Consider the following 113,137-nt stretch of genomic DNA (forward strand, 5'->3'; position numbering starts at 1 on the left):
CGACCCGCCGACCAATTCAGCCGGTGGAAATCGGGAAGAACAACAGGATAGAACAAGCAACATTATTCAATTTGAACTCGGCTGGAACCCGCATGGTTCCAAGGGTTTCAGCCGTTTGGCACTCCGCATAGGAAACCTGATTTCGAATCATTACACCAACTTGGATGATGACGGTAAATCAGGGACGATAGCGGTAACTACGGAACCCCAAAACATACCTCTCAAAGTGGCTGTCAGATGGCTGCTCTCATTATAGCCATTTTCCCGCAAAATTCAAGCCGTGGAAATTGGGAAGAACAACAGGATAGAACAGACCCCAATTCACAATTTGAACTTGCCCGCAAACCCGCATGGTTACTGGCTTTTCGGCAGTTTGGACTTCCAAAGTGGAAACATGATTTCGAGTCAGTCCCGTTATGACCACTTCGATACCGCTCCATATCAAATTATGAACATGCCATGGAAGAAACCGTGAGCGGGATGGTTGGCGCTTTACCGGAGCTTTGCTCGTTATAACGCCCGAAGCCCTCGTGCAGCAAGGCTTGCCGGTCCAAGTCAGAGGCGATCCCGCATAGTCTGCAAGCCGGTCCCGGCACCCGATAAAAGCTGCAGAAGAAATGCGCGGCGGCGGGAGGGCGTTTGGACGAAGGCTTTGGGGCCGCTTCGGGCTTTGAATAGAATACCGTATTTTTGGGGGCTTGTCAATATTGCAAGGCGGGGTAAAATAAGATATAATCTTAAATCGACCGGGAAAGCAACTACATCCGCAGGAACGGCGCAGCGATTTGGCTGGAACAGAAAGGAATGGCAATGGAAGAATTAAAACGGCGCATTCTCAGTGACGCGGTGGTGGGCGAAAGTGACATTATTCATGTGGACATGTTCCTGAATCACTGCATGGACATGGAATTAATGGAGAAGATGGGGAACGAACTGGCGCACCGCTTTAAGGGGGAGCGAATCACTAAGGTCCTCACGGCGGAGAGTTCCGGAATCGCTTTGGCCTGTTTTGTGGCGCGGGCGCTGGATGTACCGGCGGTCTATGCTAAAAAATTTCAGACCGGCTATATCGACCCGGAGGTCTATTCCGCGGAGACGCATTCGTTTTCACTGGAGAAGTCTTACACCTTGCGGGTATCAAAAAAATATTTGGATAAAGATGATGTGGTGCTGCTGGTAGACGATATCCTGTCTAACGGCCAAGCCATTCTAAGCCTGCTGGAGCTGGTAGCGAAAGCCGGGGGCGAGGCGGCGGGAGTGGGCGTGGCCATCGAGAAGTCCATGCGCGAAGGAGGAAAGGTGCTGCGCCGCATGGGACTGAGAGTGGAAGCGCTGGCTACGGTTCTCCGAATCGAGGGCGGAAACATTATTTTGGCATAAGGGGCAAACGCTATGACGCAGGAGATGCTGGACAAGATCAACCAGGCCAATGCTTTTATGCACCATAACCATATCCGGGTTGTGCGTCAGGAGCGGGATCAGGCCGCTGTCTCATTGGAATTGTGTCCTGACAGCCTGAATCCCTTTGGGATGCTCCATGGGGGCGCCTATTTTACGATGGCGGACTGCGCCGGCGGTGCGGCGGCCAGAAGCGACGGGCGGCGGTATGTGACCCTGGAGGGCTCCATCCACTTTATCCGTGCGGCAAACGAGGGTACCGTCACGGCCCAGGCCCGGGTCCGGTACCGCGGCGGCACCACCTGTCTGGTGGAGATCGACATTAAAGATGAGACGGAACGGCTTCTGGCGACCGGAAACTTCACGTTTTTCTGCGTTGGAACACTGGAGACATAGGACACAGACGCCCTGGCTGCGGCCGGGGCGTCTGTCCATTCAGGGACAGACGCGCAGGTGCATGGCCAGGGGACGGCCGCCATATGCGGCCGGCTGCTCCGCTTCGGCGCGGGGAGCGCAGCGCGGGGGAAAGAGCGTGTTGGAGCGAAACAAATCGAGCGGTTCCGGCGCTGGCCGCGGCGCGCTCCGCCCGCTCCCGCTTTTGTCGGCGCACAGGGGGACGTCAGGCTTGCAAAAGCGAGAAAAGAATGATAGACTGAAACGAATCGCCAATCGCCCGAAAAGAGGGAAACGTGACATGAAGCGTAAGGCAAAGGCAAGAGCCCTGATTCTGGCGGCAGTGCTGGGCAGCGCGGTACTGCTGGGCGGCTGTGCCCGGCAGACGGGCGCCGCAGATCCGGTAGCCATCACCGTGTGGCATTATTATAACGGCGCGCAGCAGGTGGTCTTCAGCCGCCTGGTGAACGAATTCAACGAGACGGTGGGCGCGCAGCAGGGGATCGTAGTGGAACCGCACAGCTATGGTACCATCGGTGATTTGACCCAACAGGTGAAGGACGCCATTTATGACAAGGTGGGGGCGGAGCCGCTGCCCGACCTTTTTGCCGCCTATGCCGACACCGCCTATGAGATCGACCGGTTGGGCATGCTGGCCGATTTGGGGGAATATCTTACCACGGAGGAGCAGCAGGCCTACATCGCCGCCTATCTGGATGAGGGACGTTTTGACACGGGCGGCTTTAAAATTTTCCCGGTGGCCAAGTCCACCGAGCTGCTCAGCGTGAACAAGACGGAGTGGGACGCTTTTTCAGCGGCCACCGGCGCTTCGGAAGCCGACCTGGCCACCTGGGAGGGCATTGCCTCGCTGGCGGAACGTTATTATGATTGGACGGATGCCCGGACCCCGGATCTGTCCGGCGACGGGAAGGCCTTTTTCGGCCGGGACGCCTTTGCCAACTACATCTTGATCGGCAGTATGCAGCTGGGAGTGGAGCTGTTCTCCGTGGAGGATGGCCGGATCACCCTTCAGGTGGATCACGACGTGATGCGCCGTCTGTGGGACAATTACTATGTTCCCTATGTAAAAGGCTACTACGCCTCCTATGGCAAGTTCCGCAGCGATGATTTGCGTACCGGGGATATTGCCGCTTATGTGGGCTCTACCAGCGGAGCGACCTATTTCCCCGGCGAAGTCACTCGGGCCGACGGAAGCACCTACGCCATTGAGGGGGCGGTATACCCTCTGCCCAATTTTGCGGGGACCCAGCCCATGGCCGTGCAGCAGGGCGCGGGCATGGTGGTGGTCAAGTCGACCGAGGAGCGGGAGCGGGCGGCCGTGACCTTTCTCAAGTGGCTGACCGCGCCGGAGCAGAACATCGCATTCGCGCTTGCCTCCGGCTATCTGCCGGTGACCCGCGCGGCCAACGATGTGGAAACGCTGCTCCAGGCGGCACAGGATGCGGAAGTGGAGATGACGCCTGTGCTCCGGGGTACGCTGGAGATCGGCGTAGAGATGTCCGAAAACTACGAATTCTATACCAGCCGGGCCTTCGCGCAGGGATACGAGGCCCGTCAGGTGGTGGAAAATTCCATGTCCGGCCGGGCAAAGACGGATCGGGCGGCCGTGGAAGAGGCCATGGCACAGGGCGTGGACCGGGACACGGCGCTGGCTCCGTTCCTGGAGGACGCCTGCTTTGAAGGCTGGCTGGCGGAATTCAACCGGGCGCTGGCTCAGGCGGCGCTTTCCTGAGCAGCGGCGGAGAGGAACAAGGAGGTGGAGCCGTTTGCGGAAAAGAAAAAGGCAGGGGCGGGCGGCCGTCCGCAGCGGCTCCATCCGAAGACGGCTGCTGCTGATGCTGATGGTGCTGCTCCTGCTGCAGACGGCAGTCTACCTGCTGGTGTTTTTCAAAGGCGGCGTGCAGGGAGAGGCGAGAAAAAACGCCTTTTCCATCTTTCGGGAGCAGACCGCCAACCGCGCCCTGGATCTGGGCAACGATATGGTGGAGCGCTGGTCCAACACCCGGGAGGGGGAGAACGACGTCTATGCCGCCGTGGGGGAACTTCTGGACGAGTATGGATTGACGGCGGAAGCGCTGCTGAAGGACAGCGTCCTTTGCCGGCAGCTGGTAGCCGATACGGCGGAGCATGTCATCGCTATGCTCCGCCGCAACGGCGTCACGGGGGCTTTCCTGGTATTGGACAACACGGAGGAGGAGGGCGGACGCCCCGGGTTTTATGTGCGGGATTACGACCCGGCCAGCTATGCCGCGGGCAACGCGGATCTGCTTCTGGAACGGGGACTGCCTTCGGTGGCACGGGAGAACGGCGTGGCGCTGGACAGCTATTGGAGCGCTTTTTTTGACCTGGATGATGCGCCTGCGCCGGAAAACCAATATTTTTTTGCACCGCTGCAGGCGGCTGCCGCAGTGGAGCCGGAGAACCGCAGCAGGGAATACTTTTACCACTGGAGCGGCCGGTTCCGGCTGAGCGAACTGGACCGGGACGTGATCACTTATTCCGTCCCGCTGATCTGGGAAGACGGGACCCTTCTGGGCGTGCTGGGCATCGACGTGAGCTGCGACTACGTGGCCGGACAGCTGCGGTATCAGGAGCTGGGAGACGGCACGGCGGGGGCGTACTTCCTGGGGATCAGCCGGGATGGCGGAACGACCTATACCACGGTATGCACCAGCGGCGCCAATTTCATCGCATGGTTCGGTCAGGCGCCGTCCATCGCCCCGCAGCAGACCGACCAGGAGGGGGTGGTGTGCTTTCGGCAGGGGACGCGCACCCTGTACGGCGTGGTCCAGCCGCTGAAGCTTTACAACGTCAATACGCCCTTCGAAAAGGAACAGTGGGCGCTGGTCGGCCTGCAGAACGGAGCGCATTTGCTGGCCAGCACGCAGCGCATCCAGCGGTTGATCCTGGTCAGCGCCCTGGTGTGCCTGGCCCTGGGGGTATGCCTGATGCTGCTGGCGGCCCGCTATCTGACCAAGCCGCTGACCAACCTGGTCTCGGCGCTGGAGAAGAGCGACCCGGATAAGCCCATCCGGCTGCCGCGGCTGGGAATGTCGGAAATCGACGCCCTTACCGGCGCAATCGAAAACCTGTCCAATTCGGCCACAGAGTCGGCCTCCCGCACCTCCAAGATCCTTGCCATGATCCACATCCCCATCGGCGTTTTCAAGTATCAGAAGGACGGCCAGAGCGTTTTCTGCAGCCGCAGCCTGTGCGAGCTGATGGGCTGGCCGGTGCCGGAGGAGGACACCTATCTGACCTCGGCGGAATTTCGGGGCCGGATGGAGCACCTGCGGGCCTATCAATACAGCGGGGAGCCGGCCATCTACCGCCTGCCCGGCGAAGGCAGCGGGAACCGCTGGGTGCAGCTGACCTGGCGGGAGGAGGGAGACACGATCCTTGGCGCCTTTGAGGATGTGACCCGGGACGTGGAGGAGAAGCGGAGGATCGAGTACGAGCGGGATTTCGACATCCTGACCGACCTCTATAACCGCCGGGCGTTCGACCAGCAGCTGCGCAAGCTTTTTTCTCCTGCGCGGCGGGGCCGGCTGCAGGTGGCCGCGCTGCTGATGCTGGATCTGGATAATCTGAAATACGTCAATGATACCTATGGACACGACTATGGGGATCGCTACATCCAGGCATTCGCCAAGTGTCTGGAGTCCTTCTATTGCTGCCGCAGCGTGGTGGGCCGCCGTTCGGGAGACGAGTTCAACGTGTTCCTGTACGGCTACGAGAATCAGGAGGCGGTTCGTGCCTGCCTGAAACGATTCCGGGACGAGGTGGGCGAGGCCAGCCTGGTGTTGTCCACGGGGGATCGGATGCGGGTACGGGCGTCCGGCGGGCTTGCCTGGTACCCGCGGGACGCTGGGAATTATGAGGAACTGCTGCGTATGGCGGATTTTGCCATGTACTCCATCAAGCACACGGTCAAAGGCCGGATTCAGGAATTTGACCGGGAGGATTACGAGCGCAATTCCATCCTGATCCAGGGCCAGGACGCGCTGAACCGCATGATCGACGGCAGACTGGTGCGCTATGCTCTGCAGCCCATCGTTTCCGTAGCGGACGGGGGTGTGTATGGCTATGAGATGCTTATGCGCCCCCAGCTGGAGCAGCTGAAGGACCTTCGTTCCCTGTTTTTGCTGGCGAAGGCGGAGTCCAAGCTGCTGCAGATCGAGGAGTTGACCTGGGCTGAGACGCTGGCCGCTTTCGACCGGCTGGATCGGACCGGGATGATCGCGCCCGGGCAAAGAGTATTCATCAACTCCGTGGCCAGCCAATGCCTTACCGACGAGGATCTGGCGGCCCTGGAGCAGCGCTACGGCCGCCTGCTCTCCCGGGTGGTCATCGAGATCACGGAGGGGGAGGCGTCCGTGGGGAACATCACCAGCCGGAAAAAGCACCGGGCGCAGCTGTGGAACGCCCAGCTGGCGCTGGACGACTACGGTACCGGCTTCAACAGCGAGGCGGTGCTGATGGAGTATGCCCCCGACCTGGTCAAGGTAGACGTGTCCATTATTCGGGGCATCGACGCAGACCCGGACCGGCGGGATCTGCTCAACAGCCTGATCGGCTATGCCGGCACGCGGAATATCCGGGTGCTGGCGGAGGGCGTGGAGACCGCGGCGGAGCTGGAGACGGTCATTGCCTGCGGTGTGGATTACATCCAGGGCTATTACATTGCCCGGCTGGACTTCGAAGTCCGGCCGATCCCGGCCAGAGTACAGCAGGAGATCTTAACGCTCTACCGCAAATATACCTTTGGCTGACGCGGGCCGGCACGCCCGAAGAGGGATGCGCCGTCCCGGCATCAGGAAGGCGGGACCGGAACAGAGAGAACCGGCCGCGGATCTTTATGATCCGCGGCCGGTTTGCTGCAGTTCTGTCATTCGGCTTGGGAGAAGGTCAGCAGCATCTGGGCCAGCTGGGCCCGGGTGAGGGGCTGGGCAGAAGCGTTGGAGGCGTCATAGGAGAGATTGGCCAAAGCGGCGCAGCGGGTGAGCATCTGCTCCATCTGAGTCCCGGTAACGGCTTCGTCCGGGAGGAAGCGGCCCTGGCCATCCCCTTCCACGATGCCGTTCGTGACGGCCCAGCCCACATAACCGCTGTACCAGGAGCCGGAGGAGGCGTCGGAACAGGCGCCGCTCTCCGCCTGCACGGCGCCGGCCATGCGTGCCAGCACCGTAATGGCCTGGGCGCGGGTCACGGCGGCGTCGGGGGAGAAGCGGTTCCCGCCGGTGCCCTCCATCAGGCCGCTGTCATAGACGAATTTGACCGCCTCATACGCATCGCTGCTCTGCGGCACATCCCGGAAGGGCAGCGCGCCCACAGTGAACTGCCATTGACTGGCGCCCACATACTGCGTGCCGCTGCGTACGGCCACGGTGAGCTGATAGACGCCGTCCTCGGTGGGCAGGATAGCGGCAATGGCCTGCGCACCGTCGGAGAGCAGGCAGGATTCCGCGTAATTTTCGCTGGGAACGTCGGTGATGGTGAGCTGGACCCGGCTGTCGTCCAGATCCTCCACACTGGCCTGGATATCGGCGAGGGTCACGCTCTGGCCGGAGGCGATGCTGGACATGCCCGCGCCGCCGTTGACGGTGAAGCTGACCCGGGTCTTGCCGGAGGCGTCGGAATCACAGACCCCGGAGAAGCTCTTGACGGCCTCGGTCAGAATAAACTCGGTGGAGCCGGAGCCGCCGGCCTGGCCCTGCTGTGCGCCCATACCGCCGCCAAAGCCCTGGCCCTGAGGGCGCTCCATGTCCTGGCCGCCCCCAGGCGGGATCCCGGCCCCGCCGTTTTCCGGGCGCTGCCCCATCTGAGACGGGTCGAAGTCCTCGGGCAGCGCGGGGGGCTGGCCCTCCGCGCCGGGCTGGAAGTTCTCCGGGGGTTCAAAGCCGTCGGGAAGGGTGCCCGCTCCGGGCCGCTGGCCTGCCCCGAAGCCGCCCATCATGCCCGATTGGTTGCCGCTGTAGCATTGGAGCACGCCGTCCACAGAGACGGAATAGACGGTATTCAGCGCCAGCGTGGGCGCAGTCAGGGTAATGGACTGGCACGTTTTCCGGGTGACGGCGCTCCAGAGCGTGCTGCCCTCGGCGTCGGTGAGCGTGACCGCGCTGCCCGCCGGGAGCATGGAGGCGAAGGAGAGCTCCAGATAGGGCTGCGCCGAGTCGCTGTCCGCCGCGTCGTTGCGGGTGCCGAACGCGTACAGCGTGCCGCCGTTGATGGTAATGGCGCCATCGGCGTCGATGCCGCCGTCCGGAGAGGTCTCGTTGGCCATGGTCCAGATGGCGCCGCCGTTGATGGTGAGATATCCGTTGGAGTCAATGCCGTCGCCTTCAGACCCCAGCCCGGCGTTGACGGTCAGGCTGCCGCCGTTGATGGTGGTCACGGATACGCCGTCCTCGTTGGTGTTGATGCCGTCGTCCTGACTTTCGATGCAGATGGTGCCGCCGTTGATGGTCAGGTGCAGTTCGGAGTCCAGACCCTCGTTGTCGGCCACGATGTTGAGCACGCCGGTATCGTCGCCGTTGTCGCCGCTGAGGTTCATGCTCATGCGGGAATAAAAGGCCCCGTCGTACTTGTGCAGCTTCTTGGTCGTGCCCTCCTTGTAGATACGGGCCACGTGAGAGCCGGTGATGTTGTTCTCGCTGCCCGCAGCGAGGATCACGTTGGCACCGGCCGCGGAGGTGTCCGCCACGCCGGAGGCGGCGTAATCCTCTGCGCCGCCCGCATCGTAGGCCACCCAGTCCGTATCGCACTCATAGACCTGGTAGAAGAAAACGGCCGGAGCCACGGTGCAGGTGAGATCGACGTTGTCCAAAATCAGGGTGACCACCGCGCCGGGATCGGTTTTGGCCCCGTCGCCCAGGTCCACGAAGATCTGTCCCCTGGACAGCGTTCCGGTGATGCGGTAGGTGCCCGGCCGGGTGATGGTGACCCGGGTGTGGGCGCCGGCCTCCTCAGCGGAGTGCATCTCCTCTGCGGAGCCCTCGCCGTAGGTACTGTCGGTGCCGTCCGCATAATAGATGATATCCGCCCCGGTATAGACTGCGTCGGCGGGATCGGCGGAGGCAGGCGTTCCATCCACCTTGACGCCGCTGTCGGAGAGCGTGATGAGCACCTCGCCGCTGCTGGCGGAGGCCGCGCAGGCGGTCACGCCGGAACTGAGCAGCAGGGCTGCGGTCAAAAGAAGCGAAAACAGCTTTTTACCCATAAAAAATCACATCCCAACCTTTTGTAGTAAGCGAAGTATAGCACGGAAACCTGAAATCAGTCTGAAGACGAGCCGCAGCCCGGCGAAAAATCGCCGGGCTGCGGAAAAAGGCAGGAGGCCTAGACCGGGAGAACGCCGATGTAGGAGAGCAGGGAACAGGTGAGGTAGGCGGCCTCATCCCGGGTAGTAGCCTCGCCGGGGGCGATGGCATAGAGGCTGTCCCACAGCAGGGTGCCCGTTTTGCCGCTCGCATCGGTCTGACTCATGGCCAGCAGCCACGCGCCCTCCCGGGACCAGTCGGCGTAAGGGGCCAGGGCTTCATAGAGCGCCAGGGTGTCCGGGACCTGACGGGCGGAGCTGTCCAGATACATGTTCAGCCGCCGGCCCAGGCGGCCCATGATGGCGATGAACTGTTCGTGGGTCACAAGGTCGTCGGGGCGGAACAAGCCGCCGCCCACACCGTTGACCAGGCTCATTTCCGCCAGGGCGTTGACGGCAGGGCCATACCACGCGTCCATCGCTACGTCGGAGAAGTGGCTTTCGCCGGAAGGCACGTCGCAGTGGAGCGCCTGAGCCAGCAGGGCACAGAGCTGGGCCCGGGTCAGGGTGTCGAAGGGGCGGAAGAACCCGTCGCCGGAGCCCTGCACCACGCCGTAGGCAGCCAAGGCGTCGATCTGGGCGGCAAAGCGGGATTGGGCCGTATCCGAAAAGCCGCGGCGCTGATACGCCTCCAGGCCGCACCGGGCGGCCAGGTCCGCGGGAGAGATGGTGTTCCAATCGGCTCCGCTGCCCTGAAAGACCCGCACGGCGGAGGGCAGGGCCTCCAGCAGAGCGCGAAAGGCGGCGCGGTAGTCCTCAGAGAGGGCCTGCTCCAGGTCCACATACCAGCTGCGGCCGAAGTCGATGCGCAGCATACCGCGGTTGTCCCCCTCCGGCGCGGGGGAGGACAGGAGCCGGGCAACTGCGGCGGCATGGCCCGGCGCGACCAGCAGATGCGGGATCACCCCGATCGTGTCGGTAGTGCTGCCGCCGGGGGAGAAGAAGCGGAAAGCGGTGATCTTGATGGCGTCCCCCTCGGCAAAGAGCAGGGGATAGGAGGTTTGGTCGAATACGTTCTGCCCCACGCCCTTGCCGAAGGTGCGTTCCCCGATGATCAGGCCCGCCCCGGTATCCCGCACCCCCGCGGCGAACAGCTCGGAGGCGCTGGCAGTCTCGCTGTCGGTCAGAAGGATGACGGGGGAATCGGTGCGGGCCGCCTCCTCCGCACCGTAGCCCTGGTAACGGCCGCCGCTGTCCCGCAGCCAGGCCAGCACACCCGCACCGGTAAAGCAGGCGGTGGACTGGATGGCGGCGTTGACTTCGCCGCCGCCGTTGCCGCGCAGGTCCACCACCCACACGTCGGCCTGCGCTCCATAGGCGTCGATGGCCTGGGTAAAGTGCGCCAGCGTTTCGCCTCCGAAGGTATCGCAGTCGATGTAGCCGATGTGGCCGTCCCAAAGCTCGCTGACGGTGGCGGGCAGTACGATGGCCCGCCGCTGTACGGTGAGCGTATACTCCGTTCCGCCGCGGAGGTAGGTCAGAGCGACCTGGGTGCCCGTCTCCCCCTGCAGCCAGGAGGAGAGCAGTTCGGGGCTCTCTCCCGCGCCGGGGCGCCGGCCTTCCACGGCTACGATCACATCCCCGGCCATCAGTCCGGCCTCCTCCGCCGGGGTATCCGCATATACCCGCTGGAGGGAAAGGCCCTCCGCAGTGAGACGGTAGGCCACGCCGATGCCCACAAGGGCCTGATCGCTCATGGAGCCGGTAAACTGCCGGTATTCCTCCGGCGTGAAGTAGTAGGTATAGGGGTCGCCCAGCGCGCCCAGGATCTCCTCCAGTGTGGGCAGATATAAAATTTCTTCCGGAATGGGGTCGATGTAATAGGTGCCCAACAGCATCCGGGCCTGGTCCAGGTCCAGGGCCTGGGCGGCGGGAGGGAGGAGCAGAGACAGGGCCAGCGGAACGGCCAGCAGGCTGGCGCGGTGTGTTCGGTTCATAGAGGGGCCTCCTCAAAGGACAAAATATTATGTCACCTGATTGTACGACAAATCGGGAGCGGACGCAAGGCCCGTTCCCGATTTGTTTCCATTTGTCATTTTTGGATGCCGGAGCAGGGGCAAGGCCGGGCGTCCGCTGGCCCCCAAAGCCCGCGTCAGCCCTCTCGGAAAAGCGGCTTTGCCGCTGTTTCGACGATCACAGCGCCTGAAAGCGCGCGGCCCCCGCTCGGAGCAGATGACGCTCCATCAGAGCGGCGCACACCAGCAGCGCAGCGGTGCATACCAGCAGGAGCAGGGACTCGCCCACCAGGCCGCCCAGAGCGATCTGCAGCAAAAGCCCCGCCAGAGAGACGGCCATGGGGACCAGAACGCCGATGAGCGAGGCGGCGGACTGCTTGACCACCGCCGCGTCGCTGAGTGCATCCAGCTTGGGGAAGCAGAGGTTGACATAAAGTCCGAATGGGGCGGTAAAGAGCGCGAAGGCGATCCCGGAGAGCGCCACCAGCAGTCCGTCCAGCCAGGACAGGCCCAGCGCCAGGGAGAGCAGCGCGGTACCCGTCAGCAGGCAGGGGAGGGTGAGCAGCAGCTGGAAACCGGCCTTAATCCGAAACAGCGTGGCGGTGCCCACAGGAGCCTCTTTCAGGATCCACAGCCGGTTTCCCTCCAGGCTGATGGAGGAGGCGGTCACCGCCGCAGTGGAGAGCACGAACCATATCCCCGCCGCCAGCAGGCCGGTCAGGGGGAGCGTCAGACCCCCGGCCTCCACCTGCGCCAGCAGCGCATCCAGCCGGGCGCGCTGGAACAGCGCCGCCACGCCTGCCACCGGCAGCAGGAGCAGGCCGAAGCCGGCGTTGAACAGGTAGACGGGGGTGCCGAAAAAGCGCAGCGCCTCCCGCTTCAGCAAGGCGCGCCGCGGTCCGGCGGAGGACAGACGCTCCAGCCGGTAGTCCGAGCGTACCGAGCGGGCCGAGAGCCGGGTGACGATCTGCTTGTACCGCATGGCAAACAGACGTACCACCAGCAGAAAGGGAAGCAGGCACAGGGCAAAGAAGCCCAGCAAAGCCAACGCGTCCCCGCTGCAGAGGCCCCGCTCCATCAGCAGCAGGGGCAGCGCCCAGCCCGACAGGGCGGTGCGGATGCTCCCGGCCGCCTGCCCCATCTGGGTCAGGATGCGGTTGAAGCGGAACAGTCCCCAGAAGAGCAGGAGGAAAAAGAGCAGATAAAACAGATTGGACCAGAGCGCCCGCCGGGCCGTTTTACCGGAGAGCACGGCCAGCACGTATCCGGCCGTCAGGGAAATGAGGGTAGGCAGCAAGGCCAGAAACAGGGCCGAGAGGATCAGCAGCAGGAAGAAGACCACGCCGCCCCCGCCTCCGTGCCACAGATAGGCCGCCCCGGCGGGCAGCAGCATAAAAAATACCGAGACCAGATTCTCCAGATAGAGCGCCAGCGTACGGGAGAGCATCAGCGTAAAGGCGGATACGGGCAGAGCCAGCATCAAGTCGTTGTCCCGGGTCCCGAAGACCACGCCTTGTGCGGCGAAGAGGGAGAAGAGCACCCCCATGACCACCGCCAGCAGGGACATGATGGGCAGCAGCAGCGAGAGCTGCCCCACCTGGGCCAGCTGAGCGGCAAAGAGAAAGCTGTATACGCCGGAGAGATAGAGGGACAGGCCGGCCAGCAGAAGCAGGGCGCCGGCGCCCGTCGCATGACGGCCGGATTTTCGCCCGCCGAACCGGAAGGTGGTGAGCATGGCCCGAAAGTTGAGGGAGAGAAGCGAGCGGAATTTCCTCATGGCTGGCTCGCTCCCTCCAGTTCCAAAAAGACCTCCTCCAGTGTGGAGTCGCCCACCAACTCCGCAGTGGCCCCCTGGCGCACCAGGCGGCCGTCCTTGATGATGGCGATCCGGTGGCAGAGCTTTTCAGCCACCTCCAGCACGTGGGTGGAAAAGAACACGGCGCCGCCTGCCGCGCACAGCTCCGCCAGATAGCCCTTGAGCAGGTGGGAGGCGGCGGGGTCCAGGCCCACGAAGGGTTCGTCCAGGATCAGCAGACGGGGCTTCCGCATCAGGGCGGAGATGAGAGCGAGCTTCTGCTTCATGCCGTGGGAATACCCGCCCACCGCGCTGCCCAGGCTGCCGGTGAGCTGGAAGGCGTCGGCGTACTTGGCGATGCGCTCCTGACGCACTCCGCCGGGGAGCTCATACAGGTCGGCGATAAAGTTCAGGTATTGGATCCCGGTGAGAAAGTCGTACAGGTCCGGATTGTCCGGCAGGAAAGCGGTCACCGCCTTGGCGGCGATGCTCTGGCGGCGGATATCGTGGCCGTCGATGACGATGGTCCCCTCGGTAAAGTCCATCACCCCGGCGACCGCACGCAGAGTGGTGGTCTTGCCCGCTCCGTTGTGGCCGATAAAGCCAAAGATTTCACCGGGTGCAACGTTCAGGCTCAGGTCATCCACCGCCCGCTTTCCGCCGGGATAGGTCTTGGAAAAATGTTCGATCTTCAGCATATGGATCTATGCCTCGCCCACGATCTTCACTGCGGTACCGTAGGCGGTCACCTCCGCCGCCCCCTGCATCACCGAGGCGGAGGCGTAGCGCACGTTGATGACGGCGTCTGCACCCAGCGCCTGGGCCTCATCCACCATGCGCTTGGTGGCGATCTGCCGGGCCTCCACCAGCATCTGGGTGTAACTCTCGATCTCGCCGCCTACCAGGGTCTTCATGCCGGCCATAAAATCCTTGCCGAAGTTCTTGGACTGGACCACACTGCCCTTGACGATGGTCAGGGGCTCGATTTTTTTCCCGGGAATGGAATCAATATTGAGAAGCAGCATCCTCTTCTCCTCCTTGTATTTGTTTGATGCGCTGGATCAGGGCCAGCACCACGCCGACAATGACCACCATCGGCGCGGCAATCAGAAAGATCAGCAGGCCCAGGGGCGGCCGGTCTACAGGGTCCACGGTGCAGGCCCATACGAGAAAGGCGATGGTCAGCCCCATCAGGCCCACGAAGACCAGTGCCGCGGTCACTGGGCCCAGGTAGCGGGCCATGGTATCTTTTTTTCGGATGTTCACAAATCTCGTTCCCTCCTGTTCCATACGTTCCATGCGCCCCAGCCAGTCGTCTGCCTCCAGACCGGGCAGCTGCGCGCCCGCATCCGCAAGCTCCTGACACAGGCGCTGCATCGTGGCCAGATTTTGCTGCTGGCGTTCCAGCTGGATCATATGCCGCCGCAGGCCGTCGGTCAGCGTGAGAGCGCCCTGCTGCATCCGGCGGATCTCCTCCAAGGGCACGTCCAGCTTGCGCAGCAGCTTGATCTGACGCAGCACGGTCACGTCGGCCTCCCCGTAATCCCGATAGCCGTTTTCCTTATTGCGGCCGGGGGAGAGAAGCCCCTCTTTTTCATAGAAGCGGATGTTGCGTTTGGTCACTCCGACCAGTTGTTCCACCTCGTTGATTTTCATCGTTTCACCTCCCACTGGTCTAAGATATACCCTCCACCGGATGGAAGGTCAAGCAAAACTTTTCGGCATTCGTAGTATACACCCGGAGGGACCGGAGTTCCACCTCATATTCTGCGCGCGGAAGGCGCCGGATAAAGCGCGCAGGAAGCCGCGGATGCTTGAACAGGGGAGCCCGCTGCGGGAAAAATACGGTTGACAAACCAGTGCGGTACCGCTATAATAGTCAAGTAGCTTTTCCGGCAAGGCTTTCTTCTGATGTATGCGGATGTGCTGGAACTGGTAGACTGGCTAGCTTGAGGTGCTAGTGTCCCATGGACGTACGGGTTCGAGTCCCGTCATCCGCACCAAAATGTGTTGATGAAAGATGCAACACCGAAAACGTCGCACGAAAGTGCGACGTTTTTATATATTTTCCGTTGCTTTTTCACTTGAAAAGTTGCAAAAAAACGAGTTTTTCAAAACCCTGGTTTTGTCCCGCGAGAGGCGTCATTTTTGAGATGCACCCAGCCGTTTTCACGGTCTGGTGTGATTCGGACACACCGGCCTCAAAAAAAAGAAGAAAAATCTGCAGCCGTGCTTCTCTCTTCTCTTACAGAGCGGAGAAACGGCGGTTTTCTTTTTCCGTTCGGTGACTGACGCATAATTTGGATAGACATCCGCAACCTAACATCTGTCACCGCAAGGAGAATTTCTATCCCGATATAGACTTTTCCCGCCAAGGCATAGAGTGCCGGTTTCATTTTATGATCACCAGCAGCAGAGCAGAGATCCCCACACGGCCCCTGTCGCGGCCCGTGTGGCGCATTCTGAGGGCATAACAGACACGGACGCGCCACCCAGATGGACGAGGCCGTGTAAGCCCCGCAAGCGCCACATAAGAAAATACTGGCTGGGAAAAAGCCGCCCAGGGCATCCGAACACCTCGGATGCCCCTGGGCGGCTTTTTGCGTTTCATGAGAAAGGAGGTAGACATCATGTCAAGCAAAATCAGAAATCGCTTTACAGACGCTGAAATGCAAATTGCCAGAGGAACAGATCTGTCGGAGCTGTTGAGTCATCTGGGCTATCAGGTACTGCGGATCGGCAGATACCACACCATAGCCGAGATGGATAGCCTGCGAATCAAGGACCGGCGCACATGGGCCGGTACTCCTGGAATATCGGCGGAGACGCCATCACCTTCCTGCAGCAGTTTTACGGCAAATCCTTTCCAGAAGCCGTGGAGTACCTGTTGGCCTTCCATGGCAGAGCAAGAGATTCCTCCACCAATGCCATATCACCCATCAAGCGGGACGAGTCCTCCAAGCCCTTTGGCCTACCGCCCCGGAACGAGGATGACCGCAGGGTGTTTGCCTACCTGCGCAAGCGTGGTATCGCCCCGCAGGTGATCCGCCAGTTTTGGAACGCTGGCCTTCTGTATGAGGACGCCGTTCACCATAACTGCGTGTTCGTAGGTAAAGGCAGCGCAGGACAGGTAAAATACGCCGGTCTGCGTGGGGCCTATGACCAGGATGGAAAAGGCTTTCGCGGAGATGTGACCGGTAGCGATAAGAACACCGGGTTCTCCATTTCGCACGATCCCAGGCCGGATCGGGTGTTCGTGTTCGAGGCCCCTATCGGCCGTGTGAGTTATCTTACGCTTCATCGGGACACGGCCGACGCGGTGGCACTTTGCAGCCGTTACGATGGTGCGCTGGGAGTCTAGCTGCGAGATCATCTGCAGATCCAAAACATTGTCCGGTGTCTGGATACAGATGCACCGGGGCGGGAGGTTGCCTGCCGTCTCAAGGAAACCTACACAGCAATGGGCCATGCCGTGACGGTGGAGGAACCCCGCAGCGGCAAGGATTGGAACGAGTACCTGCAAAAAAGAAAATCACCTGAAAGGGGAAGACATGCGCCTTTGTGCGATCGGGACGGTCTTCGTGCAGCTCATCCTCGGCCCGAATGCCTTCATCACAGGGCGGGGTTTTGCCAAAATGGGCATGACGACCGTCCTGATCGGGGCGGTGGCCAACATCGTCCTCGACCCGATCTTTCTCTTTGCCTTGAAACTGGGCGTGCAGGGCGCGGTGCTTGCGACGGTGCTCTCCCAAGGCCTTTCCTGTGCGTGGGTGATTGCCTTCCTCTGCGGAAGAAAAACAGTCCTGCGTCTGAGCGGAAGCAATCTCCTGAAGGGACTGAGTCTGCTGCCGCCATGCATTGCACTGGGTATGTCCTCCTTTGTTATGCAGTCGAGCGAGAGCATTATCACGGTGTGCTTCAGCTCCTCGCTGCTGCGCTATGGCGGGGGACGATTCTGCCGAGCGTCATGCAGTTTGCCCTGCTGCGCACGGACTTGGGGGGCGCACAGCCTATCGCCAGCTACAACTTCGGCGCGGGGAACGCCGGGCGCGTAAAAAAGAGTTTTCGGCTCCTGCTCACGGCGAGTATGATCGATTCGGTTGTGCTATGGGCCGGTGTAATCGCGTTCCCGCGACTGTTTGCCCAGATCTTCTCCAGCGACAGCACCCTGATCGACTTTACCGCCCATGACCTGAGGCTCTGCTGCGGCGCACGGTTCATCTTTGGCGCGCAGACGGCCTGTCAGATGCCGTTCATCTCCACGGGGAACGCGCTCAGTTCCATCATTGTGGCCGTGCTGCGCAAGTTTCTCCTGCTGATCCCGCTGATCGATCTGATGCCGCACCTGATGGGCGATCAGACCACTGCCGTCTATCTGGCCGAGCTGGTTGCTGACGGACTTGCGGTGATCTTCACGGTGACGCTGTTCCGCTATCAATTCCGCAAATCCCTGAGAAGCATGGAACACCAGATCGGAGGAATACCCGAAAAGAGAACTCCCGCCTGTCCGGACCGGACAGCGGGAGTTCAGCCTGTCCCAAAGGGCTGCGCCCCTTTTTACAGAGCGCTTCGGCGTCATTCCTCCTTCTGCAGGTAGAAAACGTCGATCTTTTCCAGAATCTTATCGATCGCCACAGTGGCGGCGCCGTAGAGGATGAGGTCCTCCACACTGGAATAGCGGATGATGAGGTCTTTGTAGACTTCAGGCAGAAGCCGTTCTTTGGCGGCCTCCTTGATGGCATACATCATCACTTCACCGCCGCCGGACATGATGTCGGAGATGACGATCTCTTTGGGATCGTAGATGTTCACGATGTTCGCGATGCCGTAGCCTAGGTAACGGCCGACCCGCTTCACGGCGGACAGCGCGAAGGAATCTCCCTGGCGCATATGGTGGAAGACGGTATCCGCAGTGACCTTTTTTTCGGAATTCAGCGTGCTCTCCGGATGCTTGGGCAGCTCCGCCAGCACGTCCTTGACGAAGGCCAGCGCCGAGCAGTACATCTCAAGGCAGCCGCAGTTTCCGCATACGCAGCGCGCGCCCATGACGTTGATGGACATGTGGCCGACCTCGCCGAAGATCCCGCGGTAGCCGCTGATGATCTTCCCGTCGATCACGACGCCGGAACCGATGCCTTCACTGGCCAGCAGATGGACCAGAACGTCGTCGCTTCCGATATTGGCGCTGCAGTTCCATTCGCCGAGCGCTCCGGCGTTGGCGTCATGCTCCACGAAGACCGGCTGCTCGAAGGCGTCGCTCAGCTTTTTGTAGATGTCGATCTTTTCCCAGCCGACGAACTCCGTCATCACGGCGATGCGTCCCTCGCGGCGCAGGTAGGGACCGGGGACGGCCACGCCGATCGCGCAGCAGCTGCCGTATTTGTCGATCAGGCGCCTGGCGTCGGCGACAAGGCTCTGCAGCACGGCGGAGGCGCCTGTGGACGGTTCCAGCTTCTGATAGGTCTTGTCCAGAAGCTGGTTTTTGATGTTGAAGATGCCCACGCTGTAAGAGCGGCGGGCGATCTTGATGCCGACCACGTTGAAGTTCTCCGCGTTGAGCCGGATGCCGATGGAACGGCGGCCCAGATTGCCCTTCAGTGTGCCGGTCTCGGAAACGACGCCGGAGGAAAGCAGATCGTTGATGATATTGGTGATCGTAGCCTGCTTCAGGCCCGTCATGCGGGAAAGGTCCGCCCGCGTCAGGACGTCCTCCTTGGACAGAATGCGGAGGACGGAGACGCGGTTGCTCTCCTGAATATCAAAGCTGTTTTTTCCGATTTTTCCCACGGCACACACTCACTTCCCTGTTTGCGACCATTGTAACACAGGATCGCCGGATCTGCAACATCCGGCGGCGGGAAACGCTCATCCGGCAATGCATTGCCGGATGCCGCCCTCGGCAAAGCTCATGCAGATCAGCGCGCAGAGCGAAAAATGCGTGAACAGGACCAGCGGCAGCAGAAACGGACTTGTGAGCAGGAGCAGCAGGGTGCATGCGCCCACCAGCAGCAGCGCCGCGATATTCTGCCAGGTGCGGGCCAGGAGAAGAATGAGCGCGTTGCGGAATACCGCGCGCAGCGGAAGCTCCAGCTGTGCGGCAAGGGGAACGGCGTACATGCTGAAGGCAAAAACGACGTAGAGCCACAAAAGCAGGGCGGCGAGCAGCGGGAGCCGGCCCCGGCCGGAAGCGGCGGCCATGCAGGCGTTCCAGCCCAGGAAGAAGAGCGCAAGGCCGACAGGCGCGATGCAGCCCGGCAGCATGGAGCGGAGGAACCGGGTTCTGACGTCACGGAAAAAGTCCCGGAAGATGTGGACGTCCTGTGCGCGCTGCATGCGGAGCACCGCGCTGCAAAGCGCCGCCAGCGAGGCCGGGATGGTCACGACCGGGATGCAGCCGAGAAGGAAGGCGAGATTCAGCAGGATGAGATCGACCCAGTAATTCCGGACGACCTGAGAGAAGGTTTTCATGTTGTGTTCTCCGTCGTGTCGTTTTTCTTCAGTATAGCATAAAAGGGCGGGAATTGGCATCCCCGCCCTTCCGAAATTTTGATCAGCCGAAGCTGCTCCCGACCAGGACTTTGAGCGATTCGCTGGACATCTGCATCAGAATGGCATCCTTGAGCTGCTCCACCGGGAAGCGGTGCGTGATGATGGGGGCCAGCTGGATACGGCCCTGGTTGATCATGTCGACGGCACGCTGGTGCGTGTCGGGGTTGATCATGGAGCCGACGATCTTCAGTTCCTTCTGATAGACGTCTTCAAGGGTGAGCGGATGGGTCGCGCCGGCCTTGGGGACGCTGAAGAGCAGCAGGGTGGCGCCGCGCTTGGCGGAGGCGAAGGCCTGCGCCGTGGCAGCGGTGTTGCCGACGCACTCGATGACGACATCGACGCCGTCCACGCCGGTGCAGTCCCGAATACGCGCACTCAGATCTTCACGGATGGGATCGATCGCGGCGTCTGCGCCGAGCTGCAGGCCGATGTCGCGGCGCATGGCCACCGGCTCGCTCAGCAGGATCTGGGAGGCGCCGGACAGCTTTGCGAGCTGGACCATCAGAAGGCCGATGGCACCGCCGCCGATGACGAGGACCGTGTCGCCCACGCGGATTTGGGCCCGGTCGATGCCGTGGATGCAGCAGGCCAGCGGCTCGCCCAGGGCGCCGAACTCCAGCGGCACATCGGGCGCGAGCAGGAAACACTGCGCCTCCGGTGCGTAGCAGTATTCGGCAAAGCCGCCGTCACGGTTCACGCCGATGGCATAAAGGCTGGTGCAGAGCTGTTTTTTGCCGATGCGGCAGTAGTGGCACGCACCGCAGTAGCAGTTGGGATCAACGGTGACATGGTCGCCCACGCGCAGCCCTGTGACCTGCGCGCCGACGGCGGCGACCGTGCCGGAGAGCTCGTGGCCCAGCACGACCGGCGGCGTCACCGCGGCGGAGCCCTTGTCGCCGTGGTAGATATGGACGTCCGTGCCGCAGACGCCGCAGGCGGCTACCCGGATGAGCACCTCGTGCGGGGCAAGGGGATGCTCCGGCATGTCCCGCGTTTCAAATTCGCCGTTTCCCAGAAAATAGGTTCCTTTCATGGTGTGTCCTTTCCCTCCATGACGCTGCGCAGCCAGGTGAGAGAAGTCGCGGCGTCCTGATCCAATTGTTCATTGCTTGCGCCGCCGGAGAGGTCCCGCCAGAGGGAAACGTCCCGGCCGACCTGGCCGCCCATGCGCACGAACGGTTCCATGACGACACCGCCCGCGTAGCCGATGCTGCGCAGCGCCCGGCCGATGGCGGCCCAGTCGAAGCGGCCGTTCGGGCCCGGGCAGCGGCGGTTTGCCTCGCCGACGTGGAAATGGCCCAGCAGCGGGCCGCTCTTGCGGATGGCGTCCGTCAGGGAATCCTCTTCAATGTTCATGTGGAAGGTGTCCAGCATGACCTTGACGTTGGGACGGTTCACCGCCCGGACATAGGCGAGGCACTCGTCCGCGGTGTTGATCATGTAGCCTTCAAAGCGGTTGAGCGCTTCCATGCAGAGCGTGATGCCGTGATCGGCGGCAAGATCCGCAAGGCGCTGCATCCGCGCGACGCTCCGATCCGTATCGGCGGCCTTGTCGGTCTCCGGCGTACACTGCGCCGGCCAGTAGGAATAGAGCGCACCGCCGAGGCGGTCGATCCCGGCCAACTCCATTTTCCGAAACATGTCGGCGTAGAAGCGGAAAGCGGCCTCCACCTGGGCGGGGTCGGTGCCGGCGAGGTCATGCCCTTTGCGAGGGCCGTAGCCGCCGGTCAGGCGGAGGCCGTTGGCCTTTGCAGCCGCAGCCAGCTCCCGGAAGAAGCGGTCGTCCTCCCGGTCGAAGGCGCCGCAGGCGACTTCCAAGATGTCAAAGCCCAGACGGGCGCATTTTTCGGTGTAGGGGACGAAGTTCCCGCCCCATTCCTTTTCCCAATAGGCGTAATAAATTCCGTATTTCATGGCAGTTCCTCAGTAGACGCGAATCTCAAAGATACGGGCCTCGGGGCAGCCGTGCGTCGCACGGACCGTGACGCGGACGGCATCGCAGACAGTGCCGTCAAAGGCGAGGCGGTTCAGACGCTGCCCATTGTCCCGCATCTCACGGCCGGCCACGACGGCGCCGCCCAGCAGGAGCTCGACGTCGTAGTCCCGCACGAGCTCGTGCGGGAGGCCCTTGACCTGGCGCTTTTTTACATTTTTGATCAGCGAGGGCTGAATCTCATGGCTGAGATCGGTATCAAAGGTGAGGCGCACCTCCTGCACCGGGGCCGCCCCGGAGAGCGTGAGCGTGAGGCTCTGCGGCTGCGTCAGCGGCGCGGAGATCCAGCAGTTGGAAGCCTTGCCGACGGCGCGGGAATAGCCGTTGATGACGTGGACGGCTTCGCCGCCGGCTGTCTCACTGGTGGCAGAGACCGAGGCGCTGCGCGCCAGATCGGACTCGTCGGTGTTGCGGTGGCCGGGTATGTAGCAGTCATTTTTCAGAAGGAGCTGCTGCAGCTCGCGGATGTGCCTTTCGCCGACCTCGCGCGGATCGCAGCCATAGCGGACCGCCAGCGCGGCGGCGGTGCCGGAGGCCTGGCCGCCGACGGCGCAGGTGCCCATGACGCGGCAGGAGGAGAACGCCATTTTGGAGGTGCTGATGTCCCGGCCCGCCAGCATCAGATTTTTGACATTGCGGCTGTAGTAGCAGCGATAGGGGATGGAATAGTGCCCTTCGAAATTATAGACGCGGGAGCCGACACTGGCCAGTTCCTTTGCGCCGCCCGGCACATGGACATCCATCGGCCAGCCGCCGTAGGCGACGGCGTCGTCAAAGACGCGGTTGGCGCGGACGTCGTTTTCGTTGAGGATATAGTCGCCGATGAGGCGGCGGCTCTCCCGGTAGCCGGGCACCATGCTGACCCACTCGAGATCGAGGTTCTGTGCGCCGTGGTCCGCCTGGTTCTTGATGTGGTCCCAGACGCCGTAGAGCACCTTCAGGAGGTCGTCGCGGATCTGCTCGCTCTCCTGGATGATGTCGTCGCAGTCGCCGCCGAGTTCGATCCACCAATAGCCGGCGTCGACATTGGAGAACTCGGGGAGCTGATTTTTGCCGGCGTCAACGGTCACAAGGCCGCCGCCGTCCGCCTGGGCGCAGACATGATCCACGTGGGGACGGTATTTTAGGTCCTCTTCCGTATAGGTGTTGGCCCAGACCGGCTTGATAAACGTCACCGGTTCGCCGCGGTCCGTCGCGGCGAACATGATGGTGTTGCCCATTTTGTTGCTGTTGGCCTGCTCGGGGGCCGTGGGCTCGTTGAATTCGTATTTGGATTCAGAGCCGACACGGCTCTCCGCCCCGGCCAGCACGCCGACCGTGCCGTGGCCGGTTGCGTCGACAAAGATGGTTCCGCAGACGGTCCAGCGGGTCTCGGTGGTGTTCTGATGGCCGATGACGGCGCGGATGCGGCCGTCCTCCGTGACGATGTCCTCAATGTTGGTGTTGAGGAAGGCCGTGATGTTTTCCTCCATCTTGACCTTCTCCCAGATGATCATGTCAAAGATGGGGAAGTCGGCGTAGGGATTGCGGCGCTTGTTTTCCAGGAGAATCTCCTCGATGATGCCGGTTTCGCGCAGGTTGGGCTTGGAGGAGTGGCAGTTGGCGCCGACGATGTGCATGCGCGTTTCAGAGCTGCCGGTGCCGCCGAAAACGGAACGGTTTTGAATGATCGCGACCTTTACGCCCTCGCGCGCTGCGGCAATCGCGGCGCAGACGCCGGAAAAGCCGCCGCCGATGACAACGACGTCGAAGGACGCTGTTTTTTCATGGATAGCCATAGCTTTTTGACCTTTCCCAGGCTTTTCAGTCCTGAATATCCACGACCACCTTCATGGTGTGCTCGCGGTTGGCGTCGATGTACCGGTAGGCGGCGAGGAAGTCTTTGAAGGCAAAGTGCCGGGTGATGAGCGGCTTGAGCTGCACCTTGCCCTCGGCCACGATGCGCAGCGCGTCCACGTAATCCTCGTGGCGGTACATCATCGCGGTGTCGAGCGTGAGCTCGGAATCGTTGAGGCGGGCGAGGTCCACCTTGGCCCAGTCGGCAAAGACGGCCACGAGGATGATCTTTGCGCCCTTGCGGCTGTTTTGGATGGCCATATCCATCGTGGCGTTGTTTCCGGCGCACTCGTAGATGACGTCGGCCTTATCGGGGCCGAATACCTGCTCGATTGCATCGGCATAGCTGACCCTGGCGGTGTTGATCGCATAATCTGCGCCGAGGGACCGGGCAAGCTCCAGCCGGTAGTCGGAGACGTCGGTGATAAGCACCTTGGCCGCGCCCAGCGCCTTGCAGGACTGCGCAAGCAGGAGGCCGATGGGGCCGCAGCCGATGATGGCGACGTTTCCGCCGACAAGGCCCTCGAACCGCTTCGCGGCATGGACCGTGACGGACAGCGGCTCGATGAGCGCTGCCTCGTCATAGGACATGGAATCCGGAATGACGTCCACCTTGGAGGCGTCGACGGCAAAATACTCGCTGGCGGCACCGGTGGTCTGGAAGCCCATAACCTTGAGCTCGTTGCAGAGGTTGTATTTGCCGTGTGTGCAGGGATAGCATTTTCCGCAGGTGACCTGCGGCTCCAGCACGACCTTCTGTCCCGCCGAGAGGCTGGTCACGGCGCTGCCGACTTTGACGATCTGACCGGAGACCTCATGGCCCTGGGTCACGGGATATTTGGTGTAGGGGTGTTTGCCGTGATAGACGTGGATGTCCGAGCCGCAGATGCCGAGACGCATCATTTTCACAAGGACCTGGTCTTCTTTGATCTCCGGGATGGCGACATCCTGAAATTCGATCACGCCGGGGGCAGTCATCACTTCTTGCAGCATAGTTTCAAATCTCCTTTTGCGCGTTTTGCGTGAAAACAATTCACCGGTAAATGAATCAATAGATCCGGACCTCATAGATCCGGGCATCTTCGCAGCCATTGGTGGCGAGAACGTGTACGCGCACACTGTCGCAGAGCTCGCCACTGAAGGCGGCGGTGTTCCGCCGCTGGTGGTTGTCCGTGGCCGTTTGGGCGGCAACGACCGCGCCTGCGCGGAGAAGCTCCACGCGGTAGTCCTTCACCAGCGTCCGGGCGACGCCCGTCGGCTCTTTCTGGAGGAAGGCCTTGGAAACGGAGATGCAGCGTTCCTCGCTGAGGTCCGGGTCGAAAACCAGCCGGACTTCATGGACAGGCGCCGGCTCCGCAAGGGTCAGCGTGAGCGTTTCGCCGCTTTCGCGCAGGGCGCCGGAGCGCCAGAGATTGCTCTGCCCGCCCTCCCGGCGTGTGACGCCGGAGATGATATTTTTCGCGGCGAAGCCGGGCTGTTCGCTGCTGGCGGAAACAGAGGCGCGGAGCGCCAGGTCGTTCGGATCCTCGTTTTTCTGCCCCATGACGTACAGGTCGCAGGCCAGGAGCTTTTGCTGGAGCTCGTGCATATACTGTTTGCCGTACTGCGCGGGCGTCAGCTTTTTCCGGGAGGCGTTCGCCGCGGCCACACCGACGGCCTCGCCGCCGACAGCACAGGTGCCCATCACGCGGGTGGAGCCCATGGCGAGCTTGGAGGCGGAAATGTCGCGCCCGGCCATCATCAGGTTGTCGATGGTCCTGGAGCAGTAGCAGCCATAGGGGATGGAATAGAGGCCCTTGAAGGAGCGGACCACGGACGGGATCTGGCCCTTGGCCCCGAAGCCCGCGGCGGTATGCTCGTCCATGGGCCAGCCGCCGTAGGCCACGGCATCTTCAAAGATCCGGTTGGCGAGGATGTCCTGCTCCTTCAGGACGTAGTCGCCCATCAGGCGGCGGCTCTCGCGCATGCCGCCCAGATTGCCGACCCAGACGAGCTCATAATTCTCCGCGCCGTGGTCGCCGCCGTTTTTGATGTGGTCCCACACGCCGTAGACCGTGCGGTAAAGCTCCCAGCGGATGTCCTCGGACTGCCTGATGATGTCGTCCCAGTCGCCGCCCAGCTCGATCCACCAATAGCCACTCTTGACGTCGTATTTTTCCACCAGCTCGTCGGAGTGGCTTTCATAATCCTCGCCCGGTTTCAGCACCACGACGTCGTCGGCGCTGTGGTAGACCACGATGTCGCCGTGGTACCGGTGCTTGAAGTCGGATTCGTCAAAGGTATAGGCCCAGGAGGGCTTCACAAATTTCACCGGATGGCCGCGGTCCTCCGCCACGAAATAGATCGTGTTGCCCATGGTTTTGCCGTCCGGCACGTCGGGGGCGTCTTCTTCCCGGTATTCGTCCCTGCCCTCCCGGCCGATCTTGTATTCGGCACCGGCCATATAGCCGAGCGTGCCGTTGCCGGTCGCATCCACAAAGACGTCGGCCGTCAGCTCCATCCAGAGCTCCGTCGTCATCTGATAACAGTCGATGGAGGAGATGTGCTTTCCGTCGGAGTGTACAGCGGACATGGTGGTGTTCATGCAGAGCGTCAGGTTCTTCGTTTCCTGCGCGGCGTTCCACAGAACGCCGTCCCAGATGGAATAGTTGTAGCTGTCGTTGAGGTATTTGTTCTCCAGCTGAAGCTCCATCAGGATGCCGGTCTCTGCCGCGTCTCTCTTGCCCCAGTGGCAGGACGCGCCGGAGATGTGCATCCGCATCTCGGAGCTGGCGTTGCCGCCGAAAACGCTGCGGTCCTGTACAAGGGCGGTCTTTGCACCCTGCCGCGCGGAAGCCATGGCCGCGCAGAGGCCGCTCATGCCGCCGCCGACCACGACGACATCAAAATGCCGTTTTTGGGGAGCTTGCTGCGTGTGATCCGGAATTTCGTGAACGTATTCTTTCATTGTGCACCTCACATCGAAAAAAGATGAGCAGATGGGCAAAAAGCGACTGGAGCTCAGCCGCTGATTGCAAAGGTCCGGTATCAGCCCTTGACCGCGCCTGCAGTCAGACCGCTGACCAGCTGCTTGCCGAGGAACGTGAACACCAGGAGAATCGGGATGATCGCAAGTGTTGCTGCGCCGCAGAGGGGGCCCCACTCCTGGCCGAAGAAGCCGATATAGTCGTAAATGGCCATCTGGATGTTTTTCAGCGCATAGCCGTTGACCATGACCGTGGCGGTGATGAATTCGTTCCAGGCGCCGATGAAGGCAAACAGGGCCGCCGCCGCAAAGGACGGACGGATGACCGGCGGGATGATGCGGGTGATGATGTAGGCCTGGCTGCAGCCGTCGATGCGGGCCGCTTCCTCGATCTCCCGGGGCAGGCCGCGTACACCGGAGATGAGCATCCAGATGACGAGCGGCAGGTTATAGGCCGTGTAGAGCAGCGGAAGCGTATACCAGTGGTTCGTCAGATGGAGCTTCATCATCATGAGGTAGTTCGGAATCAGCAGGACGGAGCTGCCCGTGGAGAGCGGAATGCCGATGACCACGATGTAAAAGAGCAGCTTTTTCAGCGGGAAGCGGCGGCGCTCGAAGCCGTAGGCGGCAAGGTACCCGAGGACCAGGCAGGCCAGGATGGTCAGAAGAGAATAGACGACGCTGTTCCAGGCGGTCTGCAGGAAGCTCTGGGCAAAGACCTGCTTATAGTTGTTCCAGGTGACGGTGAAGTTGAAGACCTTCGGCGGATAGGCCGAGATGTCCTGCGGCGTTTTCAGAGAGGTGATGATGCACCAGAAGATCGGAAGGGTCGTCAGAAAGGCGAGGACCACCAGCATCAGCGCGCTACATGTTTTTCTGGCCGCCTTTTTCGCGGTTTTATTCATGGCTTTCATACGCTCCCTTCCGACTCAGATTTTGTAATTGCTCACTTTGATATACAGCACGATGATCAGCGAGGTGATCAGCATGATGAGAATGGAAAGCGCCGCAGAGGTGCCGAACTGATAATAGCGGAAGCCGAGATTGTACTGGAAGAGCGTGATGACGTTGGTGGCGTCGTTCGGCCCGCCGCTGGTCAGGACCTTCGGCACGGTGTTGTTGGTGAAGTTGGAAACGGTCAGGACGATGATCGACAGCAGGAGTTGCGTCTTGATGAGCGGCAGCTTGATGTGCCAGAGCAGCTGCCAGGGCGTGGCGCCGTCCACCTTTGCCGCCTCGAGCAGGACCGGGTCCAGGCTCTTGAGGCCGGCCAGGATCATGATCATGGCGTAGCCGACCAGACGCCACGTCAGCACGAAGATCAGGGCGATGATCGCCGAGTTCTTGTTTTCCACCACGTAGATGGGGTTGTGGCCGAGTGCCTTGAGGATCATATTGAACAGGCCCAGGTCGCCGTTGAAGAGCCAGCGCCACAGGAGGGCCGCGACCATCATGGAGATGACCCAGGGAATCAGGCCGAACATCTCGATGAGGTAGGCGAACAGGCCGTGTTCCCGGTCCACCCAGAGCGCCAGGAGCAGGCCGATGCCGACCGACAGGAGTGTGGAGATGATGGTGATCTCAAACGTGAACAGGAGGGACTTGCTGATGCGGACGTCTTTCAGAAGCCGCAGATAGTTGCCGAGGCCGACAAAGTCGCCCTTTACCAGATAGTCCAGATTATAAAGGCTGCAATAGAGCGTATAAAAGAGAGGGATGACCAGCAGGAAGATGAGCACGAGCATGGCCGGTGCCACATATCCCATGGATCTGAGCTGTGTGCGTTTTTCTTTCCGTTTCACAAGTTTTGCCCTCCACATGGTTGCCCCTTTCAGGGAAAATGTTGATAGATCATTTTTGGCGCAGACTGCGCAGCAGGGCGGAAAAGTCTCCGCCGGCGGCCGTGCACGGGCCGTTTTGCCGGTTCCAATGGAAGGAAATGCGTTTTTTTCACAAAAACGCATTTCCTTCCATTGGGACACCCTGTCCGGGAGCCCCTGATCAGCGTCAGGGGCTCCCGCAGGGAGAAAACAGCGGGAATGTTAACGGTTGTTGTTGGTGTTGAAGATCGTCTCTGCATCGCTGAGCGCCTTCATGTAGTCGGTCTCACCGGTCAGGATGGCCTGGACCGGGCGGTTGAGGTCGAGCTTCCAGCCGACGAACGCCTGGGTGTTGGAGGGCAGCCAGCCGTCCGAGAAGGCCTCAAGCATGCTGTTGAGGTACTTGTTGCTGTCGTCGATGGTGATCTGCTCCACCGTGGACTTGCGGTTCGGAGCCTGCGCACCGTCGTTGATCCACAGCAGGTCGGATTCGTTGTCGTACATGAGCTCAAGGAATTTGCCGGCGAGCTCCTTGTTCTTGGAGCCGCTGTAGACGCCGGCGAACCAGCCGTCGATGATCGTGCCGCCGGGCAGGGGCGCGAACTGGATGGTGGAGCCGTCGAAGGAGGCGTTGGCGCGGGACGTGCCGAGACGGACCGCAGAGGCGATGGTCATGGCGTATTTGCCGGAGGCAAACTCGGTGTAGATGTCCTCGATGGTCTTGTTGACGGAGTCAGCCGGGGTGACGCCGGTGTCGATGCACTTCTTGATCCATTCCAGAGCGGCAACACCGCTCTCGTTAGCCCACTTGGCAGTGCCGTCCTCGTTGAAGAGGGTACCCTGCTCCTGGAGCAGCCAGTTGACGATCGCCTGGGCGTCGTTGCTTTCGGTGGAGAAGCTCATGCCGAGACCGTAGACCTGCTGGCCGTCGATCTCCCTCGTCAGCACCTGGGCGGCGTTGTAGAGCTCATCGAAGGTGGTGGGGACTTCCAGGCCCGCGGCCTCCAGAAGGTCTTCGCGGTAGAAGAAGCCGGTGCAGTTCTTGTTGAGGCAGAGTGTGTAGTGCTTGCCGTCGCGCTCGCCGAAGCGGAAGAAGCCGTCATCGACGTCGTCGATCTGATCCTGGGTCCAGCTGCCCATGAACAGGTTCTCCAGCGGCTCCAGCAGGCCGGCGTTCAGAACGCCAAACAGCTCGTCGCGGGCGCACCACATGATGTCGGGAGCTTCGCCGGTGGTGGCGGCTGCCATGAACTTACCGGTCATGGTGTCCCACTGCTGCGGCTCGACAACGATCTTCACGCCGGGATTCTCCGACTCAAAGCGGTCGATCATTTTCTGCAGAGCGATGGAACGGCCATTGCTGGTGTTGGTGGGGTCCAGGAAGGTCCACATCCGGATGGTGACGTCTTCGCCGTTGGTGCCAGCGGAAACGGCGACGTCTTTGGTTTCATTGGCCGGAGCGGGGGTCTCGTTGGTTGACGGGGTGCCGCTGCAGGCGACAAGAGAGCCAATCATCAGTACGGCCAGGAGCGTTGCGATTACCTTTTTCATAACAATCCTCCATTTCTATTTAATACCTTTTTCGGTATCAAACTTCTTTTTATGCCGGGGTATGAAGCGTCTGGCCCGAGCCTTCGGGAGCGGGGTGTTCCGCCAGAAACGCTTCCACGTCGGCCTTGCCGGGGATGGCGGGAATGGCGCCGAAGCGCTGCACGGAGAGCGCGCTGGCGGCGTTGCCGAAGCGAAGGAGCGACTGCAGCTCCGCGGAGGACCAGTCTGCGCCGCCGTGCTGCAGAAGCTGATAGAGCACGGCGCCCATGAAGGTGTCCCCGGCGCCGGTCGTGTCGGCGACCTTGACTGAATAGCCGGGCGCATACTGCATCTGATCGCCGCAGAAAACGTAGCTGCCCGCGCCGCCGCAGGTCACGAACAAAAGCCGCAGGCTCGGATAGTCACGCAGCATCTGACGGCCCTGCGACGGGATGTCTTGGTCGCCGTAGAGGAAACGGCACTCTTCATCCGACAGCTTTGCCACGTCGCAGAGCGTAAGGCCCTCTTTGATGTACTTTGCCGCGGTCTGCTCGTCGCACCAGAGATTCCGGCGCAGATTGGGATCGTAGGAAACGAGTAGGCCCTTTTCCCTGGCATAGCGGGCCGCGGCGAGCGTCGCCGAGCGGGCCGGTTCTTCCGTCATGGAAACGGATCCGAAATGGAAGATGCGGGACTGCTCGATCAGGTCCAGCCGAAGCTCTTCCTTTGTCAGGCTCACATCGGCGCAGCCGATCCGATAGAAGGAAAAGCTGCGGTTGCCGGCTTCGTCCAGCGAGACCATGGCGATCGTGGTGTTTTTCGACGGATCCAGAATCATGCCCGCCGTGTCGATGCCGACCTCATCCAGAACGCCCTTGAGCCAGTTCCCGATGAAATCGCCGCCGGCCTTGGCGAGGAAGGCCGTTTTCAGACCCATCCGCGTGCCGCAGGTCAGCACATTCGCCGGGGCGCCGCCCGCGTTGCCAGTAATCTGTATGCACGTATCCGCACTCGCAATCGCATCGATCAGGACTTCACCCAGCGCACAAATATCATACATAAGCGTATACTCCGTTACTTCTTCTTATCTCAATTTATTAATTAAATAAATTAAGTCATTGACATAGTAGCATAGTAAGCCGGAAGTGTCAATCGGGTTTTGTGTTGAAAATCCACAAAAATAACTTTCTGTGTGAATCGTACAAGTGGACTTGACCTGAATTGTGCATTCTGCCGTGTCTGCGTAGGCGGGAACAAAACCGAAAAGCGGGAGCGCTGCGCTATTGGATGGAATCAACACCCCCGTCATTTTTTGGTACAAAGAAAAGGCAGGCACATGGTGGGTTTCCATGCGTCTGCCTTGATCTTACAGCCTCACTTAGCCGGAGGCCTCAGTTTGCCAGAAAAGCTCAGCCGAGCTGCTTCGCCTTCTGGTATGCTGCCTCGACCGCGTCGAAGCAGACGCTGCGGCACAGGAGGATCATCCCCTCGCCCACGGTGCAGGGCGTGTTCGGCATGATGCGGATGATCTTCTTGTAAGAGTCCAATATGTATTGGACTCTTACAAGGTACCCTTGTTTTTTGGTAAATCACGCTTGACATGTCCCGTTTGGGATGATATACTATCAGTCGTGTTCAAAGACAGCAGGGGGCGTAAGCCGTAACTCCTGCCGAGAATGCAGCCACAACGAACGAGATTTTTTTGTGCTGTTTTCGCTGCTTTGAATGCGAAAGCAGCTTTTTTGTTGCGTCTGCATCGGGAAAGTTGAACTCAAATCCAACGGAGGTGAATTCCAAATGCCTAACGCAAAGGTTCTCAGTGAGAAGCAGGCCATCGTGGCTGAGCTGACCGAGAAGCTCAAGAGCGCTTCCAGCGGCGTATTGGTGGACTACAAGGGCATCACCGTGGCCCAGGATACCGCTCTGCGCGCCGAGTGCCGCAAGAATGAGCTGGACTACGCCGTGGTGAAAAACACCCTGGTGCGCTTCGCCATCAACAACGTGGGTATGGAGGAGATGGATCCCGTTCTCAACGGCACCACTTCCATGGCCCTGTCCCACGGCGATCCCATCGCCCCCATGCGCGTGATCAACAAGTTCGCCAAGCAGTTCAACGGCGCCAAGTTTACCATCAAGGCCGGCTTCATGGACGGCAAGGTGCTCTCCATGGACGAGATCCGGGCCCTGGCCGAGCTGCCCTCCAAGGAGGCCCTGCAGGCTCAGGTCCTGGGCACCATGCTGGCCCCCATCACCAGTCTGGCGATCGTCCTGAAGGCGATCTGCGAGCAGAAGGGCGGTACGGTAGAGGCCGAGGCCCCCGCCGCCGCCGAGTAAGTCCCACCCCATTTTCTCAAAACACAACATTTATTAGGAGGTAACATATCATGGCTTCTGAGAAGATTACTGCCCTCATCGAAGAGGTTAAGGGCCTGACCGTTCTGGAGCTTTCCGAGCTCGTTCACGCCCTGGAGGATGAGTTCGGCGTTTCCGCCGCCGCTATGGCCGCTCCCGCTGCCGGCGGCGCTGCCGCTCCCGCCGCCGAGGAGAAGACCGAGTTCGACGTCGTGCTGGCCGAAATCGGCGCTGAGAAGATCAAGGTCATCAAGGCTGTCCGCGAGATCACCGGCTTGGGCCTGGCTGAGGCCAAGGCCGCGGTCGAGGCTGCCCCCAAGGCCATCAAGGAAGGTGTCTCCAAGGACGAGGCCGAGGAACTGAAGAAGAAGCTCGAGGAAGTCGGCGCTAAGGTAGAGCTGAAGTAAGCTTTCCCTACCGCAGCTTGTGGTCGAGCAGGAGACCATTTCCTCTCACTTTGTTCCACAAAAGCCCGGAGCAGCTTAAGCTGCTCCGGGCTTTTGGTTGAGTGCTCATTCAATCTGAACGCGCAGCCCATCCCCTTTGCGCCGGCAGTCTCGGCTCCGGCTTCGCATGACTATCGCCAAAGAGTGGCACGGCTGACACGCTCGGAGCCCAAAGCAAAAGGACATCCGTTCGGATGTCCTTTTGCTTTGGAAGGGACGGTCAAAATCGATGCTGAAGTCAAGAAAAATGTGCGAAAGATAAGGATTGCGGCGAGCGTATCCGCGAGGCGCGGCTCAAGCTCCCGGAGTATATCCTTGATTCCCGAGACCGGACGCAGCGGCGCGCATGGGAGTCTCTATCATACACAGCTGCGGGGGAACGCCGCGAAGTGGGGCAGAGGTCCACTCGCAAGGCGTAGACCGCCCCATGGGACGGCAAAGACGCAGCGACCGTGCGGCGGCAGGGGGGATCAAAAATGCCGTGCCGCTTCTGGGCGGCACGGCATTTTTTACCACAGGGAAACACAACCTATCGGGAAGAGTTCGTCACGCTCCGGCGGATGTGCGATACGCGTCCTTACACCGGTCCATCCGCACGGCTCCACACGCCCGAGCGCCCCGTAATTACATCAGCTTGGCGGAGTTGATCTTCACGCCGGGGCCCATGGTGGAAGCACATACGCAGGAGCGGATGTACTGTCCCTTTGCCGCGGAGGGCTTGGCCTTGACGATGGCGCCGATAAGAGCGTTGAAGTTCTCCGTGAGCTTCTCCGCGCCGAAGGAGACCTTGCCGATGGGGCAGTGGATGATGTTGGTCTTGTCCAGACGGTACTCCACTTTACCGGCTTTGATTTCGGTGACGGCCTTGGCCACGTCGGGCGTGACCGTGCCCGCCTTGGGGGAGGGCATCAGGCCCTTGGGGCCCAGGATCTTACCCAGGCGGCCCACGACGCCCATCATGTCGGGGGAAGCCACGACCACGTCGTAGTCAAACCAGTTTTCCTTCTGGATCTTCTCCACCATGTCCATCTCGCCCACAAAGTCGGCGCCGGCTGCCTTGGCGGCTTCGGCCTTGTCGCCCTTGGCGAAGACCAGCACGCGCTGGGTCTTGCCGGTGCCGTGGGGGAGGACGATGGCACCGCGGACCTGCTGGTCGGCATGGCGGGAGTCCACGCCCAGCTTCACGTGCAGTTCTACGGTCTCATCGAACTTGGCGGGAGCGGTCTTGACCACCAGCTCCATGGCCTCAGCGGTATCGTACAGGGCGGCCTTGTCGATGAGCTTGGCGCTCTCCTGATATTTCTTGCCTCTAAACATTACACTTACCCTCCTTCGCCTTACTCGCCGACCACAACGCCCATGGAGCGGGCGGTGCCGGCGATCATGCTCATGGCCGCCTCGATGCTGGCCGCGTTCAGGTCGGGCATCTTGGTCTCGGCGATCTTGCGCACGTCCTCTTTGCTGATGGTGGCCACCTTGGTCTTGTTGGGGACGCCGGAGCCGGACTCGATGCTGCACGCCTTCTTAATGAGGACGGCGGCGGGAGGCGTCTTGGTGATGAAGGTGAAGGAGCGGTCGGCGTAGACGGTGATGACCACGGGGATGATCAGGCCCACGTCGTTCTTGGTGCGCTCGTTGAATTCCTTGGTAAAAGCGGCGATATTGATGCCGTGCTGGCCGAGGGCGGGACCCACGGGGGGAGCGGGAGTCGCCTTGCCGGCCGGAATCTGCAGTTTGACGTAACCAGTAACTTTCTGTGCCATTTGAAACAGCACCTCCTACGAAAAATGTGGTTGGAAGCGGAACCCGTTCCGGGTCCCTCCCACGTGCGGGGGATAAGGCCGCCAGGCGGCCCTTAGCGGTTGACCGGCTCCACCTGGTCGAGCTCCAGCTCGACCGGGGTCTCGCGGCCAAACATGGAGACTACGACGCGGACCTTGCTGCGGTCCAGGTCGATCTCCTCCACGGTGCCCAGAAAGGATTCCAGAGCGCCGTCGGTGATCTTCACGCTGTCACCCACCTGATAGCCCACGACGATCTCGCGTTTCTCCACGCCCAGGGCGGCGATCTCCTCGTCCGTGAGGGGAATCGCCTTGTTGCCCGAGCCTACGAAGCCGGTGACGCCGCGGACGTTGCGCACCAGGTGCCAGGTCTCGTCCGTCATGACCATCTTAACCAGCACGTAGCCGGGAAATACCTTGCGTTCCACGGTCTTGGGGCCGTTGTCGGTGATCTCGGTGACAGTCTCCATGGGTATGTTGACCTCGTGGATCAGCTCGTGCATGCCGCGGTTTTCCACGGCTTTCTCGATGCTGGCGGCCACAGTGTTCTCATAGCCGGAATAGGTATGGGCCACATACCATTTCGCGTTGTCAGCCATTTCGCACCCTAACCCTTGCCGAACAGGGCCAGCAGGGCGCTGATCACGGAGCTGGCCAGCCAGTCGAACAGCCAGATGCAAATGCCCACGATAATGCAGCAGACGATGACGATGATGGTGTTGTTGAGGGTCTGCTTGCCGGTGGGCCAGACGACCTTCTTCAGCTCGCTCTTCATTTCCTTGAACCACTTGCCGATGCGGGCGAAGATGCCGGGCTTGGCGTCCTTTTTCTTGTCGGGCTTAGCGTCCTTCTTTTTGTCCGCCTTGGCGGGCTTTTCGGGGGCGGCCGTTCCTTCTTCCTCGACAGAGGCCTGCTCGAGCTTCTCGTTTTCAGACATTCCGTTTAACCCTTCTTTCTTCTGAGCCGTTTCAGCACTCATTACTTGGTCTCGTTGTGAACCGTGTGCTTCCTGCAGAAGGGGCAGTACTTGTTCAGCTCCAGACGGTCGGGAGTATTCTTCTTGTTCTTGTTGGTGACGTAGTTTCTCTGCTTGCACTCGGCGCAGCGCAGGGTGATCTTCACCCGGGAACCAACCTTTGCCATGTGTTCGGCACCTCCTTCATTTGTTGGCCGCGGACATAAAAAATGCCGGACGCGGCCTGTGGGCCGAATCCAGCAACGCACGGGCGCGCTTTGCGCGCCCCGATCTACGTTACGGTGCGGATCCGGCAAGCTTGCCTCCCTATGTCCTCCGTTGGAAGGGAAAGGGTTTCATGCGTCATCACACCGTAAAAATGCGCACAAAAAAAGAGCCCTTTTTCATAGGTGAAAATAGTTTATCATAGCTGTTCCGGCAAGTCAAGGCTTTTTCCTTGTTTTTTACATGGTTTCCCTGTATAATGCGTAGCGTACGAAGCCGCCGCCGTGCGGCCGCTTCGCGGGAGCGTTTCACTGTGAGAGCAGAGGAGAGGATATCGTTGCGCATTATGGCCATTGATTACGGCGACGCCCGAACGGGCGTGGCCATTTCGGATCCAACCGGCCTTCTGGCCGGACACACTGCCGTGATCCGCAGCCGCAAACCGGAGTTTGTGGCGGAAGAGCTGGCGCGGATCGCGGCGGAACACGGCGTGGAGGAGCTGGTGATGGGCTTTCCACGAAACATGGACGGCACCGAGGGGCCCCGGGCAGAGCGCTATCGTGCGTTTGCGGACCGGGTGGAAGAGGCGGTGGGCCGCAGGCCGGTGCTCTGGGACGAGCGCCGGACCACGGTGGAGGCCCACAACATCCTCCATGCCTCCGGCAAGCGGATGAAAGAGCACAAAAAGACGGTGGACGCAGTGGCGGCGACGTTGATCCTGGAGGGCTATCTGACCTACAAGAGAACGCAGAAGCCCTAATTACGGTACGGAGGAAAAGGAGAACGGTCAAAATGGCGGTAAATGCGATTGTGGTGAACGTGATCTATCAGGCGAAGCCCGGCATGCGGGAGCGGTTTGTGGAAGAAGTAACGCGGCACGGAATCTTAAGCGAGACCCGGGCGGAGGCGGGGTGCCTCCGATATGAGTATTTTGCGGCGCTGGATGATCCGGACCGTCTCTTCCTGCTGGAGCACTGGGCGGATCAGGCGGCGGTGGAGCGCCACAGGGGGACGAAGCACATGGCGCAGCTGCAGGAGCTCAAGCGCATTTATGTGGCGGAGTGCGTCATCCAGCGGTTTGATCCCCCTGCGCCGGTTTGCTGAACAGTTCCCGCAGGCCGATGACGATGAGAAAGCCGCCGAAGCATCGGTGGAGCAGTTCCACATCCAGGGCGGTAGCGGCCCAGGCGGCCAGCGCGGTCCCGGCCAGTCCGGTCAGAATGGCCGGGAGCAGGGCGCCCCGGTCGATATATCCATTTTTGATGTGGGCGGGCAGGGCCGTGGCCGCGGTGGGGAGAAAGTAGAGCAGATTGATCCCCTGGGCCAGGGTCTGGGGGATGCCGGCGAAGGCGGTCATATAGATCAGCAGCAGCGTGCCGCCGCCGATACCGAAGCCGGAGAGTACGCCGGTGGCCGCCCCGGCGATGAGCGGAACGAGCCAGCCCATCAGAACAAGAGGGCCTTGACGCCGCCGTAGAGGATGAGCAGGGCGAAGGCCCGCCGCAGCCAGGTCATATTCAGACGCTTGAACACCCGCCCGCCGAGAAAGCCTCCTGCCAGCCCGCCGGCCAGATAGGGAAGGGCGGCCGTCAGATCCAGCCCGCCCCGGAGGAAGTAGATCGCCGAGGAGAGTGCGCACAGGGGCAGGATGATGGCGATGGACGTGGCGAAGGCCCGGCGCTGGTCCAATCCGCACCAGCGGGTGAGCAGGGGCACCAGGATCATGCCCCCGCCGCCGCCGAAAAAGCCGTTGGCAAGGCCGGCGGCGCCTCCGGCTGCCGCGCTGCGCAGCCGGGACGAAGTCTGTTTTTCCAAAAAGCATCCCTCCATTGGCGTTAGTTTGCCAATGGAGGGATCTTTTATGCGCGAAAGCAGGGAGGCGGACGATGCGCCCGCCGGCGCTTACGGCTGCAGACCGGTCAGAGCCATGACCACGTCGCCCGCCAGCATAAGGCCGGCGACCGGGGGAACCCAGGCCACGCTGCCGGGAACACTGCGGCGGCCGGGCGGGGGAGCTTCCCGCTGTTCGGCGGCCTTTGGCGCCTCCGGCGACCATAGGACCCGGTGGTGGAGGATGCCCCGCTTACGCAGCTCCTTGCGCACCACCCGGGCCAGGGGACAGCCCTCGGTCTGGGCCAGGTCCCCAATGCGGAACTGCGAGGGGTCCAGCTTATTGCCGGTGCCCAGGGAAGAGAGGATGGGAAGGCCGCGGCTCAGGGCGGTCTCGATCAGGTCCAGCTTGCAGGAAACCAGGTCGATGCAGTCCACCACATAGTCGTACCGCGTCCCGAAAAACCGCTCCCGGGTCTCCGGCTCGTATTTCTCGGCCAGAACGGTGAGGCGGCATTCCGGGTTGATGTCCGCCGCACGTTCCGCCATGGCCTGGGCCTTGGGCCGGCCCAGGGTGGAGACCGTGGCTTCCGCCTGCCGGTTCAGGTTGGTAAGGCCCACCTCGTCATGGTCGATGAGGGTGAGCGCGCCCACGCCGGAGCGGGCCAGGGCCTCGGCGCACCAGCTGCCCACGCCGCCCAGGCCGAATACGGCCACGTGGGCGGCGTTCAGCCGCGCCATGCCTTCCCGGCCCAGGAGCATTTCCGTGCGTAAAAATCGTTCGTCCATCGCAAAGGCCTCCCATACTGTGCCGGCCGAAGGGGGAGCGGCCCCATCCGGCCGGCGGATCGAAACAGGCAGGGCGCCTGCTTCCCCATCATCTGCATGACGGCCGGGGCCCGATTGCTTGTGCAATCGCCGCCCCGGCCGTCATGGGAAGGGTCCGTTCCGACGTGCATACCGCCGGAACGGACGGAGTTGCCTTTTGTCCCGCCGCCTCCCCGCGCGGGGAGCGCGGCGTCCGGAAAACAGCAAAGCGGGCAACGGCAACCCGGTGCGGAGCTGGGATGCCGCCAGACGGCCGAGCCGGATTACCGGATCAGCCCACGTAGGAGAGGCCGCTGCCTTCGACGACCTCCAGCCCCTCGGTCAGACCGTTGACCCAGGCGGTCAGCTGATCGTTGAGCAGGGTGTTGCGCACGCTGATCGTCCACTTGGGGTCGTTCCAGGACTGGAAGTAGATCACATGCCAGCCCTGCTGGCCGCTCTGGGTATTTTCAATCAGGCCGGTATCGCCCTGGGTGTGTTCATCGTTGAAGATCCAGTCGTTGAAGCCGGCAAACATCTGGCCGTCGTAGACCGCTTCATACAGGCCGCCGTTGGTATTGGAGCCGGTATCGTCGGAGTGCGCTTCGGCCAGGGCGCCGAACGATTCGGCGGTCCGCTCTCCGCTCTCCCACTGGGCCAGCAGGTCCTCGGCCTCGGCCTTGGCGGCGTCCAGGGCCTCCTGCGTGGGCACGGCGGACTCGTCCACATCGCTGGTGGCGGCGTCATCCTCCTGGGTCAGCTCGGCTTTGATGAGGATATGGCGGATGTCGGCGGTGGGGGTCTCGTCCAGATAGCGGTCCAGGAAGAGCACCACATAATAGCCGCCGCTGCCTTCGATGACCTCCACGTCGCCGGCCTTGCGGTCCGCGTCGGTCAGCCAGCTGCCGTAAGTGGAATAGGAGGACAGGCTGGAGCCGGAGGTGCCGGTGCGCAGGGAGTAGTCGGGGTCGCTCTCATAGGACGCGCGGCTGCTCTCGGCCACATAATCGGGGGCCAGTTCGGCAAAGGCGGCGCTGCGGTCGTCGGCCGCGGAGACCTTGGAGACCAGCTCGTCCGCTTTGACCTTGGCGGCGGCCAGAGCGGCGGCCTTTTCTTCCTCCGTAGCCTCCACGGTATTGCCCTCGGAATCAGTGCCGCTGGGAGCGGTGCCGCTGATAAAGAGGTAGCGATAGTCGTAGCTGTCCAGCTCGGCGGCGTGCGCTTCATAGTAGGTCTGGATCTCCTCGTCGGAGACGGCGAAGGAGTCGGAGATCTTGGCGGTGTAGCTGTTGACCAGGGCCGCGCGCTTCATGCAGGTTTCATAGCGGCTGGGGGTCATATAGGGCCCGAAGACCGCCTTCAGATAGGTGGCATAGGTGTAACCGTTGGAGGAGGCGTTCTCCTTCATGGTGTTCACGGAGGCGGCCACATGATCCAGTTCCTCCTGGGTGAGGGTGAAGCCCTCGGCCTCGGCGGCATTTTCCACGGCGGCCACCTCGGTCAGCGTCTCCAGAGTGGTCTGAAGGAACTTGTCATGATAGCTCTGGGTCTGGTTGGCGTCCACGTACTGCGTGCGCAGATCGCTCTGGGGGTCAAAGGCGTAGGTCTGGTAGTACTCGTACTGCACCAGACTGCGGTAATAGTATTCCACGTCGGCGGGACTGTAATCCCGGCCGCCTACGCTGACGGCGGTCGTACGGCTCTGGAAGAAGCCGGAGTGCCACACCAGCAGCACGACCACAAGAGCAGCGACCACGATCCCGATGACCGTATATAGTATGGCCTTGTGCTTGGCGGCTTTCTGTTCCTCAAGCTCCTTCCGCTGCTTTTGCGACAGACCCTGATTGGGGTCGTTTTGGCGCTGTTTCTTTTCTCTGGATGCGCTCATTTGTAGCTTCAGTCCTCTCGTAAATGTTGCTTACACGATAGCATTTTGACATTATACAGGAAATTGGCCCGGCTTTCAAGCCCCAAACGATGTTTTACAGTTTGTTCAAACAAAAGCCCCGGGAAAAAAGAAAGCCCCACGAAACAATGTTTCGTGGGGTGACCCCGCTCTGGCCGTGCGAGCCCGATTTAAAACCTGCACGAAATCGGCAGGTGGGTCGCCTCCACGGTGTTTCGTCGCTTCCAACTTCCGGCCGCCCCGCGAAGGGGGCCGGGAGGCCTGCGGTCCGCACTGTGAGGGGGCGTCCCGTTTCAGAGATGTGGGTTTAAATAGGGCCCGTCACGCACCGAGCAGGAAAAACCTCGGCGGAAGGGGAACGATCATTCGCCCTCTTCGTCAAACAAAACATCCATAAACTGCTGATAGACCAGCTCCAACTCTTCCTCGCTGTCCAGGGTGGAGAGCTGTTCCTCGCCGTCCACGTCCACCACCTTCAGGATGATGAGACCGTATTCCTCGTCCAGGTCCACATCCTCCACAGCCTCGCCGCCTTCGTCCTCCACGGCAGGGAAAAAGGCCATGTAGGTCTGACCGTTATATTCTATTGTGTCCAGGTGCTCCAGCTCGAATTCATTGCCGTCCTCATCCGTAATGGTAATGAAATCCGGTCCGAATCCCTCGCTCATTCCGCATACCACGCTTTCTTGAATGACTGTTTTTCTCATCCATATTGTAACCGCACAGGCGGCAAAATGCAAGGGCAGGACGTGCCAAAATTTTACGAAAGGGGCAAAGACCAGAAAATGTAAAATATTAGGGTGGACAAGTTGGAAGTTCATGTTATAATATAAGCTGTTATTTTAGATGCTGTTTTCGGCACTCGTCTTGGAAGCTGTTTTCCACCAGAATTCGGAGGTGTTTTTTTTGGCAACGACCAATCACCCGGAGCACGGCAAACACCGGCGGCAGCGAAGCGCGGGATTTGCCGCCGCCGCCGTGGTGGGCAAGGTGCTGGGTACCCTCGTGCTCATCGGCGTCATCACCTGCGCCATCATGGCCTGCTTCGCCGTGGTCTACGTGCAGACCTACATCATTCCAAACGCCCATCTGGACGGCAATTTCGACATGAACCTGACCAGTACCATTTATTACAAGGACTCCGCCGGGGAGTATGTGGAGCATCTCTCCCTCCACGGAACGGAGAACCGGGAACTGGTGGAGTTCGAAGCGATCCCGCAGAATCTGGTCAACGCCACTGTGGCCATTGAGGACGAGCGGTTCTGGACCCACCCCGGCGTGGACTGGAAGCGCACCATCAACGGCGTGCTGCTGATGTTTACCGGCAAGGATATCCAGGGCGGCTCCACCATTACCCAGCAGCTCATCAAAAATTTTACCCAGTATGACGATGTGACGGTCAAGCGGAAGATCTTGGAGATCTTCCGGGCGCTGGAGTTTGACAAGACCTACTCCAAGGAACAGATTATGGAGTGGTACCTGAACTATATCTATCTGGGCGACAACTGCTACGGCGTGGCTACCGCCGCCCAGAACTACTTCGGCAAGGAACTGGACGAGCTCTCTCTGGCGGAATGCGCCAGTCTCATCAGCATCACCAACAACCCCTCCAAATACGGCCCCAATTCCAACCTCCGTGTTACCGACCCGGACACCGGTGCGGTAAAGACCGCCCGGGACTTCAACAAGGAGCGGCAGGAACTGGTGCTCTGGAAAATGTGGGATCTGGGCATGATCTCCGAGGAGGAGTATCGCTCGGCCGTGGCCGAGGAGCTGAACTTTACCCTGGGCGTGGACGAGGAGAAGCCCGCGGTGATCTACAACTGGTACGACGAGCAGGTGATCACCGATGTGATCCAGGACCTGTCGGCCAAGTACGGCTATTCCGATACCCTGGCCTCCAATATGGTCACCTCGGGCGGACTGAAGATCTACGCCTGCGCGGACCCGGACATCCAGGCTGTCGTGGAGGAGGTCTACACCAACCGGGAGAACCTGGTGCTCACCTCCGATTCCGGACAGCAGATCCAGTCTGCCATCGTCATCATTGATTCCGACGGAAACGTGGTGGGCCTGGCGGGCGCCATGGGGGAGAAGGAGAGCAACCGGGTATGGAACTTTGCAAGCCGTTCCACCCGGCAGCCCGGCTCTTCCATCAAGCCTCTGTCGGTCTACGCTCCCGCCCTGGAGATGGGGCTGATCTCCCCGATCTCCACCTTTGACGACTATCCTGTGCAGATGCTCGGCGGGACCGCGTGGCCGGCCAATTCCTATCTGAGCTACCGGGGCAGGATGACGGTGACCGAGGCGGTGGAGGACTCCTCCAACCCGGTGGCTGTGCGCGTGCTCCAGGAAGTCACGCCCGCTGAGTCCTACCAGTATATGACCCAGCGCTTCGGCATCACCACCCTGGAGCAGGGCCGCGAGGTGAACGGAAAGACGGTCAGCGACCTGGGTCTGTCCCAGCTGGGCCTGGGCGGCCTGACCGACGGCGTGAAGGTCATCGAGATGGCCGGGGCGTACTCGGTCTTCCAGCGGGGCGGGCTGTATGTCCGGCCCCGCACCTACCTGCGGGTGACGGACGATGCGGGCAATATCCTGCTGGACAACAGCCAGCGGGAGGACACGCCGGTGCTCAAGACCTCTACCGTCTGGTATATCAACAATCTGCTCAAACAGGTGGTCCAGAGCGGCACCGGCACCCAGGCCAAGATCTCCCGCATGACCGTGGCGGGCAAGACCGGTTCCACCACCAGTAATAACGACCGCTGGTTTGTGGGCTACACCCCCTATTATACCGCCGCCGTCTGGGTGGGGTATGAACTGCCCGAGCGCATCCGGGCGGGCGGCAGCAACCCGGCGGCGGTCCTGTGGCAGAAGGTCATGAGCCAGGTCCACGCGGGCCTGGAGAACCGGGAACTGGGCAGCAAGCCCGACGACCTGATCACCGTGCAGTACTGTCTGGACAGCGGCATGCGGGCCACCGAGGCCTGCACCCACGATGTACGGGGCAGCCGGGTGGCCACGGCGACTATCCTGCGCAGCGATGCGCCGCTGGAGGACTGCAGCCTTCATGCCGATGTGGAGGTCTGCACCGACAGTCCTATTCTGGACGACAGCGGCAGCCCGATCGCAGGACTGTACCATCTGGCGGGCGAATTCTGCCCCCGGGAAGGCAGCGGGGGGCTGGATCAGCAGGCCTCGGTGAAAACCGTGAGCGTGCTCGACTATGTACGGGAGAACATGGGCGGCAAGGCGGCCGCCGATGGGCAGTATCTGTTGGGCTATCTGGAGGCCCAGGGGACCTGTGATGTGCATACGTCGGCCATCGAGGCGCCGCCGGAGGAGTATGATCCGTATCTCTTCGATGTGACCGATCCTTCCACCTGGCCGACCCAGGAACAGTGGCCGGGCTTTGATCCGGCCAACCCGAGCACCTATCCCACCATTCCCACTGCGCCCCCGGCAACGGAGTCACCGGAGCCATCGGAGCCCCCGCAGCAGCCCGACTATCCGCTGGGACCGTCGGAGCCGGAGACGCCGCCCCCGGACGAGCCTTACGTCCCCGCGGACGGGGCGCACTAAAACGCAGCAAAGCGGAGCCCCCGGCGTTCTGCGCCGGGGGCTCCGCTTTGCTGCGGCGGCCGAACAGGCTGCGGGCATTGCTGAAAGGCGGACAAGGCGAGGCCCCGGCGCCCTACGCCGGGGAATTCGCGGCGTGCGGGCGCAGCGCGCTCCACAGCTGCCGTACCAACACAGCCAGCAGGGGCGCCAGGATCATTCCGGCCACGCCGAACGCCTGAAAGCCGACGTACAGACTCAGCAGGGCGGCCAGGGGCGGCAGGCCGACCCGGGAGCCGATCAGCCGGGGTTCCAGGAGGCTGCGTACCAGCCAGATCACCCCGTAGAGCACCGCAAGTCCCAGCGCCAGCTTCCAGTTCCCGCCCAGCAGGGAGACCAGGGCCCATGGAACCAGGACCGTCCCGGTGCCCAATACGGGCAGCGCGTCCACCAGGGCAATGAGAGCCGAGAGCACCAGGGCAAGATCCACCCGCAGCAGCAGCAGGCCCAGCGCCAGCTCCCCGAAGGTGATCAGCATGAGCAGGCCCTGCGCCTTCAGCCAGCCGCCCAGGGCCTGTTTCAGGCTGGTGGCGCCCCGGGCGGCCGGCTCCCGCCAGCGTTCCGGGATCGAGCGCTTCAGGGCGGCGCACAGCTCCGGCCGCCCTGCGCTGATGAAATAGGTGGCAAGCAGCGTGGTGAACAGGAAAAGCCCGGCTGCAGGCAGGGCGGCCAGCGCGCTGCTCACCGCTCCGGACAGCGTGTCGTAAAGACGGTTGGGCAGGGCGATGCCCTGCTCCAAAAGCCGCTCCATCAGCTGCTGTGCGTATTCCTGGAACGGTACCGGAAGGGCGACCTGAAAGCGGTAGAGCCATCCCTCCAGCCGGCGGGTCAGGGTGGGCAGACCGGAGAGCAGCGTGGGCAGACGGCCCAGCAGCAATGCGGCCTCATAACCAAGCCGCCAGAGCAGAAGCCCCAGCCCGGCCAGCAGCAGGAGGGAGAGCAGCCCGGCGCACAGGGCCGAGGCGCCCCAGCGGGGCAGATGCAGCCGCTGGGACAGCAGCCGTACGCCGGGCTCCAGCAGGGCGGCCAATGCCAGGGCAATCAGAAAAGGCGCCAGCCAGGGCAGCAGGAAACGCATACACAGCCAAAGCGCGCCCACGCCCAACCCGGCATACAGCAGCCCCAGAAGGAAGCGCGCGTGCCTGTCCTTCGGCATAAAAGCCCCCCTTCCGAAAAATATGTACAAAATGACGGGAATTCCCTTGGCAGGATCGATGAAATTGGGGGGAACGAGGGCGGATTTTGGCTTGCGCCGGGCAGGTGGGTGTGCTACAATAGGCTTCACACGGAAAACAAATGACTTTCCAGCACGGACATGCGGAGGGAGGAGTGCATAAGATGGGCAAAACACCCGCATATTTTATCGTGGAAGCCGGTGCACTGCCGGAAGTCTTTCTCAAGGTAGCGGAGGCCAAGCGCCTGTTGGAGACCGGTGAGGTGGATACGGTGAATCTGGCCACCCGGCGGGTGGGGATCAGCCGCAGCGCCTTTTATAAGTATAAGGACACGGTGCGGCCCTTCAACGACATGCTCCACGGGCGCATCGTCACGTTTCAGATCCTGTTGAAGGATGAACCGGGCGTGCTCTCCTCGGTCCTGAATATCTTTGCCCAACAGGGCGGGAATATTCTGACCATCAATCAGGGCATTCCGGTCAGCGGCTGTGCCGCGGTGACCATCGGGGCGGAGACCTCGGGCCTGACGGTGTCCATGGAGGAACTGCTCCAGCTGGCGCTTCAGGTGGAGGGTGTGCTCCGGTGTGAGATTTTGGCGGGATAAGGACGTCCCGCAGACGAAAGGGAGGAAACGAGAAATGGTCAATGTGGCGATTTTAGGCTTCGGCGTGGTAGGCTCCGGCGTCGCGGAGGTGCTGGCTACCAATGGGGAGCATATCGATCACAAGGTGGAGGACCTGATCCGGCTGAAGTATATCCTGGATGTGAAGGACTTTCCGGACAGCCCCTTTGCGGACAAGGTCATCCACGATTTTTCCATCATTGAGAACGACCCCGAGGTCAATATCGTGGTGGAGACCATCGGCGGGGCCAGGGTGGCCAGGGAATTTACCGAACGGGCGCTGAAGGCGGGCAAAAGCGTGGTGACCTCCAACAAGGAGCTGGTGGCCGAGCACGGCTATGACCTGCTGAAGCTGGCGGAGGAGCACGGCGTGAGCTATCTCTTTGAGGCCAGCGTGGGGGGCGGTATCCCCATCATCCGCCCGCTGAATCAATGCCTGGCCGCCAATGAGATCACCGAGATCTGCGGCATCCTCAACGGCACCACCAACTATATCCTCACCCGCATGATCCGGGCGGGGCTGAGCTTTGCTGCGGCGCTGAAGGAGGCCCAGGAAAACGGCTATGCCGAGCAGGATCCCACCGCCGATATCGAAGGGCACGACGCCTGCCGCAAAATCTGCATCCTGGCTTCGCTGGCCTTTGGACGCCACGTGTATCCCGATCAGGTGCCTACCCAGGGTATCACCGGCGTGACGCTGGCCGACGTGGCGTATGCCGAGTCCTGCGGCAAAAAAATCAAGCTGCTGGGCCGCGCCATCCACCGCCCCGACGGCAGGGTCTGCGCCTTCGTGGCCCCGCATCTGGTGGATCTGGAGGACCCGCTCTCCGGAGTGGAGGACGTGTTCAACGCCATCACCGTCCGGGGCAACGCCATCGGAGACGTGATGTTCTACGGCCGGGGCGCGGGCAAGCTGCCCACCGCGTCCGCTGTAGTGGCCGATGTGATCGACGCGGCAAAGCACATGAAGACCAAGAAATACCTGGGCTGGGGGCCGGGCGGGGCCGAGGTGGCCGTGCCGCCCGCCGGGGTGGAGAGCGTGTGGTACGTCCGCGCCAACGCCGCTTCGGACCAGGTGCGCGCCGCGTTCCCCGGGGCCGTTTTCCTGGCCCGTCCCGGCGCGCCGGAGGGGGAGTGCGCCTTCCTCACCGGAACGGCCCTGACCCGGGGAATGCTGGACCAGGCCCTGTGCGGCCTGGACTGCGTCTGCGTGTTCCGGGTGCTGGACTGAGGGCATAAGATGGCGTAAGGCCCGGCGTATGCCGGGCCCCGTAAAGACGATCACATTTTCCTAATAGGGGGTACATATACCAATGGGACTCATTGTACAGAAATTCGGCGGCACCTCCGTCGCGGATGCCGACCGCATCCGCAACGTGGCCCGCATCATTACCGAGACCTACCGCCGGGGCCATAACGTGCTGGCGGTGCTCTCCGCCCAGGGGGATACCACCGATGACCTGATCGCCAAGGCGGCTCAGATCAATCCGCATGCCTCCAAGCGGGAGATGGATATGCTCCTGTCCACCGGCGAGCAGATCTCCTGTTCCCTGTGCGCCATGGCGATCGAGGCGATGGGTTATCCGGTGGTCTCCCTGACCGGCTGGCAGGCGGGCTTCCGCACCAACTCCGTCTACAGCGACGCACGCATCAAGCGCATCGATACCGAGCGGGTGTTGGCCGAGCTGGACAAAAAGGCCATCGTCATCGTCACCGGCTTCCAGGGGATCAATAAATACGACGATATCACCACCCTGGGCCGGGGCGGTTCGGATACTTCGGCGGTGGCCCTGGCGGCCGTGCTCCACGCGGATCTGTGCCAGATCTATACCGACGTGGACGGCGTCTTCACTGCCGATCCCCGCAGCGTGGAGGGCGCGGCCCAGCTGGACGAGATCACGTACGATGAAATGCTGGAGCTGGCCACCCTGGGCGCCCAGGTGCTCCACAACCGCAGCGTGGAGATGGCCAAGCGCTACGGCGTCAAGCTGGAGGTGCTCTCCAGCTTTTCCGGAAAGCCCGGCACCAAAGTCAAGGAGGTTGCAAAAACCATGGAAAAAATGCACGTCAGCGGTGTGGCAAAGGATAAAAACGTGGCCCGTCTGGCCGTGGTGGGCCTGGCCGACCAGCCCGGTATCGCCTTTAAGATCTTCTCCCTGCTGGCCAAGGAAAACGTAAACGTGGACATTATCCTCCAGTCCATCGGCCGCCACAATACCAAGGACATCAGCTTCACCGTGGGCAAGCAGGATATGGAGCGCACCAAGAAGCTGCTGGAGGATCATGTGGAGCTGCTGGGCTTCGACCACATCGACGTGAGCGACCAGATCGCCAAGATTTCCATCGTAGGCGCGGGCATGGTCCATAACCCCGGCGTGGCCGCCAAGATGTTTGAGGCCCTGTATAACGCCGGCATCAATATCAATATGATCTCCACCAGTGAGATCAAGGTCTCCGTGCTGGTGGATCTGGCCGATGCCGACCGGGCGGTCCAGGTCATCCACGACCGCTTCTTCAGCGAATTCGGGACGGGAAACTGAATGGATCCCAGCGGGGAGAGACGCGCGGTGCCGACCATTTTCAATCGGCGTGAGCTGTTTATCGCCGCTTCCATGCAGGAGCAGGCCCCATATCCGCGCAATATTGGCCCGGGAAGGGATCGACTACCCCGGACCCATACCAGGACCGGCGGGGCTGTGGATCGCCATGGCCCGCGGCGAGTGCCTGCGGGCGCTGCTGTTTCTCTGGCGCTGGCACAGACGGGACTGGAGACGCAGTCATCTGCTCGCTCTGTAAAAAACGTCCGGCGGACCTGTATGGTCCGCCGGACGTTTCAGGCTGTTGAAAAACCCTCTTGGAGAAGAGCCTCGCAGAGTTCCGTCGTCCGCAGACGACGGAAGGAAAGGAAACTCCGTCATTTCCGGCGACATGCGCGTCGGAAATGACACCTCTCATGACGGACAGGGCGACTTTTCTGCCAGAATCGAGCCCTGTCCGTCATGCATCCCTCTGTCGAAAAAGGCCAAAGGCCTTTTTCGACAGGCTGAAACGTCCGGCGGACCTGTATGGTCCGCCGGACGTTTTCCGCGCCTGCGCCATGGGATGCGGCGTCTGCCTGTGTTTGGGGGAGCAAACGCCTATCAGGTCAGAAATTTGACGATCAGCATGGCCGCGCCCAGGGCGGCCAGGACCACGCCGGTAATGCGGTTGAGGGTCCTGGGTTCGGCCTTGTTGGCAAAGAGCGCGGAGCCGCGGGCTCCGGCCAGGGTGGCGATGACGCAGAGAATCAGGGCGGACAGATCGGGCGCGCCGCCGATGGCCATGTGGGAGGCCGCGCCGGTGAAGGCGGTAAAGGTCATAATGAATACGCTGGTGCCAACGGCGGTCTTCAATTCGTACCCCAGCACGCTGGTAAGCACCAGCAGCATCATCATGCCGCCGCCCGCGCCCACAAAGCCGCAGATGAAGCCCACCAGGATTCCGCAGAGGATGGATTGGACCACTTTCTGCCGCAGAGTCTTATGCTCCTGGGTCTCCTTCGTGGTCATGACAGGGCGCACGATAAATTTGATGCCCAGCAGAAGCGTCATGAGCACGGAAAAACCGCCCATGGCGGTATTGGGCATCCGGGAGGCGGCCCAGCTGCCCACCAGCGTGAACACCAGAACAGCCAGCAGCATGACCAGCCCGTTTTTGATGTCCAGATTCTTATGTTTTCCGTACGTATAGGCGGACACCGCTGAAGCCAGCACATCGGAGGCCAGAGAGATACCCACTGCCTCGTAGGCCGGAAAGCCGAGGAAGGTGATGAGCATCGGGGAGATGACCGCGGCGGCGGACAGGCCCGCCAGTCCCGTTCCGACACCGGCCCCCAGGCCGGCGATGATACAGACGATCAATTTGAGGAGCATACGTCAGAGGCCTCCTTCATATTTTGAAAAAATTGCCCGATCACCCGGTTCAGGACCTGCCGGTCCTCCGGGGCTACCGACTGGAACAGCGCCTGAAAGAAGCTCCGCTGGGCCTGCTGGGCCTGCCGCACTGCGCCGGCGGCGGCGGGCAGCAGGCGCAGATGGATGTAACGCCGGTCCTGCGCGTCCTGTGCTCCGGCCAGAAAGCCACGCCGGGTCAGACGGTCCACTGATTTGCAGACGTGGGATTTGGACAGGGAGCGCAGCGCCACGATGTCCCGGGCGGTGTCCAGCCCCGGATGGTTGGAGAGGAAGAGGATCACATCGATTTCATTGCGGGTCAGCCCCCAGGTCCGCTCCACCGGGTGCAGGGCGGCGGCATAGCGGCGGCGGCAGAGCTGGAACAGCTGCAGCAGGTCGCAGGGGTCGGACATGGCGCACCTCCATGTAGTTCAAAAAAGAACGATTCAAACGAGAACTATTATAACCCTTTTCCACCAAAAGTCAAGACCTGTGCCGGGCAAACCGGTACTGCGGCGCGGGTGCAGCTGCGCCGTGCCGTACAAAAGAGTCTTTACACATGGAGATACCCGGACGTATAATCAAAAAGAGGAAGTGATTGGCTTGAAGACGGGAATCGTGCTGGAGGGCGGCGCCTTCCGTACCATTTTTTCCTGCGGCGTGTGCGACGCGCTGCTGGATACGGCGCTGCCCGATTACGTAGTCGGCGTCTCCGCGGGCATCGCCTATGGCGTGAGCTATGTTTCCCGGCAGCGGGGGCGTAACCTGGAGATCCTCACACGCTTTGTCAACGACAAGCGCTATATGGGGTTTTACAACCTGCTGCGGCGGGGTAACCGCTCTTATTTCGGGCTGGAGTTCATCTATACGACCATACCGGATGAGCTGGTGCCCTTTGACTACGATGCCTATGCCGCTTATCCCGGGCAGGTGGAGGCCGTGGTGACCAATCTGGATACAGGGCGGGCGGAATATCTGCCGGTGCCTCCTGGGCACGACGAGGATAAGGTCCTGCAGGCGACCTGCGCCCTGCCGCTTCTGTTCCCGGTCTACACGATCGGCGGCAGGCCCTGCCTGGACGGCGGCGCGGCGGATGCCATCCCCTATGAACGTGCGTTTGACCAGGGCTGCGACCGGGTGGTCGTAGTGCTCACCCGGGAGCGGGACTACCGGCGCGCCCCTGAGAAGCTCCAGACCCTGCTGGAGCAGACCTATCGGAGATACCCCCGTTTTTGCGACACGATGCGCCGTCGGGCGGAGACCTACAATGCGGCACGGGAGAAGCTGTTTCAGCTGGAACGGGAGGGGCGGGCGATGGTGTTTGCCCCGCACAGCACCCGGGGCTTTTCCCGTACCGAGCGGGACGTGGAAAAGATCCGTGCGCTGTGGCAGGACGGCTGCGACCAGGGCCGGGAGCGTCTGGCCGAGGTGCGCGCTTTCTGGGGGCAGGGTTAAACGGAACGGCGAAGGGCGCGGGAAGAATCCCGCGCCCTTTGGTTTGAAGGGATACAAACGCAGAGAAACGATGGGACAGGACAGGCGGCGCAGCCGCTTCACCCGTTCAGCAGATGGGACAGCGTGGCCAAAAACAGGGGAAAGTCAATGGGCTTTGCCACATGGGCGTCCATCCCGGCATCCAGCGCAGCCTGAACGTCCTCCGGAAAGGCGTTGGCGGTCATGGCGATGATGGGGATGCCTACGGCGTCGGACCGCTCCAGCGCCCGGATGGCGCGGGTCGCCTCGTACCCGTTCATTCCGGGCATTCGGATATCCATCAGGATCGCGTCGAACGTCCCCGGCGGGGCCTCGGTAAAGGCGCGTACCGTTTGGATGCCGTCCGCCTTTCGGATGGACTGGGCCCCATACATTTGAAGCAGTTCACAGAGGATCTCCGCGTTGATGAGATTGTCCTCTGCCACCAGGAAGTGGCGTCCGGCCAGGGCGGGTTCCGCGCCGCCCGCGGGAAGCTCCGGGACGGCGGAGAGAGGCGGCGCGGCGACTTCCCCTTCCAGCTCGACCCGGAAAACGCTTCCGCGGCGTACCTGGCTCTCCACGGAGATCGTGCCGCCCATCAGGTCGATCAGCCCTTTGGTGATGCTCAGCCCCAGCCCGGAACCCTCCACATGGGCGCTCCAGCGGCCGCGGGTAAAGGGTTCGAAGAGATGCTGCAGGAACGGTTCCGGCATCCCGATGCCCGTGTCCCGGACCGTGAAACGGTAACGGCAGCGTCCCTTCGGCCGGAGCGGAGGTACCTCCTCCACCTGGAAATCCACCTGTCCGCCCTCCGGCGTGAATTTGATGGCGTTGCCCAGAAGATTGATCAGGATCTGGTTGATCCGCAGCGCGTCCCCATAAAAATACGAGTGACGGATCGAGGCGCTGTGCAGGACGAAGTGCAGTCCTGCCGCCTGCGCCTGAGGTTCCAGCATGGCAAAAAGCTGCTCTACCAGGTCTGGGAGGGAGACCCGCGTGATGCTGAGGGCGAGTTTGGCGTGTTCGATCTTGTTCATATCCAGGATATCGTTGATCAAACTCAAAAGATGCTGGGAGGCGTGGTCGATCTTCCGCAGACAGTCTGCCACCCGCGTATGGTCGTCCAGATGAGCCGAAGCCAGAGCGGTCATCCCCATGATGGCGTTCATGGGGGTGCGGATGTCGTGGCTCATGGAAGAAAGAAACTCGCTTTTGGCCCGGTTGGCCGCCTCGGCCAGCGCAAGGGCTTTTTCCAGCTCGGCGTTGCTCCGGCGCTCGGCTGAGAGCATGTCCGTCACGTCCGCCCGGACCATGCACAGCGTTTTGCGGTTGGCGTCCCCCCACAAAACATTGATCTGCTTGTACCGAAGCCCGCCCTTGGTTTGGTAAGGCATGACGAAGTCGTAGCCCAGAGGAGTCCGGGCCAGTCTCTGCAGCAGGGGATCCAGCTGGAGCTGGCGTCTCACGGTCTCGCGTTCCGCGTCGGGGGCATGCGCGGTGAAAAAATGCTCCACCGCGCTGCTGTAATCCTCCAGAACCAGAGGCGGAAGGTTTTCCAATATCGTCTGACGGGTATACAGGGTAAGACGTCCCGTGTCAAGGCTGACCAGGGCCAGAAGCTCAAAGGTGTAGGCGATCACGTTGAGCAGGCCCTGCTGCTCCCGGACCGAATCCGAAATGTCGGTCCGGGCCAGACAGATCCGCTTCAGCCGCAGGTCGGCGGCAAAGACCGTCATGTTTTTGGTCAGAAGCGCGCCGCTTTCGCTCAAGATAGAATAGGGGAAGGAATAGGTGCCCTCCCGTTCCAGCCGGCCCAGCAGATAAGCCGGAGTCAGCATCTGTTCCGTGCGGGCCTGATCCTTGGGGAGTACCTGGTGGGCCAGCATATGCGCCACCTGCTCGGAATGGCAGCCACTGCGGGCGGAGAGATCGCTGGCGCTTTCGGCGGCGGTCAGGATGGTATAGCGGTCGTTTTGCAGATCCACGTCCGCTACCATATCATAGCTGGCCACCGAGAGCTGATGCAGAATGCGTTCGGATACCGTCTGTTCGGTGACGTCGGTGACGGTCAGAATACCGGTAAGGTCTCCCGTGTCCGGAGTCTCCACCAGATGGACCTTGAACTGGGCGTAACGTCCCTGGCGTTCCTGAGGAAACCGGATAAAGCAGGTGCGTACCAACTCCGTCTCTCCCCGGGCAAATGCCGCGCGGGCAGGCGCGTTCCGGTATGTATCCAGAAAGTCGCATCGCTCCTCGCCATCCATGATAAAGCGGGCCAATGCGCGAAACAGATCCTCGCGGGTCGGGCCTGTGGAGACGGACAGGCCGGCGTCCGTATAGTCGATGAGCTCTACAAGCCGGTCTTGGGTCAAATTGCAGTGACCTGCGATCAGGGTATTTGGGCCGGGGGTGCGGTAGTGCTGCAGGATCAGTTCGTTGTACTGCTGGCGAAGCCGTTCCTGCTCCTCGCGCTCCCGGGTGATATCGTGATAGCCGGCATAGATCCGGCGCTCGCCGTCGGAACTCTGGATCAGGGTGAGGTTGATTTTGACCCAGAGGTAGCCGCCGCCGCCGTTTTGCAGGCGGTATACGGCCTGGCAATGGCGGTTCCGGCTGGACAGAAAGTTGGAGGCCAGTTCCTCCAATCGGCCCAGATCGTCCGGATGCACCCCGGCCGTAGCGTCGTCCCGGTACAGCTGCCAGGCCTGCTCCGGCGTCATGCCGGTCATCGCGGCAAAGCCTTCGGACAGAAACTCCGGCGTCATATGCCCGTTCGGATGCAGACGCACCACGGCCACGCCGCCGGGCAGGTGCTTGAGTATCGTCTGAAAATATTGCTCCAGCCGGTCTTTTTCCCGCTGGGCGCGCACGGTCCACGTAACGTCCCGGACGTATTTCACGTAGGCCGGGATGCCGTACCAAACGGTCTCCCGGAAGCGGGTGCTGTAGAACCGGTTTCCAACCACCATCTCGTGGTCGACGCCATCCGGCGCGTGGCCCTGCAGCGTGCAGAACTCACAGGGAGAAGCGCGTCCGTGAAGGGCCGCATAGCATTTTTGACCGATGCAGATCTGACCGCTGCCGAACAGCCGCCGGGATTCGTTGACGTAGAGCAGGTCGTAATTTTCCCGGTCGATGACGTAGACACCGTCCGCCGCTTCGTTGGTGATGCTCTGAAACAGGCGGGTCTCCGGCGACATGCCGGTAAAGACCGCATAAAGGCGGATGCTTTCGGCCAGCGGGTCCAACCTGCGTGCGTTGAGATGGAGCCAGATCAGCTCGCCGTTTTTGTGGCGCATCCGATAGGAGATATCCAGCAGCTTGCCGTGTTCCAGCGTGTCCCTGGCGGCGGCCAAGACCCGGGGACGGTCGGATTCAAAGACTGTGCCCAGGGGATCCGCCCGGACCATTGCCGCAAATTCTTCACGCGTGTGCCCGGAGAGCGCGGGGACGCCGTCTGAAAAGAAGGTGGGGATCAGGCGTGTCCCCTCCAGCCGGTAGCTGGCGATACCGCCGGGAATGGAATTGACCAGATGATCCATCTCCAGCTGGGCTTCCTTCAGATCGGAGATGTTGTGGAGCACACAGTGGAGCAGAGGAAGCCCCCCCTCTTCGCCCAGCCATTTTACCAGGGCCCGGACCCATACGATGTGGCCGTCCCGGTGCAGCTTGCGAAACTCAAAGGTGGAGAGCTGATGGGTCTCGAGGACCATCCGGGCCTGAGCGATCACCATGGGGGCATCCTCCCGGTAAACCAGCTCCGTGGCATCCCGTTGGATGAGCTGGGCGTATTCCGCCGGAGTATGGCCGGTCAGGGCTGGAACGCCGTCGGAAAAGTACACGGCCTCGAAGCGGTCCGAGGCCCTGTAGATCACCACGCCGCCCGGAATGGCGTTGACGATGTCCTGGAGCTTTTCGCTGGCGCGCGTCAACTCCGGCTCCAGGTTCATCGTTGGGCTGATGTCGCTGTATATGCCGTACAAAAGCTGACTGCCATCCGGCTGGGACTTGACCGAGCCGTCCAGGCGGATCCGGCGGTACTCCTGCCTGCGGTCATTCCAGAGCCGGTAGGTATGCTGGAGGACGGCATTCCCCTGCCGGAGGGCGTCCTCCATGACCCGATAGAGGGCGGACCGATCTTCCGGGTGAACGCCCAGCACGCCGACCCGGTCCTCCAGCGCTTGGATATGCTCCTGACTGCAGCCGATGATCTCATAAAAAGCCGGGTTGCGGAACACCGGGATAAGCCGGGCGCCGTCGGACCGGTAGACGCACAGACCGCAGGGGATATTGCTGAAGATAGCCCAAAGCTCGGCCTGAAGGGCCTTGGACTGCTCCTCCTCCCGCTGCGTCTGCGTCACGTCCAGAATGTATTCGATGTAAGCGCTCCGGCCGGCCCAGTCGATCAGTTTGCCGCTGAACTGATACAGACGCTGTGTGTCTGGGTGGCGGAAGCGGCGCACCGGCAGCTCCGTGTCGCTCAGACGGTCGGCCTGGCAGAAGGGGCAGGGGGCGTCAAAGCCTGCGGCCTGATAACAGGTGATCCCCTGAAGGGTACCCTCGTGCGGAAAAAGCCGCTTTGCCAGCGCATTGGCATACAGCAGCTCCCGGCTGTCCGCCGCGCTGACGCAGATCGCCACGGGCGCGTGGTCCAGTACGGCGGACAACTGACCGGTGGAGGGGGCAGGAGAGACGCCTTGCTGCGTCATAGTTTGCGCACCTCTGCTTTCACCGCTCTGCTCAGAGCATACGATCCGAGCGAGCCTGACTGAGACTGTCCGGAGGGGTGGGCCTGGCTGGATGAGCCTTCCGCCCGGCGGCCGTTTGGATGCATCATGCGTGCGTTCCCGTCCACAGGCAGCAGCCGCCCTTCTGGTTCGACTTGGCACGGTACAGGGCCTCGTCGGCATAGGCGAGGGTCTCCGCCGTCAGGGTCTCCGCCCGGGTGCAGATGACCGCGCCGGCCGAGCAGGAGGCGGGGAAGGGGCCGCAGCCCTCCTCCTGCCGAAAGGCCCGGCAGATGGAGCAGCCCTTTTTGAGGGTGGTTTCCGGCGAGGGCATCTGCTTCATGACCACCACAAATTCGTCGCCGCCCAGGCGGACGAGAATGTCGCTGCCGCGGGTCTGCCTACGCAGCACGGAGGCGAAGCGTTTGAGGATCCGGTCCCCCTCCGCGTGGCCGAAGGTGTCGTTGATCTGCTTGAGATTATCCAGGTCGAACATGTAGACGGCCGCGGGCAAATCCTCCCGCCGCAGGGCCAGCGCCGCTGTGTGCAGGCCGCGGCGGTTGAGCAGGCCGGTCAGATAGTCCCGGCAGGCGGCATCCTCCAGCGCCCGTTCCCGCTCCCGGGAGGAGGTGACGCCCATCGCGCGCATGACCCGCTTCCACAGGCTCCTCTGCGTGTGCGGTTTGGCGGCGAAGTCGTCCGCGCCCTGTTCCAGGGCCCGTTCTTCCAGCCGGGCGTCTCCGGGAGCGGTGGCCACCACGGGGATCTTCCACACCGCCTTTTCCCGCTGGAGCACTTCCAGCACGGAAAACCCCTCGGCCCTGGGCAGAGTCAGGCTCAGAACAACGGCGGCGATCTGCTGTTCCCGGTGGGCGATACAGCCCATCGCCGTATGGCCGTCGGCGGCTTCAATCACATGATAGCTCTCTCCAAAGGTTTTGCGTACCTGGGAGCGGTAGGCCGCATCCTCGTCCGCCACCAACAGGATCTGGGTGCGGCGTTCCGAAGGAGCGGCGCTTGCAGCCGCGGGGGGCGGGGCCTCCTGCTGGTTGCGCAGCAGCGCCTCAAACGCGGAGCAGGGCATGGGCTTTGCAAAATAGTAGCCCTGTACGTAGTCGCAGCCGATCTCCTGCAAACGCTCCAGCTGCGCCCGGGTCTCCACGCCCTCGGCCACTACGCTCAGATTCATCCAGCGGGCCAGATCCATGATAAAGCGCAGGATCCCCTGATCCACGGGCTTGGCCGTCTCGCTCTGGATGAATTTCATATCCAGCTTCAGAATGTCCAGCGGCATCTGATTGAGCATATTCAGGGAGGAGTAGCCGCTTCCAAAGTCGTCCATTTCAATGACAAAGCCCAGCTCCCGCAGCCGGCGTACCGTGGCCGCCAGCTGGTCCGGATGCTCCGTGTAGGCGCTCTCCGTGATCTCCAGATGCAGGCTGGAGGCGGGAAGGCCGTATGCTTCAAGGGTGGCTGTCAAAAGCTCGATCAGATCCGCCTGATACACATCGGCCCGTGATACATTGACCGAGATGGAAAGCGGTACCCCGCCCGCGCCGCTCCACGCCTGCAGTACGGAACAGACCTTGTTCCACACATACTGGTCCAGCTTGGTAATAAAACCATTTTTTTCAAACAGAGGGATGAACTCCGACGGCAGCAGAAGGCCCCATTCCGGGTGCTGCCAGCGGACCAATGCCTCCGCCCCGGCCAGCCGGTCGTCCTTGATGTTGTATTTGGGCTGCAAATAGATCTGGAACTGATCCTGGGCAAGCGCCGCCTCCATGCTGTCCGTAATGGCCTGCTCCCGCAGAAGGGGACTGCGCAGAGCGTCGTCGTAGCGCGCGAAATGCTTCCCATACTGGCCCCGGATGCTGCGGGCGGCCAGCAGGGCCCGGTCGCACATATGCTCCACCGGCAGCGTCCGGTCCGTCACCGGATAGATGCCCCACTTCATGATCACGTTTTTGGCGTTGGAAAGGGTGTTGACCTGGGCGCCAAACCGGAGGAACAGCGTGTCGGTGTAGCACGCCTGACGCTTGAGCAGGCAGGCGAAGCGGTCCGCGTTGAAATGGCCGCAGATGCCCTGGTCTCCCACCAGGCCGGTATACAGCTCCGCCACGCCCCGCAGCAGGCAATCGCCGGTGGGGACGCCGAACATATCGTTGATCAGCTTAAAATTTTCAATGTCAGAGCAGATGATGTCGTATTCCTGTTCCGGGTGCAGCAGGAGCAGCTGCTTGACCTGCTGATAAAAAAATTCCTTGCTGTAGAGACCGGTCAGCCGGTCGTACTGCACCTGACAGATCATGGCGGAGGTCTCCCGCAGGCGGATGATGTTGGCGATCCGGTGCAGGATGACCTGAGGCCGGTAAGGTTTGACCACAAAATCCGCCGCGCCGCCGGAGAGAGCCGCTATCTCGGCGGCTTCGCTGTCCTGACGGGTGGTAACGATCACGGGGATGGAGGCGAGCGCCTGCTCCGCCTTTGCCTGGGCCAGAAACGCGCACCCGTCCATCCCGGGCAGGACCAGATCCAGCAGAATCAGCGCGATCTCATCCGGACGCTCCCGCAGTACGCCAAGCGCCTGGGCGCCGTTTTCCGTCTCGAGCACCCGATACTCCGGCGTGAGAATGGTACGGAGGTCGGCGCGGTTGACCGGATCGTCGTCTACGATCAGGATCTGTTTCTGCAGCGTCATGACGGAGCCTCCTTGTCCTCTGCGGGGATCCCCAATTTTGTTGTATCTCCTTCTGATTCTATCATACAAGCGGAGGCAGTGCAATATTTTGGTACATTTATGGTGCGGGCGCGTTCTCTGCCACGCTGGCTTTGTGCAAAAAGCGGAAATGGAGGGCCACGCCGATCAGCGCAAAAAAGCCCACATAGCCGCAGAGCGGGTAGACGTAGCTGACCACATTCTTAAAGCCGAAGATGCTCCCCACAAAGGCCAGGGCGCACAGCAGGGCCAGAAACCGCCGGGACAGCCGGCCGCCCAGCCGCACCTCCAGCCGGGAGGTGATACCGAACAGGCTGGACAGGGCGGCGGTAAACATGCCGCACAGCAGCAGCAGCGCATAGAGCACGCCGAGGGCGGGAAAGACCTGAGAGGCCAGAGCCAGCATCGGCAGTTCCGCATCCCCCACCAGGGCGCGGAAGAGGATCATGGGCAGCAGGATGCAGATGAAAATGACCGCCAGCAGGAGGCTGCCAAGCCCCAAGCCCCTGCGGATGGCGCGCGTATCCTCCATCTCCTGGGTCAGGGGGACCAGGATGGTAATGGCGGCCATCATATTGTAGGAGATAAAGGATACGGCGGAAAACAGCCAGTTGCCCAGCAGGGGGTTGCCGCTGGCGAAGGGGAGGGCGGGAAGCCCTTCCGTGGGCAGCCGGAGGACGGCAAGGGCGCCCACCACAACGGCGGCGCCCACCAGCAGGGGCACCACCACGCCAAAGGCGGCCACCAGTCCGGCCGCGCCGGTCACGGCTACCAGCAGCACGAGAAGCGTCATGGCCGCGTCGCCCAACAGGGCGGGGATACCGAACAGCTGCTCCAGCAGGGCGCCTGACCCGGCGATCATCCCCATCATGCAGCCGAACAGGAACAGGAGAAACACAGCGGAAAAAAAGCCGCGCAGGACGGGGTGCGTTCCGTGGAGGATGATTTTGTCAAAGGCTGTATATCCCGTGCGTTTGGCAATGTCCAGCACCATCCAGCCGAAGAGCCAGAAAGCCGCGATGGCCAGCACCATGCCTGCCAGGCCCCAGGCGCCGAACCGGCCGAAAAACTGCAGCAGCTCCTGCCCGGAGAGGAAGCCCGCTCCCAGGAAACTGCCCGTAAAAAGTACGGCGATCTGCATCGGCGTTATTTTTTTCTTCATGGATCTGCCTCCAAAACGCGGCGGGGGCAGGCCGCCGCCCTACTTCAAGTGGTTTCCCACGTAGGACGGGGCCTGCCCCCGCCGAAAGCGTTGCTTATACCCGCCCAATGTCGGTGCGGAACTGCATATCGGTAAAGGAAATCTCCTTTGCGGCGGCGTAAGCGGCCTGGATGGCGGCTTCCAGGTCCAGGCCCGTGGCAGTCACGCCCAGCACCCGCCCGCCGTTGGTCAGGACCGTGCCGTCCCCGCTCAGCCGGGTCCCCGCGTGGAAGACCACGGCGGACCGGCCGGCCTGTTCCAGACCGGAGATGGGGTACCCCTTCTGGTAAGCAGCGGGGTACCCGCCGGAAGCCAGCACCAGGCAGCAGGCCGCGCCGGACTTCCACCTGATATCCACTTTATCCAGCGTGCCCGTCCGACATGCCTGAAAAATTTCCAACAGGTCGCTTTCCAGCAGGGAGAGCACCGCCTGACACTCCGGGTCGCCAAAGCGGGCGTTGTATTCCACCACCTTGGGCCCGCTGGGGGTGAGCATCAGGCCGAAGTAGAGCACGCCCTGGAACGGCCGTCCCTCCGCCTGGAGCGCCGCAACGGTGGGCAGAAAGATCTCGTCCATACACCGCTGGGCCACCGCTTGCGTGTAGTTGGGAGAAGGGGAGATGGCGCCCATGCCGCCGGTGTTGGGACCTTGGTTTCCGTCAAAGGCCCGCTTGTGATCCTGACTAGAGGGCATGCACAGAAGATGCGCTCCGTCGCAGAACGCAAGCACCGTTACCTCAGGGCCGGTCATGCACTCCTCGATGACCAGCCTGGCGCCTGCGGCGCCGAACTTGCCGTCGCTCATCATCGCGCGCACCGCCGCCCTGGCCTCGTCCACCGTCTGGGCTACGATCACGCCCTTGCCCAGGGCCAGGCCGTCGGCCTTCACCACGATCGGGGCGCCCTCGGCCTCCACATAGGCCAGCGCCGCGTCCAGGCCGGTAAAGGCCTGGTATTTGGCGGTGGGGATGTGATACTTGGCCATCAGGTTCTTGGAAAAGATCTTGCTGGCCTCGATGACCGCGGCGTTTTTCCGGGGGCCAAAGGCGGGGATGCCGGCCGCCTCCAGTGCGTCCACCATGCCAAGGGCCAGCGGGTCGTCCGGAGCCACCACCACAAAATCCATCGCGTGTTCCCGGGCCCAGGCCACCATGGCCTCCACATCGGTGGCGGCGATGGGGACGCACTGGGCGATGGAGGCGATGCCGCCGTTGCCCGGGGCGCAGTAGAGTTCATGGACCGACGGGCTCTGCTTCAGCTTCCAGCAGATGGCGTGCTCCCGCCCGCCTCCGCCGACAACCAGTACTTTCATCATATAACCTCGCTTTGCGTGGAAGAATGTTCGCCTTCCCGCACAGGGGCGCGGGGGCGCAGACCGCCCGAAACGCCCCGCGGCACGGCGGTCTGGGATCGACAGGGGTCAAAGCCTTCGGGAACGCCCGGCGATCAGTGGTGGAACAGACGCATCCCGGTAAAGGCCATGACGATGCCGTACTTGTTGCAGGTGTCGATGACATGATCGTCCCGGATGCTCCCGCCGGGCTGGGCGATATACTGCACACCGCTCTTGCGGGCGCGTTCCACATTGTCGCCGAAGGGGAAGAAGGCGTCGCTGCCCACGCTGACCCCGGATTGGCGGGCGATCCATTCCTTCTTTTCCGCCGCAGTGAGCACCTCGGGCCTGGTTTTAAAGGTGTTCTGCCACACGCCGTCGGCCAGCACGTCCTCGTACTCGTCGGAGATGTAGACGTCGATGGCGTTGTCCCGGTCGGGCCGGCGGATCCCCTCCACAAAGGGGAGGGAGAGCACCTTGGGGTGCTGGCGCAGCAGCCAGTTGTCGGCTTTGTTGCCGGCCAGACGGGTGCAGTGGATGCGGCTTTGCTGGCCGGCGCCCACGCCGATGGCCTGGCCGTCCTTGGTGTAGCACACGGAGTTGGACTGGGTGTACTTCAGCGTGATCAGGGCCAGGACGAGATCACGCTTGGCCTGCCCGGGCAGGTCGCGGTTGTCCGTGACGAGGTTTTCCAGCAGGGCCTCGTTGATCTCAAAATGATTGCGGCCCTGCTCGAAGGTAATGCCGTACACGTCTTTGCGCTCAATGGAACGGGGCACGTAGTCCGGGTCCATCTGCACCACGTTATAGCCGCCTTTGCGCTTGCCCTTGAGGATCCTCAGCGCCTCGTCGGTATAGCCGGGGGCAATCACGCCGTCGGAGACCTCCATGGCCAGGTAGCGGGCGGTGGGCGCGTCGCACACATCGGAGAGCGCGGCCCAGTCGCCGTAGGAGCACAGCCGGTCGGCGCCGCGGGCCTTCACATAGGCGCAGGCGATGGGAGAAAGGTCCATATCCTCGGCAAAATAGATCTTCCGCTCCACGTCGCTGAGGGGGGTGCCCACAGCGGCCCCGGCGGGGGAGACATGCTTGAAGGACGCCGCGGAGGGCAGGCCGGTGGCGGCCTTGAGCTCCCGGACCAGCTGCCAGGAATTGAAGGCGTCCATAAAGTTGATATAGCCGGGCCTGCCGTTGAGGACCTTGATGGGAAGCTCGCCGGAGTCCATAAAGATACGGGCGGGCTTTTGGTTGGGGTTGCAGCCGTATTTCAATTCCAGTTCCGTCATGATTCGACCTCCATAATGCGGGCGGCCGCAGGCCGCCCCTGCCATATCGCGTGCAGCGGGGCGGCCTGCGGCCGCCCGCCGGACTTACGCGTGCTGATTGATGATGACGCTCTCCCAGGCACCCCGCTCCAGGTCGATATAGCGCACGAAGAGGGAGACCTTGTTGTCTTCGTTGAGGTTGTTCCACAGCAGATGGGCAAATTCCTGCGGCGTCTCGCTGGTGATGGCCACCTGCTCCGGCTCGCCCTCAAAAGAGGGGAGGGGATCGCCGTCGCCCAGGTAGGTATGGATAAAATGCCCCTGGCCGGCAATGGGGTTTTCGTAGGCGAAAAAGTACCGGCGGCAGGAGGACGCCTCGCCGTCCGCGCTTTTCAGAATGGACAGGGTATAGTCGCCATTGCCGTGCACCAGGCCGGAAATGCGGGGCGTGTAGTTGGGGCCGTCCGGCTCAAACGTGCGGGTATGCAGGGCCTGGGCAAAGGTCTTGCCCGCCGCCAGGCCCTCCCGGACGGTGTCGGTCTGGTCGCCGTTGGTGACGATGGTAGAGGTGCCGAAGACCCGCACCGGGGCGTAGATGATCAGGGACGGATCGGTCATTTTAGAGGGGTCAAAGGCCTGGGTACGGATGCCGTCGGGGGTCTCCACAAACACCCGGTTGCGGGAATTTTCGCTGCGGCCCATAATGAAATAGGCGATCACAGCCTTCGCCCCGTCGGGAGAGCGGCCCAGTACGATGCCCCGGCCGGGATAGGGATTGGTGCGCAGCAGCGCGGTCAGATCAAGCGTTTTCATTGCCAAACAGCTCCCTCGGTTATTTTGACGTGCCGCCCCTCCACGTGGAGGCGGCCCTCGCAGAACAGGGATACGGCCCGGGGCAGGATGCTCCACTCACACTGCTCCATGACCCGGCGCTGGAGCGTCTCCGGCGTGTCGTCCTCCCGGATGTCCACCGCCTTTTGCAGTACGATGGGACCGCCGTCCGGCTCCTCGTTGACGAAATGGACGGTGGCGCCGGTGACCTTGACGCCATAGTCCAGAGCTTTTTCGTGGACATGCAGGCCGTAATAGCCCGCGCCGCAGAAGGAAGGGATCAGGGCGGGATGGACGTTGAGAATGGCGTTGGGATAGGCCTGCACCATCTCCTCGGTGAGGATGTGCAGGAAGCCCGCCAGCACTACCAGGCCGATCTCCAGCCCGCGCAGCTGCTCCACCAGGGCGGCGGTCATCTCCCGGTTGGAGCCGTAGTCCTTCCGGGAGACCACATAGCCGGGGATACCGGCCCGGGCGGCCCGTTCCAGAGCAAAAGCGTCGGCGCGGGAGGAGATCACGGCGGCGATGACACCGTTTTTCAGCTCTCCCCGTCCCTGCGCGTCGATGAGCGCCTGGAGATTGGTGCCGCCTCCGGACACCAGCACGGCGATTCGTGTCATAGTGATACCTCGCAGAGTTTCCGCCGGAGGCGGAAATGAATTTCGAAGTCGTGCGCAGGCGGCGCGGACGCCCCCGCGGTCAGGAGGGCGCCTTCGCTGCCGCCCGGGCTCATACCAGCTCCACGCCCGCGTCGCCCTTGACCACGGAACCGATCACATAGGACTGCTCTCCGGCCCGGGCCAGCACGTCCAGGGCGTTGCCGATCTGGTCCTTGGGGATGGCGATGACCAGGCCGATGCCCATGTTGAAGGTGTTGTACATATCCCGCGCGGGGATGTCTCCGGCCTTTTGGATCAGTTCGAAGATCGGGGGCACCGGGAAAGAAGCGGTCTGGATCCGGGCGGTGAGCCCCTCCTTCATCATGCGGGGCACGTTCTCATACAGGCCGCCGCCGGTGATGTGGCTGACCGCCTTCACGTCCACCCCGTGCTGCCGCAGGCAGCGGATGGAGCGCACATAGATGTGGGTGGGACGCAGCAGCTCCTCTCCCAGCGTATGGCCCAGATCGGACACGTAGGTCTCCAGGGGCTTGGCGTCGTCGGCAATGCCGAAGACCTTGCGCACCAGGGAAAAACCGTTGGAGTGCACGCCGTTGGAGCCCAGGCCGATGAGCAGGTCCCCCTCCTGCAGCGTGGAGCCGTCGATCATTTTGGCCTGATCCACCAGACCAACGGAGAAGCCGGCCAGATCGTATTCCTGTTCCGGGTAGAAGCCGGGCATCTCGGCGGTCTCGCCGCCCACCAGGGCGCAGCCCGCCTGGCGGCAGCCTTCGGTGACGCCGGAAACGATGGCCTCGATGCGGCTGGGCAGGTTCTTGCCCACGGCCAGATAATCCAGGAAAAACAGGGGCATGGCCCCGGCGCAGATGATATCGTTGACGCACATGGCCACACAGTCGATGCCCACGGTGTCGTGCTTGTCCATCAGAAAGGCGATCTTCAGCTTGGTGCCCACGCCGTCCGTGCCGGAGACCAAAAGGGGCTTATCCATGCCCGCGCAGTTGGGGGCAAACAGACCGCCGAAGCCGCCCAGGGTGCCCATGACGCCGGGAATATAGGTGGATTCGACCAGGGGCTTGATGCGGTTGACCGCCTCGTAACCGGCGGTCACGTCCACGCCGGCGGCGGCGTAGGATTCAGAATGAGAATTCTTCATACAGACCTCCATTTTCCAAAGAAGTCCGAAGCAGGACATATGCCTGCGAAGGACGCCTTAACTTGTGGCCGCGGCGGCCACAGCAGCCGTGCCTGACACGGACGCGGGAGCGGCGCCTTCCCATCCGGAAAGGACGGCGGCCCCGGAAACGGTTATTCCGCTCCGCTCCAGCAATAGGTGCAGATCTTGTCGCGGTCGATGCCGATGGCCTCCAGCAGGCCGTCCAGGGACTGGTAGCCCAGCGAATCGAAGCCCAGCTTCTCACAGATGGACCGGAGCATACATCTGCCCCGCTCGGTGGAAGCGTCGGCGTACTCGTCCAGATGCGCCTGCCCCTCGTCCCCCTCCAGCTCCTGTACCGTCTTGCGGGCCAGAAGCTCCATATCGGAGTTGCTGCGGGAGAAGTTCAGATACTTGCAGCCATACATGATGGGGGGGCAGGCCGAGCGCATGTGGACCTCCTCGGCCCCGGACTCGTACAGGAACTCAACGGTCTCCCGCAGCTGCGTGCCGCGGACGATGGAATCGTCCACAAAGAGGAGCTTCTTGCCCTGGATCAGCTCAGGCACGGGGATCTGCTTCATTTTGGCCACCTGGTTGCGCACCTCCTGATTGGCGGGCATAAAGGAGCGGGGCCAGGTGGGCGTGTACTTGACGAAGGGGCGGGCGAAGGGCTTGCCGCTGCGGTTGGCAAAGCCGATGGCGTGGGGCACGCCCGAGTCGGGTACGCCGGCTACAAAGTCCACCTTGGGCAGCTGGCCCTTCTGGATCTCGTCCCGGGCCATGATCTCGCCGTTGCGGTAGCGCATGACCTCCACGTTCATGCCCTCGTAATTGGAATTGGGGTAGCCGTAATAGGTCCACAGGAAGGCGCAGATCTTCATCTGCTCGCCGGCGGGGGAGAGGGTCTCCCATCCCTCCGGCGTCAGGCGCACGATCTCACGGGGCCCCAGCTCATAAGCGTCCTGATAGCCCAGCTTATGATAGGCGAAGGATTCGAAGGAGACGCAGCAGCCCTCCTCGTTCTGGCCCACCAGTACGGGCAGACGGCCCAGCCGGTCCCGGGCGGCGATGATGGCGTCGGGGGTAAGCACGAGAATGGTGCAGGAGCCGTCGATCGCCTCCTGCGCGTGGCGGATACCGGAGACCAGGTCGCTTTTCTGGTTGATGAGGGCGGCGGTGAGTTCGGTGGAATTGACCTTGCCCGAACTCATGGCCATGAACTGGTGGCCGTGGTCGGAAAAATACGTCTCCACCAGAGTGTCGGCATTGTTGATGATACCCACGGTGGTGATGGCGTACAGCCCCAGGTGGGAGCGCACCAGCAGCGGCTGAGGATCGGTGTCGCTGATGCAGCCGATGCCCGCGCAGCCCCGGAATTCCCCCAGATCCCCTTCAAATTTGGTGCGGAAGGGGGTGTTCTCAATGTTGTGGATCTGCCGCTGAAAGCCGGCCTCGCGGTCGTAAACCGCCATGCCGCCCCGGCGGGTGCCCAGATGGGAGTGATAGTCGGTGCCGAAGAATAGGTCCAGCACGCAGTCGCGCTTGGAGACAGCGCCGAAAAATCCACCCATGGCCTACTCCACGCCGGTCAGGCGGCGCATGACCTCCTCGTAGGCCTCCTCCGCGCCGCCCAGATCCCGGCGGAAGCGGTCCTTGTCCAGCTTCTCATGGGTCTTCTCATCCCACAGGCGGCAGGTGTCGGGGCTGATCTCGTCGGCCAATACGATCTGGCCGTCGGCGGTCCTGCCGAATTCCAGCTTGAAATCCACCAGGTCGATGCCGATCTCCTTCATGAACCCTTTCAGCAGTTCGTTGACGGTAAAGGCGTAGTTCTTGATGAGCGCGATCTCCTCGGCGGTGGCCAGCTTGAGGGCCAGGGCGTGATAGGTGTTGATGAGCGGATCGCCCAGGTCGTCGTTTTTATAGGAAAACTCAATGGTGGGAGCGTCAAATACAATGCCCTCCTCCACGCCGTAGCGCTTGGCGAAGGAGCCGGCCGAGAGGTTGCGGATGATGACCTCCAGCGGCACGATGGAGACTTTCTTCACGGCGGTTTCGCGGTCGCTGAGCTCCTCCACCAGGTGGGTGGGCACACCCTTGGCCTCCAGCCGGCGCATCAGGTTGTTCGTCATGCGGTTGTTGATGGCGCCCTTGCCGGTGATGGTGCCCTTTTTCAGGCCGTTGAAGGCGGTGGCGTCGTCCTTGTAGGAGACGATGACCACGTTGGGGTCCTGGGTGGCGTAGACCTTCTTGGCCTTCCCCTCGTAGAGCTGCTCTTTCTTCTCGTAAGCCATGCTAAAATTCCTCCATCTGAATTTTTTGATCTTTATCCATAACTTCCAGAGCCATATCGGTCTTGAATTGGGAGAGCGTTCCGGACAGGCCGTCGTCGGAGAGCGCCAGCATCTGGGCGGCCAGGATCGCGGCGTTGTCCGCCCCGTCCACGGCCACGCAGGCCACCGGGATGCCCTTGGGCATCTGCACCATGGACAAAAGAGAGTCCAGCCCCCCCATCATGGAGGTCTTGATGGGCACGCCGATGACGGGCAGGGTGGTATAGGCGGCCAGGACCCCCGCCAGATGGGCGGCTTTACCGGCGGCGGCTATGATGACGCCGAAGCCCTTCTCCCGTGCGGAAGAGGCGAACTGCTCCGCGGCGGCGGGCGTGCGGTGGGCGGAGATGACGTGTACCTCAAAGGGGACGCCGAACGCCTTCAGGCGTTTCATGCAGGCGCGCATGGTATCCAGGTCGCTGTCCGAGCCCATGACGACGGCAACTTTTTTGCTCATACAGATCCTCCAGTCTTAAAATGCCAAACGATTTTTGAGGAAAAGAAAAAATAAATCAGGGTATCCATGATAAGGATACCCTGATGGGTTACCGTTCAAAATTGGACAGGCTGGCACAACGACCGCAGCGGGCCGCAGAGCGCGTCATGTGCACCGCCGCCATCCAAGTACCCCCTCGTCTTCTATCTGCCTACAATATATCGGATTTGCCGGGGGTTTGCAAGGGCGAAAATCGAATTTCGTAGGCTTAGACAACTTCCGGGAGCAAAAAGGGAAGGGGGATTGTAAAGTGTGTGTCAGGCGGAGACAAAGAATGCTTCAGCGCAGCCGCCCGTCGGTGCCCACCACCACGGTGCGCAGAGGGATGTCCCGGCCGCTGCGCGCCACCGCCGTTTCGGCGGCGCGCTGGATGCCGCCGCAGCAGGGAACCTCCATCCGCGCTACCGTGACGCTTTTGACCTCGTTGGCAGCCAGGATGGCGGCCAGCTTTTCGGTGTAATCCCCCTCGTCCAGCTTGGGGCAGCCGATCAGGGTCACCCGTCCGGCAATGAAGTCCCGGTGGAACGCGCCGTAGGCGTAGGCGGTGCAGTCGGCGGCAATCAGCAGGTCGCAGCCGTCAAAATAAGGGGCGTTTACCGGCGCCAGTTTGATCTGTACCGGCCACTGGCGCAGCTGGCTGGGCATTTCGCCGGCGGGGGCGGGGGCGCCGTCCCGGCGCAGGGCGCGGCTCTGACTGCCGGGGCAGCCGCAGGGCGGCACGCCGGCGGACCGGGCCGCCTTGGCCGCCAGCACGGCGGCATGGTCGTAGGCGGGCGCCTCCCGCTCCTCAAACGTAATGGCCCCGGTGGGGCAGGCGGGCAGACAGTCGCCCAGACCGTCGCAGTAATCCTCGCGGGTGAGGCGGGCCTTGCCGCCCACCATCTGGATCGCCCCCTCGTGGCAGGCGGAGGCGCAGGCGCCGCAGCCGTTGCAGAGCTCCGGGTCGATTTTGATGATTTTGCGTTTCATGGGGATTCCTCCTTGCTTTTGTAAGGAGAGTATACTATACTGAGGTCGAGTTGTATGTTGCATCTGCAACGAATGGAGGGAAAAACATGCGCCAGTATCTGCCGGTGCTGCGCCGGGTGCCCCTGTTCGCGGGGCTGGAGGAGGAGCAGCTGATGGAGGCCCTGGAGTGCCTGGCCGCCCGTGTGAAGTGCGCGGCGAAAGCAGCGGCGGTGTTCCGGGCGGGGGAGAAGGCCGCGGCGCTGGGCTGCGTACTGTCCGGCGGGGTGCAGGTGTGCCGGGAGGACGCGTCCGGCGAGCGGATCGTCCTGGCGGGGCTGGAGGCGGGGGAGCTCTTTGGAGAAGCCTACGCCTTTGCGCAGGACAACACTCTGGCGGTGTCGGTCTATGCGCTCGAACCCACCACCGTCCTGCTGGTGCCCGCACGCCGCCTGCTGGAGCCCTGCCAGCGGGCGTGTCCCTTTCATGCCCGGCTGATCCGCAATTTAGTGACGCTGCTGGCGGAAAAGAATCTACAGCTTTCCCGGAATATTCGGTATCTGTCCGCCCGCACCATCCGGGAAAAGCTGACGGCCTATCTGGAGGAGCAGGCGCTCCGCGCCGGACAGGACAGCTTTACCGTTCCCTTTGACCGCCAGGCCCTGGCGGACTACCTGTGCGTGGACCGCAGCGCCCTGTCAAGGGAGCTGGGGCGTATGCGCTCGGAGGGACTGCTGGAGTTCGAACGCAGCCGCTTCACCTTGCATCCCGGGCGATAAAAACGGCCGCACGGTTTCCGTGCGGCCGTTTTTATCGGTGATGTCAGTCCCTGAGATACTGCTTTACCAGTTCCTGCAGCAGCTCGTCCCGATCCAGCTTGCGGATCAGGGCGCGGGCGTTGTTGTAGTTGGTGATATAGGTGGGGTCCTCCGAGAGGATGTATCCCACGATCTGATTGATGGGATTATAGCCCTTTTCCTGCAAAGAGCTGTATACGCAACTCAGGATCTCCTTGATCTCAGGGTCCTTTTCGTTTTGAATGCTGAATTTCCGGGTGTAATCCATCTCCACGCGGCACACCTCCTCGTTTGTTTCTGGTCCCATTGTAGCTGAATTCAGAGCGGCTGTAAAGGGAAAACCGTGAAATTTTATGAAGAATTAAGCTTTCACCAGCCCAGACGGATGCGCCCCTCGGGGCAGCGCGCGGCGCACAATCCGCAGCCGCGGCAGAGCCGCGGGTCAAGGACCCAGCCCTCCGGACGGCGGGAGAGCGCTCCGTAGATGCACCCGGCGCTGCACAGGCCGCATTCTGTGACGGGACAGGGCGTCTCCAGATGGGCGGTCAGGGGCTGTGGGTCGATGTCCTCAAAGGGCGTCAGGCTGGGCAGGGCCGCCCCCCGCAGCTGCTCCGGCGAAGCGATGCCGTGGGCGTCCATCCAAGCCGTCAGCTCCCTTACGATACGGGTGATGGCGGGATACCCCTCCAGCTGGAGGACGGTGCCTACCTGGACGGCCTGAGCGCCCAGCATCAAAAATTCCAATACCTGCTCGCCGGTCTCGATCCCCCCAACGCTGCACAGCGGAAGCGGGGAGTACTGCTTCAGGATGGCGGCTGCGGCCAGGGCCACCGGGCGGATGGAGGGGCCGCTGTAGCCGCCGTAAGTAGGCATACGGGGACGGCGGGCGTCCAGGTCCACGCCCTGAATGCCCCGAAGGGCGTCAATGGCGCTCACTCCGGCGGCGCCCGCCTCCCGGATGGCCTGAAGAAAGGCGGGAGAGGAGGCGGCTTCGTAGGAGAGCTTGACCATGACGGGCACGTCCACCGCCAGGGCCGCCGCCCGGACGAACTCCCGCACCTGGTCGGGATCGCTGCTCCGGGCCGGGGTACGGGTACCGATGGGGGCGGATATGCTGATCTCCACGGCATGGGCGCCCATGCGCTCCATCCGGGCGGCCAGATAGGCCAGCTCGGACGGGGAGGTGGCCCAGATGCTGGCGATGAGGCGGCACTGGCCCAGCCGCACTTGCTCCAGCTCCCCCTCCCACTGTTCCAGATGCAGGTCGGAATAGAGCTTGGTGTTGAACAGCCGGCCCCGGTCGTAGTAGAGCCGGGGGCGCAGGACCGGATTGGCCTCCAGGGTGATGGTCTCGGTAACCACCGCCGCCGCCCCGGCGTCCACGCAGCGCTGGATGGAAGCGCCGTCCCGGGCCCAGGGCCCGGCAGCCACGATGACGGGATGCTTGAGCGAAAGTCCCATGAATTCTACGGAACATGACATGCCATACCCCTCCTTTATTCGTCGAAAAGCTCCGAGATGTGGGCACGGTTGCCGCAGGAACGGCGGATCTTCAGTTTTGGCTGAAGGATGATCTCCTGGGGGACCCCGGCGGAGAACTCCTCATTTTCCAGCAGATCAAAGAGCATCCGGGCGGCCACCATGCCCAGCCGGCGGGCGGGCTGCTCCAGGCTGGTGAGGGCCGGGGTGACGATGGTGCACAGCGGGGAGTCGGTCAGACAGGCCAGACCCAGCTCTTCCGGAATGGACACGCCGCGGTCCCGGGCGGCCTTCAGCACGCCGAAGGCAAGCTCGTCGCTGTCACAGAGCAGGGCATCCGGCGGAGGACCGCTCTGGAGCAGGCGTTCCGCCGCTACAAAGCCGCCCTGTATGCTGTTCTCCGTCAGGAGGACCCTGCCGTCTGCCCCGCCGCCCCACTCCAGCACGGCTCTGCGGCATCCGGCGGCCACCTGCCGCAGGTCCTCCGGATCGCTCCGGTCCAGCAGGAACACCAGGCGGCGGTGCCCTAGGGAGAGCAGGTGGCGGGTCATGCGGAAGGCACCCTCCTCACAGTTGATGTAGCAGCAGTTTTCCGTCAGGGCGTCCCGGGGGCGCCCGATGCTTACGCATGGAATGCCGGCGCTGTGCAGGCCGGAGAGATCGGCCAGGGGCGCGCAGAGCAGCACGCCGTCGGCCTTCCGGTCCTGTACCATGCGCAGGCCGTCGGCCTCTGCCGCGGCCGAGCCGTGGGTGTTGCACAGGAAGGTGGCGTAGCCCTTTTTCAGGGCCACCGTCTCCACGCCGGCGAACAGGTCCCGGTCGGTGCCGCGCTCGATATTGGATACCAGCAGAGCGATGGTGCGGGTCTTGCCCAGGTTCAGCCCCCGGGCAAACCAGTTGGGGGTATAGTGGAGGGCCTCCATCACGGATAAGACACGGGTCTTGGTCTCCGGCTGGACCAGCTCCGGATGGTTGAGTACCCGGGAGACCGTAGCCACCGAAACGCCCGCCTGCCGGGCTACCTCCTTGATATTCACAACCTGCCGCCTCCCCTGTCTTAGGATATTCGTCCGTTTCCGCTGGTATTCCGCAAAACGCTCCGCGTTTGCGGAAGCGCACCGCCCGCCCGCCGCAGGGCGGTGCGGTATGCTCAGGGCCGCTGTGCGGCCATAATACCACAAAAACGAGGAAAAAGCAATGCAGGGAATGTAAGTGGTTTCAGGAAAGAGCGGAACCAAGGGGGATTTGGAAAAAATCCATAAAAAGAAAGAAAAAAGATTGGAAAAGAAATGCTGGACGGCGGGGAAGAAGTGTGATATAGTTTGCTTGGATGAAACTGGTTTCATAAAGCGAAAAGAGGAGGTAGTATGATGGCGCAGCAACCGAACACCACAAAACGGGGCGCGGACGACGATTATTCGTTGGAGGCGGTCCCGACCACAGCGCGCAAAGGCTTTTGGAGCATGTTCGTGGTCATGATGGGCTTCACCTTCTTCTCCGCCAGCATGAGCGTGGGCGCCAAGCTGGGGAACGGCCTGGACTTTCCGGGCTTCGTCTGGGCGGTGATCATCGGAGGCATCATCCTGGGGGCCTATACCGGGGGCCTGGCCTATATCGGCTGCGACACCGGTCTGACGCTGGATCTGCTGGCCCAGCGCTCCTTCGGCACCAGCGGCTCCAAACTGGCGTCGGTGCTGATTTCCTTCACCCAGATCGGCTGGTTCGGCGTGGGCGTGGCCATGTTTGCCATCCCGGCCGCCGAGCTGCTGGGGATCAGCCCCTTTATCCTGGTGCTCATCGCCGGGCTGTGTATGACGGCGTCGGCCTATTTCGGCATCAAGGCCCTCACCATTGTCAGCGCCATTTCGGTGCCGCTGATCGCGGTGCTGGGCGTCTACTCCATGGTGCTCTCCGGAATCGAGGGCGGCGGCCTGACCGCCATCTTTGCGAAATCGGCGGGCAGCCTGTCCATCCTGGGGGGCGTGGGTCTGGTCATCGGCTCCTTTGTCAGCGGCGGAACCGCCACCCCCAACTTCGTCCGCTTTGCCAAAAACAACGCTGTGGCGGTCTCCACTACGGTCATCGCCTTCTTCCTGGGCAACTCGCTCATGTTCGCCTTCGGCGCGGTGGGCGGCGCCTTTACCGGGAAGGACGACATTTTCTATGTCATGATCGCCCAGGGGCTGGCCATCCCCGCGCTTATCGTGCTGGGGGCCAATATCTGGACCACCAACAACAACGCCCTGTATACCGGCGGCCTGGGCCTGACCAATATCACCGGTCTGCGGCAAAAGCCCATGGTGCTGGTATCCGGCATCATCGGGACGCTGGCGGCCATCTGGCTGTACAACAACTTTGTGGGCTGGCTGAGCTTCCTCAACGCCACCCTGCCTCCGGTGGGCGCCATCGTCATGCTGGATTTCGTGATGCACCGGCCGTCCTATCGGGAGGGGGCCGCTCCGGCCCATAAAGTGCACTGGGGCTCCATCGCGGGCGTGATCGTGGGGGCGGCCGTGGGCAACTTCGTGCCTGTGGGCATCGCCTCCATCAACGCCATGATCGCGGCCTGCGTCTGCTACCTGCTGGCAGACCGGCTGTTCTACGCCAAGCAGCAGGGATAATTGGGACAGAAAGGCGGTATGCAGTTATGCTGATCCAAAATGTGTTCGTAGAAAACGCCGCGCAGGCCACCGATATCCGCATCACCGACGGGAAGTTTGAGTGCCTGGAGCCGGGGCTGACGCCTCTGCCGGGCGAGGAGGTCATCGACGGCTCCGGCTGTCTGGCCCTGCCCCCCTTTATCGAATCCCACGTCCACCTGGACACCTGCCTGACCGCGGGGGACCCGGTGTGGAACCAATCCGGCACCCTGTTTGAGGGCATCCAGTGCTGGAGCCTGCGCAAGGAGAAGCTCACCCGCGCGGATGTGCGGGAGCGGGTTCACCGGGCGGTACGGATGCAGGCCCAGAACGGCGTGCAGTTCGTGCGTACCCACGTGGACGTGACCGACCCCAAGCTCACCGCCATGGAAGCGCTGCTGGAGCTTCGGGAAGAGCTGCGGGACACCATCGACATCCAGGTGGTGGCTTTCCCCCAGGAGGGCATCGACTCCTTCCCCAACGGCCGCCAGCTCATGGAGGACGCGGTGAAGATGGGGGCCGACGCGGTGGGGGCCATCCCCCATTTCGAATTCACCCGGGAGTATGCGGTGGATTCCCTCAACTTTGCCGTAAAACTGGCGGAAAAGTACGATAAGCTGGTGGACGTCCACTGCGACGAGATCGACGACGAGCAGAGCCGCGGTCTGGAGGTGCTGGCGGCCCGGGCCTACGAATCCGGCCTGAAGGACCGTGTGACCGCCAGCCATACCACGGCGATGCACTCCTATAACAACGCCTACGTCACCAAGCTGATGCGCCTGCTGAAGATGAGCGAGATCAACTTCGTCTCCAACCCCCTGGTAAACACCCATCTTCAGGGACGCATGGATACTTATCCCAAGCGCCGGGGCATCACCCGGGTCAAGGAACTGCTGGCGGCCGGGATCAACGTCTCCTTCGGCCACGACGATATCTTTGACCCCTGGTATCCCCTGGGCACCGGCAACATGCGGGATGTGGTCTTCATGGGCCTGCACGTGTGCCAGATGATGGGCTATCAGGAGATCATGGACTCCTACAAGCTCATCTCCACCAATGCCGCCAGGACGCTCCACCTGGGGGATTCCTATGGAATCCGGGAGGGCAATCCCGCAAGCTTCCTTCTGTTGGGCGCCGATAATTTCTACAACGCGCTGAATGAGAAGAGCGAGGTGCTCTACTCCTTCAAGGCGGGCCGCCTCATTGCCAAAGCGACCCCCGCCGCGCGGGAAGTACTGTTCTGAGCAACGCGACAAACCGCCCGCTGCAGCCTGGCTGCAGCGGGCGGTCTTGTCCTGTTGGCGGCGGTTCAGCGCAGCACCGCGCCCAGCTCGCGCTCCAGAAGCGTCAGCACGCTGTGCACGTCCTCATCCGCCTCTTCGGCGGTGAGGCTGCGCTCGTCCGAGCGCAGGGTCAGGTTGAAGGCCACGCTCTTTTTCCCGGCGGGAATGGGCGCGCCGGTGTAGATGTCGAAGAGCTCCACTTCCTTCAAAAGGCCCCGGGCGCCCCGGTTGATGCACTCCTCCAGCTGCGCTACGGTAATCTCCTGAGCGCACACCACGGCGATGTCCCGGGTGACGGAGGGGAAGCGGGGCAGCGGTTCGTATCGGGCCTCGCCGGCGCGCTGGGCGAGCAGGTCCATAAAGTCCAGCTGGGCGGCAAACACGTCGCAGTCCATCCCGTAGTTTTGACAGGTGAGGGGGTGCAGCTGGCCCAGCACGCCCAGGAAGACGCCGCCCGCGCGCACTTCAGCGCAGCGGCCGGGATGGAAGGCGGGGATATCGCTCCGGGCGGCAAAGCGCACGTTCTTCACATTCAGGGCGCACAGCGTCTGCTCCACCACACCCTTGAGGGCGAAGAAATCCGTCCCCGCGCCATAGGCGCCCAGGGAGAGCATGGGACGCTCGTCGGCCAGATCCCGGCCCGCCACCGGCTTGTAGACGGTAGCGATCTCATAGAGCTTGGCGGCCTTGTTCCGGTAGCTGTAGTTGCGGGCCAGGGTCTCCAGCATGGAGGGCAGGGCGGTGGTGCGCATGACGGAGGTATCCTCTCCCAAGGGGTTGAGGATAGTCACGCAGTTGCGCTTGTCCGAGTCTGCCGGCAGGCGGATCTTATCGTAATAGGAGGGGGAGATGAAGGAATAGGTGATGATCTCGCTGTACCCCATGCCCCGCAGCAGGCTGCCGGTCCTCCGCTCGGCCTGCTGCTTGTCGGTAAAGCCGCCCTGGGTGGTCTCGCCCCGCATGAGGGTGACGGGGATCTTGTCGTACCCGTGGAGCCGGGCCACCTCCTCGGCGATATCGGAGTAGTGCTCCACATCGGAGCGCCAGGAGGGGACGATAATGGTGTCGCCGTCCAGCGTGAAGTCCAGGCGCCGGAGCATGGCGCGCATCGCATCCTCCGAAATGTCGGTGCCCAGAAGGGCGTTGATCTTCCCCGGTTCCAGCCGGACGGTGCGGGGAGCCTGGTCGGAGGCGATCACGTCGATGACGCCGTCGACCACTTCGCCGCAGCCCAGCAGCTCCACCAGCTCGCAGGCCCGCTGGACGCCCTTGTAGGTGTTCATGGGGTCCAGGCCCTTTTCGTACCGGGCGGAGGCGTCGGTGCGCATGCCCAGCGCGGTGGCGGTGCGGCGGATGGACACGCCGTTGAAGTTGGCCGACTCAAAGACCACCATGGCGGTGTCGCCCACGATCTCGGAGTTGGCGCCGCCCATGACGCCCGCTACGCCCACGGGCTTGTGCTCGTCGCAGATGCACAGCATGTTGGGCGTCAGCCTGCGGTCATTGCCGTCCAGCGTCTGGATGACCTCGCCTTCCCGGGCGGTACGCACCACGATCCTGCCGCCCTCCACACAGGAGAAGTCGAAGGCGTGCATGGGCTGGCCGTACTCCAGCATGACGTAGTTGGTGATGTCCACGATGTTGTTGATGGGGCGCACGCCGCTGGCACGCAGCCGCTCCCGCATCCACAGGGGAGAGGGGGCGATCGTTACGTTGCGCACCATGCGGGCCGTATAGCGGGGGCAGAGCTCCGGGTTCTCGATCTCTACATCCAGCAGCTCGGCCACGCTGGCGCCGTCCGTTCCCTTCACCTCGGGGTTGTGGAGCTTGAGGGGGCGGTCAAAGGTGGCGGCGGTCTCCCGGGCCAGACCGATGACGCTCAGGCAGTCGGGACGGTTGGGGGTGATCTCGAACGCTACGATGTGGTCGTCCAGTCCCAGCAGGGCGGGCACGTCGTCGCCGGGCTTGGGGTGTTTGGCCGCCAGGTCCGGATCGCTCGTAAGGATAAAAATGCCGTCCGCTACGCTGTAAGGCCAGTCATGGTCGGTCATGCCCAGCTCCTTGTAGGAGCAGAGCATGCCGTTGGACTCCACGCCGCGGAGCGTGCCGGCGGTGATGTGCACCCCACCGGGCAGCCAGGAGTCGTGCAGGGCGACGGGGACCAGGTCGCCCACGCTCACGTTCTGCGCGCCGGTGACGATCTGGAGGGGGACCCCACGGCCCGCGTCCACCTGGCAGGTCCACATATGGTCGGAATCGGGGTGGCGCTCCATGGCGAGCACCTTGCCCACCACAACGTTTCGGATCTCCGTGCCTTCCACGGTGACCCCCTCCACCTTGGAGCCGGAAAGCGTCATGGCGTCGCAGTATTCTTTATCGTCGGCGGGGGAGTCTACGAACTCCGCCAGCCATTTTCTTGAAAGATCCATCTGTTATTTCGTCCTTTCCGCATTCCGGCGGGCGCGCGCGGCGCCTGCTGCGAAATGCGCTGTATGTGATTGCGCGTCCGGCTGTTTTGGTTCAGAACTGGCTGAGAAAGCGCATATCGTTTTCAAAAATAAGACGCAGGTCGGTGATGCCGAAGCGGCGCATGGCCATACGCTCCACGCCGATGCCGAACGCGAAGCCGGAATACACGTCGGTGTCGATGCCGACGCCCTGAAGCACTTTGGGGTGGACCATGCCGGCGCCCAGCAGTTCGATCCAGCCCTCGCCCTTGCACACCCGGCAGCCTGCGCCGCCGCAGGCGTGGCACTGCACGTCCACCTCGCAGGAGGGCTCGGTGAAGGGGAAATGGTGGGGGCGGAAACGGGTCTTGGTGCCCTTGCCGTACAGGGCCTCCACGAAGGCGTTCAAAGTGCCCTTCAGGTCGGCCATGGTGATGCCCTTGTCCACCACAAGCCCTTCGACCTGATGGAACATGGGGGAATGGGTGGCGTCTACCTCGTCCTTGCGGTACACCCGCCCGGGAGCGATGATGCGGATGGGGGGCGCCATCTTCTCCATGGTGCGCACCTGCATGGGAGAGGTCTGGGTGCGCAGCAGCAGGGAGGAGTCTTCCTTGATATAAAACGTATCGCCCCATTCCCGCGCGGGATGGCCCTCCTCCGTGTTCAGTTTGGTGAAGTTATACTCGGCCAGCTCCACCTCGGGGCCCTCGGCGACTTGAAAGCCCATGCCCACGAAGATATCCTTCAGCTCATCCAGGGCGATGGACATGGGGTGCTTGTGCCCCAGCTCCGGACGCTTGCCGGGGATGGTCACGTCCAGCGCTTCGGCTTCCAGCTTGGCGTTGAGCGCAGCCTCCGCGATGGCCTGCTGGCGGCGGGCCAGGGCGTCCGTCAGGGTCTCGCGCACCTCGTTGGCCAGCTGGCCCATGATGGGGCGCTCCTCGGCGGAGAGCCTGCCCATCTGCTTCAAGACGGCGGTCAGCTCGCCCTTTTTCCCCAGGTACTTGACCCGCAGGGCCTCCAGGTCCTGGGCGGCCTTCGTCTGCTCCAGCGCGGAGAGGGCCTCCCGGCGTATGGTTTCCAGTGTTTCCTTCATATCTGCAACTCCTTTTGCCGTATTGACACAGCTTCCGTGGCGGGAGGGCGGGCTTCTGTGCAGCAAAAAAGCCTTTCCCCCCAACTGATTTGGGACGAAAGGCAAACCTTCCGCGGTACCACCCGCATTCCCGCGCCTTGGGGCGCGGGCACTCAAGACCCGATAACGGCGGGCGGGCCGTCCCTGTCTCCAGGGCCGCTCCGGGGCGAACCAAGCGACACGCTCCGGGGCGGCTCTCAGCCGGTGACCGCCCCTCTCTGGCAAGCGCAAACTCGCTATTTTCCCCTTCTTCACATGTGACCTTATATATATCACAAAAAAAAGAAAATGGCAAGATGAAATTGACGCGGGCCGGCCGCCGGCCTATAATGGACGGTACGGCAAAGCGGAACGGGAGAAGCGCGCGCAGAGGAAAAGACGGCTTGCGCCGGGGCGCCGTTCCCCTTTTGCGCGTGGCCGGAGGCGACCCGCAGCCTGCAGGGACATGCCGTGGAACAACGAGAAAAGCGAGCTGATGATGTGAAGCGGGACCGGAGAGAACTGCTGCTCTATGAGCCGAATCTGTATCGAGCGTTTTTGATCCTGGCGCTTCCGGTATTTGGGGCTAATTTTATGAAGGCCTTCAACGAGCTGGTAGACACTTTTTTTATCGGGCAGATCGCAAATTCGGTGGCGGCCCAGGCGGGGGTGTCCATCTCATGGCCGCTGCTGAATATCTTCGCCTCATTCCAGGTGGGCTTCGGCGTAGCGGGAGTGGCCGTGATCAGCCAGCTGCTGGGCGCGGAAAAACGGGAGCAGGCCCGGGAGAACGCCGGGGTGCTGGTGGTGGTGGCGGTGCTGTTCGGCGCGGCGCTCAATGTCCTGCTGTATTGGGCGGCCCCGGCGGTGATGGGCCTGATGAGGGCGCAGGGGGACGTGCTGGCCTGTGCGGTGGCTTATCTGCGGGTACGCTCCTTTGAACTGGTGTTTACCTTCCTTTTTTATGCCTTTCAGGCCGTCCGCCAGGCCCAGGGGGACACCGTGACCCCGGTGCTGCTGTCGGTGTCCGCCGTGGCGCTCAATATCCTGCTTACCGGCGTGTTCGTACAGGGATTGGGGCTGGGGGTATTCGGCGCGGGCCTGGCCACGGTGCTGGGCAATGCGGCAGTAGCTCCGGTGTGCCTGATCCTGCTGTTTCGGCCCGGTCAGTCCCTGTTCCTTACCAGGACGCAGCTGCGCGTGCGTCCCGCGGTGCTGGCCCGGCTGTGCCGGGTGGCCGCGCCCGCGGCCGCCAGCCAGGCGCTCAGCTCTCTGGGGTTTTTGGTGCTGCAGACCGTCATCCTCAGCTACGGGGATCATGTGGCCGCAGCGTTCAGCATCGGGAACAAAATTTCCAATATCCTGCTGATGCCGGTGCTGGCGCTTGGCTCGGTGCTGGCGGCCTACGTGGGGCAGAACATCGGCGCGGGCCAGGGCGGGCGGGCCCGGCGGGCTTATGTGGTCAGCCGGAACCTGGGCCTTCTCATCGCCGTTGCGGGCAGCCTGCTGCTGATGCCCTTCCGGGCCGGCATGGTACAGCTGCTGAGCAACGACGCCGCCACGCAGGCCGCCGCGCTGGAGTATATGTTCTGGGTGCTGCTCACCCAGCCGCTGATGGCGCTGTTTCAGAACTATCTGGGGGTATTCAACGGCTCGGGGAACACCCACTGTGCTTTTATCCTTTCGACCTGCCGCCTCTGGGCCATCCGGCTGCCCTTGATCATGCTGTTCCGGCACGCTACCTCCATTGGAGCGGCAGGCGTTTGGTATGCCATGAATATCAGTAATTTCCTGATCCTGATCGTAGGAGCCCTGCTGTTCCGGCGGGTGGATTTTACGCCCTGCCGGGCGGCGGCGGAGAAAGAGCCGGACAAAACGTGAGGCCCGCCCCAAAGGGGCGGGGCCTTTGGAACAAGCGGAAGGAGTAGAAACGCATATGAGGATCGCATCGGCGCAGCAGATGCGCCAGCTGGACCAGGCGGCCATCCGGGAGCGGGGTATTCCCTCTGACCAGCTGATGGAGCGGGCGGCCGCCGCGCTGGCGGAGACGGCCATGGACTTGGCCGGAACGGCGGGCAGCGGCCCCTTCCGGGCGGTGTGCTTCTGCGGCGGCGGCAACAATGGGGGGGACGGCGTGGCCTGCGCCCGCCTGCTGCTGGAGGCGGGATATGAGGTGCGCTGTATCCTGGTGGGTTCCCGGGAGAAGCTTACGGCGGATACCCGGACGATGGAGGCGCGTTTGGCGGCGGCCGGCGGTCGTTTGGAGTGCTTTGCTCCGGACGACGCGGAGTTTGCCGCCTGGTGCCTGGAGGCCCGCGTGATGGTGGACGCCCTCTTCGGCATCGGGCTGAACACGCCGCTGCGGGGCGATGCGCTGACCGCCGTGCATATGATGAACACCAGTGCGATCCCGGTGGTCTCCGCCGATCTGCCCAGCGGAGTGGAGGCGGATACGGGCCGGGTGCTGGGCGCGGCGGTGCAGGCGGCGGCCACCGTCACCTTCACGCTGCCCAAGGCGGGGCACTTTGTGGGCAAGGGCGGGGTGTGTACCGGCAAACTGGTGGTGGCGGACATCGGCATACCGCGGGAGCTGGTGGATGCGCTGGAATGTCCCATCCGGACGGTGGAGGCCGCCGATGTGATCCTGCCCCGCCGGGCCAGGGACGCCCACAAGGGGGATTTCGGCAAGGTCTATCTGCTGGGCGGCAGCGTGGGCTATACGGGCGCGCCGGTTTTGGCGGCCCAGGCCGCCGTACGCACCGGCGCCGGGCTGGTCACCGTGGGGGTGCCCGCCCCGGTGTGGCCCATTGCCGCCGCCAAGCTGGACGAGGCGATGCCTCACCCGCTTCCCGCGGACAAGGAGGGGCGGCTCTCCCTGGAAGCGGGCGCTCTGGCGCTGGAAAAGCTCTGCAGCTGCGGCGTATGCCTCATCGGGCCGGGGCTTGGGCGGGGAAACGGTACGTATGCCGTGGTGCGCCAGCTGCTGCGGGAAGCCCGTCTGCCCGTCGTATTGGACGCCGACGGCATAAACGCGCTGGAGGGGCATATAGATGTGTTGGATGCCCGGCAGGGGCTGTTTACCGTCCTGACCCCCCACGACGGGGAGTTCGCCCGGCTGGGCGGAGATCTGAGCGGCGGCGACCGGCTGGGAGCGGCCCTGGACTTCGCCCGCAGGCACGGCTGCTGTCTGGTGCTGAAGGGGCACTGTACCATCACCGCCTTCCCCGACGGGAGCGCCTTCCTCAATACCACCGGAAATCCCGGTATGGCAAAAGGTGGCAGCGGAGACGTGCTGGGCGGGATGATCCTCGCTCTTCTGGGCCAGGGCCTGAGCGCCCGGCAGGCAGTGCCCATGGCGGTGTGGCTCCACGGCGCCGCGGGAGACCGCTGCGCGGAAGCGGCGGGGGAGTACGGTATGACGCCCGGCGACCTGATCCGTGCGCTGCCCGGCGTATTGAACGAACATGTAAATTAGGAGGGACTCAAGTGCGCCGTCGCTGGATGTGCGTACCAATGATGCTCCTGGCGCTTGTACTGTCCGCCTGCGGCGGGACGGGGGCGGGCAGCCGGGCTGAACAGCTTGCGCTGGACATGCGGGGGGCGTACCTGGCCATGACGGCCTGCACCGCCTCTATGGAGGTCACGGCCGACTATGGAAGCCGCGTATACGATTACGGGATCGACGTGTCCTGGGAAAAGGAGGGGGACACGGTCCTGACGGTGACCGCGCCGGAGAACATTGCCGGCGTCACCGCCCGGCTGCGCCGGGACGCCACGGCGCTGGAGTACGACGGCATCCGGGTGGAGACCGGAGCGCTGAACCAGCAGGGCATGAGCCCCGTGGACGCGGTGCCGGTGCTGTTGGACTGTGCCCGGGAAGGATTCATTGCCGAATGCGGCCTGGAGACGGAAGACGAGACGCAGCTGCTGCACATCATCTGCCGGGACCCGGAAGGGACGGCCGGGACGGGGCAGGAGTGCTCCCTGTGGTTTGAGGCGGACACCTTCGCCCTGCTGCGGGGGGAGATCGCGCAGGACGGCTTCACCGTGATCCGCTGTACGTTTACGAAATTTGAGCGTACCGGCGCTGGATAAGCCGTTTCGGCAGACAATACCAAAAGCCCGCGCCGGTACCGGCGCGGGCTTTTGGCATATGTAGAAGGTAAAGTGGAGAGCAGGTTTGGGAGGGCCGGGCAGCCCATGGCGGGGCGGGCCGCCCGGCGACATTTAGTTAGCTAAAACTAACTTCTTGGGATGGATGAAGTGTACCATAACACGTGCGGTCTGTCAAGCAAAAACGGGAAAAATTTTTAGGGAAATAAAGATTGACAGTGCCGCGAAACTATGATACCATAAAAAAGGTTAGTATATACTAACTCTTGCGTTGGAAGCACCCATGTCGGGGTGCGTTTTTAAAAACCGGAAGTTAGCTGGTACTAATATATGGGGGTGAGCGTTTGGAACGGGAGGCCTTTGAACGGGCATTGGCCTATCATTGTGCCCCGGCGCTGGTCGGGCTGCGCTGCGCCTGCGTGATCTCCCTGTCGTCGGCGGACTATCCTGCGCTGCCCCGTGTGGCCGGCCGGTATACGCGTCTGCTGGAACGGCGGGGCGTGCGTATCGAGGTGCTCTGCCGCTGTGAAAGCCGCTGGCTGCTGCTGGTATACCGGCCGGAGCTGCTGGAGGCGCATTTGCAGGGGCGGGAGGCGGTTTCCCTGCTGCAACGGCGGGGCTATCCAACGGGGGCGGGCCTTGCCGCCCTGCTGCGGCACCTGCGGCGGCGTTTGCTCTGGCGGGAGGGCTTCCCCCACGAGATCGGCCTATTCCTGGGCTATCCGCCGGAGGATGTGCAGGGCTTTTTGGCAGATCCGGGGGGCGGCCGGTGTAAGCTGTGCGGGCACTGGAAGGTCTACCATGACGTGGAGGGCGCCCGGCGGCAGTTCGCCCGGTTCGACTGCAGCCGGGAGGCGCTGTGCAGCCGCCTGCGGGCGGGGATGACGCTTTCGCAGCTGTTCGGCGTCCGGGAGACGCCGGCGGCGTGAAACTAAACAGACGATCCATGGAGGTACGGATGATGAGCAAGACAGCAGTGATCTACTGGTCCGGGACGGGCAATACCGAGGCCATGGCCAAGGCGGTGGCGGAGGGGGCGGGCGCGCGCCTGTTCACCGTGTCCGAGATCAGCGCCGGCGAGGCCGCCGGCTACGACCGCCTGGCGCTGGGCTGCCCCGCCATGGGGGCGGAGGTGCTGGAGGAGGGCGAGTTCGAGCCTTTCTTCACCGCGCTGGAGGGAAGGCTCTCCGGGAAGAAGCTCGCCCTGTTCGGCTCTTACGGCTGGGGCGACGGGCAATGGATGCGGGACTGGTACGAACGGGCGGAAGGCGCCGGCGCCGATCTGTGCGGCGACGAAGGGCTGATCCTCAACGAAACGCCGGACGCGGCCGGCCTGGAGGCCTGTAAGGCCCTGGGCGCGGAGCTTGCAGCGGGCTGAACGGTTAAACCGAAAACGAAAGAGCGCGGGGACGGCGTTTGCCGTCTCCGCGCTCTTGCTTCTCTCCCGTTTCCGAAAGGCGGAAGGGCCGCACGGCGCTTAAGCGCGCCGGTAGGTCCGGGTGATGTGCCGGAGCCGTTGGGCCACGTCGTCATTGAGCGCGGCCTGACGTACCCGCCAACTCCAGTTCTGGGGCCCGGAGGTGCCGGGCGCGTTCATACGCGCGTCCCCGCCCAGTCCCAGCAGGTCCTGCATGGGGGCGATGGCCAGGCGGCAGGGGGTCATCCAGGCCCCGCACACCGCGCCCCAGCCGAAGCCCTCGTCGGAGCGCAGGCGCAGGTAGTCGGAGGCAAAGGCCCGCTGCGCCGGACTGGCTTCGTCGAAAAGCCACTGCACGAAGGTAGGGGTATCGTGGGTGCCGGTGTAGGCCACGGCATTGACCGGACAGTTATGGGGCAGGTAAGCGCTCTCGCCTTCGGGGTCGAACGCATAGAGCAGGATCTTCATGCCGGGCAGGCCGCTTTCAGCGATGAAATCCCGGGCGGCATCGTCCAGGTCGCCCAGATCTTCCGCGATGAGCGACAGGCCTTCGATCGGCCGGAGCGCCTCCAGCAGGGCCGCGCCGGGGCCGGGCTCCCAGTGGCCGGTACGGGCGTCCTGCGAACCGGAGGGAATGGACCAGTAGGTGTGAAAGGCGCGGAAGTGGTCGATCCGCACCACGTCGTACAGACGGGCCATATGGGCGCAGCGGCGTTTCCACCAGGCAAATCCGGTGCGCCTGTGGTAGTCCCAGTCATACAGCGGATTGCCCCAGTGCTGGCCCAGTTCGGAGAACGCGTCGGGGGGCACCCCGGCTTCCGCGGAGAGCGTCAGATCCTCATCCAGCTGGAACAGGCGCGGCTCGCCCCACACCTCGGCGCTGTCCGGAGAGACGTAGATGGGCAGATCTCCGATGATGGATACGCTCTTTTGATGGGCATAGCTCCGCAGGGCCTCCCATTGCCGGAAGAAAAGCAGCTGCAAAAAGGCGTGGAACGCGGCGTCGTCCGCCAGCAGAGCGCGGCAGCGCTCCATGGCCTCCGGTTCCCGGCGGCGGACATCCCGGGGCCAGTCTTTCAGTTCCGCGCCGCCGAAGTGGTCCCGCAGAGCCATAAACAGGGCAAAATCAGGCAGCCAGCCGCACTCCTGCGTCAGAAAATCCTGAAGAGGGGCGGCATACCGCGTTCGGGCCCGGTCCCACGCCTTCCGCAGCAGGGGCGGGCGGCTGTCGTGGAGCCAGGCGTAGTCCGCCCGGTCGGGACTGCCGGGGTAGCGGGCGCACGCCAATTCCGCGCGGGTGAGCAGGCCCTCCTGCGCCAACGCCTCCAGGTCCAGAAACAGGGGATTGCCCGCGAAGGAAGAGGGAGACATATAGGGGGAATCCCCTCCCCCGGGGGGCACCAGGGGAAGGATCTGCCAGTAGCGCTGGCCGGCCTGGGCAAGAAAATCGATCAGGCGCCGTGCGGACTCGCCCAGAGTGCCGATGCCGTAAGGGCCCGGCAGGGCCGAGACCGGAAGCAGGATGCCGCTGGAACGCCGTTGCATGGGAAGACCTCCATTCGGTAAATAACATCTCCCACATTATAATGCCTACCAAACCAAGCCGCAAGCCATACCTGAGCGGATATGCGGAAAAATGGCCCGGGTGGGCGCCGGCGTCCCGGCCTGCGCGGAATATGTGCAGGGGGCGCATGGCGCTTTGCCATGCGCCCCCTGCCTGTGGAGCGTTACTGTCCCTGTTCGATGGTGTCGCGGATGGAGTCGAAAACGGCATCCTGCCCCTCGCACATGACCATGAGGACGGTACCGTCGTCCAGCGTCTCCAGCCGGGTGTTGACGGCGTTTTCGTACTCCACCTCCAGATACTGCCGGAAGCTCTCCTTCTGGTTTTCCACATAATCGTTCAAGGCCTCCAGCACATCGTCGTCCTTTCCGGCGGCGGGCAGGACGGCCGCAATGGCGTAAGCACGCACATTGACTGGAGAGACCGACAGGGCGTAGGAGGTCATATCCTCCTCGGACAGACCCAGCAGCAGAAAGATCAGGGATGCCTGCTCGTCGTCGGCGGAGGTGATGATCCCCATATAGTCGTTGGTTTCGGAATCCCGGGCGTTCTCAATGGCAGTCTTATAGAGCTGGGTGCGCGCTTGCGCGGTCAAAGGCTCTTTCTGGGCCGGACTTTTACAGCCGCCCAGGGCGCAGAGCAGCGTCAGGGCGGACAGCGTGAGGGCAAAGATGCGTCTCATGGCGTTAAATCTCCATTTCCTTGGTATTGAGCGCCTGCTGCGCGGCAGGCACGGGGGTAAGGGAAAGCGCGGCGTCCTGCACGTGGAGCAGGGCGGCGCAGCCCCGTGTCAGCGCTCCGCTGAGCAAAAGCTCGGCGCAGATATCCTCCACCTGGGTCCGGATGGCCCGGCGCAGGGGCCGGGCGCCGTAGTCCGGGTCGAAGCCGGAACGGGCCAGGGCGTCCACCGCCTCGTCGGTATAGCGCAGCTCCACCCCGAGGGCCTCCAGCCGCCGGGCCACCTGCTCCAGCAGCCGCCGGGCGATGGCGCGGATTTCCTCCCGGCCCAGCTGGGTAAAGACGATCGTCTCATCCAGACGGTTGAGAAATTCCGGACGGAAGACCTTTTTCAGATCCTCCAGCACCGCCGCGCGCAGCTCGGACTGGGGGCGGGTCTCGTCCCCGCGGCGCTCCTGAAGGGCAAAGCCCAGGCGGCTGCCCTTGGAGGTGATGCGCCCGGCGCCCACATTGGAGGTGAGCACGATGACGGTGTTGCGAAAGTCCGCCTTGCGCCCCTGGGCGTCGGTGGCCACGCCGTCCTCCATGATCTGGAGCAGGATCCCCCAGATGTCCGGGTGGGCCTTTTCGATCTCGTCGAAGAGCACCACGGAGTAGGGCCGCCTGCGGACCCGTTCGGTGAGCTGTCCGCCCTCCTCGTGTCCCACGTAGCCGGGGGGCGAGCCGATGAGCCGGGAGACCGTATGCTTTTCCATATACTCCGACATGTCAAAACGCAAAAGGGCTTCCTCGCTGCCGAAAAGCGCCTCGGCCAGGGCCTTGCACAGCTCGGTTTTGCCTACGCCGGTGGGGCCCAGAAAGAGGAAGCACCCGGTAGGCCGGCCCGGCTCCTTCAGGCCGACCCGGCCCCGGCGCACCGCCCGGGCAACGGCCCGGACGGCCTCCTCCTGCCCCACCAGGCGCTGGTGGAGCACTTCCTCCAGACGCAGCAGCCGCTGGCTCTCCGCCTCGGTGAGGGTGGTGACGGGCACGCCCGTCCAGCCGGACACCACCGCCGCCACATCCTCAGCGGTGACGCACCCGGCGTGCTGGCCGGAGCGCCATACGGTCTGCTGCGCCTCCAGCTCCCGGCGGAAGTCGCCCTCCGCGTCCCGCAGCATGGCGGCCTTCTCAAAATCCTGATTCCGGATGGCCTCCTCCTTCTCCCGGCGGGCGGCGGACACCTTCTCCTCCAGGGCGCGCAGGTCGGGCGGCGCGCCCAGCCGTTCCATCCGCACCCGGCTGGCCGCCTCATCGATCAGGTCGATGGCCTTGTCGGGCAGCCGCCGGTCGCAGATGTACCGGGTGGAGAGGGAGATGGCCGCGTCGATCGCCTCATTGGTGATGGTCAGCTTATGGTGGGCTTCGTACCGGTCCCGCAGACCGTGGAGAATGGCGCGTGTGGTGTCCGGATCGGGCTCCTGGATGGTCACGGGCTGGAAGCGCCGCTCCAGGGCGGCGTCCTTTTCGATATACCGGCGGTACTCGTCGGTGGTGGTGGCGCCCACCACCTGGATCTCGCCCCGGCCCAGGGCCGGTTTGATGATGTTGGCCGCGTCAATGGCGCCCTCGGCGGACCCCGCGCCCACGATGGTGTGCAGCTCGTCGATGAACAGGATGATATCCCCCAGACGGCGCACCTCAGTCAGAATGTTCTTCACCCGCTCCTCAAATTCGCCCCGGTATTTGGTGCCTGCCACCATGGCGGACAGGTCCAGGGACAAAAGCCGCTTCCGGCGCAGCTCGTCCGGGACCTCTCCGGCGACCAGCCGCCGGGCCAGCCCCTCCGCCACGGCGGTCTTGCCAACGCCGGGCTCTCCGATCAGGGCGGGGTTGTTCTTCTGCCGGCGGGAGAGGATCTGGATGACCCGGTCGATCTCCTTGTCCCGCCCGACCACCGGGTCCAGCAGCGCGCTGGCGGCCATGCGGGTCAGGTCCCGGCAGAACTGCTCCAGCAGCTTGCTTTCCCCGGCGTAATCCCGTTCCGAGCGGGGCTTTCCGCCGCTGCGGTACGGGGGCGGCGCCTCGCCGCCCATGGCCGCGGTCACATCGCCCAAAAGCCGGCGGGGCTCCAGCCCGGCTCCGCTCAGTACCCGCACCGCCACGCCGTCCCCTTCCCGGAGGATACCAAGCAGCAGGTGCTCCGTGCCTACATAGTGATGGCCCAGGCGGGCTGCCTCCGCCAGAGAGATTTCAATGATTTTTTTGCACCGGGGCGTGAGTCCCTGCGAGGGCAGCGCCCCAGGCGCGCCCACGCCCACCGTGCGCGCGATGGCGGCGCGCAGCGTCTCCGGCTCCAGTCCTGCGCTCTGGAGCACCCGGGCCGCCACGCCCCGCCCCTCCCGGGACAGGCCCAGCAGCAGATGCTCGCTGCCCACATAGCCGTGGCCCAGTTCGGCCGAACACTCCTGGGCCAGACGGAGCGCCGTCTGGGCCCGTTCGGTAAATCTGGTCTCGTTCAAGGGATCACCTCGCCTCTTTCTCAGCCAAAACAGGAACCTGTGCTTTCGTTTGACGGGCTTCATCTGCGCTCCCACGCCCCTTCTCTTTCGTGTTGCGGAGGTGCTCGGCACTGTGCGGCGCGCCCTCCAATGCCGGGGTCAGGCTCCCGGCGGCCTCCATTCGGAAGCGGTCCTGCTTACGTTCCATTCCGCAGCCTCCTTGTCCCCTATTTTTTCCCGCTGTATGAAAATATACCCGGCCTGACTGCAAATTAGCATTGCAATTTCAAAAAGTTGTGGTAAAATGGCTTTAGTTTTATGTAGGAGGTGTATCCCCATGGCCTATGTTATCAGCAGTGACTGCGTGAGCTGCGGCGCTTGCGAGGGCGCCTGCCCCGTGTCCGCTATCTCCCAGGGCGATGAGCACTACGAGATCGACGCCGGTACCTGCATCGATTGCGGCACCTGCGCCGATACCTGCCCCACCGGCGCGATCTCTCAGGGTTGAGCGGGTACTTAAGGTAAAAAAACAGCGGCGCGCCGTACGGCGCGCCGCTGTTTTTCCGGTTGCAAAGCAGGGGGAGAGCTGGTACAATAGAGGCCGGGCAATAGCCCTGTTATGTTCTGTCCGCGCGGTACGCGCCGCGCAATTTCTCGGAAAGTGGCGGTGAGCGTATGTCGGCAGAGATTTCCATCGGGGTCCTGTTTGTGGTAATGGGGCTGGTGTTCGTGCTGATCCCGCTGGAGCACCTGAAAAAGGCGTTCCCCCGGATGCGGTCCAGCTATACCACCAAGTTGGGCGGCGCCGCTCTTTTGATCGCGGGCCTGGGGCTGATCATCAGCCGCCTGACCGCGCTGTACGGATAAATGGAGACGAAGCATTGGCGCAGCGGCGAGGGCCGCTGGGCGCTGGAGGCTTGGGCCGTGCATACCGGCGGAGGGATCGCCGTGTACCTGGGCGGAGGCGAAACGCCCCATGTGGGCTGTAGCGTCCTGGCCGAACCGCGGGCCAGCCTGACCGGGGCGGGGCGGTCCTGTACGCTGAGCATACTCAACCGGCTGGGGCATAAGGACGATCAGTTTGCTCAGGAGTTGGCCCGCCGTCTTTGCGTGGGGACGGGGGAGCCCGTCAGTGTCGCCGCCGGCGTCCATGTGGAAGGGGCCGGCGGGGAAGACCTGCTTCGTCTTCAGGAACAGTTTTATGCCCTTTGTGCGCAAATTGAGGCGGATTTTTCGTGAATCCATCCGCGGTCCCGCCCAAACAGCCGGACAGGCGCAAGATCCCGTCCGACGGATTCTTGTTTTTAAATCCATCGGAAAGCCGCACCGGCGCTGGCGTCCGGTATGGTTCAGACTGTCGAAAAACCCTCCTGGAGAAGAGCCTCGCAGAGTTGAGTCGTCCGCAGACGACGGAAGGAAAGGATGTTCCGTCATTTCCGGCGACATGCGCGTCGGAAATGACACCTCTCATGACGGACAGGGCGACTTTTCTGCAAGAATCGAGCCCTGTCCGTCATGTATCCCTCTGTCGGAAAAGGCCAAAGGCCTTTTTCGACAAGCTGAGCCGCACCGGCGCTGGCGTCCGGTACGGCTTTTTCAAGTACCGAAGAGATGCCCCAAACGCCGGCGGAGCGGGACATATGAAAATGTTGGAGAAATTTGCCGCAGGAAGTTGACAAAATGTTCCAATAGTGGTATGTTTAAGTGGGCCGCGGCAGAGGATGCGGAGGCCCAGGCCGATCAGGAAAGCAGCAGAAACCCGTATTGAGGGGAGGCGCATGCGGCAGGCAGACAGTGTTCCGCAGCGATCCGATCGTGCGAAAAGGGGGGATACGATATGCAAAAAAATGTCGCAAGCATGCTCAACGAACAAGTCAACAAGGAATTTTACTCCGCCTATCTGTATCTGAGCTTTGCAAACTATTTTGTTGAACAGGGGCTCAACGGCTTTGCAAACTGGTATCAGGTGCAGGCGCAGGAGGAGCGGGACCATGCCATGCTGTTTGTCAAGTACCTGCAGAACAATGATGAGCCGGTCGTGTACGAGGCCATTTCCAAGCCCGACGGCACATGGACGCAGAGCCTGGAGGTGCTCGAAGCGGGTCTGGCCCATGAAAAGTATGTGACAGGTTCCATCCACGAGATCTATCACGCCGCTGCGGAAGAGAAGGACTACCGCACGATCCAGTTTCTGGACTGGTTCGTCAAAGAGCAGGGCGAGGAAGAGACCAACGCTGCCGATCTGATCAAAAAAATGACGCTGTTTGGAAGCGATGCGAAGGGGCTCTATCTGCTCGATCAGGAATTGGCAACGCGGGTCTACGCGGCGCCTTCGCTCGTCCTGTAGTCAAAAGGGAATACGGCGCGGCCGCCTGCCGGCCGCGCCTGCGCTTGAAAGGAAGGTTTTCCATGAAATTTTATGAATGCAGCCATTGCCATAACATCATCGCCTATGTCAAGAACTCCGGGGTACCTGTGATTTGCTGCGGCGAGCCCATGAAGGAGCTGGTCCCCAACACCACGGATGCCGCCAATGAAAAGCACGTCCCGGTGGTGAAGGTGGAGGGGACGAAGGTCACCGTTACGGTGGGTTCCGTGGAGCACCCCATGCTGGACGAGCACTACATCATGTGGATCGCGCTGGAGACCAAGCAGGGCAATCAGCGCAAAGAGCTGCGTCCGGGCGCCAGACCGGTTGCGGAGTTCAGGATCTGCGAGGACGACGAAGTGGTCGCCGCCTATGAATACTGCAATCTGCACGGCCTTTGGAAGGCGGAGGCGTAAAAAGCGGCGGTCCCGTTGGGTATTTTTGCAGGCCCGGCGGGTTCAGCCGTAAAACGCGCGCTTGTCCCCTGAGAGCCGAAAGCGATTCTTCTCGACTTCGAGCAGCCCCTCCCGCTGCATCTTTCCCAGTTCGTTGGAGAGCGCGCTCCGGTCCACGCTGAGGTAGTCGGCAAGCTGCTGGCGGTTAAACGGAATCGTAAAATCGCGGCGGCCCTGGCGGACGGCCTGAAACGACAGATAAGACAGCAGCCGTCCGCGGATGGATTTGGAAGATGTATGAAAAATGCGGCGGGATAAATTGAGATTCTTTTGGGCCGAGATGGTCAGCAGATTGCGGATGAGCTTGCCGTGATGCTCGCAGGCATGCGGGCAGATGCGGAGCAGGCGGCTGACGTTCATAAAGAGGATATCGGAGGCTTCTGCTGCCACAACGCTGACCATCAGCGCCTCTCCGGAAACACAGGCGTAGGTCTCCGCAAAGACTTGGCCCGGGCCGATGCGGTCGAGAATGCTTTTGTTGCCCCAGAGGTCGTCGTTTTCGATCGATACGCTGCCCGAAAGCACCATTCCGAGCGATGTGACGCTATCACCGGCGTGATAGATCACATCGCTCTTTTGATAGTGTTTTTTCTCTGCCTGGAGGCATTCCAGTATGGACTGCACCTCCTGCGGCGTGGTCCCCCGGAACAAAAGGGTCTTTGATAAGAACAAAACGTCCATCTTTTTTCACTCCTGTTGTTAAAACAACATACTTGTCGCTGAGACTATATTATAGTAAGCCCAGAAAGTCAAGGCCCGAGCAACAGGTCGCAAGCGCGGCAGAAAAAAACGGTTCGAACGATCTGTTTTCTGGTTCAGATGCAAGGAGGAAATTAGATGGAAAACAAAATGTTCTGCTATCAGTGTCAGGAGACTGCGGGCTGTTCCGGATGCACGCAGTCCGGCGTGTGCGGCAAGAAGCCTGATGTAGCGGCTGCGCAGGATCTGCTGGTCTACGTGACCCGCGGCCTCTCGGCCGTTACCACCGCGCTGCGCGCCGCGGGAAAGCCGGTTGCCCCGGAGATCAATCATCTTGTCACGTTGAATCTGTTTACGACCATTACCAATGCAAATTTTGACAAGGAAGCGATCGTGGCCCGCATCCATATGACGCTGGACGCCAAGCGGGACCTTCTTTCCCAACTCGACGGCACCGGCACGCTTCCGGAGGCGGCTGTCTGGGACGGAGTGGAAGCTGATTTTATGGCCAGGGCCGCCGAAGTGGGCGTGCTGGCCACGGAACATGAGGACATCCGTTCCCTGCGGGAGCTCATTACGTACGGCCTGAAGGGCCTGTCCGCCTATTCCAAGCACGCCAATGCCCTGCTTCAGGAGGACGGCGAGGTGGACGCCTTCCTGCAGCGCGCGCTGGCCGCCACGCTGGACGACAGCCTTACGGTGGGCGAGCTGGTGGAACTGGCCCTGGAGACGGGGCGATACGGCGTGGCCGGCATGGCGCTGCTGGACCGGGCCAACACCGGGCGTTATGGCGCCCCTGAGATTACGCGGGTTTCGATCGGCGTGGGCAAAAACCCCGGCATTCTGGTCTCCGGGCACGACCTGCGGGACTTGGAGATGCTCTTGGAGCAGACGCAGGGGACCGGCGTGGATGTGTATACCCATTCTGAAATGCTGCCGGCCCACTACTATCCGGCCTTCAAGAAGTATGCCCACTTCGTGGGCAACTATGGCAATGCCTGGTGGAAGCAGAAGGAAGAATTCGAGTCCTTCAACGGCCCCATCCTGATGACCACCAACTGTATCGTTCCCCCGAAGGAGAGCTACCGGGAACGCCTGTACACCACCGGGGCGGCGGGCTATCCAGGCTGTAAGCATATCTCGGGCGGAATCGGGGAGGAGAAGGATTTTTCCGAGCTGATCGAACATGCCAAACGCTGTGCGCCGCCCATCGGGCTTGAAACCGGCGAGATCGTCGGCGGCTTTGCCCACAATCAGGTCCTGGCCCTGGCGGATCAGATCGTAGATGCCGTGAAGTCCGGCGCCATCCGGAAATTCGTAGTCATGGCCGGCTGCGACGGCCGCGCCAAGAGCCGCAGTTACTACACCGATTTTGCCAAGGCGCTGCCCGGAGATGCCGTCATCCTCACCGCGGGCTGCGCCAAGTACAAATACAACAAACTGAATCTGGGCGACATCGGGGGGATCCCCCGGGTGCTGGACGCGGGGCAGTGCAACGATTCCTACTCGCTGGCGGTCATCGCGCTGAAGCTCAAGGAAGTATTCGGCCTGGAGGATATCAATGACCTGCCGATCGTCTATAATATCGCCTGGTATGAGCAAAAGGCGGTCATCGTACTGCTGGCCCTGCTGTATCTTGGCGTAAAGAAGATCCATCTTGGCCCCACGCTGCCTGCATTTCTCAGTCCGAATGTGACCCAGGTGCTGGTGGAGCGCTTCGGTATCGCCGGCATCGGCACGGTGGAAGACGACTTGAAGCAGTTTTTTGAATAACGACAGGGCCGTGGGATAATGTTGCCCCACGGCCCTCCGCCTGTCGAAAAGTTTTATACGATGGAAGAAAGACGTCTTCTTGCACAAAAAGAAGCCGGCGGCAGGGCTTGTGAGCCAGCTCCGCATCAAGAGGCGCCGGGTTCTACGCTCCCAATAGGCCGCTGGGATATTTCCTTGCTTTTTAGCGGCGCGAGATCCCGACGCGGTGACGCGGCGTCTTTTTGCCGCAGAGTTGATAAAGGGAGAGCTGCGCCGGGCAGATTCACTTTGCCGGAATAGTTCCATCACGCTCAGGTGGGGCGGTTAACGAAAATAAAACCAAAGCAAAAGGACATCCGTTCGGATGTCCTTTTGCTTTGGTGCGCGAGGCGGGACTTGAACCCGCACGTGCGTAATGCACACTAGAACCTGAATCTAGCGAGTCTGCCAATTCCACCACTCGCGCATTTTGTCGCGCCCGTTCAGCGCGAGATTTATATTACCATCAACAATGCGGTTTGTCAACCACTTTTTTCGATTTATATTTCAAGCAATTGTAGTCCTACAACACGCCCGGAGAGCGGACGGAGGAAGGGTTTGCAATAAGACGGAAAACTTGGTATAATACTTTATTCATACCTGCACACGGACAGGAAGCAATTGCGAGGTGCGCGAGTTTGTACTTAAAAGCGCTGGAGATTCAGGGCTTCAAATCGTTCCCGGAGAAGACGGTGCTCTCCTTCGGGGAGGACATCACAGCCATCGTGGGCCCCAACGGCAGCGGAAAATCGAATATTTCAGACGCCATCCGCTGGGTCATGGGGGAACAGTCCACCCGCGCCCTGCGGGGGGGCAAGATGGAGGACGTGATTTTCGGCGGCACGGCCCGCCGCAAGCAGCTGGGCTTCGCGGAGGTCTCTCTGGTGCTGGACAATGCCGATCGCATGTTCCAGGTGGAGGAGAGCGAGGTCATGGTCACCCGGCGGTATTACCGCTCGGGGGAGAGCGAATACTATATCAACCGCCGCTCGGTCCGTCTCAAGGACGTAAACGAGCTGTTTATGGACACCGGCCTGGGGCGGGAGGGCTATTCCATCATCGGCCAGGGCAAGATCGACGAGATTTTGTCGGTCAAGAGCGCCGATCGCCGTGAGGTCTTTGAGGAGGCGGCCGGTATCTCCCGTTTTCGTCACCGCAAGGAAGAGGCCGAGCGCAAATTGGAGCGCACGCAGGAAAACCTGGTGCGCATCACCGACAAGATCGACGAGCTGGAGCTTCAGGTGGAGCCGCTGCGGGCGCAGAGTGAGAAAGCCAAAAAATTTCTGATCCTCCGGGACGAGCTGCGCGGGCTTGAGATCTCGCTCTGGCTTGAGCAGCTGGAGCGTCTGCGCGCCAACGCCATCAAGATCCTCTCCGACTATGAGAATGCGGTGCGTCAGAAGCAGGCGGCTCAGACGGCGGTGGAGCGGCTCTATGCCGCAGCCGAGGACTACGCATCGCAGATGCGGGAGAAGGACGTGCAGGCCGAGGGCGTCCGCTTCACGATGATGCAGCGGCAGGCCGATGCAAACGGATTGGAAAATGCCATAGCGGTGCTGAAGACCAATATTCAAAACAACCTGGAGAATACCGACCGCATCCGGCGGGAGCTGGAGGCGCAGCAGGGGCGGGCGGGCTCCATCGGCGGTCAGATCGACGAGCGCCGCCGGCGCCTGGAGGAGCTGTGTGCCGAAATGGAGCAGCTCCGGGAAGCCCTCGCACAGCGGCAGCAGTCCGCTGCGGAAACAGCGCGCTCCGCCGGGAGCCTGGCAGCCGAGATGGAGGAGCTGCGCCGGAAGGAGGCGGTGGAGACCGCCTCCGCTGCGGAGGCCCGCGCCCTGTTGTCCGCGCTGGCGGCCGCCGCCCAGGAGCTTTACGACCGGGATGAGGCGGTACGCCAGGAACTCTCTGCGGGCGAGCAGCGCCTGCAGGAAGCACGGACGGCCCGCAAAGCCGCTGCGGCGGAGCTGGAACAGGCCAGGGAGGACCGGGACGCGCTGAAAAATGTCATCAGCGGCTACGCGCTGCGGCTGGATTCCCGGCAGAAGAAGGCCAAGCAGGCGGAGGAGCGCCATGTGCAGCTTCAGATGGAAGAGAACGCTCTGAAGTCCCGGATCCATATGCTTTCGGAAATGGAAAAGCTCTATGAGGGGTACTCCAAGGCGGTCAAAACGGTCATGGGAGAGGCCGGGCGGCAGCTCAAGGGCATCCATGGTCCGGTGGCCGGACTCATCCATGTGCCCGATCGGTATACCGTGGCCGTGGAGATCGCCCTGGGGGGCGCCATGCAGCACGTGGTGGTGGAACGCGAGGAGGACGGCAAGGCCGCCATTGCCTATTTGAAACGCCGGGACGCGGGCCGATGCACCTTCCTGCCGCTGAGTTCCATCCGGCCCTCGGAGTTCCGGGACCGGGGCGTGGAGGAGGAGCCGGGCTTTGTGGGGATGGGGGACGCGCTGATCCGGTTCGACCCCCGGTATGAGAAGATCTTTTCCAGCCTGTTGGGCCGCACGGTCATCGCGGAAGATCTGGACAAGGCCATCGCGATGGCCCGAAAGTACGGCCATCGTTTCAAAATCGTCACGCTGGACGGCCAGGTCCTCAATCCCGGCGGTTCCATGACCGGCGGCTCGGTGAGCCGCAGCGCCGGGATTCTGAGCCGTTCCAACGAGCTGGAGCGGCTGAACCGGCAGATCGGCGGGGTGCGGGAGCAGCTGGCGCAGGCCGGGCGCGCCCTGGAAGAGGCGCGCCGGGAGGCGGCTGCGGCCGCCTATGAGCTGGAGACCGCCCAGGCTCAGCAGCGCGCCCATGAGGACGACGTGCTCAAGCTGGAGGAGCGCAACAGCCACCTGGACGGCCAGCTGGCCGACCTTACCCGCCAGCGGGACGAGCTGCGCGCGGAGCTGGAGCAGATCCAGGCCCGCTCCGCCCAGACCGAGACCGACACCGGGAACGCCCGGGCCCGCATCGAGGCGCTGGAGGGCGCCGCCGCCGCCCTGAGGACGGAAGCGGAGGGGAAGGCCCGGGGGCAGAGCCGGCTGCAGGAGCGCGTGAGCGCCATGACCGAGGAGATCGCCAAGGTCAATATGCGCCTGGCCGCCCTGGATGCGGAGCGGCTGGCTTCCGAGCAGAGCCTGAACGAGCTGGAGCAGCTGCGGCAGGACCTGTCCGGCGACCGGGCCGAGCGGGAGCGGATGATGGCCGGCTTCCAGAGCCGGAACGCCGCGCTGGAGCAGGAGATCCTGGAGAAGGAGCAGCAGCTGCAAGTCATCCGTCGGGAAAACGGGGAGCAGCAGGAACAGATCGGGCGCATCAACGAGGAGAAGCTGGCCCTGGAGGCCCGCCGCAACCAGGCGGATAAGCAGGCCCGGGAGAAGAACAGCGAGCTTTTGTCCATGGAGCGGGAGGTCTCCGTGCTGGAGCAGAAGAAGGTCACCGCCGCCCTGGAGGAAAAGCAGCTGCTGGATAAGCTGTGGGAGACCTATGCGCTCTCCCACGAGGCGGCCCGGGCCCAGCGGGTCGAGCTGGAGAGCGTGCCAAAGGCCCAGCGCAGGGTGGCGGAGCTCAAACGGAGTATTTCCGCCCTGGGAAACATCAACCTGGACGCCATCGAGGAATTCCAGCGCATCAACGAGCGGTATACCTATCTGACCGACCAGCGGGGCGACGTACAAAAGGCCAAAGGGGAGCTGGAGGGGATCATTGCGGACATCACCGAAGAGATGAAGAGCATCTTTGCCCGTCAGTTCGCGGTGATCAACGAGGCGTTCCAGCAGACGTTCCTGGAACTCTTCGGCGGCGGCAAGGCCACCCTGGAGCTGGAGGATCCGGAGGACATCCTGAACTGCGGCATCGAGATCCGGGTGCAACCGCCGGGCAAGGCCCTGAAGATCATCACCCTGCTTTCCGGGGGGGAAAAGGCCTTCGTGGCGATTGCGCTGTATTTTGCTATTTTAAAGGTGCGTCCCACCCCCTTCTGCGTCATGGACGAGATCGAGGCCGCCCTGGACGACGCCAACGTTACCCGCTTTGCCCGTTATCTGCGCCAGATGGCGGACAAGACCCAATTCATCGTCATTACCCACCGCCGGGGCACCATGGAGGAGGCCGACGTTTTGTACGGCGTCACCATGCAGGAACAGGGTGTGAGCCGGATTTTGACCATCAACCTGAACGATGTGGAACAAGAACTGAACCTTCCATCCCATTCCCCGTACCCCGGGTGAGGTCCGCAGCGGCGGACCGGCCGGGAGAAAGCGGGCAAATCTTATCGTTGAACCGCGAAAGGAAGCAGACCACATGGGCTTTTTTGAAAAAATCAAGGCGGGCCTGACCCGCACCCGGGAAAACCTGGGCCACTCCTTCGACAGCCTCTTTGCCGGGGAGCTGGACGACGACTTCTACGACGAGCTGGAGGAGACCCTTATCCTGGGCGACATGGGGGTGGAGACCACCCTGAAGGCAGTGGAAGCGCTGCGCTGCCGGGTCAAGGCGGAAAAGATCAAGGAGATGGGCGCGGCCCGAGCCTGCCTGCGGCAGATCCTGACGGAGATGCTCCAGGTGGGGGAGGCGTCGCTGAAGCTGGATACCGCGCCCTCTGTCGTATTGTTCATCGGGGTCAACGGCGTGGGGAAGACTACCACCATCGGCAAACTCTCCGCCCGGCTCAAGGGGGAGGGCAAGCGCGTGCTGATGGCCGCCGCCGACACCTTCCGGGCCGCCGCCGCCGACCAGCTGGAGGTCTGGAGCGGGCGCAGCGGGGTGGACATCGTCCGCCAGCATGAGGGCGCCGATCCCGCCGCCGTGGTCTTCGATGCGCTCACCGCCGCCAAGGCCCGCAAGACCGACGTGGTGCTCATCGACACCGCCGGACGGCTGCACAACAAGCAGAACCTGATGAACGAGCTGAACAAGATCAGCCGGGTGGTGGACCGGGAAGCGCCCGGCTGCGCGCGGGAGACCCTTCTGGTGCTGGACGCGACCACCGGCCAGAACGGGCTGATCCAGGCCAAGCAGTTCAAAGAGGCGGCCGGCGTGACCGGTATCGTTCTCACCAAGCTGGACGGCTCCGCCAAGGGGGGCATCGTCATCGCCATCGCTCAGGAGCTCCAGGTGCCGGTCAAGTACATCGGCGTGGGGGAGGGCATCGACGATCTGATGCCGTTTGAAGCCGAGGCGTTTGCAGAGGCGCTCCTCTAGCGGGGAGCTGCGTCCCCCTCAAGTACGCCCCGCCTGCGCGTGGCGGAGACGGCTGCTCGCCGGTGCGGGCAAGCCGCGGCGGCCTGGAGGGTCCGGCTTGCGATCAATTGGAATGGAAATCGCCTGCGGCGATCGAAACGGGAGGAAACCATGGCAAGAATCGACGGACGGGCGGCAGATCAGCTGCGGCCCATTGAGATCATCCCCAATATCAACCGGTTCGCGGAGGGCTCCTGCCTGATCCGCTGCGGCAATACCCATGTGCTGTGCACGGCCAGCGTGGAGGAGCGCACGCCCCCCCATGTCCCCGAGGGAGAGGGCTGGGTCACCGCCGAGTACGCCATGCTGCCCCGGGCCAACCGGGAACGGTCCAGGCGGGATATCGCGAAACTGAAGCTCTCTCCCCGCTCAGCCGAGATCCAGCGGCTCATCGGCCGCTCCCTGCGCGCGTGCGTGGATCTGGCCGGGCTGGGGGAGCGCACCATCACCGTGGACTGCGACGTGCTCCAGGGGGACGGCGGCACCCGTACCGCCAGCGTCACCGGGGGCTTTGTGGCCCTCGCCCTGGCCCTGTGGAAGCTGGTGCAGGACGGCGTTTTGCCGGAGATGCCGCTCAAGACCTGCGTGGCGGCGGTATCCGCCGGCATCGTGGGGGATGAGCTTTTGCTGGATCTGTGCTATGAGGAGGACTCTGGCGCCCAGGTGGACCTGAACTGCGTCATGACCGGCGAAGGGGCGCTGGTGGAGCTTCAGGGAACCGGCGAGGGCCGGAGCTTCACCATTGCCGAACAGCAGGCTCTGGTGGCGCTGTGCCAAAAGGGCATCCGGGAGATCCAGCGCATCCAGAAACAAGTTTTAGGAGGCGGACGCGATGAAAATGGTATTAGCCAGCAAGAACGCCCATAAGCTGACGGAGATGAAAGACATCCTCTCCCGGCTGGGGGTGGATGTCGTGCTGGAGTCCGAGGCGGGCGTGGATGTAGACGTGGAGGAGACGGGAGCCACCTTCGAGGAAAATGCCCGCCTCAAGGCGCATGCGGTGATGCAGGCCAGCGGCCTGCCCGCGATCGCGGACGATTCCGGGCTCTGCGTGGACGCCCTGAACGGCGCGCCGGGGGTCTATTCCGCACGGTACGGGGGCGAGGGGCTGGACGATACCGGGCGGTATCAGCTCCTGCTGGAGAACATGCGCGGGCAGCTGGACCGGCGGTGCCGGTTCGTCTCCTGTATCTGCTGCTGCTTCCCGGGCGGGGGCGTGGTAGAGGCCCGGGGGGAGTGCTGCGGCACCCTGGCTTATGCGCCCCGGGGAGAGGGCGGATTCGGCTACGATCCCATCTTCTTTGTGCCCGCGCTGAAAAAAACCTTTTCCGAGCTGACGGCCCAGGAGAAGAACGCCATCTCACACCGGGGGAAGGCGTTGGATTCATTTGAAAAAAAGCTGAAGGAATATCTGAAAAAGGCGGAAGGGTGAAGGCGGCATGAAGAACAGCAAGGTCTGCCCGAAATGCGGCGCTTCCGATCCGGAGCGGACCAAGAGCTTTCTGATGAAAAGCTGGGGAGCGGTAGAAGTGGAGCAATGGTGCTGTCTCTCCTGCGGATACAGCGAGCTGTGGATGCCGGAGGACGAAATCGAATCTTTAACGGAAAAGCGCCGGAAGCGTCTCGGCGGGAAGGAATGAAATATGGATCTAACCAGTAAACAGCGCGCCCAGCTGCGGGGGCTGGCCAACGGCATCGACACCATCGTTCACATCGGCAAGGACGGGATCGGAGAGAACCTGACCCGGCAGGCCAACGACGCGCTGGAGGCCAGGGAGCTGATCAAGTGCAGGGTGCTGGAGAACAGCATGCTCACCAGCCGGGAAGCGGCGGAAGAGCTCGCCCGGGCCACCCGCAGCGAGGTGGTACAGGTCATCGGAACAAAATTCGTTTTGTACCGTCCAAGCCATAATAAGGAGAAGAAGGACAAGATCGTCCTGGTATCGGACCGAAAGCGCAAGTGAGCGAGACCGGATAGGGGGCAGCGTCTATGAAACTGGGAATTTACGGCGGCACCTTCAATCCGCCCCATACGGGACATCTGACCGCGGCGCGGTCCGCCCTGGAGGCGTTGGAACTGGACCGGCTCGTGCTCCTGCCGGCGGCCCAGCCGCCCCACAAGGTCCTGCCGCCCGGCGCGCCCTCCGCGGAGCAGCGCCTGGATATGACGGCCATCGCCGCCGACGCTCTGCTTCTGCCCGGCCGGGTGGAGGCCAGCGCTCTGGAGCTGAAACGTCCCGGCGTCAGCTATACCGCCGATACGCTGCGGCAGCTCCGGGAACAGGAACCGGACGCGCAGCTGTGGCTGCTGATGGGCGCGGATATGTTCCTCAGCTTTCAGAACTGGAGGGAGCCGGATGTGATCGCCCGCCTGGCGGGCATCTGCGCCTTTGCCCGCACCCCGGACGCGCCGGAGCAGGCGCTGTGCGCCCAGGCCCGCCGTCTGGAGCGCGAGCTGGGTGCGCGGGTGCGGCTGGTCCACTCGCCCGATATCGTAGACATCTCGTCCACCCGGCTGCGGGCGCTGCTGGCGGCGGGGGAGGGACGGGAATTCCTGGCCCCGGCGGTGTACGGCTATATCATCCGCAAGGGCCTCTACGGCGTACACTATGACCGGAAGCGTCTGCCCGACCGGGAACTGCGGGCCTGTTCCTACTCCATGATCCGCGCCAAGCGCATCGCCCATGTGCAGGGCACGGAGGCGGAGGCAGCCCGGCTCGCCCGCCGGTGGGGCGCGGACGAGGAAAAAGCCCGGCGTGCGGCCATCCTGCACGACTGCACCAAATATCTGGACATGGAAGAGCAGTTGCAATTATGCGCGAAATATGGTATCGTACTGGACGAATTGGAGCAAACGGCGGTCAAGCTGCTCCACGCCAAGACGGGCGCGTGTGTGGCCCGGGACGTGTACGGAGCGGACGACGACATATTTGAGGCGATTTACTGGCACACTACCGGCAAGGCGGACATGAGCCGGCTGGAAAAGATCCTGTATATTGCCGACTACATGGAGCCGAATCGGGATTTCCCCGGCGTGGAGCGGCTCAGGACCCTGGCTTACCAGGATCTGGACGCAGCGGTGCTGGCCGGGTGTGAGATGAGCATCCGGGAAATGGCGGACCGGGGCCTGCCCGTGCATGCAAACACGGTGCGGGCGCGGGATTGGCTTGCGCGCGAGAGAAATGGAAAGGATCAATAGAATGAACCCGGAACAGAAAAAGAACCACCAGGGCGGTTCCCGCCTGCAAAAGACAGAGAAAAAGCCGCGGGAAAAACGTCCCGGCCGACCGCGTACCCGCAGGCAGAAGGTCCTGCGGGGGCTGTACATCGCCCTGACCGTGATCGCCGCCGTCATCGTGGCGGGCTTTATCGCCTGGAACCTGATTACCGCTCCGCCCGACGTGGACGACCCCAGCGCCAGCCGCAAGCCGCAGAGCACCACCATGGTGGACGACGACGGCAACGAGATCGAAGTGGAGATCCCCGGCCTTTCCGCCGACCGGAAGAAACAGTTCTATACCTTCCTGGTGGTGGGGCAGGACACCTTCGGCGGCGGCAATACCGATACCATGATGCTGGCGGCGTACGACGTGCCCAACCAGCGTCTCAGCGTCATGAGCCTGCCCCGGGACACCTACGTGGAGTATTATGGACGCAAGGTGCTGCTCAATTCGGTCTATAACCGCGCCGGCGGAGGGGACGACGGCATCGCGGCGCTGAAGGAAGAGGTGGGAGAGTTGACCGGGGTGGTCCCGGACTTTCATGTCATTATCCAGTGGGAGGCCGTCGGCAAGCTGGTGGACGCCATCGACGGGGTGTGGTTCGACGTGCCCCGGCGGATGTACTATAACGATCTGTCCCAGGATTTCAAGATCGATCTGAAGGAGGGCTATCAGCTCCTGGACGGCAGCGACGCCATGGGGCTGCTGCGCTGGCGGCACAACAGCGACGACAGCGGCCATATTCTCAACAGCGGCTATGCCACGGGCGACCTGGGCCGCATCGAGACCCAGCAGTCCTTTATGAAGGCTGTGGTAGCCAAGTGCCTCCAGCCGGATGTGCTGCTGCCCAATCTGATGGAGTATATCAGCATCTTCCAGGAGAACGTGGTGACCAACCTGAACGTGTCCAACATGGCCTACTTCGGAAAATCCGCGATCGGCGGGCTGGACATGGACAACGTGGAGTTTTTGACCATGCCCAACAAGTCCGCCGGGGACGGGGCGCATCTGCTGCCCATCGCCAGTGAGATCCTGGAGGTGGTCAACGAAAGGTTCAACCCCTATCTGGAGGACCTGCGCCTGAACGAGCTGGATGTGGTGAGCAGTATTTCCTCCGGCAGCTCCGGCGGCAAAGGCGGCCAGACGGCGGCCACACCCACCCCGGCCCGCCCCGTGGAGGAGACGCCCGACGTGGGTACGGAGCCTTCCCCCAGTCCGGCGCCCGGTGGGGAGAGCACGCCGCCCGCCGCGGCGGAGACGCCTGCGCCCTCCGGAAGCGCCGCCCCCATTCAGACTCCCGTCCAAAGTGCTGCTCCGGCGGCCACTCCGTCGCCCGTGCAGACCGCACAACCCACCCCGCCTCCGGCTGAGACCCCTGTGACGACCCCGGACGGCGCTTCCGGACCGGGTATGGAACCCATTGAGTAAAGGAGAACTGCCAATGACACCAAAAGAGATTGCGCTGGAGTGCGTTCGTGCCCTGGACGCCAAAAAGGGCCGGGACATCAAGCTGCTGGAGACGGGGGAACTGACCACGCTTGCAGATTATTTTGTCATCTGTTCCGCCACCTCCACCACCCAGATCAAGGCCCTGGCGGACGCCTGTGAGAAGGCGCTCAAGGACGCGGGAGAGCCTCCCCACCACATTGAGGGCCACCGGGGCGGCACCTGGGTGCTGCTGGATTTCTCCAGCGTGGTGGTGCACATCTTCAACGAGGAGGCCCGGAAGTTCTACGACCTGGAGCGCCTGTGGAGCGATGCCGTGCCCATGGATCTGAGCGGTGTCCTGACACAGGACTAGGGCCTCCTGGGCCCCGCAGAGCGGGACGGCGCCTGCGCCGAACAAGCGTTTTGGCTTGGCCAAAACCTTGCTGCGGGGCGGATTCACTTCGCAGCGCAGGTGAAATAGGCGGCCGGGCTCCCGCAAAAGCGCAGCTTTTGCGGGACGGCCCGGAAGTTCTACGACCTGGAGCGCCTGTGGAGCGACGCCGTGCCCATGGATCTGTCCGGCGTGCTGACCGAGAATTAAATCAGATGGGGCCCGGCGGAGTTCCGCCGGGCCCCATGTCTGTTCGGAACGTTTTTTTGTCCCAGGGGAACCAAACCGCCCGCCCGTGCATCTATAGAGTGTCCGGACAAGGAAAGACGAGGTGAGCACATGGAACAGACCAGGGAAGGCGTGGACCGGGCATCGGCGCGGGAGGAATTTGCCGCGGCGGTGACCGAGCACAGCCGCGGCATGTTCCGGGCGGCCCGGAGCATTCTGGACAGCGACGCCGACGCGGAGGACGCGGTGGGCGAGGCCGTCCTGCGGGCCTGGCAGGCCTGGGACCGCCTGCGGGCCCGGGGAGCGGTCCGCGCCTGGCTGCTGAAGATCGCGGTCAACTGCGCCTATGAACAGCGGCGGAGGGGCGGCCGGGTGATCTATACCGACGAGCTGGAGCCGCTGGCCGGCGGCGCGGAGGACGCGTACCCCGGCGGCCTGTGGGAGGCGGTGCTCTCCCTGCCGGAAGAGCAGCGGGCTGCCGTGACCCTCTACTACTACGAGGATTTGCCCGTGGCGGAGGTCGCCCGGGTGCTGGGGGTGGCCCAGGGAACGGTGAAGTCCCGGCTGGGCCGGGCCCGCCAGCGGCTGAAGGAGCGATTGCGGGAGGAGGACGAAGCATGAACCGATTGGATGAGCGGTTGAAAGAGCGGGCCCGGCGGGAGGACTGCCCGGTTCCGCAGGGCTTTGACGGGCGTATGGACGCCATTTTGGAGGGGCTGCCGGAGGGACGGAGGAGGCCCAGCCCCCGCCGGCTCCGCCGGTGGGCGGCGGCTGGGGTCCTGGCGGCGGCCCTGTGCGTGGGCGGCGTGGCGGCGGCCTCCGGCGTGCTGGAGCTGATCGCCCGGCCCGGCGGCTTCGGCGGCGCGGCGGAGGGGTTCCAGCCTTATTCCGCCGAGGTGGGGGCATCGGTTACCGACCAGGGCTACACCCTCACCCTGGACGGCATCGGCGTGGACGAGGCGTTTATCACCCTCTATGCCACCATCACCGGCGAGGAGCCGATCCCCAATTGGGGCGGCGAGGAGGAGACGGGACCCGCGGTCTGGCCTCTGAACCTTCGGGCGGAGGGCCGTGAGCTGGAGGCCTGGGGAGCACAGACGGAATGGGAACGACTGGACAGCCATGCCATTAAGCTGACCCAGCGTTGCCCGGTGATGACCGTCCTGCCCGCCGTTGTGGAACTGGAGGTATATACCGACCAGTTGGTTCCCCGAGTACGGGGGAACTGGAGCCTTGATCTGTTGGTGGATAAAACCGCCCCCGATGGGGAGAGTCTGGTGGCGGAGCCGAACCAGACCTTTACGGTGGACGGACAGCGCATCACCGTCGAGAAGGTGGCGGTGGCTCCCTCCGGGGGAGGGCTGGTGCTGAGTACCAAGAGTGACCGCCCCTTTACCCATTTCATCCTGCGGGACGACCAGGGAACGGTGCTGCCCCACAGTTATTACGGCCTTGTGTCCGGCGGCCTTCGCGCCCTCTCCAATTTCTATGAATTTCAGGGCGGCCGCACCAACATGGCCTCCCTCACCCTGGTGCCCTGGGCGGCGGACGGCGGCACGCACCGGGTGTCCGGCAGCCTGGACGCCCTCCCGCTGACCGACGAGGGGGCGGACAACGGTTATACTCTCCTGTCACTGGATGTGGGAGAGGAGCAGGCAACGGCGGTGTTCCGTGAAGAGGGAATTCTGGGGCTGAGCGACGAGTACACCCCGGACTTCGGCCTGCTGGATGCTGACGGAGCGGAGCTGGCCCTGGGCGGCGCCAAGGAATGGGAACGCGATAAGGAAACCGGGAACTGGATTGTGACTTGGAGCTACCCGGAAATGCAGGCGGAGCAGGTCGCGGGCGTGTGCTTCTGGCAGCCTAACTGTATGCTGCTGGAGGACGAAGCGGTAACCATCCCGCTGAACTGAACACGGGGACACAGGCCAGCGGCGGGCGGGGGAATTCCCCCGCCCGCCGCTTTTTGCAGCCTATTTCGATGGAAACGTGTGTATTCTTATATTGAGTAAAGAGAAACGGCCGTGCTGCCGTGGAACGGAAAGAGGCGGCCTCTGAACCGTTCAGGAGCAGATGAGCTCCAGCAGGGCCGTCAGCTCCGCCGCCTGCTCCGGGGCGTCGGAATAGCGCTGCCTGTCCTGGTAGACGCGCCCCTGGCTGTCCACGCCGAAGGAGCGCCCCGTCTCTGCCCGGTCGGGATAGACCGTGACGGCATAGGCGGCGGGGGCGATGGGGACGCAGCCGCCGCTGCGGCCGACCATCACCTGCCGGAGGGACTCGCCCTCCGCTGCGTCCACCCGCTCTCCCGGGGTGGTTGGGCGTAGAAATCAGAAGGCGGCCCCCGGCCCGATGGCCAGCACGGCGGCCGCCGGCACGGCCGGGACGATACCGACAATCTGCATACGCCGGCTTCCCCTCTGCGCCCACGCTCCCTTCCTTGTTATCCCCGCCCTATCCGCACCGCGGGGAAAAGTCAAGCCGCGGGGAAAAGTCAAGCATAACCCTTGCAAATCAGGGCTTTTTCGATTATAATAGCACAGACTGTACGCCCCGGAGGGGCCGATGATAGATCGAAAGAAAGCGTGAGAGAGTTGAAGTACGATTTCGCCCGCATCGAACCCAAATGGCAGAAGAAGTGGCTGGAGGAGAAGACCTACCACTGTGAAAACCACAGTAATAAACCGAAGTTTTACGGCCTGGTGGAGTTTCCCTACCCCTCCGGACAGGGCCTGCACGTGGGCCATGCCAGGCCTTATACCGCCATGGACGTGGTGGCCCGCAAGAAGCGCATGGACGGCTACAACGTCCTGTTCCCCATGGGCTACGACGCCTTCGGCCTGCCCACGGAAAACTACGCCATCAAAAATCACATCCACCCGGCCAAGGTGACCCACGACAACATCGCCAACTTTACCAAGCAGCTGCAGATGCTGGGCTATTCCTTCGACTGGGACCGGGTGATCAACACCACCGATCCGGAGTATTACAAGTGGACCCAGTGGATCTTCCTTCAGCTCTACAAGCACGGTCTGGCCTACAAGACCACCATGCCGGTGAACTGGTGCACCTCCTGCAAATGCGTGCTGGCCAACGAGGAAGTGGTGGAAGGTGTGTGCGAGCGCTGCGGTGCCCCCGTCATCCGCAAGGAGAAGAGCCAGTGGATGCTCAAGATCACCGAGTACGCCCAGCGCCTCATCGACGATCTGGACGGGGTGGATTTCATTGAGCGGGTGAAGATCCAGCAGAAGAACTGGATCGGCCGGAGCACCGGCGCGGAGGTGACCTTCCAGGCCACCACCGGGGATGAGATCGTTGTCTTCACCACCCGGCCGGACACCCTGTTCGGCGCCACCTATATGGTCATCTCTCCGGAGCATCCGTACGTGAAGCAGTGGGCGGACAAGCTGGAGAACCTGGACGAGGTCAGCGCCTATGTGGCTGCCGCCGCGCGCAAGTCCGACTTTGAGCGCACCGAGCTGGCCGCCGACAAGGAGAAGACCGGCGTACAGCTCCGGGGCGTGCGGGCGGTCAACCCGGTCAACGGCCGGGAGATCCCCATCTTCCTCTCGGACTATGTTCTGGCCTCCTACGGGACCGGCGCCATCATGGCCGTGCCCGCCCACGATACCCGTGACTGGGCCTTTGCCAAGAAGTTCGGCTGTGAGATCATCGAGGTGGTCTCCGGCGGCGAGGACGTGCAGAAGCAGGCATTTACCGCCAAGGACGACACCGGTATTCTGGTCAACTCCGGCTTCCTGGACGGCCTGACGGTACGCGAGGCGATCCCTGTCATCACCCGCTGGCTGGAGGAAAAGGGCATCGGCCACGAGCAGGTGAACTATAAGCTGCGCGACTGGGTCTTTTCCCGTCAGCGCTACTGGGGCGAACCCATCCCCATGGTCTGGTGCGAAACGTGCGGCTGGCAGCCCCTGCCCGAGAGCGAGCTGCCGCTGCTGCTGCCCGAGGTGGATTCCTACGAGCCCACCGACACCGGCGAGTCCCCGCTGTCCAAGATGACCGACTGGGTCAGTACCACCTGCCCCCACTGCGGCGCCCCGGCGAAGCGGGAGACCGATACCATGCCGCAATGGGCGGGCTCCTCCTGGTACTTTTTGCGGTATATGGACCCGCACAACCAAGAGGCCCTGGCCTCCCGGGAGGCGCTGGACTACTGGTCTCCGGTGGACTGGTACAACGGCGGCATGGAGCATACCACCCTGCATCTGCTCTACTCCCGCTTTTGGCACAAGTTCCTTTACGACCTCGGCGTGGTCCCCACCAAGGAGCCCTATCAAAAGCGTACCAGCCACGGCATGATTCTGGGCGAGGGCGGCGAGAAGATGTCCAAGAGCCGGGGCAACGTAGTCAACCCCAACGACGTCATTGCCGAGTTCGGCGCGGATACCATGCGTCTTTATATCATGTTCATCGGCGACTTTGAGAAGGCCGCCGCCTGGTCGGCCAATGCCGTCAAGGGCTGCAAGCGCTTTTTGGATCGGGTGTGGAATCTGTCCGAGCAGCTTACGGAGCAGGCGGGGTATTCCAAGGCCAACGAGAGCGGCCTCCACAAGACCATCAAGAAGGTGGCCGATGATATCGAGGCCATGAAGTTCAACACCGCCATCGCCGCGCTGATGGCGCTGGTCAATGATTTTTACGCCAACGGCTGCTCCCGGGGCGACTATGCCGCCCTGCTGCTCATGCTCTCCCCCTTCGCGCCCCATATGACGGAGGAGCTGTGGGAGGACCTGGGCTTTGCCGAAGCCCGGGGCGGCATGGCCTGTCAGCAGGCATGGCCCGCCTACGACGCGAGCAAGACCATTGCGGCCGAGGTGAACATGGCGGTGCAGGTGGGCGGCAAGCTGCGCGCCACGATCACCGTGCCTCTGGACAGCGAGCAGGACGCCGTGGTGGCCGAGGCCCAGAAGGACCCCAAGGTCCGGAAGTTTACCGACGGGATGGAGATCGTTAAGGTCATCCTGGTCAAGAATAAACTGGTCAACCTCATCGTCAGGCCGAAGCGATGAGCCCGCATCAGGGAATCCATCATATCTCCCTCAAGACGCAGGGCGAGGCGCAGTTCCAGCAGGTGCTGGCCTTCTACCGGGACGTGCTGGGCTGCCCCCTGGTCCGGACCTGGGGCGCCGGCGGGAACAGCGGCGCCATGCTGGATCTGGGCAACACCCTGCTGGAGGTCACCGCCAACGGCGCGCCCGGCCTGAAGAAGGGGCTGTTTGGGCACATTGCCTTCGCTGCCGCGGATGTGGACGCGCTGGCGGAGCGGGTCCGGGCGGCGGGACGGCCGGTATGGATGGGGCCTGTGGATCAAAACCTGGGCGGCGGCTATCCCATCCGCATCGCATTCTGCACCGGGCCGGCCGGCGAGGACATCGAGTTTTTTCAGGAACGCTGACGGAGGCAAAATGTCCTCTTGACAAGCAGGCGTATCGCGCATATAATGATACTGTTAAAGCCATATCTATGTGGCCCTTTGGCGGCGGGTGTCCGCCGTCTCGGAGGGAGGGGAAGTCAATGTCGGAAGTCCATGTAAAGGACGGCGAGTCCTTGGAGAATGCACTCAAGCGTTTCAAGCGCAACTGCGCCAAGTCTGGTGTTCTGGCCGAGGTTCGTAAGCGTGAGCACTATGAGAGCCCGAGCGTCAAGCGCCGCAAGAAGTCTGAGGCCGCCCGCAAGAACCGCAAGAAGTTCTATTAAGAGCAGTAAACCCCGCGCCGTTTGGCGCGGGGTTTTGTTATGCCGGACGGGGCGCCGTCAGCGCAGGATCTCTTCCAGCAGGTCCTCCACCTGAGGATAGGCCAGCACCGCGTCGGCGATGTTCAGGCTGCGGGCGATCTGCAGTTTTTTTCGAATGGAGCCGGCGTCGTCGAACAGCACGAAATGCGCGCCATTCTGCCGGGACATGTAGGTGAAGTAGTGGGCGCACAGCTCATTGGAGAAGAAGACCGAGGGGGCACGCTCCGCAATGCGCTTTTGCAGCTCCTCCCGGGTGAGCGGCATGCCCTGGCCGGTGGGGGAGGGGAGGTAGAAATCCTCGGCCACCCGCTCTACCGCCAGCGCCACCCGCTCCGCGCCATATTGCGCCGCCGCGTCCTGGAGCCGCTGCTGGAGGGAGCCGCCGGAGAGGGAGGAGGGGATGAGCACCTTGGCCTTGTCGGAGGAGCCGCCGTAGGCCTCAGTCACATACAGCGGCCAGCCCCGCCGGTGGAGCATATCCCCCAGGTCGTGGATCACCTGGGCCAGCAGTTGGAGGGGACGGCCCTCGAAGTCGCAGATGACCCCGTCCAGGCCCCGGGCGGAGCATTCCCGCAAGACCTCCTGACAGAAGGGGCCCGCTTCCCCGCCGCCGGAGAAGCCGGTATTGTCCACCACCATCAGACCGCCCCGAACGGAGACGGGCATGCTGGCGCGGAACAGGTGAGGACCGCCCCCCACCCGGTAGGCCACGTGGCCCACCGGGAGACCGAAGCGCCCGGCCGCCCGGCTGTCCGCCGGCGGCGCGGTCAGGATCAGGTTGGATTTGGATAACATACTGAAAGGTACCCCCTTGTCCATGTTGTGAGAAACGTGTATAATCACTGATATGCGGACAAGTTCTGGAATAGAAGAGGTGAAGGGATGGGTTTTTCCCTGTTGGCCGATTGGGCCGGGAAGTGTATTTTTGAGATCGACCCGGCGGCGCTGGAGCGGCGGGGGATTCGCCTGCTGCTGGCCGACCTGGATAATACCCTGGTCCCCTACGGCGTGCCCGAACCCACGGAAGAAGTGCGGGCTTGGGCGGCCGCGCTGGCGGGGCGGGGGGTGGAGCTTTTTGTGCTGTCCAACAACCGCCGTCCCCAGCGGCCGGAGCGCTTTTCCAAGGCGCTGGGGGTCCCGTTCCTCGGCCACGCGGGAAAGCCGAAGGTACGCTCCTTCGCTGCGGCGATGGAGCGTATGGGCTGTACCCGGGAACAGACCGCGGTCGTTGGAGATCAGATCTTTACCGATATCCTGGGCGGGAAGCGGGCCGGAGTGACCACCCTGCTGGTGGAGCCGATCCGGCTTGCGGGCAATCCGGGGCGCTATCTGCGCTATGGGGTGGAGTGGCCCTTCCGCGTCTGGGCGAAAAGGAGAAAACGAGCATTATGAGCGCAAGATTCGGGCCGGCGGGCAACGCCGATTCCTTTCCGTACAAGTCCTCGGTGGATGCGCCCCGGTGGCTGAACGAGCTGGGCCTGGACTGCTACGAGTACCAGTGCGGCAAGGGGGTCAATGTGGGGGAGCAGACCGCCCGCAGGCTGGGCGCCGCGGCCCGGGAGGCGGGGATCGCCCTCTCGCTCCATGCGCCTTACTTCATCAACCTGGCCAATCCCGAGCCCGAGAGCCTGCAAAAGACCATCGGCTATATCGTCTCCGCCTGCCGGGCGGCAGACTGGATGGGGGCCGGGCGGGTGGTCGTCCATTCCGGGGCGCTGATGAAACGCAGCCGGCGGGCGGCGCTGGATATCGCGCGGTTGTCGCTCAAAGCGGTGCTTGCCGCCTGCGATGAGGCGGGCTTCGGCCATATCGCCCTGTGCCCCGAGACCATGGGCAAGATCAATCAGCTGGGGGACCTGGACGAGGTGCTGGAGCTGTGTACCCTGGACGAGCGGCTGGTGCCCACGGTAGACTTTGGACATCTGTATGCCCGTACGCTGGGCGGGCTGAGCGGACCGGAAGCCTGCGCGGCCATCCTGGACCGCATCCGGGCGGTGCTGGGAGAGCAGCGGGCCGCCGGTTTCCACAGCCACTTTTCCAAGATCGCGTTTACCCCCAACGGCGGGGAAAAGATGCACCTTACCTTTGCGCAGACCGATTTCGGTCCCGAACCGGAGCCCCTGATGGCGGAGGTAGCACGCCGGGGCTGGAGTCCCACCTTCATCTGCGAAAGCGCCGGCACTCAGGCGGAAGACGCGCTGAGGATGAAACGGATGTATCAGGCCCGCTTGTCATACGCGCCCCAACGCCCCTGAGACGGGCCGGTAGACACGGGACCGGCCGGAGATCGAAAAAACGCCAAGGATTTGAATATGATCAGAAAGGAAGAACTAGGATGAACCATCTCAAACAAATTGCAGCCGGGCTGGACGAGTACGGCCTGGACGCCATGCTGGTTACCAGCGCCCCCGGCGAGTTCTACGCCGTCGGATTCCATGGGGAGGGCGCAGTGGTGGTGACGAGCGGGGAGTGCCGCTACTTTACCGATTCCCGCTATATCGAGGCGGCGGAAAAGCAGGTTGCCGGGGCCCATATCACCATGACCGACCGCAGCAAGAACATTCAGGCGCTGGTAAAGGGCGCGGTGGAAGAGCTGGGCGTGAAAAAGCTGGGGTTTGAGGACGGCTATATGACCGTGGCCCAGTACAACCGGTACGCCGGGGACCTCCCCTGCGCGCTGACGCCTGCCAATCAGCTTATTTCCAAACTGCGCGCCGCCAAGGATGCCGAAGAGATCGAATTGATGAAGAAGGCGCAGGAGATCACCGACAAGGCCTTTTCAGAGATCATCCGGTTTATCCGCCCCGGCATGACCGAGCGGGAAATCGCCGCCAGACTCCAGTACGACATGCTGCGCCTTGGCGCGGACAAGATGTCCTTCGACCCCATTGTGGTCACCGGCCCCAACGGCAGCCTGCCCCATGGGATTCCCGGGGACCGGAAGGTGGAGCTGGGCAGCTTCATCACTATGGATTTTGGCTGCAAGTACGGCGGTTACTGCTCCGACATGACCCGTACCGTGGCGGTGGGGGAGCCCACGCAGGAGATGCGCAAGGTCTATGACACGGTGCTACGGGCCCAGCGGGCGGGCATTGCCGCCACCCGCGCCGGCGTGCCGGGCAAGCAGATCGACGCCGCCGCCCGCAAGGTCATCGAGGAGGCGGGGTACGGGCCGTATTTCGGTCATGGCTACGGCCACAGCGTGGGCATTGAGATCCATGAG

Annotated in this window: 105 protein-coding genes, 2 tRNA genes, 1 other RNA gene, 2 pseudogenes and 1 other annotated feature (1 of these 111 cut by a window edge); of the genes and pseudogenes, 52 read left to right on the top strand and 58 right to left on the bottom strand. The window is 62.8% G+C overall.

Annotated elements, in window-relative coordinates:
• From H8S57_RS17070 to H8S57_RS05140, 5 genes are all read left to right on the top strand, one after another.
• The coding region (locus H8S57_RS17070) for a hypothetical protein (RefSeq protein WP_207723708.1) at positions 1-256 on the top strand (256 nt) is incomplete at its 5' end.
• Between the two features lie 548 nt (positions 257-804).
• On the top strand, positions 805-1,380 hold the full coding sequence (locus H8S57_RS05125; protein WP_243204702.1) for a xanthine phosphoribosyltransferase: 576 nt from the start codon (positions 805-807) through the stop codon (positions 1,378-1,380).
• Positions 1,381-1,392: 12 nt separating this feature from the next.
• The gene (locus H8S57_RS05130) at positions 1,393-1,794 is read left to right on the top strand and encodes a PaaI family thioesterase (protein WP_186907012.1); all 402 of its coding nucleotides are present in this window, start codon (positions 1,393-1,395) and stop codon (positions 1,792-1,794) included.
• 298 nt (positions 1,795-2,092) lie between these two features.
• Positions 2,093-3,544: an extracellular solute-binding protein gene (locus H8S57_RS05135; protein ID WP_186907013.1), complete on the top strand. Its 1,452-nt coding sequence runs from the start codon at positions 2,093-2,095 to the stop codon at positions 3,542-3,544.
• A 34-nt stretch (positions 3,545-3,578) separates the two neighbouring features.
• Complete coding sequence (locus H8S57_RS05140; protein ID WP_186907014.1) at positions 3,579-6,584, top strand: EAL domain-containing protein; 3,006 nt, start codon at positions 3,579-3,581, stop codon at positions 6,582-6,584.
• Positions 6,585-6,700: 116 nt separating this feature from the next.
• Here the strand turns inward: H8S57_RS05140 and H8S57_RS05145 are convergent, their stop codons facing one another.
• The 6 genes from H8S57_RS05145 to H8S57_RS05170 all read right to left on the bottom strand — a co-directional run bounded on the left by H8S57_RS05145 (position 6,701) and on the right by H8S57_RS05170 (position 14,536).
• Positions 6,701-9,031 (bottom strand): carbohydrate-binding domain-containing protein, encoded by a 2,331-nt coding sequence (locus tag H8S57_RS05145; RefSeq protein ID WP_186907015.1) that lies wholly within the window; start codon positions 9,029-9,031, stop codon positions 6,701-6,703.
• Between the two features lie 119 nt (positions 9,032-9,150).
• Positions 9,151-11,067, bottom strand: coding sequence for a S41 family peptidase (locus H8S57_RS05150; protein ID WP_186907016.1), 1,917 nt, complete (start codon positions 11,065-11,067; stop codon positions 9,151-9,153).
• Positions 11,068-11,263: 196 nt separating this feature from the next.
• The gene (locus H8S57_RS05155) at positions 11,264-12,862 is read right to left on the bottom strand and encodes a hypothetical protein (protein ID WP_186907017.1); all 1,599 of its coding nucleotides are present in this window, start codon (positions 12,860-12,862) and stop codon (positions 11,264-11,266) included.
• On the bottom strand, positions 12,859-13,578 hold the full coding sequence (locus tag H8S57_RS05160; RefSeq protein WP_186907018.1) for an ABC transporter ATP-binding protein: 720 nt from the start codon (positions 13,576-13,578) through the stop codon (positions 12,859-12,861). The genes H8S57_RS05155 and H8S57_RS05160 overlap by 4 nt, the downstream gene beginning before the upstream one ends.
• A 6-nt stretch (positions 13,579-13,584) precedes the next feature.
• Entirely contained in the window at positions 13,585-13,905 is a 321-nt protein-coding gene (locus H8S57_RS05165; RefSeq protein WP_186907019.1) for a YbjQ family protein, read from the bottom strand.
• Positions 13,886-14,536 (bottom strand): MerR family transcriptional regulator, encoded by a 651-nt coding sequence (locus H8S57_RS05170; protein WP_186907020.1) that lies wholly within the window; start codon positions 14,534-14,536, stop codon positions 13,886-13,888. Before H8S57_RS05170 ends, H8S57_RS05165 begins: the two co-directional genes overlap by 20 nt.
• Before the next feature lie 261 nt (positions 14,537-14,797).
• On the opposite strand from H8S57_RS05170, the gene H8S57_RS05175 reads away from it, so the two are divergent.
• Positions 14,798-14,883: transfer RNA gene (locus tag H8S57_RS05175), tRNA-Leu, on the top strand.
• A gap of 198 nt (positions 14,884-15,081) precedes the next feature.
• Here H8S57_RS05175 and H8S57_RS05180 read toward each other — a convergent pair.
• The gene (locus H8S57_RS05180) at positions 15,082-15,276 is read right to left on the bottom strand and encodes a hypothetical protein (RefSeq protein ID WP_186907021.1); all 195 of its coding nucleotides are present in this window, start codon (positions 15,274-15,276) and stop codon (positions 15,082-15,084) included.
• Positions 15,277-15,674: 398 nt separating this feature from the next.
• Here H8S57_RS05180 and H8S57_RS05185 point away from each other — a divergent pair, with 398 nt between their 5' ends.
• From H8S57_RS05185 to H8S57_RS17260, 4 genes and pseudogenes are all read left to right on the top strand, one after another.
• Positions 15,675-16,241 (top strand): DUF3991 domain-containing protein, encoded by a 567-nt coding sequence (locus H8S57_RS05185; protein ID WP_243204703.1) that lies wholly within the window; start codon positions 15,675-15,677, stop codon positions 16,239-16,241.
• A 39-nt stretch (positions 16,242-16,280) separates the two neighbouring features.
• Positions 16,281-16,340 (top strand): annotated as a pseudogene (locus H8S57_RS17250) (hypothetical protein); the annotation flags it as partial.
• Positions 16,341-16,431: 91 nt separating this feature from the next.
• Positions 16,432-16,935, top strand: a complete 504-nt coding sequence (locus H8S57_RS17255; protein ID WP_243204704.1) for an MATE family efflux transporter — start codon at positions 16,432-16,434, stop codon at positions 16,933-16,935.
• A gap of 5 nt (positions 16,936-16,940) precedes the next feature.
• Positions 16,941-17,477, top strand: a pseudogene (locus H8S57_RS17260) (hypothetical protein); the annotation flags it as partial.
• On the opposite strand, the gene H8S57_RS05195 reads toward H8S57_RS17260, so the two are convergent.
• From H8S57_RS05195 to H8S57_RS05235, 9 genes are all read right to left on the bottom strand, one after another.
• Positions 17,456-18,667: an ROK family transcriptional regulator gene (locus H8S57_RS05195; RefSeq protein WP_186907022.1), complete on the bottom strand. Its 1,212-nt coding sequence runs from the start codon at positions 18,665-18,667 to the stop codon at positions 17,456-17,458. The pseudogene H8S57_RS17260 and the gene H8S57_RS05195 overlap by 22 nt on opposite strands.
• 78 nt (positions 18,668-18,745) lie before the next feature.
• A complete protein-coding gene (locus H8S57_RS05200) occupies positions 18,746-19,348 on the bottom strand; it encodes a DUF624 domain-containing protein (protein ID WP_186907023.1) in 603 nt (200 codons plus the stop codon).
• Between the two features lie 82 nt (positions 19,349-19,430).
• A complete protein-coding gene (locus tag H8S57_RS05205; RefSeq protein ID WP_186907024.1) occupies positions 19,431-20,462 on the bottom strand; it encodes a zinc-dependent alcohol dehydrogenase family protein in 1,032 nt (343 codons plus the stop codon).
• Positions 20,459-21,343: a D-psicose 3-epimerase gene (locus H8S57_RS05210; RefSeq protein ID WP_186907025.1), complete on the bottom strand. Its 885-nt coding sequence runs from the start codon at positions 21,341-21,343 to the stop codon at positions 20,459-20,461. Before H8S57_RS05210 ends, H8S57_RS05205 begins: the two co-directional genes overlap by 4 nt.
• 9 nt (positions 21,344-21,352) lie before the next feature.
• Complete coding sequence (locus H8S57_RS05215) at positions 21,353-23,200, bottom strand: FAD-dependent oxidoreductase (protein ID WP_186907026.1); 1,848 nt, start codon at positions 23,198-23,200, stop codon at positions 21,353-21,355.
• Positions 23,201-23,225: 25 nt separating this feature from the next.
• Complete coding sequence (locus H8S57_RS05220) at positions 23,226-24,251, bottom strand: zinc-dependent alcohol dehydrogenase (RefSeq protein WP_186907027.1); 1,026 nt, start codon at positions 24,249-24,251, stop codon at positions 23,226-23,228.
• Positions 24,252-24,306: 55 nt separating this feature from the next.
• On the bottom strand, positions 24,307-26,205 hold the full coding sequence (locus tag H8S57_RS05225) for an FAD-dependent oxidoreductase (RefSeq protein WP_186907028.1): 1,899 nt from the start codon (positions 26,203-26,205) through the stop codon (positions 24,307-24,309).
• A gap of 80 nt (positions 26,206-26,285) precedes the next feature.
• Positions 26,286-27,137: a carbohydrate ABC transporter permease gene (locus H8S57_RS05230; protein WP_243204706.1), complete on the bottom strand. Its 852-nt coding sequence runs from the start codon at positions 27,135-27,137 to the stop codon at positions 26,286-26,288.
• Positions 27,138-27,152: 15 nt separating this feature from the next.
• Positions 27,153-27,989: a carbohydrate ABC transporter permease gene (locus H8S57_RS05235; protein ID WP_186907029.1), complete on the bottom strand. Its 837-nt coding sequence runs from the start codon at positions 27,987-27,989 to the stop codon at positions 27,153-27,155.
• Between H8S57_RS05235 and H8S57_RS05240 the strand changes: the two genes are divergently transcribed.
• Positions 27,988-28,224, top strand: a complete 237-nt coding sequence (locus tag H8S57_RS05240; protein ID WP_186907030.1) for a hypothetical protein — start codon at positions 27,988-27,990, stop codon at positions 28,222-28,224. The two genes, H8S57_RS05235 and H8S57_RS05240, sit on opposite strands and share 2 nt — an antisense overlap.
• A 41-nt stretch (positions 28,225-28,265) precedes the next feature.
• On the opposite strand, the gene H8S57_RS05245 is transcribed toward H8S57_RS05240, so the two are convergent.
• The 3 genes from H8S57_RS05245 to H8S57_RS05255 form a co-directional block, all read right to left on the bottom strand.
• Complete coding sequence (locus H8S57_RS05245; RefSeq protein WP_186907031.1) at positions 28,266-29,594, bottom strand: ABC transporter substrate-binding protein; 1,329 nt, start codon at positions 29,592-29,594, stop codon at positions 28,266-28,268.
• Between the two features lie 49 nt (positions 29,595-29,643).
• Positions 29,644-30,633 carry a carbohydrate kinase family protein gene (locus tag H8S57_RS05250; RefSeq protein WP_186907032.1) on the bottom strand — a complete coding sequence of 330 codons (990 nt, stop codon included), beginning with the start codon at positions 30,631-30,633 and terminating at the stop codon, positions 29,644-29,646.
• Between the two features lie 349 nt (positions 30,634-30,982).
• On the bottom strand, positions 30,983-31,120 hold the full coding sequence (locus tag H8S57_RS05255; protein WP_186907033.1) for a hypothetical protein: 138 nt from the start codon (positions 31,118-31,120) through the stop codon (positions 30,983-30,985).
• Positions 31,121-31,190: 70 nt separating this feature from the next.
• Positions 31,191-31,326: a sequence feature (ribosomal protein L10 leader region), on the top strand.
• 44 nt (positions 31,327-31,370) lie between these two features.
• Here H8S57_RS05255 and rplJ point away from each other — a divergent pair.
• Together rplJ and rplL are read left to right on the top strand one after the other, a co-directional pair.
• Positions 31,371-31,907 carry a 50S ribosomal protein L10 gene (gene rplJ, locus H8S57_RS05260; RefSeq protein ID WP_186907034.1) on the top strand — a complete coding sequence of 179 codons (537 nt, stop codon included), beginning with the start codon at positions 31,371-31,373 and terminating at the stop codon, positions 31,905-31,907.
• A 50-nt stretch (positions 31,908-31,957) separates the two neighbouring features.
• A complete protein-coding gene (gene rplL / locus H8S57_RS05265) occupies positions 31,958-32,332 on the top strand; it encodes a 50S ribosomal protein L7/L12 (RefSeq protein ID WP_186907035.1) in 375 nt (124 codons plus the stop codon).
• Between the two features lie 663 nt (positions 32,333-32,995).
• On the opposite strand, the gene rplA is transcribed toward rplL, so the two are convergent.
• From rplA to rpmG, 5 genes are all read right to left on the bottom strand, one after another.
• On the bottom strand, positions 32,996-33,688 hold the full coding sequence (gene rplA, locus H8S57_RS05270) for a 50S ribosomal protein L1 (protein ID WP_186907036.1): 693 nt from the start codon (positions 33,686-33,688) through the stop codon (positions 32,996-32,998).
• A 20-nt stretch (positions 33,689-33,708) separates the two neighbouring features.
• Positions 33,709-34,134 carry a 50S ribosomal protein L11 gene (rplK, locus tag H8S57_RS05275; RefSeq protein WP_186907037.1) on the bottom strand — a complete coding sequence of 142 codons (426 nt, stop codon included), beginning with the start codon at positions 34,132-34,134 and terminating at the stop codon, positions 33,709-33,711.
• A 92-nt stretch (positions 34,135-34,226) separates the two neighbouring features.
• Positions 34,227-34,751, bottom strand: a complete 525-nt coding sequence (nusG, locus tag H8S57_RS05280) for a transcription termination/antitermination protein NusG (RefSeq protein ID WP_186907038.1) — start codon at positions 34,749-34,751, stop codon at positions 34,227-34,229.
• Between the two features lie 8 nt (positions 34,752-34,759).
• The gene (secE, locus tag H8S57_RS05285) at positions 34,760-35,089 is read right to left on the bottom strand and encodes a preprotein translocase subunit SecE (RefSeq protein ID WP_186907039.1); all 330 of its coding nucleotides are present in this window, start codon (positions 35,087-35,089) and stop codon (positions 34,760-34,762) included.
• 41 nt (positions 35,090-35,130) lie between these two features.
• Positions 35,131-35,295 (bottom strand): 50S ribosomal protein L33, encoded by a 165-nt coding sequence (gene rpmG / locus H8S57_RS05290; RefSeq protein WP_186907040.1) that lies wholly within the window; start codon positions 35,293-35,295, stop codon positions 35,131-35,133.
• Positions 35,296-35,669: 374 nt separating this feature from the next.
• Here rpmG and ruvX point away from each other — a divergent pair, with 374 nt between their 5' ends.
• Positions 35,670-36,092: a Holliday junction resolvase RuvX gene (gene ruvX / locus H8S57_RS05295; protein WP_186907041.1), complete on the top strand. Its 423-nt coding sequence runs from the start codon at positions 35,670-35,672 to the stop codon at positions 36,090-36,092.
• Between the two features lie 32 nt (positions 36,093-36,124).
• Entirely contained in the window at positions 36,125-36,436 is a 312-nt protein-coding gene (locus H8S57_RS05300) for a putative quinol monooxygenase (protein WP_186907042.1), read from the top strand.
• On the opposite strand, the gene H8S57_RS05305 is transcribed toward H8S57_RS05300, so the two are convergent.
• From H8S57_RS05305 to H8S57_RS05330, 6 genes are all read right to left on the bottom strand, one after another.
• Positions 36,399-36,779, bottom strand: a complete 381-nt coding sequence (locus H8S57_RS05305) for a sulfite exporter TauE/SafE family protein (RefSeq protein WP_186907043.1) — start codon at positions 36,777-36,779, stop codon at positions 36,399-36,401. The two genes, H8S57_RS05300 and H8S57_RS05305, sit on opposite strands and share 38 nt — an antisense overlap.
• Positions 36,779-37,147, bottom strand: coding sequence for a sulfite exporter TauE/SafE family protein (locus H8S57_RS05310; RefSeq protein ID WP_243204707.1), 369 nt, complete (start codon positions 37,145-37,147; stop codon positions 36,779-36,781). The genes H8S57_RS05305 and H8S57_RS05310 overlap by 1 nt, the downstream gene beginning before the upstream one ends.
• Positions 37,148-37,234: 87 nt before the next feature.
• Positions 37,235-37,951, bottom strand: coding sequence for a tRNA threonylcarbamoyladenosine dehydratase (locus H8S57_RS05315; RefSeq protein WP_186907045.1), 717 nt, complete (start codon positions 37,949-37,951; stop codon positions 37,235-37,237).
• Between the two features lie 310 nt (positions 37,952-38,261).
• Positions 38,262-39,857 (bottom strand): peptidylprolyl isomerase, encoded by a 1,596-nt coding sequence (locus H8S57_RS05320; RefSeq protein ID WP_186907046.1) that lies wholly within the window; start codon positions 39,855-39,857, stop codon positions 38,262-38,264.
• A 157-nt stretch (positions 39,858-40,014) separates the two neighbouring features.
• Positions 40,015-40,217, bottom strand: a non-coding RNA gene (gene ssrS, locus H8S57_RS05325) — 6S RNA.
• 20 nt (positions 40,218-40,237) lie between these two features.
• Positions 40,238-40,543, bottom strand: coding sequence for a DUF1292 domain-containing protein (locus H8S57_RS05330; protein ID WP_207723709.1), 306 nt, complete (start codon positions 40,541-40,543; stop codon positions 40,238-40,240).
• 238 nt (positions 40,544-40,781) lie between these two features.
• On the opposite strand from H8S57_RS05330, the gene H8S57_RS05335 reads away from it, so the two are divergent.
• Positions 40,782-43,460 (top strand): transglycosylase domain-containing protein, encoded by a 2,679-nt coding sequence (locus tag H8S57_RS05335; protein ID WP_243204708.1) that lies wholly within the window; start codon positions 40,782-40,784, stop codon positions 43,458-43,460.
• Between the two features lie 112 nt (positions 43,461-43,572).
• Here the strand turns inward: H8S57_RS05335 and ytvI are convergent, their stop codons facing one another.
• On the bottom strand, positions 43,573-44,652 hold the full coding sequence (gene ytvI, locus H8S57_RS05340; RefSeq protein WP_186907048.1) for a sporulation integral membrane protein YtvI: 1,080 nt from the start codon (positions 44,650-44,652) through the stop codon (positions 43,573-43,575).
• Between the two features lie 182 nt (positions 44,653-44,834).
• On the opposite strand from ytvI, the gene H8S57_RS05345 reads away from it, so the two are divergent.
• From H8S57_RS05345 to H8S57_RS05360, 4 genes are all read left to right on the top strand, one after another.
• Positions 44,835-45,275 (top strand): ACT domain-containing protein, encoded by a 441-nt coding sequence (locus tag H8S57_RS05345; RefSeq protein WP_186907049.1) that lies wholly within the window; start codon positions 44,835-44,837, stop codon positions 45,273-45,275.
• 34 nt (positions 45,276-45,309) lie between these two features.
• Positions 45,310-46,524, top strand: a complete 1,215-nt coding sequence (locus tag H8S57_RS05350; protein WP_186907050.1) for a homoserine dehydrogenase — start codon at positions 45,310-45,312, stop codon at positions 46,522-46,524.
• Between the two features lie 82 nt (positions 46,525-46,606).
• Positions 46,607-47,833, top strand: a complete 1,227-nt coding sequence (locus tag H8S57_RS05355) for an aspartate kinase (RefSeq protein ID WP_186907051.1) — start codon at positions 46,607-46,609, stop codon at positions 47,831-47,833.
• Between the two features lie 103 nt (positions 47,834-47,936).
• A complete protein-coding gene (locus H8S57_RS05360; RefSeq protein ID WP_186907052.1) occupies positions 47,937-48,089 on the top strand; it encodes a hypothetical protein in 153 nt (50 codons plus the stop codon).
• A 344-nt stretch (positions 48,090-48,433) separates the two neighbouring features.
• Here H8S57_RS05360 and H8S57_RS05365 read toward each other — a convergent pair whose 3' ends face one another.
• A complete protein-coding gene (locus H8S57_RS05365; protein ID WP_186907053.1) occupies positions 48,434-49,204 on the bottom strand; it encodes a sulfite exporter TauE/SafE family protein in 771 nt (256 codons plus the stop codon).
• Positions 49,189-49,638 (bottom strand): MarR family winged helix-turn-helix transcriptional regulator, encoded by a 450-nt coding sequence (locus H8S57_RS05370; protein ID WP_186907054.1) that lies wholly within the window; start codon positions 49,636-49,638, stop codon positions 49,189-49,191. Before H8S57_RS05370 ends, H8S57_RS05365 begins: the two co-directional genes overlap by 16 nt.
• 181 nt (positions 49,639-49,819) lie before the next feature.
• Here H8S57_RS05370 and H8S57_RS05375 point away from each other — a divergent pair, with 181 nt between their 5' ends.
• Complete coding sequence (locus H8S57_RS05375) at positions 49,820-50,680, top strand: patatin-like phospholipase family protein (protein WP_352408941.1); 861 nt, start codon at positions 49,820-49,822, stop codon at positions 50,678-50,680.
• Between the two features lie 98 nt (positions 50,681-50,778).
• Here H8S57_RS05375 and H8S57_RS05380 read toward each other — a convergent pair whose 3' ends face one another.
• From H8S57_RS05380 to H8S57_RS05435, 12 genes are all read right to left on the bottom strand, one after another.
• Positions 50,779-55,407 (bottom strand): PAS domain-containing protein, encoded by a 4,629-nt coding sequence (locus H8S57_RS05380; RefSeq protein ID WP_186907056.1) that lies wholly within the window; start codon positions 55,405-55,407, stop codon positions 50,779-50,781.
• 124 nt (positions 55,408-55,531) lie between these two features.
• The gene (locus H8S57_RS05385) at positions 55,532-58,126 is read right to left on the bottom strand and encodes an EAL domain-containing protein (RefSeq protein ID WP_186907057.1); all 2,595 of its coding nucleotides are present in this window, start codon (positions 58,124-58,126) and stop codon (positions 55,532-55,534) included.
• Between the two features lie 97 nt (positions 58,127-58,223).
• Positions 58,224-59,306 (bottom strand): YkvI family membrane protein, encoded by a 1,083-nt coding sequence (locus tag H8S57_RS05390; RefSeq protein ID WP_186907058.1) that lies wholly within the window; start codon positions 59,304-59,306, stop codon positions 58,224-58,226.
• 94 nt (positions 59,307-59,400) lie between these two features.
• Complete coding sequence (purD, locus tag H8S57_RS05395) at positions 59,401-60,657, bottom strand: phosphoribosylamine--glycine ligase (RefSeq protein WP_186907059.1); 1,257 nt, start codon at positions 60,655-60,657, stop codon at positions 59,401-59,403.
• Positions 60,658-60,791: 134 nt separating this feature from the next.
• Complete coding sequence (locus H8S57_RS05400) at positions 60,792-61,964, bottom strand: phosphoribosylaminoimidazolecarboxamide formyltransferase (RefSeq protein ID WP_186907060.1); 1,173 nt, start codon at positions 61,962-61,964, stop codon at positions 60,792-60,794.
• Positions 61,965-62,048: 84 nt separating this feature from the next.
• On the bottom strand, positions 62,049-62,756 hold the full coding sequence (locus H8S57_RS05405; RefSeq protein ID WP_186907061.1) for an IMP cyclohydrolase: 708 nt from the start codon (positions 62,754-62,756) through the stop codon (positions 62,049-62,051).
• Entirely contained in the window at positions 62,753-63,394 is a 642-nt protein-coding gene (purN, locus tag H8S57_RS05410; RefSeq protein WP_186907062.1) for a phosphoribosylglycinamide formyltransferase, read from the bottom strand. The genes H8S57_RS05405 and purN overlap by 4 nt, the downstream gene beginning before the upstream one ends.
• Before the next feature lie 109 nt (positions 63,395-63,503).
• Complete coding sequence (gene purM / locus H8S57_RS05415) at positions 63,504-64,550, bottom strand: phosphoribosylformylglycinamidine cyclo-ligase (RefSeq protein ID WP_186907063.1); 1,047 nt, start codon at positions 64,548-64,550, stop codon at positions 63,504-63,506.
• 152 nt (positions 64,551-64,702) lie between these two features.
• A complete protein-coding gene (locus H8S57_RS05420; RefSeq protein ID WP_186907064.1) occupies positions 64,703-66,124 on the bottom strand; it encodes an amidophosphoribosyltransferase in 1,422 nt (473 codons plus the stop codon).
• 3 nt (positions 66,125-66,127) lie between these two features.
• Positions 66,128-66,847, bottom strand: a complete 720-nt coding sequence (purC, locus tag H8S57_RS05425) for a phosphoribosylaminoimidazolesuccinocarboxamide synthase (RefSeq protein ID WP_186907065.1) — start codon at positions 66,845-66,847, stop codon at positions 66,128-66,130.
• Between the two features lies 1 nt (position 66,848).
• The gene (purE, locus tag H8S57_RS05430) at positions 66,849-67,343 is read right to left on the bottom strand and encodes a 5-(carboxyamino)imidazole ribonucleotide mutase (protein WP_186907066.1); all 495 of its coding nucleotides are present in this window, start codon (positions 67,341-67,343) and stop codon (positions 66,849-66,851) included.
• A gap of 318 nt (positions 67,344-67,661) precedes the next feature.
• Positions 67,662-68,351 carry an ATP-binding protein gene (locus H8S57_RS05435; RefSeq protein ID WP_186907067.1) on the bottom strand — a complete coding sequence of 230 codons (690 nt, stop codon included), beginning with the start codon at positions 68,349-68,351 and terminating at the stop codon, positions 67,662-67,664.
• Between the two features lie 86 nt (positions 68,352-68,437).
• Between H8S57_RS05435 and H8S57_RS05440 the strand changes: the two genes are divergently transcribed.
• Positions 68,438-69,106, top strand: a complete 669-nt coding sequence (locus H8S57_RS05440; RefSeq protein WP_186907068.1) for a Crp/Fnr family transcriptional regulator — start codon at positions 68,438-68,440, stop codon at positions 69,104-69,106.
• Positions 69,107-69,149: 43 nt separating this feature from the next.
• Here the strand turns inward: H8S57_RS05440 and H8S57_RS05445 are convergent, their stop codons facing one another.
• The 3 genes from H8S57_RS05445 to H8S57_RS05455 all read right to left on the bottom strand — a co-directional run bounded on the left by H8S57_RS05445 (position 69,150) and on the right by H8S57_RS05455 (position 71,640).
• Complete coding sequence (locus tag H8S57_RS05445) at positions 69,150-69,431, bottom strand: IreB family regulatory phosphoprotein (RefSeq protein WP_243204709.1); 282 nt, start codon at positions 69,429-69,431, stop codon at positions 69,150-69,152.
• A 62-nt stretch (positions 69,432-69,493) separates the two neighbouring features.
• Positions 69,494-70,606 carry a dihydroorotate dehydrogenase gene (locus H8S57_RS05450; RefSeq protein ID WP_207723710.1) on the bottom strand — a complete coding sequence of 371 codons (1,113 nt, stop codon included), beginning with the start codon at positions 70,604-70,606 and terminating at the stop codon, positions 69,494-69,496.
• Between the two features lie 14 nt (positions 70,607-70,620).
• A complete protein-coding gene (locus tag H8S57_RS05455; RefSeq protein ID WP_186907069.1) occupies positions 70,621-71,640 on the bottom strand; it encodes a LacI family DNA-binding transcriptional regulator in 1,020 nt (339 codons plus the stop codon).
• Positions 71,641-71,973: 333 nt separating this feature from the next.
• Here H8S57_RS05455 and codB point away from each other — a divergent pair, with 333 nt between their 5' ends.
• Complete coding sequence (gene codB / locus H8S57_RS05460) at positions 71,974-73,224, top strand: cytosine permease (RefSeq protein WP_207723711.1); 1,251 nt, start codon at positions 71,974-71,976, stop codon at positions 73,222-73,224.
• Positions 73,225-73,250: 26 nt separating this feature from the next.
• Entirely contained in the window at positions 73,251-74,486 is a 1,236-nt protein-coding gene (gene codA / locus H8S57_RS05465) for a cytosine deaminase (RefSeq protein WP_186907071.1), read from the top strand.
• A gap of 65 nt (positions 74,487-74,551) precedes the next feature.
• Here codA and pheT read toward each other — a convergent pair whose 3' ends face one another.
• Complete coding sequence (pheT, locus tag H8S57_RS05470; protein WP_186907072.1) at positions 74,552-76,954, bottom strand: phenylalanine--tRNA ligase subunit beta; 2,403 nt, start codon at positions 76,952-76,954, stop codon at positions 74,552-74,554.
• A 91-nt stretch (positions 76,955-77,045) separates the two neighbouring features.
• Positions 77,046-78,071 (bottom strand): phenylalanine--tRNA ligase subunit alpha, encoded by a 1,026-nt coding sequence (gene pheS, locus H8S57_RS05475; RefSeq protein ID WP_186907073.1) that lies wholly within the window; start codon positions 78,069-78,071, stop codon positions 77,046-77,048.
• Between the two features lie 489 nt (positions 78,072-78,560).
• Between pheS and H8S57_RS05480 the strand changes: the two genes are divergently transcribed.
• From H8S57_RS05480 to H8S57_RS05500, 5 genes are all read left to right on the top strand, one after another.
• A complete protein-coding gene (locus tag H8S57_RS05480; protein ID WP_369807597.1) occupies positions 78,561-79,970 on the top strand; it encodes an MATE family efflux transporter in 1,410 nt (469 codons plus the stop codon).
• Positions 79,971-80,025: 55 nt separating this feature from the next.
• On the top strand, positions 80,026-81,564 hold the full coding sequence (locus tag H8S57_RS05485; protein WP_186907074.1) for an NAD(P)H-hydrate dehydratase: 1,539 nt from the start codon (positions 80,026-80,028) through the stop codon (positions 81,562-81,564).
• 11 nt (positions 81,565-81,575) lie between these two features.
• Entirely contained in the window at positions 81,576-82,184 is a 609-nt protein-coding gene (locus H8S57_RS05490; RefSeq protein WP_352409010.1) for a hypothetical protein, read from the top strand.
• 362 nt (positions 82,185-82,546) lie between these two features.
• Positions 82,547-83,131 (top strand): DUF3793 family protein, encoded by a 585-nt coding sequence (locus tag H8S57_RS05495; protein WP_186907075.1) that lies wholly within the window; start codon positions 82,547-82,549, stop codon positions 83,129-83,131.
• Between the two features lie 32 nt (positions 83,132-83,163).
• A complete protein-coding gene (locus tag H8S57_RS05500) occupies positions 83,164-83,580 on the top strand; it encodes a flavodoxin (protein ID WP_186907076.1) in 417 nt (138 codons plus the stop codon).
• 99 nt (positions 83,581-83,679) lie between these two features.
• Here the strand turns inward: H8S57_RS05500 and malQ are convergent, their stop codons facing one another.
• From malQ to H8S57_RS05520, 4 genes are all read right to left on the bottom strand, one after another.
• Positions 83,680-85,164, bottom strand: coding sequence for a 4-alpha-glucanotransferase (gene malQ / locus H8S57_RS05505; protein WP_186907077.1), 1,485 nt, complete (start codon positions 85,162-85,164; stop codon positions 83,680-83,682).
• Positions 85,165-85,346: 182 nt separating this feature from the next.
• The gene (locus H8S57_RS05510) at positions 85,347-85,865 is read right to left on the bottom strand and encodes a DUF4358 domain-containing protein (protein ID WP_186907078.1); all 519 of its coding nucleotides are present in this window, start codon (positions 85,863-85,865) and stop codon (positions 85,347-85,349) included.
• Between the two features lie 4 nt (positions 85,866-85,869).
• Complete coding sequence (locus H8S57_RS05515) at positions 85,870-88,362, bottom strand: ATP-dependent Clp protease ATP-binding subunit (protein WP_186907079.1); 2,493 nt, start codon at positions 88,360-88,362, stop codon at positions 85,870-85,872.
• A gap of 4 nt (positions 88,363-88,366) precedes the next feature.
• Positions 88,367-88,549 carry a hypothetical protein gene (locus H8S57_RS05520; RefSeq protein WP_186907080.1) on the bottom strand — a complete coding sequence of 61 codons (183 nt, stop codon included), beginning with the start codon at positions 88,547-88,549 and terminating at the stop codon, positions 88,367-88,369.
• A 129-nt stretch (positions 88,550-88,678) separates the two neighbouring features.
• Here H8S57_RS05520 and fdxA point away from each other — a divergent pair, with 129 nt between their 5' ends.
• The 5 genes from fdxA to H8S57_RS05545 all read left to right on the top strand — a co-directional run bounded on the left by fdxA (position 88,679) and on the right by H8S57_RS05545 (position 91,125).
• Positions 88,679-88,849, top strand: a complete 171-nt coding sequence (gene fdxA / locus H8S57_RS05525) for a 4Fe-4S ferredoxin (RefSeq protein ID WP_186907081.1) — start codon at positions 88,679-88,681, stop codon at positions 88,847-88,849.
• 167 nt (positions 88,850-89,016) lie between these two features.
• A complete protein-coding gene (locus tag H8S57_RS05530) occupies positions 89,017-89,208 on the top strand; it encodes a hypothetical protein (RefSeq protein WP_186907082.1) in 192 nt (63 codons plus the stop codon).
• On the top strand, positions 89,209-89,580 hold the full coding sequence (lpdD, locus tag H8S57_RS05535) for a prenylated flavin chaperone LpdD (RefSeq protein ID WP_186907083.1): 372 nt from the start codon (positions 89,209-89,211) through the stop codon (positions 89,578-89,580).
• Between the two features lie 619 nt (positions 89,581-90,199).
• On the top strand, positions 90,200-90,688 hold the full coding sequence (locus H8S57_RS05540) for a ferritin (RefSeq protein WP_369807598.1): 489 nt from the start codon (positions 90,200-90,202) through the stop codon (positions 90,686-90,688).
• A gap of 62 nt (positions 90,689-90,750) precedes the next feature.
• Positions 90,751-91,125: a desulfoferrodoxin family protein gene (locus H8S57_RS05545; protein WP_186907085.1), complete on the top strand. Its 375-nt coding sequence runs from the start codon at positions 90,751-90,753 to the stop codon at positions 91,123-91,125.
• 42 nt (positions 91,126-91,167) lie between these two features.
• On the opposite strand, the gene H8S57_RS05550 is transcribed toward H8S57_RS05545, so the two are convergent.
• Entirely contained in the window at positions 91,168-91,845 is a 678-nt protein-coding gene (locus H8S57_RS05550) for a Crp/Fnr family transcriptional regulator (RefSeq protein WP_186907086.1), read from the bottom strand.
• 156 nt (positions 91,846-92,001) lie between these two features.
• Between H8S57_RS05550 and hcp the strand changes: the two genes are divergently transcribed.
• Positions 92,002-93,636, top strand: coding sequence for a hydroxylamine reductase (gene hcp, locus H8S57_RS05555; RefSeq protein WP_186907087.1), 1,635 nt, complete (start codon positions 92,002-92,004; stop codon positions 93,634-93,636).
• 357 nt (positions 93,637-93,993) lie between these two features.
• On the opposite strand, the gene H8S57_RS05560 is transcribed toward hcp, so the two are convergent.
• Positions 93,994-94,081 (bottom strand) — tRNA-Leu (locus H8S57_RS05560).
• A gap of 211 nt (positions 94,082-94,292) precedes the next feature.
• On the opposite strand from H8S57_RS05560, the gene smc reads away from it, so the two are divergent.
• The 11 genes from smc to H8S57_RS05615 all read left to right on the top strand — a co-directional run bounded on the left by smc (position 94,293) and on the right by H8S57_RS05615 (position 106,073).
• On the top strand, positions 94,293-97,880 hold the full coding sequence (gene smc / locus H8S57_RS05565; RefSeq protein WP_186907088.1) for a chromosome segregation protein SMC: 3,588 nt from the start codon (positions 94,293-94,295) through the stop codon (positions 97,878-97,880).
• A 73-nt stretch (positions 97,881-97,953) separates the two neighbouring features.
• Entirely contained in the window at positions 97,954-98,853 is a 900-nt protein-coding gene (ftsY, locus tag H8S57_RS05570) for a signal recognition particle-docking protein FtsY (protein WP_186907089.1), read from the top strand.
• A gap of 150 nt (positions 98,854-99,003) precedes the next feature.
• Entirely contained in the window at positions 99,004-99,759 is a 756-nt protein-coding gene (gene rph, locus H8S57_RS05575; protein WP_186907090.1) for a ribonuclease PH, read from the top strand.
• Positions 99,725-100,324 carry an RdgB/HAM1 family non-canonical purine NTP pyrophosphatase gene (gene rdgB / locus H8S57_RS05580; protein ID WP_186907091.1) on the top strand — a complete coding sequence of 200 codons (600 nt, stop codon included), beginning with the start codon at positions 99,725-99,727 and terminating at the stop codon, positions 100,322-100,324. Before rph ends, rdgB begins: the two co-directional genes overlap by 35 nt.
• Positions 100,325-100,331: 7 nt before the next feature.
• Positions 100,332-100,532 (top strand): hypothetical protein, encoded by a 201-nt coding sequence (locus H8S57_RS05585; RefSeq protein WP_186907092.1) that lies wholly within the window; start codon positions 100,332-100,334, stop codon positions 100,530-100,532.
• A 3-nt stretch (positions 100,533-100,535) separates the two neighbouring features.
• Positions 100,536-100,856 (top strand): ribosome assembly RNA-binding protein YhbY, encoded by a 321-nt coding sequence (gene yhbY / locus H8S57_RS05590; RefSeq protein ID WP_186907093.1) that lies wholly within the window; start codon positions 100,536-100,538, stop codon positions 100,854-100,856.
• 26 nt (positions 100,857-100,882) lie between these two features.
• Entirely contained in the window at positions 100,883-102,091 is a 1,209-nt protein-coding gene (gene yqeK, locus H8S57_RS05595; protein ID WP_186907094.1) for a bis(5'-nucleosyl)-tetraphosphatase (symmetrical) YqeK, read from the top strand.
• The gene (locus H8S57_RS05600; RefSeq protein WP_243204711.1) at positions 102,075-103,541 is read left to right on the top strand and encodes an LCP family protein; all 1,467 of its coding nucleotides are present in this window, start codon (positions 102,075-102,077) and stop codon (positions 103,539-103,541) included. Before yqeK ends, H8S57_RS05600 begins: the two co-directional genes overlap by 17 nt.
• Positions 103,542-103,554: 13 nt before the next feature.
• On the top strand, positions 103,555-103,914 hold the full coding sequence (gene rsfS, locus H8S57_RS05605) for a ribosome silencing factor (protein ID WP_186907096.1): 360 nt from the start codon (positions 103,555-103,557) through the stop codon (positions 103,912-103,914).
• A 357-nt stretch (positions 103,915-104,271) separates the two neighbouring features.
• Positions 104,272-104,781 carry an RNA polymerase sigma factor gene (locus tag H8S57_RS05610; protein WP_186907097.1) on the top strand — a complete coding sequence of 170 codons (510 nt, stop codon included), beginning with the start codon at positions 104,272-104,274 and terminating at the stop codon, positions 104,779-104,781.
• On the top strand, positions 104,778-106,073 hold the full coding sequence (locus tag H8S57_RS05615; RefSeq protein WP_186907098.1) for a DUF4179 domain-containing protein: 1,296 nt from the start codon (positions 104,778-104,780) through the stop codon (positions 106,071-106,073). Before H8S57_RS05610 ends, H8S57_RS05615 begins: the two co-directional genes overlap by 4 nt.
• A 150-nt stretch (positions 106,074-106,223) precedes the next feature.
• Here H8S57_RS05615 and H8S57_RS05620 read toward each other — a convergent pair whose 3' ends face one another.
• Entirely contained in the window at positions 106,224-106,457 is a 234-nt protein-coding gene (locus tag H8S57_RS05620; protein ID WP_243204712.1) for a hypothetical protein, read from the bottom strand.
• Positions 106,458-106,751: 294 nt separating this feature from the next.
• Between H8S57_RS05620 and leuS the strand changes: the two genes are divergently transcribed.
• The 3 genes from leuS to rpsU all read left to right on the top strand — a co-directional run bounded on the left by leuS (position 106,752) and on the right by rpsU (position 109,875).
• Positions 106,752-109,187 (top strand): leucine--tRNA ligase, encoded by a 2,436-nt coding sequence (gene leuS, locus H8S57_RS05625; protein ID WP_186907198.1) that lies wholly within the window; start codon positions 106,752-106,754, stop codon positions 109,185-109,187.
• Positions 109,184-109,573, top strand: coding sequence for a VOC family protein (locus H8S57_RS05630; RefSeq protein ID WP_186907099.1), 390 nt, complete (start codon positions 109,184-109,186; stop codon positions 109,571-109,573). The genes leuS and H8S57_RS05630 overlap by 4 nt, the downstream gene beginning before the upstream one ends.
• Before the next feature lie 119 nt (positions 109,574-109,692).
• Positions 109,693-109,875 carry a 30S ribosomal protein S21 gene (gene rpsU / locus H8S57_RS05635; RefSeq protein ID WP_186907100.1) on the top strand — a complete coding sequence of 61 codons (183 nt, stop codon included), beginning with the start codon at positions 109,693-109,695 and terminating at the stop codon, positions 109,873-109,875.
• A gap of 57 nt (positions 109,876-109,932) precedes the next feature.
• Here the strand turns inward: rpsU and H8S57_RS05640 are convergent, their stop codons facing one another.
• Complete coding sequence (locus H8S57_RS05640; protein WP_243204713.1) at positions 109,933-110,709, bottom strand: glycoside hydrolase family 18 protein; 777 nt, start codon at positions 110,707-110,709, stop codon at positions 109,933-109,935.
• 87 nt (positions 110,710-110,796) lie between these two features.
• Here H8S57_RS05640 and H8S57_RS05645 point away from each other — a divergent pair, with 87 nt between their 5' ends.
• The 3 genes from H8S57_RS05645 to H8S57_RS05655 form a co-directional block, all read left to right on the top strand.
• Positions 110,797-111,306: a YqeG family HAD IIIA-type phosphatase gene (locus tag H8S57_RS05645; RefSeq protein WP_186907101.1), complete on the top strand. Its 510-nt coding sequence runs from the start codon at positions 110,797-110,799 to the stop codon at positions 111,304-111,306.
• Positions 111,303-112,169, top strand: coding sequence for a TIM barrel protein (locus H8S57_RS05650; RefSeq protein ID WP_186907102.1), 867 nt, complete (start codon positions 111,303-111,305; stop codon positions 112,167-112,169). The genes H8S57_RS05645 and H8S57_RS05650 overlap by 4 nt, the downstream gene beginning before the upstream one ends.
• Positions 112,170-112,249: 80 nt before the next feature.
• On the top strand, positions 112,250-113,137 hold the 5' portion of the coding sequence (locus H8S57_RS05655; protein WP_186907103.1) for a M24 family metallopeptidase. Its footprint extends 177 nt past the window's final position; the window shows 888 of its 1,065 coding nt (coding positions 1-888); the start codon lies at positions 112,250-112,252; its stop codon lies off the right edge, out of view.

Origin of the sequence: Lawsonibacter hominis (assembly GCF_014287895.1) — a bacterium.
In the GTDB taxonomy this organism is placed as follows: domain Bacteria; phylum Bacillota; class Clostridia; order Oscillospirales; family Oscillospiraceae; genus Lawsonibacter_A; species Lawsonibacter_A hominis.

What these genes read in the sequence shown, in the direction of transcription:
- H8S57_RS05510 (WP_186907078.1), bottom strand. Translation starts at nt 85,865, where the DNA reads ATGAGACGCATCTTTGCCCTCACGCTGTCCGCCCTGACGCTGCTCTGC.
- codA (WP_186907071.1), top strand. Translation starts at nt 73,251, where the DNA reads ATGCTGATCCAAAATGTGTTCGTAGAAAACGCCGCGCAGGCCACCGAT.
- H8S57_RS05520 (WP_186907080.1), bottom strand. Translation starts at nt 88,549, where the DNA reads ATGGAACGTAAGCAGGACCGCTTCCGAATGGAGGCCGCCGGGAGCCTG.
- H8S57_RS05585 (WP_186907092.1), top strand. Translation starts at nt 100,332, where the DNA reads ATGAAGAACAGCAAGGTCTGCCCGAAATGCGGCGCTTCCGATCCGGAG.
- rpsU (WP_186907100.1), top strand. Translation starts at nt 109,693, where the DNA reads ATGTCGGAAGTCCATGTAAAGGACGGCGAGTCCTTGGAGAATGCACTC.
- H8S57_RS05420 (WP_186907064.1), bottom strand. Translation starts at nt 66,124, where the DNA reads ATGGGTGGATTTTTCGGCGCTGTCTCCAAGCGCGACTGCGTGCTGGAC.
- rsfS (WP_186907096.1), top strand. Translation starts at nt 103,555, where the DNA reads ATGACACCAAAAGAGATTGCGCTGGAGTGCGTTCGTGCCCTGGACGCC.
- H8S57_RS05155 (WP_186907017.1), bottom strand. Translation starts at nt 12,862, where the DNA reads ATGAGGAAATTCCGCTCGCTTCTCTCCCTCAACTTTCGGGCCATGCTC.
- H8S57_RS05235 (WP_186907029.1), bottom strand. Translation starts at nt 27,989, where the DNA reads ATGGGATATGTGGCACCGGCCATGCTCGTGCTCATCTTCCTGCTGGTC.
- pheS (WP_186907073.1), bottom strand. Translation starts at nt 78,071, where the DNA reads ATGAAGGAAACACTGGAAACCATACGCCGGGAGGCCCTCTCCGCGCTG.
- H8S57_RS05540 (WP_369807598.1), top strand. Translation starts at nt 90,200, where the DNA reads ATGCTCAACGAACAAGTCAACAAGGAATTTTACTCCGCCTATCTGTAT.
- rph (WP_186907090.1), top strand. Translation starts at nt 99,004, where the DNA reads ATGGCAAGAATCGACGGACGGGCGGCAGATCAGCTGCGGCCCATTGAG.
- H8S57_RS05365 (WP_186907053.1), bottom strand. Translation starts at nt 49,204, where the DNA reads ATGCTCCTCAAATTGATCGTCTGTATCATCGCCGGCCTGGGGGCCGGT.
- H8S57_RS05135 (WP_186907013.1), top strand. Translation starts at nt 2,093, where the DNA reads ATGAAGCGTAAGGCAAAGGCAAGAGCCCTGATTCTGGCGGCAGTGCTG.
- H8S57_RS05185 (WP_243204703.1), top strand. Translation starts at nt 15,675, where the DNA reads ATGGGCCGGTACTCCTGGAATATCGGCGGAGACGCCATCACCTTCCTG.
- yqeK (WP_186907094.1), top strand. Translation starts at nt 100,883, where the DNA reads ATGAAACTGGGAATTTACGGCGGCACCTTCAATCCGCCCCATACGGGA.
- H8S57_RS05165 (WP_186907019.1), bottom strand. Translation starts at nt 13,905, where the DNA reads ATGCTGCTTCTCAATATTGATTCCATTCCCGGGAAAAAAATCGAGCCC.
- H8S57_RS05450 (WP_207723710.1), bottom strand. Translation starts at nt 70,606, where the DNA reads ATGTCATGTTCCGTAGAATTCATGGGACTTTCGCTCAAGCATCCCGTC.
- H8S57_RS05615 (WP_186907098.1), top strand. Translation starts at nt 104,778, where the DNA reads ATGAACCGATTGGATGAGCGGTTGAAAGAGCGGGCCCGGCGGGAGGAC.
- H8S57_RS17255 (WP_243204704.1), top strand. Translation starts at nt 16,432, where the DNA reads ATGCGCCTTTGTGCGATCGGGACGGTCTTCGTGCAGCTCATCCTCGGC.
- H8S57_RS05170 (WP_186907020.1), bottom strand. Translation starts at nt 14,536, where the DNA reads ATGAAAATCAACGAGGTGGAACAACTGGTCGGAGTGACCAAACGCAAC.
- H8S57_RS05300 (WP_186907042.1), top strand. Translation starts at nt 36,125, where the DNA reads ATGGCGGTAAATGCGATTGTGGTGAACGTGATCTATCAGGCGAAGCCC.
- H8S57_RS05440 (WP_186907068.1), top strand. Translation starts at nt 68,438, where the DNA reads ATGCGCCAGTATCTGCCGGTGCTGCGCCGGGTGCCCCTGTTCGCGGGG.
- secE (WP_186907039.1), bottom strand. Translation starts at nt 35,089, where the DNA reads ATGTCTGAAAACGAGAAGCTCGAGCAGGCCTCTGTCGAGGAAGAAGGA.
- H8S57_RS05305 (WP_186907043.1), bottom strand. Translation starts at nt 36,779, where the DNA reads ATGGGCTGGCTCGTTCCGCTCATCGCCGGGGCGGCCACCGGCGTACTC.
- rpmG (WP_186907040.1), bottom strand. Translation starts at nt 35,295, where the DNA reads ATGGCAAAGGTTGGTTCCCGGGTGAAGATCACCCTGCGCTGCGCCGAG.
- rdgB (WP_186907091.1), top strand. Translation starts at nt 99,725, where the DNA reads ATGAAAATGGTATTAGCCAGCAAGAACGCCCATAAGCTGACGGAGATG.
- lpdD (WP_186907083.1), top strand. Translation starts at nt 89,209, where the DNA reads ATGGAGACGAAGCATTGGCGCAGCGGCGAGGGCCGCTGGGCGCTGGAG.
- H8S57_RS05640 (WP_243204713.1), bottom strand. Translation starts at nt 110,709, where the DNA reads ATGTTATCCAAATCCAACCTGATCCTGACCGCGCCGCCGGCGGACAGC.
- H8S57_RS05530 (WP_186907082.1), top strand. Translation starts at nt 89,017, where the DNA reads ATGTCGGCAGAGATTTCCATCGGGGTCCTGTTTGTGGTAATGGGGCTG.
- rplJ (WP_186907034.1), top strand. Translation starts at nt 31,371, where the DNA reads ATGCCTAACGCAAAGGTTCTCAGTGAGAAGCAGGCCATCGTGGCTGAG.
- H8S57_RS05345 (WP_186907049.1), top strand. Translation starts at nt 44,835, where the DNA reads ATGGGCAAAACACCCGCATATTTTATCGTGGAAGCCGGTGCACTGCCG.
- H8S57_RS05550 (WP_186907086.1), bottom strand. Translation starts at nt 91,845, where the DNA reads ATGGACGTTTTGTTCTTATCAAAGACCCTTTTGTTCCGGGGGACCACG.
- rplK (WP_186907037.1), bottom strand. Translation starts at nt 34,134, where the DNA reads ATGGCACAGAAAGTTACTGGTTACGTCAAACTGCAGATTCCGGCCGGC.
- H8S57_RS05145 (WP_186907015.1), bottom strand. Translation starts at nt 9,031, where the DNA reads ATGGGTAAAAAGCTGTTTTCGCTTCTTTTGACCGCAGCCCTGCTGCTC.
- rplA (WP_186907036.1), bottom strand. Translation starts at nt 33,688, where the DNA reads ATGTTTAGAGGCAAGAAATATCAGGAGAGCGCCAAGCTCATCGACAAG.
- H8S57_RS05500 (WP_186907076.1), top strand. Translation starts at nt 83,164, where the DNA reads ATGAGCAAGACAGCAGTGATCTACTGGTCCGGGACGGGCAATACCGAG.
- fdxA (WP_186907081.1), top strand. Translation starts at nt 88,679, where the DNA reads ATGGCCTATGTTATCAGCAGTGACTGCGTGAGCTGCGGCGCTTGCGAG.
- H8S57_RS05320 (WP_186907046.1), bottom strand. Translation starts at nt 39,857, where the DNA reads ATGAGCGCATCCAGAGAAAAGAAACAGCGCCAAAACGACCCCAATCAG.
- H8S57_RS05370 (WP_186907054.1), bottom strand. Translation starts at nt 49,638, where the DNA reads ATGTCCGACCCCTGCGACCTGCTGCAGCTGTTCCAGCTCTGCCGCCGC.
- H8S57_RS05130 (WP_186907012.1), top strand. Translation starts at nt 1,393, where the DNA reads ATGACGCAGGAGATGCTGGACAAGATCAACCAGGCCAATGCTTTTATG.
- H8S57_RS05225 (WP_186907028.1), bottom strand. Translation starts at nt 26,205, where the DNA reads ATGAAAGAATACGTTCACGAAATTCCGGATCACACGCAGCAAGCTCCC.
- H8S57_RS05610 (WP_186907097.1), top strand. Translation starts at nt 104,272, where the DNA reads ATGGAACAGACCAGGGAAGGCGTGGACCGGGCATCGGCGCGGGAGGAA.
- H8S57_RS05445 (WP_243204709.1), bottom strand. Translation starts at nt 69,431, where the DNA reads ATGGGACCAGAAACAAACGAGGAGGTGTGCCGCGTGGAGATGGATTAC.
- H8S57_RS05330 (WP_207723709.1), bottom strand. Translation starts at nt 40,543, where the DNA reads ATGAGCGAGGGATTCGGACCGGATTTCATTACCATTACGGATGAGGAC.
- H8S57_RS05220 (WP_186907027.1), bottom strand. Translation starts at nt 24,251, where the DNA reads ATGCTGCAAGAAGTGATGACTGCCCCCGGCGTGATCGAATTTCAGGAT.
- H8S57_RS05245 (WP_186907031.1), bottom strand. Translation starts at nt 29,594, where the DNA reads ATGAAAAAGGTAATCGCAACGCTCCTGGCCGTACTGATGATTGGCTCT.
- H8S57_RS05435 (WP_186907067.1), bottom strand. Translation starts at nt 68,351, where the DNA reads ATGAAACGCAAAATCATCAAAATCGACCCGGAGCTCTGCAACGGCTGC.
- H8S57_RS05390 (WP_186907058.1), bottom strand. Translation starts at nt 59,306, where the DNA reads ATGAAGAAAAAAATAACGCCGATGCAGATCGCCGTACTTTTTACGGGC.
- H8S57_RS05385 (WP_186907057.1), bottom strand. Translation starts at nt 58,126, where the DNA reads ATGACGCTGCAGAAACAGATCCTGATCGTAGACGACGATCCGGTCAAC.
- rplL (WP_186907035.1), top strand. Translation starts at nt 31,958, where the DNA reads ATGGCTTCTGAGAAGATTACTGCCCTCATCGAAGAGGTTAAGGGCCTG.
- H8S57_RS05650 (WP_186907102.1), top strand. Translation starts at nt 111,303, where the DNA reads ATGAGCGCAAGATTCGGGCCGGCGGGCAACGCCGATTCCTTTCCGTAC.
- H8S57_RS05150 (WP_186907016.1), bottom strand. Translation starts at nt 11,067, where the DNA reads ATGAACCGAACACACCGCGCCAGCCTGCTGGCCGTTCCGCTGGCCCTG.
- H8S57_RS05125 (WP_243204702.1), top strand. Translation starts at nt 805, where the DNA reads ATGGCAATGGAAGAATTAAAACGGCGCATTCTCAGTGACGCGGTGGTG.
- purD (WP_186907059.1), bottom strand. Translation starts at nt 60,657, where the DNA reads ATGAAAGTACTGGTTGTCGGCGGAGGCGGGCGGGAGCACGCCATCTGC.
- H8S57_RS05200 (WP_186907023.1), bottom strand. Translation starts at nt 19,348, where the DNA reads ATGAAAACCTTCTCTCAGGTCGTCCGGAATTACTGGGTCGATCTCATC.
- purM (WP_186907063.1), bottom strand. Translation starts at nt 64,550, where the DNA reads ATGAAGAATTCTCATTCTGAATCCTACGCCGCCGCCGGCGTGGACGTG.
- H8S57_RS05545 (WP_186907085.1), top strand. Translation starts at nt 90,751, where the DNA reads ATGAAATTTTATGAATGCAGCCATTGCCATAACATCATCGCCTATGTC.
- H8S57_RS05250 (WP_186907032.1), bottom strand. Translation starts at nt 30,633, where the DNA reads ATGTATGATATTTGTGCGCTGGGTGAAGTCCTGATCGATGCGATTGCG.
- H8S57_RS05240 (WP_186907030.1), top strand. Translation starts at nt 27,988, where the DNA reads ATGGATCTGAGCTGTGTGCGTTTTTCTTTCCGTTTCACAAGTTTTGCC.
- purN (WP_186907062.1), bottom strand. Translation starts at nt 63,394, where the DNA reads ATGACACGAATCGCCGTGCTGGTGTCCGGAGGCGGCACCAATCTCCAG.
- H8S57_RS05600 (WP_243204711.1), top strand. Translation starts at nt 102,075, where the DNA reads ATGGAAAGGATCAATAGAATGAACCCGGAACAGAAAAAGAACCACCAG.
- ftsY (WP_186907089.1), top strand. Translation starts at nt 97,954, where the DNA reads ATGGGCTTTTTTGAAAAAATCAAGGCGGGCCTGACCCGCACCCGGGAA.
- H8S57_RS05160 (WP_186907018.1), bottom strand. Translation starts at nt 13,578, where the DNA reads ATGCTGAAGATCGAACATTTTTCCAAGACCTATCCCGGCGGAAAGCGG.
- H8S57_RS05180 (WP_186907021.1), bottom strand. Translation starts at nt 15,276, where the DNA reads ATGAAACCGGCACTCTATGCCTTGGCGGGAAAAGTCTATATCGGGATA.
- H8S57_RS05405 (WP_186907061.1), bottom strand. Translation starts at nt 62,756, where the DNA reads ATGAAAACGCTTGATCTGACCGCGCTGCTGCGCACCAATCCCTATCCC.
- H8S57_RS05400 (WP_186907060.1), bottom strand. Translation starts at nt 61,964, where the DNA reads ATGACGGAACTGGAATTGAAATACGGCTGCAACCCCAACCAAAAGCCC.
- nusG (WP_186907038.1), bottom strand. Translation starts at nt 34,751, where the DNA reads ATGGCTGACAACGCGAAATGGTATGTGGCCCATACCTATTCCGGCTAT.
- purC (WP_186907065.1), bottom strand. Translation starts at nt 66,847, where the DNA reads ATGGCTTACGAGAAGAAAGAGCAGCTCTACGAGGGGAAGGCCAAGAAG.
- H8S57_RS05315 (WP_186907045.1), bottom strand. Translation starts at nt 37,951, where the DNA reads ATGGACGAACGATTTTTACGCACGGAAATGCTCCTGGGCCGGGAAGGC.
- H8S57_RS05630 (WP_186907099.1), top strand. Translation starts at nt 109,184, where the DNA reads ATGAGCCCGCATCAGGGAATCCATCATATCTCCCTCAAGACGCAGGGC.
- yhbY (WP_186907093.1), top strand. Translation starts at nt 100,536, where the DNA reads ATGGATCTAACCAGTAAACAGCGCGCCCAGCTGCGGGGGCTGGCCAAC.
- H8S57_RS05205 (WP_186907024.1), bottom strand. Translation starts at nt 20,462, where the DNA reads ATGAAAGGAACCTATTTTCTGGGAAACGGCGAATTTGAAACGCGGGAC.
- H8S57_RS05485 (WP_186907074.1), top strand. Translation starts at nt 80,026, where the DNA reads ATGAGGATCGCATCGGCGCAGCAGATGCGCCAGCTGGACCAGGCGGCC.
- purE (WP_186907066.1), bottom strand. Translation starts at nt 67,343, where the DNA reads ATGAGCAAAAAAGTTGCCGTCGTCATGGGCTCGGACAGCGACCTGGAT.
- H8S57_RS05215 (WP_186907026.1), bottom strand. Translation starts at nt 23,200, where the DNA reads ATGGCTATCCATGAAAAAACAGCGTCCTTCGACGTCGTTGTCATCGGC.
- H8S57_RS05350 (WP_186907050.1), top strand. Translation starts at nt 45,310, where the DNA reads ATGGTCAATGTGGCGATTTTAGGCTTCGGCGTGGTAGGCTCCGGCGTC.
- pheT (WP_186907072.1), bottom strand. Translation starts at nt 76,954, where the DNA reads ATGGATCTTTCAAGAAAATGGCTGGCGGAGTTCGTAGACTCCCCCGCC.
- ytvI (WP_186907048.1), bottom strand. Translation starts at nt 44,652, where the DNA reads ATGCCGAAGGACAGGCACGCGCGCTTCCTTCTGGGGCTGCTGTATGCC.
- H8S57_RS05645 (WP_186907101.1), top strand. Translation starts at nt 110,797, where the DNA reads ATGGGTTTTTCCCTGTTGGCCGATTGGGCCGGGAAGTGTATTTTTGAG.
- H8S57_RS05230 (WP_243204706.1), bottom strand. Translation starts at nt 27,137, where the DNA reads ATGAAAGCCATGAATAAAACCGCGAAAAAGGCGGCCAGAAAAACATGT.
- codB (WP_207723711.1), top strand. Translation starts at nt 71,974, where the DNA reads ATGGCGCAGCAACCGAACACCACAAAACGGGGCGCGGACGACGATTAT.
- H8S57_RS05210 (WP_186907025.1), bottom strand. Translation starts at nt 21,343, where the DNA reads ATGAAATACGGAATTTATTACGCCTATTGGGAAAAGGAATGGGGCGGG.
- hcp (WP_186907087.1), top strand. Translation starts at nt 92,002, where the DNA reads ATGGAAAACAAAATGTTCTGCTATCAGTGTCAGGAGACTGCGGGCTGT.
- H8S57_RS05380 (WP_186907056.1), bottom strand. Translation starts at nt 55,407, where the DNA reads ATGACGCAGCAAGGCGTCTCTCCTGCCCCCTCCACCGGTCAGTTGTCC.
- H8S57_RS05355 (WP_186907051.1), top strand. Translation starts at nt 46,607, where the DNA reads ATGGGACTCATTGTACAGAAATTCGGCGGCACCTCCGTCGCGGATGCC.
- malQ (WP_186907077.1), bottom strand. Translation starts at nt 85,164, where the DNA reads ATGCAACGGCGTTCCAGCGGCATCCTGCTTCCGGTCTCGGCCCTGCCG.